A 115,343-nucleotide genomic window follows, 5' to 3' on the forward strand; every position below is an offset into this window, starting at 1 on the left:
TTCAGAACATCTTAGTTGGAGATAGAGAACAATTAATTGAACAGGAAGACTATGTTTCAACTTTAGAAAAACAACTAAGACGACTTCATGTTTTTGAACGAAATACAGTCGATTTTATTGGAGAACAACTGCTTTACAAATCTTTATCTAACAGTCCAAGTAAATTAAAAAGCATCGTTAGTATTGTTAAGGCAGAACGCGAAAGCTTAAAACGAGATTTAAGATGCGTGATTCTAACAGATTACATTCGAAAAGAATTTTTAAATATTAAAACTGAAGAAATAGAAGACATCGATAAAATTGGTGTGCTTCCTATTTTTCAATATGTTCGTTATTATTGTAATAGGCCTGAAGAATTAGCGGTACTTTCTGGCAGTATTGTTATTATTCATCAATCCATTTTAAGGCATTTTGAAACGATTGCTTCTTTAGATAATTTTTCCTTTTCGTCCTTACAAATAGATGAATCCTTTTTATTGGTAACTTCAAAAGGAAAGCCGAAAATTTCTATCGTTAGCATTCTCACCCAACTTTTTGAAGCAGGTTATATTAGAGTTTTAGTCGGTACAAAATCCTTATTAGGCGAAGGTTGGGATGCTCCATCTATTAACAGTTTAATTCTAGCGTCTTTTATAGGATCTTTTGTGTCTTCTAATCAAATGCGAGGAAGAGCAATTAGAAAAGATGCCAATGCACCCAACAAAACCGGAAACATTTGGCATTTGGCTTGTGTAGACCCAACAGATTTAGATGGCGGAAGAGAAGTAGATACTTTAAAGCGACGGTTTGAAGCTTTTGTAGGGGTTACCAACAGTACGATTCCGTTTATTTCAAATGGTTTTGAACGCTTAAATATTCCTGATGAAATTTCGGTAGAATCTATTGAAACTCTAAATGATGCTACATTAAAACGCGCTACAAAACGTGGTTTAATTACTGAAAAATGGGACAATGCCATCGGAAAAGGTACGAAACTAACTAAAGAAGTTAAGATTTTACATTCCGGACAACGGCCTTTTAAAAAGCAGAAACAAATCTATTATTTTGATGTGCTTCGCTTTTTTATAGTCGAATTGTTATTTACCATGATGCTGTTTTATGTTGAGTTTGTTGCTCAAAGTTTTCATCTCATCTTACAACGTGGTGTTTTTTATTTTATATATGCGCTTTTAGCGGCCTTTGTTGGTGTTTTTGGGTATAAACTTTACAAAGCGGTAAAATCATATTTTCGTTATGGTTACCTCTATAAAAAGATTGGCAAAATGGGATTAACCATTCTCGATACTTTAGATGAGTTGGGTTATATCACTTTGGGTAGAGCTAGTATAAACGTGAATTCTTATGTATTAGGTAAAGGCGATGTGGTTTGTAATTTGGTTGGTGCTAATGCGCTTGAAAATTCCTTATTTTCCAAAGCCTTAAGCCAACTTTTAGAACCTATTGCCTCTCCTAGATATTTAATTGTAAAGACGAATTTTTTCAGAAAACGTTTAGATGTTGAAAATTTCTATCCAGTTCCAGAATTGTTTGGCGATAAAAAAGAAAATGCCTTAGTGTTTCAAAAACATTGGAAACAGTATTTAGGCAAAAACAAACTGGTTTTTACACGAAGCGTGGAAGGCAGAAAATTACTTTTAAAAGCACGATTATTTCATGTGTATAATGCTTTTAAGGAAGTAACCAAAGAGGTTATGGTTTGGAAGTGATAAGTTAGACCTGCAAGGTTTTTAAAACCTGCTAGGTCAGGTTTGAGGTTTTTGCTATCGACTCAAGCCTAAGTAAAACCATTGCTCATTCTCTTTTACAAAAGCTGATTTTTCATGAATGACATCTACGTTTCCATTTTCAAAAAAATAAGCTTTAAAGGTTACTGTTCCCTCAATATCGTCTTTAGAACCTTTTGAAGTGTCTAAAACTTCCAACTTAATCCATTGTACTGATTTTGCCCATTTTACAATCGCTTTTTTCTCTTTTTTTGGTCGTGTCGATTTGTGGTGTGTTGTCATTAAATAATCTCCATTGGCTAAAACAAAAGCACTATAGCGAGATCGCATGAGCTGTTCGGCAGTATCTGTTTTTCCGTTGTTGCGATGGAAAACTTCGCAGCACTCTTGGTAAGTTTTGTTGGTTCCGCAGTAGCAGTTCATTGTTGCTTTTTTTTTAAAGACCTGCTAGGTTTGAAAAACCTGCTAGGTCTGAGATAGTGTCAACTGTTACACCCAATCCACAGGGTTTTGTAAAACCTTAATCAGTTTTTCTTCCTCACTTCCAGCCTTTGGTTGATGGTCGTAAACCCATTGTACATGTGGTGGTAAACTCATTAAGATACTTTCTATGCGTCCATTGGTTTTTAATCCAAATAAAGTGCCTTTGTCATGGACTAAATTAAATTCCACATAACGTCCTCTTCTAATTTCTTGCCAATCGCGTTGCAGTTTGGTGTATTCTATATGCTTTCGTTTTTCAACAATTGGTACATAAGCTTCTAAGAAACTATCTCCAACTTCGGTTACAAAATCGTACCAGTTTTGCATACTCATATTGTCGGTAGCTTTGCAATAATCAAAGAATAAACCGCCTAAACCACGACCTTCGTTTCGATGAGCATTGTAAAAGTATTCATCGCAACGCGATTTGTATTTTGGATAAAATTCAGGGTTATGCTTATCACAAGCCGTTTTGCAGGTTTGATGAAAATGTTTGGCATCATCTTCAAACAAATAGTAAGGCGTTAAATCTTGTCCGCCACCAAACCATTGATCTACAATGTTTCCTTCTTTATCATACATTTCAAAATAGCGCCAATTAGCATGTACGGTTGGCACCATTGGATTTGTAGGATGCAGGACTAAACTTAATCCACAAGCAAAGAAATCAGCGTCTTCTACACCAAAATATTTCTGCATGCTGTCTGGCAACTTACCGTGAACACCAGAAATATTCACACCTCCTTTTTCAAAAACAGCACCGTTTTCAATAACTCGTGTTCTTCCTCCACCTCCTTCTGGTCGGTCCCAAAGGTCTTCTTGAAATTTAGCCTTGCCGTCTACTTCCTCTAGTTTAGAGGTAATAGTGTCTTGTAATTGGTGTATGTATTTGAAGAATTTGTCTTTCATTGAAGACCTAGCGGGTCTAGAATCATCATCATATTCCATATTTAATTCTGTTGATATTTTATTACTATGTGTTGATCTAAAATTTTCTAAAGTATCAAAAAGTTCAATGATATATAATTTTTTTCTACTGATTAATGTTTCACTTTCAGAAAAGAATGATTTATATGAAGAAAACTTATAACTTTGAAAATCTTCAACAATCTTATGATTTTCAGGATTTTTATGAATATATAAAACGAGTTGTTTTAAATAATTTTCATCTTTAATTTGTTTTCTTTTAAAAGGGCGTTCAAACAAAGCGCCTGTTCTAAAATTCTGCTTATTATAGGCTTTAGTATAAGCATTAAACAGATTTGAAAACGCTTGGTTAACTTCCTTGGTTTCTGAAGTTACCTCGATAGCAAAATGAAAATGATTATTGAGTAAACAGTAAGCTAGAATGTTAACTTTTGGAATTAGGTATTTCTCAACAAGTTTGAGAAAATAAGACATATTGTTGTCGTCTTGAAAAACAGTTTCACTATTGATACCACGATTATAAATATGATAGTAATTGTCTTTTTTTAGTAATTCCATTGTATTACAAATTTAGTCTTGAATTAAGTGTAGGATTGACCTGCTAGGTTTTAAAAACCTGCAAGGTCTTTGCGTGTGTTTTGGTTATTTAACTCATACAATTCCATATCCAAAGGCGCTTCTCCAATGGGTGTAAACTCATTAATTAAAGTTTTAACCCATTTAAAATTAGTTTTCAAAGCCACTTTTACGCTTGGTAAATTGTCTTTATGTGCAATAATTTGAAGGGTTTCTAATCCTAAAATAGTAAAAGCATAGTCCGATAAATGTTGAATTGCTTTAGAGGTTAATCCTTGCCCTTCAAATGGATAGCCAATGCAATAGGCAAATTCACCTTGTTTGGTGTTCCAATCGAGTTCTTTGATGTAAATGAGTCCTGCGAGTGCTCTTGTTTCGGAATGTTTTAACGTGAATAAAAATTCTTCGTCATTTTCAAATTGCTTCACTTTTTGTTCTACAAATAATTGCGATAATGTTGGGTTGAGGTTTTGCTCTAAAGTTTTTGGGAAATAACGTTTTAAGCGGTCTTCGTTTGCGATTATGAAATCACAAACTTTCCAAGCGTCTCCATCATGAATAGGATTGATTTCAAAAGCATCGAATTTGGCAACCATTATACTATGATGCTATTTTGATTCAAGGATCTTTCTTGTTCTAATAATTTTACCGTATTCACAGAAGAGGCTGTTACGCTTAAAGGCAAAACCAAAATAACACCAATAACCGGAATTAATAAAAACAGCATAAAGACCATTCCATTTCCTATAGCAATGCCTTTGTATCGTCCAACAAAATTGATGCTCTCTCTGTATTTAAAATGACGTTCTAAAGTGTAATCCATATTGCCAAAACCAGCATAGTAGGATTGTACTAAGAATAATATTACAGACGAAGCGATGTTTCCAATTAATGGGATAAAATTTAAAAGTAAAATAGGAATCGTAACCAATAGTTCTTTGGCTAAATTCCTGATATTAATTCTTATCCCTCGCCACAGCTGGTCTTTAAAGGATGTGTTTCTGTGATTGTGTTGTTCTACTCCTGTTAAATGCGTTTCAATTTTTTCTGAAACCGGACTCATAAAAGGAGCAGACAAGGCCATAATAATATGCTTATAAAGAATTAAACCAATAGCCACTATCATTATACCACCAATAAAGGTAGAAATGGTAGTAAAGGTTGCTTTGCCCCAATCCCAAACCCATACTTTAGCTATAAAACGCCCCATATTATCAGAAAAACCATAAGCTGATAGCCCAATAATGGTAGCAGTAACAATGCTAATAAGTATAGGAATAGCGAAGTATTTCCAAAGTTTTAATTTTGAAATTAAAGCGAAAGTTCCGGTATAGGCTTGTATACCTTTTAATATGTTATTAATCATATTATTGTTTTTAATTGACGATACTTAAAAGACGTTAAAAGGTGTTTTAAGTTACAATAATAGAGAATTAATCTTACTCCGCTTTGTATTCCTTAACGGCGTCAATAAATGCTTTGGCATTCTCTAATGGAATGTTTGGTAAAATGCCATGTCCTAAATTAACGATGTATTTATCTTTCCCGAAGTCGTTAATCATTTGAGTGACCATCTTTTTAATTTCTGCCGGTGGCGAGAATAATCGTGTAGGATCAAAATTACCTTGTAAAGTGATATTCCCTCCGGTGAGGTAACGTGCATTTTTAGCAGAACATGTCCAATCGATACCTAAAGCAGAAGCTCCAGATTTAGCCATTGTATCTAAGGCAAACCAGCAGCCTTTTCCAAAAGCAATAACAGGTGCATCATCCTTTAAGGCATCAATGATTTGTTGTATATATTGCCAAGAAAATTCTTGATAATCTACAGGAGATAACATGCCTCCCCAAGAATCAAAAACTTGTACAGCATTACAACCCGCTTTTACTTTTTCCTTTAAATAGGCGATGGTTGTATCTGTGATTTTTTGCAGTAAACCATGTGCAGCAATCGGATTTGTAAAACAAAACTCTTTAGCTTTATCAAAGTTTTTAGAGCCTTGACCTTGCACACAATAACATAAAATGGTCCAAGGTGAACCCGCAAAACCAATTAATGGAATGTCGTCATTTAGCTTTTCTTTGGTCGCTTTTATAGCCTCGTAAACATAGTTTAAAGCTTCTTTTACATCAGGAACAATGACGTTATCGACGTCTTTTTGAGAGCGAATTGGATTTGGTAAGTAAGGCCCAAAATTAGGCTTCATTTGTACCTCAATATTCATGGCTTGAGGAATCACTAAAATATCTGAAAACAGAATGGCAGCATCCATTCCGAATCTACGAATTGGTTGTACTGTAATTTCACTCGCTAATTCTGGCGTTTGACAACGTGTAAAGAAATCATATTTCGCTTTGATTTCCATGAATTCTGGTAAATAGCGACCTGCTTGACGCATCATCCATACTGGTGGACGTTCTACAGTTTCTCCTTTTAATGCTCTTAAAAATAAATCGTTTTTTATCATGTTTCTGTCATTCCTGCGAAGGCAGGAATTTATTTAATTAGACTTTATCTTTTTTGGATTCCTGCTTGCGCAGGAATGACAACAGTGGTGCTAATAGCTAAAGGCTAAAAGCCAATGGCTCTACTCGTAAAACTCATTAACCAACTCCACAACACTCTCAACCAAAGGTACTTTAGCAACTCTCACTTCTTTAAAGTACTTTTTAGCTTCCGTAGCCGTCGTTTCGCCAATACAAAATGCGATGCCTTTGGCTTCATTTAGTTGTAAAAAACTTTGAACCGTTGATGGACTATAAAACATGACGCCATCTAAGTCTCCTTCAACTTTCTTAGCATCAAGCTTAGTTTCGTATGCTTCAACTTCATTGACTTTGATGTTGTGTTTAGATAAAATATCAGGTATGGTGTCTAATCTTAAATTACTACAGAAATAGGTCACTTCGGTACCATCCATGTATTCAGCCATGTGTTCGGCTAAATCTTTAGCGTACTGCTCGTAATGTTTTACTTTTCCGATACGTTTTTCAACCATTCGCTTTGTCTTTCGACCTACACAATAAATATTTTTGAATTGTAATTCTACAGGTGAAAAATTAGTAAGTAAAGAATCTACAGTATTCTGACTTGTAATGATAACGTTCTCAATTTCATTACGGACGATAGTTTTATTTAATCGGTTAGGATTAATTTTAATATCATCATTACTTTCAGCAACCACTGCTTCATGAAACTTGGCTAGCTGATCGTTGGTTAGTTTTTTTGTGGAATAGATATTAGTGATTTTGTCACCTTGCGTTAATTCGTCAATTAAAACTTTACCACCTTTGCCAATGATATAATTGGCACAGAATTCTGCTATCTCTTCATGTTTGCCTAGAGGTACCACTTTAGTAACTTCTATTTTTTTAGTACCGTCCTTACTTAAAAGAACACCTTTAAAGTTAACCTCTTCTTCTTTATTTATATAACAAATAGCTCCAATTGGTGCAGTACAACCTCCTTCTAAGCGATTTAGAAATTCGCGCTCAATAGACGTACAAATTTGTGTTTCTTCGTGATTAATTTCTGCGCAGATTGCTCTAGTGTCCTCGTCAGCTTCTAAAGCCGTAATCATAATAGCTCCTTGTGCTGGTGCTGGAACCATCCAGTGTAGATTAATTGAGTTTTCGGGTGTAATGTTTAAACGGCCTAAACCAGCTCCTGCAAAAATAGCAGCATCCCAATCGTCGTTTCCTTCTAACTTTTCTAGTCTTGAATTTACGTTACCACGCAAACCAACAATGGTATGTGTTGGGTAGCGGTTTAACCATTGTGCTCGTCGCCTTAAACTACCTGTGGCTATAATGGCATCTTTAGCAGATAAAAACTCTTCATTGTCTTTAAAAACTAAGGTGTCATTAATGTTTCCACGTTTTAAAACTGCCGCTTGAATTATACCTTTAGGTAGAATTGTTGGGACATCTTTTAGTGAATGTACCGCAATATCAATACTCCCATTTAACATGGCAATATCTAAGGTTTTAGTGAAAATTCCGGTAATTCCAAGTTCGTATAAGGGTTTATCGAGTACTAAATCTCCGGTTGATTTTACTGGGACAAGGACGGTTTTATGACCTAAATGCTCAAGTTGTGATTGAACGGTTTTTGCTTGCCACATAGCGAGCTGGCTGTCGCGTGTGCCAATGCGAATTATTTTAGACATTATTGGTAGTTTCTAACTGAAATATTTTTTTGATAAGCTCTATACTTTCATCTGAAGTGTTACTGTCTTCTCTAAGATGGTGTGCAAATTGATTGGTAATTTTTTGAATGATATTATTACTAATTAATTCTGCTTGATCTTCATTAAAATCAGCAATTTTCTTGCGTTGTGTATTAAGTTCAGAGTTTTTAAAATCTGTTAACTTATGTTTTATAGCTTGAATGGTTGGGACAAATTTTAAAGTGTCTAGCCAAGCATTGAATTCTGATGTGATTTCTGAGATTATGGCCTCAGCATCTGGAATAAATGCTTTACGATTTTCTAAAGTATCATCTGTAATTTTAGCTAAATCATCCATATGTATTAGTGTGATGTTAGCGTGCTCTCTAATGTCTTCGTTTACATTTTTAGGAATCGAAAGGTCTAAAACTAATAGTGGTTTTTCAGTAGAAATTAGGCTTTTATAAACCGTAGGGTTTTGTGCTCCTGTTGCTACAATAACAATGTCTGAAGCATTAATTTCATCTTCTAGTTTCTCGTAATCTTTAACGATGAGGTTAAATTTACCAGCAACTTCTTCAGCTTTATCTTTAGTTCTGTTTATTAAAGTGATATGAGAATTTTTGGTGTGTTTTACCAAGTTTTCACAAGTGTTTCTTCCTATTTTTCCAGTTCCGAAGAGTAAAATGTTTTTTTTAGAAATGTTCTCAACATTCTTCATTATGTATTGAACTGAGGCAAAAGAGACTGAAGTGGCACCAGATGATAATTGCGTTTCGTTTTTAATGCGTTTGCTTGCCTGAATAACAGAATTCACTAAACGCTCGGTAAATGAATTTAATAATCCAACTTTTTTTGAAGCTCTCGCTCCAGCTTTAAGTTGAAAGATAATTTCAAAATCACCTAAAATTTGACTATCTAAACCAGAACCTACACGAAACATGTGATTAATGGCTTCTTTGTTTTTGTGAACATAAGCGACGTCTTGAAATTCTTCAACGGTCCCTTTTGTGTTATCGCACAATAATTGAATGAGTTGATAAGGATGTTCTGCAAATCCGTACATTTCTGTTCGGTTGCATGTTGAGATTACTAAAAGACTCTCAATACCGTTTTGTTTGGCCTGCGATAAAACATTTTGCTTAGCAGTATCGCTTAGACTAAAGTGACCACGTATTTCGGCATCTGCTTTTTTATAGCTGAGACCTATAGCGTAAAAATATTTGCTTTTATTATGCATGTGTTGCGTTCGCTCGTTTACCTGACTTTGGAAAGTAACAGCACAAATGTAAATTTGATATTTAAATAAAAACAACGCTAGAAGAACTTAAAGTATCGATTGTGGTTTTTTAGCTTAGTTTTTTACTAAAACATGATAAATATCATATTTTTGTAGTAAAACCAATGGCTTTTTAGTCTTTTGTTTAGAACGAATCTAAATAGGAATGAAATGAATTTAGAAAATACAGGTTTAAAAAGTATCGCTAAAGGTACTTTTGAAGAAACGCGTATTGAAGATGGCTTTTTTGTGCTAACGCATAAAAATGAGAACGATACGGTTGAAATTCTTGAGCGCGAGATTGATAGTAGTTTTATTCAGTTTCATTTTTGTACTAAAGGATCAGCTGCGTTTATGTTTAATCAAGGGAATTATACCTTGAATATTGATGAAGAAACATCGTTATTACTATATAACCCACAGCGCGATTTGCCCATTCACTTAGAATTAAAACCACATTCTTGGTTGGTGTCTTTAGTGATTTCTATTAAAAAATTCCATGGCTTATTTTCTGAAGATGCGAATTACGTTACCTTTTTAACAGATGATAATAAGGGGAAGAAGTATTATAAGGATGGAAAAATATCTCCATCCATGGCGGTTGTTTTAAATCAGTTGATTAGTTTTAATCTTAATAATTCTATTAAGTCTTTATATTTTAAAGGTAAAGCTTACGAATTAATAAGCTTGTTTTTTAACAGAAGTGAGGATGCCGATATTGAACAATGTCCGTTTTTAGTGGATGAGGTTAATGTAGCTAAACTTAAAAAAGCTAAAGATATTATTATAGCTAATATGGCAGAACCGCCAACCTTACAAGAGTTAGCAGACGACATAGATTTAAGCTTAAAAAAATTAAAAGAAGGGTTTAAACAAATTTATGGTGACTCGGTTTTTAGTTTTCTATTTGATTATAAAATGGAAGTGGCTCGTAAACTTTTAGAATCTGGTGATTATAATGTTAACGAAGTTGGACTAAAAGTGGGGTACAGCACAGGAAGCCATTTTATTGCGGCTTTTAAGAAGAAATTTGGGACGACGCCTAAGAAGTATATTCAAGCGTCATCTTAAATTTCTAATAATCATAATACCCATCACCACCACTTGGCGTAACGCGTTTTCTATCCTTGTAAATTGCTAAGTTGAGTATCTCAGTATATTGCTCTTCTAATTCTTTTGTCTTATCTACGATGGTACCATAACTTTCAGATTTAGAATAGTAATCGACAACCAATTGCTTTGGGTCTTTTGGCTTAATAAATGAAATGTAATGTAAGGCTTCAACCTTGCCAGAATACTCATCGTCTTTATCTATTTTAAAGAAATACATTACGGCATTTTTGCCTTTATCGGTTACAAAATCGCGCTTAAAAAGAAAGGCAATAGAATCTTTTTCTTTTTCAAAATTAGCATCAGATAAGAGCTTTGATTTGGCGAATTGTTGTTGACTGATATTAATAGATTTTAACTTACTTAAAAGCTTGGCGTCATCTAGTTTTTCTATAAGTAAATACTGATTTTCTTCATCTTCTAAAAGCTTTTTTGTTAATGCTTCTGGAATTGTTTCTTTAGCTTTAGTTAACAATACGTAATATTTTACTAAGGCATTTGTATCCTCTACATTCATCAGTTTTTCAAAAAAATCTTGAGCACTGCGTTCGTTTCTATAAGGGAAAATTAACCTTACATAAGTCGCTAAATTTTGAGAATAGGAATTGTAACCGTAATTATTGTAGTTTCCTAAATTTCGTTTAATCTCCATTTTAGCATCATTAATCAACTGGTTTTTATATTTCTTATAAGTTTTTTGCTTAACCATTCCGCTATCTTTCAGTTTAGCTAGTAAGGTGTAAAGAGGGTATTTGTATTCTTGTATGGTGCTGTATTCTAGTATTTTAGGAAATAATGAGGCCTTTAGTTCTAAAGAATCTTTTCCTTTATAGTTATAAAACATACTACTAACACTTCCTAAAGGTAAATCACGCTCCATTAATTCTAAAGCGATAGAATAAGACGCCTTTGTGTTAGAATCTAATAAGCCTTCTAAAATAGAGGTTTGAGTTTGTGGATCAGAATAGCTATCGTGATAGAGTTGTTTTATAAATGGTAAATTGTTTTTTAAATCTATTTTAATAAGTTGTTCTACGAGATGCGATTTTATCTCTAAGCGTTCTTTATCAAATTCAAAATCCTTAAGAATAGAAACAATGTCTTTACTGTTATGTTTCTTGAATTTAACTAAGCTATAAGACTCTAAAACAATACTGTCTTTTGCTCGTAAGGCTTCGAAAAACTGTTTGGTTTTATCTGTTAACACATTTTTACCCAAAAGCGTATCTTTTGGTGTGAATGTCTCGTAAAATTCAGTGACAAACTTAGAAGGTCCACTAATAGAATCTATTAATGTTTTTAGTTCAAAAAGCACTCCTTCCTTAAGTATATTTTTTACCAATACTTGTTTGGCGCTTAAAGTATCTGAATAGGTAAAACTATGTGTGTAAATAGTACCTTTTTTTGAAGATGAACGGTTGCTTATAGAAAATGCTTTTTCTGTTTTATAATAACGCGATCTATAATTTACTTTGTCCTCTAAATTTTTCCACAAACTATCTACATTATGAAACATTTGTAAATCATGAAACTTAGTTCTTGATACTGAGATTTGCTCGTTAGCATAGGTAGAATAAACGGTTTCGTTTATGGTTTGTTCGTAATCTTTGGTTTTTTTATTTCCATTGTAGTTGTACGGATTTGGCAAAGGCGCTTTTCCGTTTGTGTTAACCGAAAAATGTAAAGAGGTATCTATAACTTTTTCAAATCCTTTATAATCTGTTTTATTGAACTTAAACGACTTAAAATATGCCGATTTATCAGCTTCATTTGTGCCTACATAACCTAACAAATAATAACTGCCATCTTTTACAATGGTTTTTAAATAGAGTCTTTTGTTGGTGTTGGCATCTAATATGGCATTAGATTCATAGGTTCGGTAATCGCCTGCTTTAAAACCACCTTCAGCTTCGGTTAATTTGTAGTTTTTATATAAGGCATGGTGGAAGTATTTAGCCTCAAAACTGTCTTCTTCTATATATGTTAAGTCGTTTAAAACAGCTTCTTCAATAAAATAATAGGCTCCGTTTTTGTAGCCTTCTACTAGCTTTTTGCCATAATTATGCATATTGCTAGAAATGTAATACTCTGGAAAATCAACTTGAAATTTTTTCTCAGGCGACACAAATAATTGTGTGGCGTTTGAAGGATGTTTAAGGGCTATAGAATTAAATATTTTTTCTTCATGTTTTAATACAAAATCACTGCGCCCCGCAAATTTTATAATTATAATTTCTAAAGGTGTTTCATAAATATGGTACTTCTGAAATTCTCCTTTTTTGGTTTTATTAACGATGCTGATGCCAGGATAAGGTTGGGTTAGTTCTTCCTTTTTAATGATGTCTCCAGGGATGTCTTCGTATAATAGGTGGTCAATCTCTTTAAGACTAATGTTTTCTTTTTCGTTTGGTAAATAGGTAAAACGACTAATTCTATTGATGGTTAAATAGGCACCGTTAGTCATGTCTGGGTCTAGATAATATTTTTGTCCTCCATAGGAAAACTCTCTAAGTTTATCATACGTGTTAATGCTTAAGAATCCATCTGGTGTACTGTGTTTTTGTAATTCTGGTGTTACAAAAAGACTATCGAGTTTTGTTTTCTCTGTTTTACTATAATCTGTCTGGTTAGATGTTAACGCTTTTACAGTATAACCGCGTTGACGTAACATGTTAATCATACCGTGTTCTCCTGGTAAATGTGCAGCACCAACTCCTGCAAATACAGATTTGGTTGGCATGAGTTTTTCTAAAGAAATTACCATATTCTCGTTTCGGATGTAGAGCATGTTTTTGCGGAAGAATTCAGTATTTACTCCGGCTCCAATAGAATCGAGTAGGCCTAAGTTTCTATCGCGATATAGGTTTTCTTGAATTAAATAGGCATTTTCTTTAGCATATAGTTTTTGTACCCAGGGATCTAATTCTTTTTTGTTGGCGTTATAAGCGGCTTTTGTGGTTAAATATCTAGATTCTTCTAAATCCTCTAAAGCATATATTTTTTTGTTATTTTTCTTTCCAGCCTGAAAAATGAACATATCCAAATAGGTTTCTTCTTCAAAATTATCTGAAGCGCTGCTTTTTCTATATAAATACGCATTTACAGCATTGTTGTCCATACGTACAGAACCTCTAATGGCCATTTCTTCAGGATGGGTAAGCTTAAAAAGATTGGTGTAGAAATTCTCATTATAGTTAGTATAAGCAGCCATTTGGCCAAGCATCATTTCATAATTAAATTCAGGCCACGTAGTTGGGTCAGATTCTAGGGCAATACAATCACTTTTATCTAAAGCTTTATAAAATACATCGTCTAATCTAAATGCTACTTTTTTACTAACGTGCATAGTACCATAGAGGTACGACGGTTTTTCTAATCCGTTTCCTGTAATTTTCCAAAGTAAACTTTGATATTGTTGTTGTGAAAATGCAATTGTGGTAAATAAAATAAGTATTAGTGCTAAGAATTTTTTCATGTGCTTGTGTTTATTGACATTTAATTGTCACATGCTATTCGCGATTAATCATTGCTTTAAATGATGCCATTTTGAATAAGCTTCTCTTTTCATTATAAAATTTAGTCAAGGCTTGTAAAGATATTTAAATCCTTTAAACAGCCTTAAAGAAAAAGTTAAACTCGATTAAAAGCTAATAATAAAACTATTTGTTTTAGTGAGTATAACTGAAAAGTATATAAAATATTTTAAGATAGTAGGATAAATAAAAGCAATGCAAACCGTTATTAAGTATTACAATTAGTATCGTATTTTTGTAGTTGAAAATGAAAAGCATGTCAAAAGGAATTTTATTAGTCAATTTGGGCTCTCCAGACAGTCCTAAACCTAAAGATGTTAAGAAATATCTTGGTGAATTTTTAATGGACGAACGCGTTATTGATGTGCCATTATGGGCGCGTACGCTTTTGGTTAAAGGAATTATTTTAAATACCAGACCTAAAGCATCTGCAGCAGCGTATCAAAAAATTTGGTGGGACGAAGGCTCGCCGTTAATTGTACTTTCGGAACGGCTTCAAGAAAAAGTGCAGCAAAAAGTAGATTATCCTGTGGCTTTGGCCATGCGTTATGGTAGTATGACAATTAAAAAGGGGTTACAAGAATTAGTAGATAAAGGTTGTACGGAAATAAAAACCATTCCGCTATATCCACAATTTGCGATGGCAACAACAGAAACGATTGATGTTAAAGTAGATGAGTTGGTTGCTGAGCATTTTCCAGGAGTGAAAATTACAAGAACACCGGCATTTTACCATCGTGAAGATTATATCAATGTGCTTTCAAAAAGTATTGGTGAAGTTTTAAATGATTTAGATTACGAACATATCCTTTTTAGTTATCACGGAGTTCCTGAAAGACATATTCGCAAAAGTGATATTACTAATGGCAACTGTAAAATGAATGGCAAGTGCTGTTTTAAAATGGGGAGCAAACAACACGAATTTTGTTACCGTCATCAGTGCGAAATTACCACTGTAAATGTGGCTAAAAAGCTAGGTTTAAAAAATGGTACGTATTCTACGACGTTTCAATCAAGACTAGGTTTTGATCCATGGTTAAAACCTTACACAGACCGAACTATTGAAAGAATGGGAAAGGCTGGTACTAAGAAAATGGCTATTGTAACACCCGCTTTTGTGAGTGATTGTTTAGAAACGTTGGAAGAAATTGCCATGGAAGGTGAAGAAATTTTCCACGAAATGGGCGGAGAAGAATTTACAGTTATTCCTTGCCTTAATGAACGCGACGATTTTGCCGATGTGCTCACTAATATCGTAGAGGAATGGGCAACTGCTAAAATCGAAGCCGTGTAATGGCAAATGTATCGTCACAAGATTTAGGAAATGAGCCTATAGGCAAATTACTTATTAGGCAAGCCGTACCAGCATCAATTGGTATTTTGGTGATGTCATTAAATATCTTAGTCGATACAATTTTTGTTGGTAACTGGATTGGTTCTATAGCCATTGCGGCGATTAACGTGGTGTTGCCTGTGTCTTTTTTTATTGCTGCACTTGGTATGGCTATTGGTATTGGTGGATCGTCTATTATTTCTAGAGCTTTAGGTGCCGATAATACAGTAAAAGCACTTAAAACCTTTGGAAACCAGCTAACGTTAACACTTCTTTTTACCGTTTCGTTTGCTGTCTTTGGGCTAATTTTTGTAGATACACTAATTCCTGCTTTTGGAGGTAAAGGCAATATTTTTGAGCCTGCAAAAGTATATTATGAAATCATTCTTTACGGTGTTCCCATCTTAGGGTTTGTAATGATGGGAAATACCGTTATTAGGGCAGAAGGCAAACCAAAATTTGCCATGTATGCAATGCTTATTCCGTCCGTTGGCAACTTGGTTTTAGATTATATATTTATCAATATTTTAGGTTATGGAATGGCAGGTGCAGCATGGGCTACAACAGGTTCTTATATCGCCGCATTTCTATTTATTTTTTGGTATTTTTTATCTGATAATTCCGAATTAAAAATCAATCTCTCGCATTTTAAATTAGAAAAATCAATTGTATCTGAGATAGCTTCTTTAGGTTTTGTGACTTTAACGCGACAAGCCGTTGTAAGTGTTACGTTCTTATTGGTTAATAATGCGCTCTTTAGATTTGGTGGCGAGACCTCAGTTACAGCTTATGCTATTGTTGGTAGGATGATGATGTTTGTGTTGTTTCCAGTTTTTGGAATTACACAAGGCTTTATTCCTATTGCAGGTTTTAATTATGGAGCAGAAAAATATGAGCGAGTAAAGGAGTCTATTTATACAGCTATAAAATATGCCACTATTTTAGGAACTATAGTGTTTATTGGTTTAATGTTTTTTCCAGAAATTATTACAAGGTTGTTTACAACAGATGCAGATGTGATTCGTATTACTCCAAATAATATGCGTTGGGCATTCGCTGCGGTTCCAATTTTAGCGCTACAACTTATAGGAGCGGCCTATTTTCAAGCTGTTGGTAAGGCATTGCCAGCATTGTTATTAACACTGACAAGGCAGGCCATTTTCTTTATTCCGTTAATGTATATCTTACCTTTGTATTTTGGGGAATTAGGAATTTGGATGGCATTTCCTATTTCAGATGTATTATCAACCATCGTAACGGGTTACTTTTTAAATAGAGAGATAAAAAAAACATTAGTAGATAAACGTTAACTCTATGGAATATTATAATTATATAAAATCGCTACATCTCATTTTTGTGATTACTTGGTTTGCAGGCTTGTTCTATATTCCAAGATTATTTGTCTATCAAATAGAAGCTTTTCATAAGTCATCTCCAGAAAAAGAAATTTTAGGTAAACAGTTAAAATTAATGGCCAAACGTCTCTGGTTTATTATCACTTGGCCTTCTGCAATTTTAGCAACACTATTTGCGGTTTGGTTACTAATTTTAATGCCAAGTTGGTTGCAACAAAGTTGGATGCATGTGAAATTATTATTTGTAATTCTGTTGTTTATCTACCATTTTAAAACACACATGTATTTTAAACAACTTCAAAACGATGAAGTTAAGATCACGTCTAATTTTATGCGCATTTGGAATGAAGGCGCTACTTTTATCCTATTTGCTGTTGTTTTTCTAGTCATTCTAAAAAGTTCTATCAATTGGATTTTTGGAGTTCTAGGCATTATTGTTTTAGGAATATTATTAATGTTAGGTTTTAAGATTTATAAACATATTCGTTCTAAAAATCCGGAAGCATAATACTTGCTTTAAAGGTTAAATTTTGATGTTTATTAATTTGAGATTTGCACATGTTGTCTTTGGATTGATTATTGCTATATTTAAAACTTATAATTCAGAATTAAAAGCGACCCATCGTCATGGGCATTTCTATGAGTAAAAAACGCCTATCCTTAAGAGCTCGAATAAATTTAGCTATGATATTGTTAGTGCTTGTAGCATCGGTTTTAATCGCTGCGGTAACTATCTATCAATATAGTGAAGAGGCGAAAGAATATCATACAGAACGTTTAGAGCGTAAAGAAAAAGCGATTAAGCAGAGTATTAATTTTGTTATTGGCGAAACTACATATCCTGTTACAACAGAGAATATTCCTTTAATTTTTAAGGATGAAATATTTGAAATTGATGCCATTCATAATTTACAAATTAACCTTTACGATTTAGAGGGACAACTATTAAAAAGCTCAAAACGAACCATTCAAAGAGATTCTTCGGATCTTTGTTTAGATGCCGAAATATTAAATACCTTATCCAATACTTTAGAACATCGTTATGTGGTAAAGAATAAAGTAGCTGGACAAACATTTCAATCCTCTTATTCTTATATCATGGATGAAAAGTTTAAGACATTAGGAATCTTAAATTTACCTTATTTAGAGAATGATGATTTTTTTAATAAAGAGTTAAAGGAGTTCTTAATGCGTTTGGCTTATGCGTATTTAGTTTTGATTTTAGTGGCCATTATTATTGCTTATTTTATTTCAAAATACATTACTAAATCACTGAGGACGATTAGTGATAAAATGAATGAAACACGACTAGAAAAGCGCAATAAGAAAATACAGATAGAATCCTCTAGTGAAGAAATTGAAACACTTGTCAATTCTTATAATAGCATGATTGATGAGCTCGAAGCTAGTGCTGTAGTTTTAGCAACCAATGAACGCGAACAAGCCTGGCGTGAAATGGCAAAACAAGTGGCGCACGAAATAAAAAATCCGTTAACACCAATGCGATTGACGGTACAGAGTTTTCAGCGTAAATTTAATCCTGAAGATGAAAATATTCATAAAAAAGTAGATGAATATAGTAATACCTTGATTCAGCAGATAGACACAATGAGTTCAATTGCATCGGCATTTTCTAATTTTGCTAAAATGCCAGCACAGAAAAGTGAAAACCTAAACGTAGTACATATTGTAAAACTAGCGCTCGATATTTTTAACGAAGACTATATTGCGTTTTATTCTGAAACTGAAGAAATCATTGCTAAATTTGATAGAACTCAGTTAATACGAGTGGTGACTAATTTGGTAAAAAATGGTATTCAAGCCATTCCTGATACTAATGAAAACCCAAAAATAAATGTTCGTGTCTTTAGCGAAGGAGAAAATGTAAATATTACTATTGAAGATAATGGTTCAGGTATTAACGAAGAAACTAAGGACAAAATCTTTGAGCCAAAATTCACCACAAAATCTAGTGGAATGGGCTTAGGGTTAGCTATGGTGAAAAATATTGTGGAAACTTATAATGGAAGTATTACCTTTACAACTCAACTAGGAAAAGGTACTGTTTTCAGGGTAACTTTCCCTAAGAGTCAAACCATTTCTGTGTAGGCAGAAATCTCTAAGTAAAAAAACTATAGTCCATTGTTGAGGCGATAGTGTTTGCAAAGACATTTTAAGAATATAACAACTAGATTTCCAGTTTCAATGGGAATGAAAAATAAATTTTCAATGAATTACAAAAACATTTTATCAGAATACTCAAACGGAATTACAACCATTACGATCAATAGACCAAAGAAGTTGAATGCCTTGAATAAAGAGACTATTCAAGAACTACACGATGCTTTTAAGGATGCTGATGCTGATGCAGATACTAAAGTTATAATTATCACTGGTAGTGGAGAAAAAGCTTTTGTAGCAGGTGCTGATATTAGCGAGTTTGCAGATTTTAGTGTAGAAGAAGGAGGAAAGCTAGCTGCGCAAGGACAAGATTTACTATTTAATTTTGTTGAAAAATTAAGCACACCTGTTATAGCAGCAGTTAATGGTTTTGCTCTTGGTGGAGGCTTAGAATTAGCAATGGCTTGTCATTTTAGAGTCGCGAGTAGTAATGCAAAAATGGGATTGCCAGAGGTGTCTCTTGGTGTGATTCCTGGGTACGGAGGTACACAGCGTTTACCACAGTTAGTAGGTAAAGGTAGAGCTATGGAAATGGTGATGACAGCAGGTATGATTGATGCTAATCAAGCTTTAAACTACGGTTTAGTTAATCATGTAGTTGAATTAGAAGAATTATTGCCTTTGGCTGAAAAAATTGCAGGTAAAATTATGCGAAATTCTTCAGTAGCTATTGGCAAAGCTATAAAAGCGATAAACGCTAATTACACAGACGGAAAAGATGGTTATAAAGTAGAAATCAAACAATTTGGAAATTGCTTTGGAACTGAAGATTTTGTAGAAGGTACAACAGCATTTTTAGAAAAACGTAAAGCTGATTTTCCAGGGAAGTAATTTACTTAATGAAAAAAGTAATTCTCGTTTTTGTTTGTTCACTATTCATAATCTGTTTGAATGGTCAAGAGCGCGATACACTTTTTTTAAAATCTTACGATAATCTTTCTAGTTTAATTGATAAAAGCTATCTAGAAGATTTAGAGCTTACTGAAGAATTAATCGTGTATTACATTCAAAAAGCAGAAGGGGAGTCTAATGCAAAAGAAGCAATACGAGGATTATCTAAGTTTATTGATCTTCAAATTAATTTAAGACAGTTTGATACTTTTGAGGCCGAACAAGAGAAAATGTTTGCCTTAGCAACAACAGATGTTTTAGAGCAAGAGTTGGCTGCAATTACCTATAAGCTAGGTCGCAGTTATTTTTTTCAAGGGCGTATTGGCAAATCTATGGAAATGCAAAATAGAGCCTTAGCCTTGGCCAGAAAACAAAATAAATTGGAGTTAGAAAGCACCATTTTAATGCAATTGGGTTATGTAAAATCTTTTGTTGGCGATCGGGAAGCATCTATAAATTATCTTAAACAAGCATTGGCTTTAAGTAGACGCAAAGGTGTAGAGCTTACCTCTTCAACTCATAAGAGTAATTTAAAATCTCAAACAGTTACACTATATTATTTAAGTTTAGCTTATATAAAATCTAAAGTAAAAGATTCTGCTAAAGCTTATTTAGACCAAGCCATTGCATTAAATAAGATTGTAAAGGATAGTTGTCTTTCAAAAACGCTGTATAGAACTCAAGGCGAAGTCAATATCTTGTATGGCAAGTACAATGAAGCGCTTTCTAATTTTGAAACCTCAAAAACATATTGTTTACCAATAGGTGAATTGGAATCTTTGGTTTATTCCGGACTGTATGGCAAAGCGTATATAGGTCTCAAAGCGTATGCAAAAGCCCAAACAGTTTTGCAAGAAGGGTTAGATAATTACAATGTTTCTGAAGAGGAGGAAGGCTTTATGGAGGACCATTATAAAATGTTAGCTAAAGCCTATAAATACAATGGTAATATAGAAAAGTCTAATTTTTATTTTGAAAAATATATTCTTACTACCGAAGCGCTTAATAAAATTCAAGATACAGTGGTTGCTGTTTTTAAACAGCAAGAGTTAAAGGCTTTTGAGGCCGAATTGGATGCTATAAATTCTGAAAAGAATAACTTTAAATATAGTGTTGCGGTTTCCGTTGTAATCATTCTTATTCTGTTAGTTTTTCTTTTTAGATTCAGTAGGCTTAAAAAGAAAAACGAAGCAAAATTTAAGATACTTTTAGAAAAGGTAAATACAGAAAACAATATGGGATCTGTTAGCGATGATGTAAAAGATGAGGCTCAAGAAGATAATTCTTCGGATATAAATGAAACTACCAAACATCAGATTCTCGAAGGTTTAAATAAGTTAGAAAAACAAGAATATTTTTTAAGGCATGATTGCAATTCTTACAATGTAGCTAAGAAAATAAAAACAAATACGTCGTACTTATCTAAGGTTGTAAATTCTCATTACCAGAAAAATTTCAATGCCTATATCAACGATTTACGAATTAACTATGCGGTTTTAAAACTCAAAAATGATAATCGTTTTAGAAAGTTTTCCATTCAATCCATTGCTGAAGAAGTAGGTTATAAAAGTGCAGATTCCTTCACCAAATATTTCAAAAAACAAACCGGATTAAATCCGTCGTTCTACATTAAAAAGTTGAATGCTTTAGATTAAAATACATTCATTTTTACCCTAAATTTATAAATTTAGGGGTTTCACTATACAAACGCTGTCAAACTACTTGTTGGTGTGCTAATTGTTTTGATTTCAGATAATTAGGATTTATTTTTCATACCCTATTTTTCTAAAACTGGGTATGCTTCCTTTGTTTTATGCGTTTTTTTAAAGGTACTTTGGCTTCACAATCACAAACCAATTAAATCTCTTTTGAAAATGAAAAAACGAATTATTTACATCTCAATCGCTATGGTAATAGGAGCTTTTCTAGTAGGTGTTTTTAGTGCTTTTTATGATAGCTATACAGCTGATGAAATCACGGTAAATCAAATTGAAGCCTCTTTAAATACGCATTGCTATTGCGAGAGCATTTCAAAGGATATGTATTCTAAAGGAGTGCAATATTCTAATGTTAAAGGGTTTTCTGTAGAGCATGTAAGTTTCAGTTTAATTAACTGCAAATACGAATCCTTACAAAAAGAAGCCAATCGTATTCATCAATTATTAATAAATGATGTAGAAGCTCTTGAAAACTTCAACTTAATAAGCCTAGATATTATTTCAGAAGATAGGCACGACACAATAACAATCAAAAACGGTCAATTAGAAATTTAAAATAATATGGTATCCCTAATCAAATTAATTATAGAAACTTTAATAACAATATTAAGCTAAATCATAATCATTAATAAAACTAAAATCATGAGAAAATTAAATCAAATCACGTTCATCATAGTTGTATTTATCGCAACAACATTTAACATACTAGCTCAGAATAATCCTAAAACTAATTTGTGGAAAATAGAAGGAGATAATATTAAAACGTCTTACCTATTTGGTACCATACATATGATACCTAAAAAGGATTTTATCATAAAGGACAAAGTACAAAAGGCTTTTGAATCTTCAGATAAAGTGGTGCTAGAGATTGATATGGATGATCCTAATTACAAAGTAGATTTTATGAAATTATCAATGTTAAACAAAGGTGAATCGTTAAAAATGTATATGTCTGATGATGAATTTAAAATATTAGATACTTACTTAAAGGAGAAGACAGGTGTAGGCGTTAATAATTTCAATACGTTTAAACCTATGATGTTAATGTCTGTATTAACGATGACAGCAATTGGAGATGGACCATTAGAGAGTTATGAGATGAGCATAATAAATATGGCTAAATCGGCGAACAAAGAGGTGAGTGGGTTGGAAAACATAGCCGATCAGATTAATGCTTTTGACGGAGATCCTTATGAAGAGCAAATAGATACCTTAGTTGAAATGGTAGACAATGGAAATAGCGAAGAACTCTATAACCAGTTGTTACAATACTATCTTGCGGAAGATGTAGATGGCATGTATGACTTTATGGACGACTATATGAATGATGATATTGAAGGCATGAAACGTTTTCTAGATGACAGAAATAATAGGTGGATTCCTAAAATGGAAGCTTACTCTAAAGATAATACAGTGTTTTATGCTGTAGGAGGAGCACATTTAGGTGGCGATCAAGGGGTTATTAGTTTACTTAAAAAAGCAGGTTATACTGTAACTCCAATATTAGATTAATAAGAACAACAGCAATCAAATTTAAAGAACCTTAGTTTTTAAATTAAGGTTTTTTTTATGCGTAAACTTTAATACTGTTAAATAAATCAATAGCGTTAAAACTACAACCTGTAGCCACACTTATACAGGTTTCATGCTAATTTTATAGTATGATAAATCCCAAATCTAATATAAAAGGAAGAGGCGCTCAGAAAAATACACATAATCGTTTTTTTGAGTTGTCTTACGAAATGCGAGATGATTTTTTGGAGTTTTGCCATAAAGAAGGTGAAATTGCAGACAAAAATAAAACCCAATATCTTAACGTATTTCCTAAAACGATTGTCAATAAAGTAACGAGTCCAGATGTTGGTATGGCTTATTCTATGAATATGTATCAAGGTTGCGAGCATGGCTGTATTTATTGTTATGCACGCAATAGTCATGAGTTTTGGGGGTATAGTGCAGGTTTAGATTTTGAACGTAAGATATTAGTTAAAAAAGATGCATCTAAACTATTAGAAGCACATTTAAAAAAGAAAAGTTGGAACGCGCAGACTATTGTTATGTCTGGCAATACCGATTGTTACCAACCCGCAGAACAACAATTTGAGATTACTAGGCAATGTTTAGAGGTGTTTTTAAAGTACAAACACCCTGTTGGTATCATTACTAAAAATGCTTTAATATTAAGAGATTTAGACCTTTTAAAAGCCTTAGCTAAGGACAATTTAATATCAGTAAATATTTCTATAACATCATTATCGGAAGATACTAGACGAGTTTTAGAGCCGCGGACTGCAACGATTAAAAAACGGCTTCAGGTTGTAAAAGAATTAAGTGACAATGGTGTTCCGGTAAATGTAATGTTAGCACCTATCATTCCATCTATTAATAGTCATGAGATTTTACCTATGGCGAAAGCCGTATCAGAAGCTGGAGCTTTAAGTATTGGGCACACTATTGTGAGGTTAAACGGAGCTATTGGAGAAATCTTTACAGATTGGATAATGAAAGCAATGCCAGATAGAGCAGAAAAAGTCTTACGTCAAATTGAAAATTGCCATGGAGGTACACTAAATGAAAGTAGATATGGCAAACGTATGCAAGGCGAGGGGCAAATTGCTAAGCAGATTAACGATTTAATAAAATTGGCGAGGTTTAAATATTTTAAGTGTAAGACAATGCCAAAGCTAAACACGTCTCTTCATCAGCCTTATAAAGATGGTCAAATGAAACTCTTTTAAACAAAAAAAAGTGGGTATTAGAGAACCCACTTTTTTAACTAAATAAATAAAACTAATTTATAAACAATCAATTTATAATTTAAAATCTTCAACAAATACACGGCCATTTGCTCTAATGATTGCTGTGTAGTTACCTTTAAGGTTTTGATCTAATTTGTATACGCGATTTAGAATCTCTTTTCCTTTTATAGTTTCAGTATGGATAAGGTCATTTTCAAAATATAACTCTACAACCATTTCATTAGTATCCATGGCTAATTTTGAGATGATAACTTTAGAATCTTCAGATCTAAATACAGGCTTAAAGATTTTTTTATTTGAAGTTTCTAAATAAGTAACCTTGTTGTTTTTTACTTGTATTGAGTTAATATCAATTTCAAAGTCTTTATTCACTTCAACAGTGTAAATACCATCTTCTAATTGTGAAAAATCATAAAGCTTTTCTATGTTTCCATTATAGTTAATACGTCCACTGTAAACAACTTCTCCTGCCGTATTAGATACAGAAATATGGTCTCCCTTGCGTAAATCTTTAGAAGGTAATGTTGTGTTTATTGTTGTGTTTGCGTAGCTTGTGCATGTTCCTAACACCACTGCTAATACTAAGATGTTTTTTAATAATGTTTTCATAATCTTTAATTTTAATCGTTTTGTGTTGTTAAAGACATCACTTCAACTATTAACGATTTTATACTGCAAATTTATAGCAGGTTTGCCTTTTGAAAAACAAGCATATTGGTAGATTAGTATACAAAATTAACATGTATAGGATTTTGATTGAATCAATAGGTTAAAATAGTATATATTGATGGTAATTTGCTATAATTTTATCGAATTCAAATATTTTTAAAGTTTGAAATTCTATTTGCCATACTTTTATTTGTGTTGATTAGTACCGTTTTAAATAAAAAAAGTGGGCCTTAAGTGGCCCACAATCAATTATATAATTCTAAATTTAGAAAATAGAATAATCTATAGTTTAAAGTTTTTAGTAAATACTCTGGCGTTGGATTTAACAACTGCTGTATATTCTCCTTTAATAGCATGGTCTAATTTATAAACTCTATTTAGTACTTCTTTTCCATTTACCGTTTCTGAATAAATTAATTCGTTATTGTAATATAGCTCTATGTCCATTTTTGGATTGTTTAAAGCTATTTTGGAGATTATAAGTTTGTCATTTTGAATTCTAAATACAGGTTTGAAAATCTTTTCATTTTCAGTATTTAAAAAATGTACCGTATTGTTTTTAACTTCTACCGTATTAATTTCAATTTCAAAATCCTTATTGATTTCAATCATATATATACCATCCTTTAATTGTGTGAAATCGTATAGTTGTCTAATATTACCATTAAAGTTAATAAGACCACTAAATACAATATTTCCGCTAGCGTCAGTAACCGATATGGAATTCCCTTTTTTTACACTATTAAAAGAAGGTAATACTTCTAATGTTGCATTTGCGTAGCTCGTAAATGTGCCTAACATTACAGCTAATACTAAAATGTGTTTAAATAATGTTTTCATAATATTTCATTTTTTAGGTTAAAACTGAAATCGAAGAGGTTATTTACAACTCCAGCTCAAATGATTTTATACGACAAAGGTATTGCCAATATTACTTGTGTAAAACATTGATTTTGGCACATTTATATACATAATTAACTTTATGTGTCGTTTTATTATCATATTAGGTTAAAATAGCGCACATTATTATCAATCTGCTATAGGTTTTAAAATGTAGGAGAATTAAATTTGCAATAATTGATATGTTATGAATACAAGAAAACCTACTTTAGAAAAAATAAGCCCTGAATTTGGTAGTTCTATTTTAGTTAGAAAGCATCAAATAGACTCTTATAAAGAAGAAAAGAAGCCGTTTTGGCATTTTCATCCCGAGATAGAATTAGTTTATGTTAACAAAGGACAGGGTAAGCGCCATATAGGAAATCATTTGTCTTATTTTAATAATAGTCAACTGTTATTAATAGGATCTAATTTACCGCACAATGGTTTTACGGATCGATTAACCATAAATGGCTCAGAAACCTTAGTGCAGTTTAAACCTGAATTTTTAGGAGATCATTTTTTTGATATTCCAGAAATGGAAGCGATTAATAAAATGTTTGAATTGTCTAAGAAAGGCATTCTATTTGGCGTTAAAACAAAGCAAAAATTAGGAAAGAAGATTGAAAAATTAAATGAAAAAGAAGGCTTTAAAAAAATCCTAATTTTATTAGAGGTGTTGCATGGTTTGGCTAAATCTGAAGATTATACCATTTTAAATGCAGATGGTTTTGCTTTTGAAACAGAACCACAAGATAGTGCTAAAATAGATGTCATTTTTAAGCATGTTAACCAAAACTTTAAAGAACATATTAGTTTAGATGAGATTGCAGATAAAGTAAGTATGACGGTTCCAGCGTTTTGTCGCTACTTTAAAAAAGTAACAGGTAAAACATTTACAAAGCTAGTTAATGAATACCGTATTGTACATGCCACAAAATTACTTTCGGAAAGCCAAATGAGTATTACAGATATTAGCTTTGAATGTGGTTTTAATAATTTTTCACACTTCAATAAATTATTTAAAGAGTTTACAGGCAAAAGCGCTTCTAAATATAGAAGTGAATTAAAATTAATGGTTCAATAATTAAATTTCATACTTATGGATGACAAAATAGATATTGCAATACTTTATTATTCTAAAAAAGGCCAAGATATATTAGATGCAGTAAATTCTAATAACAACTTGTCTGCAGATGAAATTATTCATTACGGAGAGGAAATGGCAGCTATTGAATATAAATTAACGGCTTTAGAGGTGGCTAAAGAGAGTTAGCCTATTTTTTTATTCTCATTCCTTACAAGAGGCTGTATTAAGAATTTATAAGCAATATCTAAAGTAATAGTATGGCTTCAACTCCTCTTTTAAAAATATTGTAAATTGGCAAAATAATTTTCAATATGAAATACACAACATTTTTTAAAGTAGTAGTTCTATGTTTAACGTTACTGATAGTAAGCTGCGAAAAAGATGAGATTAAAGTTTCAGATGCTGAATATGTTTCAGGAGGTAGTGGTACATCGTTAAATACAGGGGCTATAGCGATTGATTTTAATATTCCTAATAATTATGCTATGGCAAGGGTTCGTATTGAATTTCCAGAAGTTAATATTATAAAAGAAGAAAGCGGATCTGGTGATAAACAGGTTAGGCTTGAAAATGTGTCTTCTGGCATATATAATTATACGTTTGAATTCTGGGGAACAGAAAATAGTTACAATACTGGAGGCATCGAAGAAACACCCTTAAGTAAATATTTTATAATTAATGAAACCGTTGAGGTTATAAATGGAAAAACATTAAATATAAAAGTATATTGGGATTAATTACAGCTTTCCTTCCCATTCTGCATAAAACTGTTTCAGAAAGCCTTCCATATAATTATGGCGCTCTAAGGCCATGCGTTTTGCTGTTTTGGTGTTCATTTGATCTTTTAGAAGTAACAATTTTTCGTAAAAATGATTTATTGTTGGTGCTTCAGAATGTTTGTATTCGGCCTTAGTCATGTTAAGATTAGGCTTAATGTCTGGGTTATAAAGCGCTCTGTCTTTAAAGCCTCCATAATTAAAACAACGTGCAATACCAATGGCACCAATAGCATCTAAGCGATCGGCATCTTGTACGACTTCCATTTCTTTAGACGTAAATGCAGTATTCAAATCGAATGAATTTTTAAAAGACATGTTGTCTATAATTTGAGTCACGTGCTCAATAATTTCACTGTCTACATTGTGTTTTAATAGAAACGTACTGGCTATTCTAGCTCCTAATGCTTCATCTCCATTATGAAATTTAGGATCTGCAATATCGTGTAGTAAAGCTGCTAATGACACCACTGTAAGGTTTACATTTTCATATTTGGCAATTGATAAGCTGTTTTTATAAACGCGTTCAATATGAAACCAATCGTGGCCACCTTCAGCATGCTTGAGTTCGGTTTTAACGAAATCAATAGTAGCTTCAATGAGTTGCGCATCAGAAATTGTCATACGAAATTATTACGCAGGATCTACCCATTTAAATTGATAAGAATTCTCAGGAATCTTCATACGTTCAGACAAACGATACATTCTAGGAGGTAGTTTCATTAAGTAGTCTCTTGCTTTTTCGGCTTCCTCATTAAGTCCGGTCATTTTTCCTATTTCCCAACGGTCAATTAGTTTCTGTAAGATATCTACATAATCGTTAGACGTGTATACGCCAAGACGTTGTGCAGTGTTAGAAAATTCTTCAAAAGCTGTACCAATACTCTCGCCAGATTCTCTTAAAAAGTGTGCTGGCATCGCAATTTTGCGTTTCATCATATCATGAAAAGCCATCATCATTTGGTTAGGATCTATAGCAAAAATGCGCTCTACAAATTCCGAATAGGCATGGTGGTGGCGCATTTCGTCTCCTGAAATGATTTTACACATTTTAGCCAATTGCTTATTGCCTTTTTGTTTGGCAATTTTAGCGACACGGTTATGAGAAATATAGGTTGCTAACTCTTGAAAGCTTGTGTATACAAAGTTTTTATAAGGATCTCTGCCTGTACCAATATCAAAACCGTCATTAATTAAATATTGAGTCGTTTTTTCAATCTCACGCATATTTACGCGGCCAGATAAGTACAAGTATTTATTTAAAACATCACCATGTCTGTTTTCTTCACCTGTCCAATGTCTTAGCCATGTAGACCATCCATTACGTTCAATTTGGCCTACACCTTCAACGTCCATAAGCCATGATTCGTAACTTGGTAAGGCTTCTTCAGTAATCATATCTCCAACTAAAACAACCCAAAAATCGTAAGGTAGTTCTTTAGATAATTCTCTAATTTCTCTAACCTCTTCATGAAAAGAATCTTTTGTAGAGTCTGGTAGGAAATCTGTAGGTTGCCAGATTTTTTCAACAGGAATTAAATATTTTTCAATTAGCGATTGTACATCTTTTTCGAGATGCTGCATCACTTCTAATCTTACATTTTTTAGAGACATCTTAATGGTGTTTAGGTAATTAATTCTCAATAGCAGCAACAATGGTTTGTTCTACTTGCTCAATTAATTCAGTCTTATTTGTAAAGTTAATAATTTCTAAGGGCTTATGAACAGTAAATTTCATATGATTTCCTATTCCCATTGGGAAATTCCCGTAGCGTAACATTTTCCATGAGTTATTAACTGTAATAGGAACAATGTGTGCCGAAGGTATCTTTTTGATTAACATTTCTAAGCCTTTGGTTTTAAATGGTCTTGGAACTCCATTTTTGCTTCGTGTACCTTCGGGGAAAATAACGGCTGCTCTTTTGGTTTTTTCAATATAGTCTCCAAAGGTCATCATTGCAGATAGTGATTGTCTCGCATCTTTTCGGTCTATTAAAACAGAGCCTCCGTGACGTAAATTATAAGAAACACTTGGGATCCCTTTTCCTAATTCTTTTTTAGAAACAAATTTTACGTGATGCTTACGCATATACCACATAATAGGAGATATGTCATACATGCTTTGGTGGTTACAAACAATAATTAAGGGTCTGTCTGTACTAATGTTATAGGGATTGTAAAATGAGATTCTGGTGCCCAAAAGGTTAAGGCAACGCATAATAAAAAATTGTAGCCAATCTACACTAATCTTAAGTGCTTTATAGCCAAATACATTAAAGCTAATCCATTGGATTATATGAAATATAACCAAGGTTAACCCAAAGCATAAATAAAATATAATAGAAAGCGGATAGGCTAGTAGTTTTCTCATGTAACAAAGGTAATCATTGCAATTTATGTACAAAAAAACCACGATAAAAATCGTGGTTTAAATACTTCGTTTTTTTATCTTTTAGCAATGCTCGTTATAAGCATCTTTAAGATTTTCTGCAATTAATTCTGCAGGACGACCTTCAATATGGTGGCGTTCTAACATGTGTACTAGCTCTCCGTTTTTAAACAAAGCCATACTTGGCGAGCTTGGAGGAAAAGGCACCATGTGTGCTCTCGCTGCATCAACAGCTTCTTTGTCTACACCTGCAAAAACAGTAACGATATGATCTGGTTTTTTAGGGTTTTGTAAACTTGTTTTAGCTCCTGGTCTAGCATTTGCTGCTGCACAACCACAAACAGAATTTACAACCACTAAGGTTGTACCTTCTTTAGCAATAGCATTTTCTACAGCTTCTGATGTGTGTAATTCTTCAAAACCTACGCTGGTTAAATCCTCACGCATTGGTTTTACTAATTCTGCTGGATACATATTTTTAAATTTTAATTTATCTATTTTGAATTGCAAAGATAATGAAAATATGTCGGCAGTCCTTAGTCTTCAGTAGGCAGTTTGAATTGTGGTATTTTGGTTTTCAATAGTGAAAAAATATCAGTTAAAACTTCGTGATATCGTTTAGTTTTTTCATGATAGAATTTGTTTAATTGTTGTTTTGGATAAATTGAAGAGACGAATTAACACTAATTATTCCCACCTAGCTTTTAATGTTCCTGAAAACTCTATATTGTTTCCTAAGTTTGGGAAAAAAGCATCTACAGATACCTCATTAAAGGTTAAATGAATCTCACCTCCACTATCTGGATAACGCTCGATAAAAGTAACTTCAAAACTTCCAGTAGGAGAATAGTCGTAAAGTATACCGTCAGAAATAATTCTAGCATATATCTTCGGGGTAGATGGATATGGATCACTAAAATTATATATACCTTCGTCTAGGATATATGTTGAAAGGCGTATCCTTGAAGGACTATTTTCATCTCCAAAAATGATTATATGGTTACTTCCTGACTCTAATGAACATAAATTAGAAAAATTAAATTGTCCGTTTTCAATAGTCTCACTATTTGCATAATCAATAATGATAGTATTTTCAATAATTTCCTGCTCTTGATTATTTCCATTACCTGAATCAAAGTCATCACAATCTTCTAATGGGTTTGTTGGACAAATTGTAATAGCTTGACCACCATCGGCAGACATAAATGTGTCTGTATAACTGTAACCATTATCCCAATCAACAGTATAAGTATATTGGGTGTTTTTATCAACAATAAACTTACTAATTGTACACCATTCAGATGTGTTATATTCGCCGGTAAGTGGATTAAATAAGGTTTGTGTATTACATAATGTTTCAGATATATCATTATCAACATCTCTATGGTATTTGGTTGTAAATAAATCACCATAAGTAGATTGGTCACATAAAGCTCCGTTTTCATTATAATGAGTTCCTAAGCCATATAAGGTAATGCCATTAATAGTTATAGAAGCACTACAAAGTTCGTTATGAGAAAAGAAAACAGAGGATTTAGTTCTGGCATCTGTCCACATTTGTTCATATTCTTCAATCCAAATTATTTCTATTTCACCGTTTATTGCAATAGGAGTAGAGTCAATATAAGTTCCTTCTATATTTAAGTTTAAATTATCTAAATTTAATTGACCATCAGAGAATGTAGAACTCTCAAAAGCACCATTACCACTTATATTGGTAATGGTATAAATATTGTTTTCAAGCTCAGCGTTACCAGTAAGTCTTCCAGAAAATGATTCTAAAATAAAATTGCCTGTTTCAGATATTGAAACGACACCTTCAATATCATTGTTTATGTTTCCTGTTATCATATTTCCACTAAATTGGGCTCCAAATTCTTCATTTAAGGTAGTATCATTATTATCACTAGATTTTGAACAAGAACTAAATATTAATAATGTTAGAATAAGAACTATTGCGTATTTGTTTTTCATAATTTCAGGTTTAAAAGTTTCTTTTAGAATAATATTTTAGTGCTATATTTTGCAATTAGCAGTAGTTAATATTTCTTCGTGAGAAAGTCCATATAAGTTATAATATTCCCATGTGCCTTTGGGCGCGCTTCTTGATACATAATTCTTTTTTTCAAGCATCTCTATACTTTTTGGGTCTTCTTTACACTGTGCTATCATAGATGTTCTAAAAAATACTAGTGCCATGAATATAGTCAAAAAATTTTACAGTGGATGCTTTCATTATAACGTGGTCTTTGTTATCAATCAAATTAAGTGGTTATTTAAACTGTTTACAATACCCAATAGTAGGTATTTTTAATCTACTGATTATCAGTTTTAAAATGTGTGTTTTTAGAAAATTGTTTTTGATTGCATTTAAGAAAGACAACTAATCATTTTAAGATAATATGGTGTAGGTTGTCTTAGTAAAAGCCTATTTTCTATAAAAGGTTGCGTACAAAACGTAACAAATTATAATTTCATCCAACTAACTAATAGTATATTTACAACTTTAGAAAATCAAAAATATAATATGAGTTTTGCAAAATGGATTGGTGGTGCTTTAGGTTGGTCTTTTGGTGGTCCAATAGGCGCTATTATAGGATTAGCTTTGGGTAGTTTTGTCGATAATTTAACAGATAGCGGTACGCCTTTAATAGGTGATCGTCAAACGGGAAGACAGCGTGATACGTATCGAAAAACACCAAATTATGGTCAACGTACATCACGATCACAAACACAATCTGGTGATTTTGAAGTGAGTCTTTTGATTTTGGCATCTATTGTTATTAAAGCTGATGGGAAACAAGACCAACGCGAATTAGATTTTGTACGTCAACAATTTACCAATATGTATGGTAAAGATAGAGCGAATAAAGCCTTTGAGTTGTTTAAGCTTGTTTCCAAACAGAATATTTCTACACGCCAAGTGTGTTTACAGATTAGGCAAATGATGGATCATGCGTCGCGATTACAATTGCTTCATTTTCTATTCGGAATTGCAAAAGCAGATGGTTTAGTTACTGAAGACGAATTACGTCAAATCTATACAATAACAGGGTATTTAGGAATTAGTAATAGAGATTACGAAAGCATAAAAGCCATGTTTTATAACAGTAGTGATAATGCTTATAAAATCTTAGAAATTGATAAGTCAGTTTCTGATACGGAGGTTAAAAAAGCATATCGTACTATGGCTAAAAAATACCACCCAGATCGTGTTGGTCATTTAGGTAAAGAACATCAAGAAGGTGCAGAAGCTAAGTTTAGACAAGTGCAAGAAGCTTATGAGCATATTCAGAAGGAACGTGGGTTTAAATAAGTCTATAGTTGTTAGAAGACAATAGGATGTTATAAAAGTTTATTCTTTCCTTTCTTTTTCTTTCTGTCGTTTTTCAATGTATTTAAAATAGCGTTGTGTTTTATACTTGTTATAGATAAAAACACATAGTACAATAAACCCTAAAAGGATTAATCCGTTTTTACCTGTAAGATAATTTAATAGGTTCATGATGGTTTAAAAATATTGGCATCTGTCGTTATTAAGTATTGAAGCTTTCAATAGTATTACAAATAAATCCAATTTATCCTCTAAACAGAAAGAAGTCATCCTTCATGTCTTCAATTTGCGCATCTTCATTAGTAATAATGTAATCAATGGCTTTAGACGTGAATTCATCTCCTTTTTTAGTTAAGGACACAATATTGTCTTTAATGTGAATCATATTATTTTTTTTAGCTAAATCGAGAACAGTTTTAGCACGTACTTTTTGCCAATTAATATGCTCGTTGAGGTGATTAACGTGGCGCTCTTCAATGTCATCATGATTCTTTAAGTGTAGTAAAAACGTCAATAAAGAGACTTCGGTACGTTGCTGTTTTTCTCTGTACATAACGGCGATAATACCTTTTGAAGGAGCAAATAAATAAACCAATAAAAATACTAAACCAAGAACCGTTGTAATAGAACCTGCAATTGAAGCATCTAGCCAATGTGCTACCCAATAGCCAAAAATGGCACTAAAAATGCCGAAACCTATGGCTAAACCTAGCATCTTCTTTAGGTCTGTAGTTAGTAAATAGGCAGCGGCAGCGGGAGCAATCATTAAAGCGACTACTAAAATAGCTCCAACCGCATCAAATGCACCAACAGTTGTTATGGATGATACAGACATTAATCCGTAATGGATAATCGCTGGTGAAAACCCTAAGGATGCTGCCAAACCTTTATCAAAGGTGCTTATTTTCAATTCTTTAAAAAATAGAATTAAAAGTGTAATTGTGATGAGTAGAATAGTGCCAACGACCCAAAGTGATTTTGGACCTACATCAGTTCCGGCAATGAGTAACCTATCAAACGGAGCAAAGGCTAATTCGCCTAATAAAACAGCATCGACATCTAAATGGACATCGTTGGCGTTTTTAGCAATTAGAATGACGCCAATACTAAACATGGCTGGAAATACTAGTCCTATGGCTGTGTCTTCTTTTACCAATCCTGTTTTCTGGATATATTCTACTAAAACCACCGTAATAATACCTGTTAAAGCCGCTAGTAGAATTAATAAAGGTGAATTTAAATCTTGTGTTATAAAAAAACCAACAACAATACCAGGTAAGATAGAATGACTAATGGCATCACTTATCATCGCCATTTTTCGCAGTACTAAAAACGTCCCAGGAATGGCACAAGCCACGGCAACTAAACTTGCAATAAGTTGTATTTCTAGTTGTGCGTTACTCATCTTCAGTAGATTGTTTAGTGTATAAGTTAGAAGCGACCTCAAAACCTGTTTTGGTTAAACTCCACATATTGCCATGAAGTTGAACGTAATTTTTATCTACTAACTTTTGAAGTGTAGAACGGGTGTACCCTTGAAAATTATTTAAAAGTTTTACCGCATGTGGGTGAGAAATGTCTTCATGAGTTTCTGCAATATGATGCATAAATGCGAGTGTTTTATGTAGTTCTAAATCGCGACGATTTTTAATGAATCGGATTTGTTTAAATAATAAGCCCCGACTAGGAGAAAATATAAATGAAAACACGACAAAAACGCCAGCTACTAACACAATAACAGGTCCTGTAGATAAATTATCTTGACTCGCACTAATTGCTGTTCCAAAGACGCCAGAAAGGGCTCCGAAAATAGCGGCTAAAAGCACCATAACCGATAAACTATTTGTCCATTGTCTAGCAGCAGCAGCAGGAGCTAAAAGCATAGCACTCATTAAAACCACTCCAACGGTTTGAAGTCCTAACACAATAGCTAAAACAATAAATGTTGTGATAAGAATATCTATAAATTTGGTGTTAAAACCAAGTGTTTGGGCGTAATCGGCATCAAATAGTAAGATCTTAAACTCTTTCCAGAAGGTAAGCATGACTATAAAACATATTCCTGTAACAATAGCCATTAACCATACATCACTTTCTACTAAGGTAGCTGCCTGTCCAAAAAGGTACTTGTCTAACCCTGCTTGGTTAGCATTAGGTTGTTTTTGAATAAAGGTGAGTAACAACATTCCAAATCCAAAAAATAAGGACAGAATTAAACCTAAAGCGGTATCTGATTTTAAGTGGGTTTTGGTGACAATACCTCTAATCCAAAACGTACCAATTAATCCACTAATTAAAGCTCCAATTAATAACGTATTACTGTCTTTAGCTCCAGTAATTAAAAAAGCAATCGCAATACCTGGTAAAGCGGCATGAGAAATAGCATCTCCTAATAAACTTTGTTTTCTAAGTACAGCAAAACTACCAAGCATTCCAGTAACAGCTCCTAATATGGTTGTTCCAAGTGTGATGGTTCTTAGCGTGTAGTCTGTAAAGACAAGTTCTATGTATTCGATTAAGTTTATGACCTTTAATGTTTTATTGGTGTACAAATTTCTATTAGAAACCCATTAATATCTCTTAAATATCCTACTTTTTGTCCCCAAGGTTTTTGGGTGATACTTTCGTATTCAACAGCACCTGCTGCTAATGCGTTTTTAAAGTCTATTTCAATGTTTTCAGTTGTAAAAGCCATTTCAATTCCGTTGGGCTTTTCATGTATTGAAAGTTGTTTAAAGCCTTTTTTAAAGTTTGAATTGCCTAAGGAATGAGATGCAAAAGCGATTGTGGTTTCACCGGAAAGTAACTCGCCATAATCATGCTCTGGTGTGATGAATTTTTTTTGAAATCCAAAAGCATTTTCATAGAATGATATGGTCTTTTCAACATCTTCGACATATAAAATAGTGTATGCGTATTTCATGTTTTTATTGATTTCATGTTTTTTAATATCGTAAGCACTGCTTACTGCGACTGAAAACTAATTTTATTCCTGTATACTTACTTTGTAGTTAATACCATAAGTTTTCGTTAAATTATCGTCATTAAAGATATCCTTTACAGGGCCTGTGGCAATTTTCTTGACGTTTAAAAAGGTCACCCAATCAAAATATTCGGGTACGGTCTGTAAATCGTGATGTACCACAATAACTGTTTTACCTGCTTTTCGTAATTCTTTTAAAATATTAATGATGGCGATTTCAGTGGTTGCATCAACTCCTTGAAATGGTTCATCCATAAAATAAATAGAAGCATTTTGTACTAAAGCGCGTGCTAAAAAAATACGTTGTTGTTGTCCTCCTGAAAGCTGACTAATTTGTCGACTTTTAAACGCTAACATCCCTACTTTTTCTAAAGCTTCAAGTGCTGCTTTTTTTTCTTTTTGTCCAGGACGTTTAATCCAGCCTAGACTTCCATAGGTTCCCATCATCACCACATCTAATGCTGTGGTAGGGAAATCCCAATCTACACTTCCTTTTTGAGGCACGTAGGCAACGAGTTGTCGTTGCTTTTCGTATGGTTTTCCGTAAATGCTAACACTTCCAGCAATAGGTTTTAGTATCCCTAAAATCGATTTTATAAGTGTAGATTTTCCTGCGCCATTAGGTCCAACAATAGCCATTAAAACTCCTTCTGGGATTTCTAAATCGATGTCCCAAAGTACGGGTTTGTAGTTGTAGGCAACGGTAAGGTCGTCTACTTTTACGGCGATTACTTCTGTAGAAGTAGACGTCTCATCACTAGAACTACTATGTTTTATATTTTTCTTTGAGTCTTTTTTCATTTTAGAATAGAACTAAATTTCATGAGATACCTGCCTTCGCAGGAATTTTATTTCAGGGCATTTACAATTGTCTTTACATTATATTCAAACATACCAATATAAGTGCCTTCTGCTGTGCCTGCATTTCCGAGCGCATCAGAATACAAGGTGCCTCCAATTTTTACATCGTGGCCTTTTGATTTTACTGCAGCTTGTAAGGCTTCAATTGTTCGTTTAGGTACAGAACTTTCTACAAATATGGCTTTGATTTGTTTCTCGATAATAAATGTAGCCAATTTTTGAACATCTTGAACACCTGCTTCAGTTGCTGTAGATATTCCTTGTAAACCAACCACTTCAAATCCGTAGGCTTTTCCAAAATAATTAAACGCATCATGAGCAGTTACTAATATTCGTTTTTCTTTGGGAAGTGTTGCTATAATTTGCGTGATGCTAGTTTGAAGTGCTTCTAATTTAGTAAGGTATGCGTTTTTGTTGGCTTCAAATGTTTTAGCATTCTCAGGGTTTCTTTCAGATAAAATGGTCGCTGTTTTTTCTGCAAATTGTTTAAAGTAATTAATATCAAACCAAACGTGCGGATCAAAATTTGAAGCAAAATATTCAGAACCTATTAGTGTACGCTTGTCTAAAGCATCTGCTAGAGCGATTGGAGTTTTTGTTTTGCTGCCCATTTTTTCAAAAACTTCTACGAGTTTACCTTCTAAATGTAGCCCGTTGTAAAAAATAATATCTGCCTTAACCAGTTTATTAACATCTCCTTCGCTGGCTTTGTAGAGGTGTGGATCTACTCCGTAACCCATTAAACCTTGTACATTCACCATATCACCACCAATATTTTGAACCAAATCGGTTATCATGGTCGTAGTGGTTACAATATTGAGTTTGCCGTTAGCTTTAGATTCATCCTTACACGCCTTAAAAATGAGCGTGATAGCTAAGAAGAAAATTATTTTTTTCATATATCTAAATATTTATTACGAAGGTACTAAAATTGTATGATTAATTTAGGTTATATCTCATTCCAAAGAATAATCTTATACCTTGGTTGGGTCCATAAACATATGACGGGTCAAATGTTAGTGCGTATGGATTGTCTGTTGTAGGAATGACATCACCATCTCCATTAAATTGAACGTTTTCGTCAAAAGGATCATCCGCTCTAGCGATTATAAAAGGGTTTCCTTTATTTGGTGTCCAGTTTAATAGGTTTTTTACTCCAGCATAAATTTCAAGATTATCTAAACCATCATAGGTGGCTTGTATGTTTTGAATGCTCCACGTTGGTGAATACTCTTGTCTTGGATCTAAATCTCCTAATAATGGCAATCGCATTGGTCCGTAAAGATTTCCTGTATAATCGAAAGTAAGATTAGTGGCATAATTTTTATACGATAATGACCAAACACCAGAGTATTCCTCTGTTAATATTTGTTTGGTGCGTTCACCATTTTCTGTTTGTGCAACATCTTGAAAAGTAGCACCAACTGAAGCTCTAATACCACTTCCAAAAACCGCATCAATATTAAAACTTAAACCTTTAGATTCAGAGTAGCCATCAAGATTGTCGTAGATAATTTGATTAGGGTTGGTATCGTAATCTGGTATAATGGCATTGGTAAAGTAGGTGTACCAAACTGAGGTATCAAAGGTGAAATACATGCCATTGTTGAGGTAGAGTTTTTTGAGGTAGTTTAAATTAACGTTGTAAGATTCTTCGGGTTGTAACTTGGATTGAATTATAACATCTCGTGCTCCGGTAAGTGCAGCGTGTTCTTCGGTAAATAAATTGACGACTCTAAAGCCAGTACCTGCATTAAGGCGTATAATGTCATTATCAGTGGGTTTGTATCTATAGGCTATTCTTGGTGTAAAAATATTGCCATGTCTGCTATCGTAATCATAACGCATACCAAGTAATAAACTTTGCTTTTTGTTGAAAGCAATTTCATCTTGAATAAAAAGTGAAGGTATTGTGACTTCGTCTGCAGTTATGGTTGCTGTAGTGTTATCGTTGTAATAATTGTAGCGCAGTGCTGTTCCGAATAATAAATCATGTTTATTGATGGTCTTATCCCAAATTAACTGTCCAAATCCAATACGTTGTTGCGCTAAATACGGTGTGTTTCCATACACTGAGTTTTGATCGTGATCAGAATATGAAAACTGAAGATTTACTTTTTCAGTCATTGGTAATTGGTAGTCACCTAAAATTTCGAAACGTGAAGTGTAAATACTTTCTCCATAAATTTCATCACCTCCTCTATAGCTTGAATTCCATTGCATTTCTCCGCCCCAACGATCTTCATAAAAATAACGACCTGCTATAGATAGTTTTCGATTGTTAGTCCGTTTAAAATCCCATTTTTGAAATATAGATATGCGGTCTTGAAGCGTAACATCCGTAAAATTATCATTGTTGTTATCAATAGGATTGTCGTATTTAAAATAATTAGTACCAACCAATACATTGGCTTTTTCTCCAACTTTAGCCTTAAAACCTATGTCTAAGTTTTTTTCTCCCCAACCTGTTACAAAAGCATCAGCGAAAAAACGAGGTGAATTTTCTGGTAATTTTGTAATCACATTTATAAGTCCACCAACAGCTTCACTTCCGTATAATGATGATGCAGGTCCTTTCACAACTTCAATTTGTTCGATAAGCGAATTAGGAATGCCAGAAAGCCCATAAACTGTGGATAAGCCACTAACGATAGGCATACCATCGATTAAAACAAGGGTATAAGGTCCTTCTAAACCATTGATGTGAATGTCGCCAGTATTGCAAACGTTGCAGTTTAATTGTGGACGAACTCCATTAACATTCTGTAGCGCTTCAAAGATATTTGGTGTTGGATTTTTCTTTAAAAACGTAGGTGTATAAACCTCTACAGGGACAGGGCTTTCTAATCTTGAAACCGCTTTTAAGGTTCCTGTGATAATCACTTCATCAAGTGTGTCATCTTCGTTTAAGTTAAAGGTGATATAGCTATCCTTAGCTTTAATTATAACCGTTTTCTTTTGAAGAGTATACCCTGTAAAAGAAGCAGCTATAGAATAATTTCCAGGCGCTAAGTTAGGGATGCTAAAAATACCATTCTCATTAGTTGTGGCGCCTTTATCTGTGTTTTCAATATACACATTTGCATACGGAAGAGGCTTACCGTTGGATAGAACTTTTCCTTCTAAACTAAAAGTTGACTGTGCTGTTGTATTAGCACAAATCATAAAAACAATTATATTAATTAGTCTCATCTTGAATTAATTTTACACAAATATAAAAATATTTTTAGATTAGTCTAAAAATATTTTAAGAAATTTATCTTTTCTATATTTGCAGAACACGATAAACTTATGATTACACTAACAGAAGAAAATTATATTAAAGCGATTTACCATTTAAGTAGTAATGGCGAAAAAACGGTAAATACAAATGCTATCGCTTCTGCTATGCAGACCAAAGCATCTTCTGTTACAGATATGATTAAAAAACTATCTGAAAAGAATTATGCGGATTATAAAAAATACCAAGGTGTTACTTTAACAGATGACGGTAGACGTGTCGCAGTAAATATTATTAGAAAGCATCGCCTTTGGGAAGTGTTTTTAGTAGAAAAATTAAACTTTTCTTGGGATGAGGTTCATGAAGTGGCAGAACACTTAGAGCATATTAAGTCTGAAAAGTTGATTGACGAACTCGATGCATTTTTAGAATTTCCGACGTATGATCCTCATGGAGATCCAATTCCGGATAAGGAGGGGAACTTTAAGCATATTGAAAAAATAGTTTTGGCTAAAGCTGAAGTCGGTTCTACATACAAATGTGTTGGAGTAGATGATACTTCTTCTAAATTTTTGAAATACCTAGACAGCAATAATATTGCACTTGGCACAATAATTACAGTGAAGCATAAAGAGCCTTTTGATAATTCTATAAAAATAGCTTTAGAGCATTCAGAAATAGTAGTCTCTCAAAGTGTGGCTAAAAATTTATACTTAAAGAAGGTTTAATACCGCTTTAGCTATAATTTTTACATAAAACGCTAAACTTATCTTAAAATTCCTAGACTTAAGCGTCTGTGTTCAATTTACACTCTAATTTGGTCGATTCGTTTAATAAAACCCCAAAATATGTCTTATATGTTTAAGTTTAGTATTGTCTGTGTATTGCTTTTAATTGTTTCAATAAGTTGTAAAAGCGAAAAGAAAGCACCAGTTGAAGTAGAAACCTCTGAACCTGTCATAGAAAATAAGATGCTCACACCTGTAGAAACTATTGAAGAGGCATATAATAAGGACGTATTTTTGTCTAAAGAAGCTATTGAATTAGATATGGTCATTAGTTTTGGTGGTAAAGAACGTCTTAATGGCAAAATGACGTTTTTAACCAATTCTACAAAAGGAAAGATTGCATTAAATGATGGTACTTTCATTTATTATGATGGCGAAAATGTATTTCATTCGCCAAACCTTAAAAATGATAAAGCAGCGCGATTTGATGCTTACACTTGGATGTATTTCTTATTGTTTCCTACTAAGTTGAGCGACCAAGGAACTATTTGGTCTGATGTAGAAAGCGCAAAGCTTAATGATAAAACATACAATTCGCAACGTTTAACGTTTGAAGCCAATACAGGAGATGCTCCAGATGATTGGTATATTGTTTACAGCGATCCAAAAACACATATAATGGATTACGTGGCTTATATTGTTACGGTTAATAAATCTACAGAAGCAGCAGAGGCAGATCCGCATGCCATAGGTTACTCTAATTATAAAATGATAGATGGTGTACCAGTAGCACATCACTGGGAATTTTATGAATGGTCTAAAGAGGGGGGCTTAGGAAAAGTTATCGGTAATGCAACGTTAAACAATGTAAAGTTTGTAACACCAGATGCTGATACGTTTTCTGTTCCTTCAGGTTTTATAGAAAAATAGGAGCAGCTTATTTATTACTATTGTTATTACGCTGTATAAAGGATTTTAGGACGAATACGAGAATGATTTCTATGCCTATATAGAAAATTCCATGAACAATAGTTAGATTAAATATGGCTACAAATATTAATGCCGAAATTAAAAGACCAATGCATATAAGAAAGCCATTTATGAAGTCTTTTAAAAATGTTGATTTATTAGATTTGTAATCAAAAAAGTAAGCGATTGAAATAACAATTAATGACATCCGCAGCCATCATCACCTCCACAAGCTTTAGCCGATTTTTTCTTAGGTGTCCAAATAAATTTACGCACTAAAAAAAGTAAGGCTAAACCTAATGCTGCAAAAACTAATATGTTTTGAATAATGGTATTCATAAGTTTGTTTTAGGCTTATTTATATTAAAAGTTGATAGGCAACTAAAGCTACAATATAAGCAAAGCCACTCATAATTACTAATTGATACATTGGCCATTTCCAAGAATTTGTTTCCTTTTTTACGATGGCAAGTGTGCTCATGCATTGCATAGCAAAGGCGTAAAATAACAGTAATGAAATACCAGAAGCAAAGTTAAATAGTGGTCCACCTAAGATAGGGTTTATTTCTCCTGCCATTCGGTTTTTAATGGTTTCTTCTTCGTCACTACCAACACTATAAATAGTGGCCAGTGTTCCAACAAAAACTTCACGTGCCGCAAAAGAACTCACTATGGCAATACCAATTTTCCAATCGTAACCTAAAGGTCTTATTGCTGGTTCTATAGCATGACCTGCAATACCTATAAAGGAATGTTCTAATTTATGAGATTCTATTTTTTGGTTTAGCTCCTCTTCAGATAAGTTTTCTGAAGCGTATTGTTCTGTAACAATGGTTTCGGCATTATTAAAATCGTCTCCAGGGCCATAAGACGCTAAAAACCATAATACAATAGATATGGCAAGTATAATTTTACCCGCTCCAAATACAAAAGCTTTTGTTTTTTCTAAAACTGTTAAGGCTACATTTTTAAATAATGGCAACTTGTAATTTGGCATTTCAACAACGAAGAAACTCTTGCTTTTTATCTTAAGAATTTTATTTAAAATCCAAGCAGAACCAACGGCAGCACCAAATCCAATAAGGTATAAGAGCATTAAAGTTAAGGCTTGATAGCTTAACCCTAATATTCGTCCTTCGGGTATAACTAAAGCAATAATAATAAGGTAAACAGGTAACCTTGCCGAACACGTAGTGAAAGGAGTGACTAAAATAGTGATTAAACGTTCTTTCCAACTTTCAATGTTTCGAGTTGCCATAATAGCAGGAATAGCACAGGCTGTTCCCGAAATTAAAGGCACAACACTTTTTCCACTAAGTCCAAAACGTCGCATAATACGATCCATTAAAAAGACCACACGACTCATATAGCCGCTTTCTTCAAGAATAGAAATAAACAGAAACAAGAAGGCGATCTGTGGAATGAAAATCACAATACCACCAAGTCCTGAAATAATACCTTCTGCCAAGAGGTTTGTAAATGCTCCATCGGGTAAAGTGCTCTTTGTCCACTCGCTTAATGAGGCAAATGAACTATCAATAAAATCCATTGGAATACTCGACCAATCGTAAATTGCTTGAAATATGGTGAGTAAAATAATCCCAAAAATTAAATACCCCCAAACTTTGTGAGTTAGAATTCTGTCTAGTTTTATACGTAAGTCTTTTGCCGATTTAAGGTCAATAGTTTGCCCTAACTTTAGTGTTTCGTTTATAAATTGATAACGCTTTATGGTTTCCTTTTGTTGAAGTCGTTTTAAGTCTGTTTTAGACTTCGTTTTGAAATCTTCAACGGCTTCAAATGTTTTTCGGTCTGTTTTTCCGAAGTTGACATCTTGGGTAATTACCAACCAAAGCTTGTATAATAATTGATTAGGAAATGCTTTTCTTAAGTTATCAAAATAAGCTTTATCTATGGTAGAGGCATCTAAACAAGGTTCAATAGAGAGTTCTTTATGAGTCGCTATTAATTCTTTTAACTTGTCTATGCCTTTATTTTTTCGCGTACTTATTAATGCTATTTTAGTTTTAAGTTGCGTTTCTAAATAATCTAAATTTAATGAAATGCCTTTATATTCCATTCTATCAGCCATGTTAATGACTAAAATTGTTGGAATTTTTAGATCTTTAATTTGAGTGAATAATAAAAGATTTCGTTTTAAATTTTCTACATCACTAACAACAACAGCAACATCAGGGTAATCTTTATCGGTTTTATTTAGTAGTAATTCAATAACAACGTTTTCATCTAAAGATGATGCGTTTAAGCTATAGGTTCCTGGTAAATCAATAATATGTGCTTTTACTCCTCGTGGCAGTTTACAGATTCCTTCTTTTTTTTCAACCGTAATACCAGGGTAATTACCAACTTTTTGATTTAATCCAGTTAGTGCATTGAAAACAGATGTTTTTCCAGTATTTGGATTTCCTATTAACGCGACGTTGATTTGCTTACTCATGCGCAGTTTCAATTATAATATGAATAGCAGTTTCTTTTCTAATAGCTAAATGCGTACCATTAATGTTAAGATACATTGGGTCTGCAAAAGGAGCAACTTGTACAAGTTCTACCAAATTACCAGGTAAACAACCCATTTCGAGAAGTTTTAATGGAATATGTATAGAAGATACATCAGTAATAATGCCTTGTTGTCCGCGTTTTAGATCTGCTAATGTCAACCTTATCCTTATTTAGATTAATTTTAAAGAAGCAAAAGTAATAGAAATTTATTAGCTTAAAAAGTTAGTCAATAAATATTTAAATGCTTTACAATTATTTATGAGCCACCAAAAGATTTTAAAGTCTCAATATCTTGTAAAAGTTGGTCAATATCTTCAGGTTTTGTGCCATCGTAAAATCCTCTAATTTGACGTTTTTTATCAATCAACATAAAGTTTTCGGTATGTATCATATCGTAGGCATCTCCATTACCATCGGTTTTTACGGCTAAGTAGCTTTTTCTAGCGAGTTCGTAGATTTGTTTTTTATCGCCTGTAACTAAATTCCATTTTCGATCTATAACTCCTTTTTCTTTAGCGTATTTTTTTAGTTGTGCGACACTATCAATTTTTGGTGTTACGGAATGTGAAAGTAACATTACATCGTCATCGTTAATAATTTCTTTTTGTATTAAAGACATGTGGTCTGTCATTATTGGGCATATTGTTTGACATGTTGTAAAGAAAAAATCGGCGACATAAATTTTATCCTTGTAAGTCTCTTGAGTTATGGTTTCTCCATTTTGATTGGTCAAGCTAAAATCAGCTATTTTGTGGTATTTTAATTGGTGTTGAATAGTGCTGTCTACCAATTCTTCGCTTACCATACCAGGCTGATAAACAGGAAGTGGATGTTTTACATTTAATACATTGTATATTATTGCGATGATGATGATACAAAGTATTGAAAAAAAGATTCCGAATTTTTTATACCCTTTAAAAAATGAAAGAAATGACATTACGTGTGTATTAAAGCTATGTTGAAGAGCAAAAATACGACTGAATCTCAAGAAAAGCTTTATTTTTAACATTAAAACTAGCTCTATGAAACGATTTTTTAGCTGCCTTATCTTGGTATTTGCTTTAAATATAAACGCACAAGATTATAATCAGACATTACATGCTATTCGTTCAGCTGAAGCGAATTCAGCATTACGCCAAATAATGAATGCTCAAAATACTAATACAGGAAATTACGATGTGAAATACCATCGGTTAGAATTAAATATAGATCCGTCTGTAGCAACAATTTCTGGTGATGTCACTACTTATTTCGAAGCTAAGGAGGCCATGACTGAAATCACTTTTGATTTGGCAGATAATATGATTGTGTCTCAAGTGTTACAGCGTGGTAACAATTTAAGTTATACGCAAAATTCTGATGACGAATTGATTATTACCTTACCAACTACACAAGCGCAAGGAGTTTTAGATTCGTTAACAGTGAGTTATGCTGGTAATCCTGTGAGTTCTGGTTTTGGTTCTTTTGAGCAGACCACTCATGGTAATGATAATGATCCTATTATTTGGACGCTGTCTGAACCTTATGGTGCCAAAGGTTGGTGGCCGTGTAAGCAAGATTTAATAGATAAGATAGAAGATATCGATGTATATATTACCACTCCAGTATTAAATCCATTGAATAAACCGTATGTGGTAGTATCTAATGGGTTAGAGCAAAGTCAGGTGGTTACAGGTTCTGAGAAAACCACGCATTTTAAGCATGGTCATCCCATTCCTGCTTATTTAATTGCTGTAGCTGTTACTAATTATGAAGTGTATTCCCATGAAGTAGCAAATAATGGAAGTCCATTTGATATTGTAAATTATGTCTATCCAGAAAATTTAGCAAGTGCACAAGCGAGTACTGGAGTGACTGTAGATATTATGAATCTTTTTACAAATTTGTTTGAAGAATATCCTTTTGCAGACGAAAAATATGGCCATGCCCAATTTGGTTGGGGAGGAGGTATGGAGCATACCACAATATCCTTTATGGGCTCTTTTAATAGAGGGCTTATTGCTCACGAACTAGCACACCAATGGTTTGGCAATAAAATAACCTGTGGAAGTTGGAAAGATATTTGGTTAAACGAAGGCTTTGCAACGTATTTGTCTGGGTTGGTTATTGAAGGTTTAGATGGAGCATCTAATTTTAAATCGTGGAGACAGCAGATCGTTAATAATATTACCTCACAGCCTCATGGCGCTGTATATCTTACAGATCAAGATACTACAAGTGTTAACAGGATTTTTAGTAGTCGCCTTAGTTATAATAAAGGAGCTATGGTTTTACACATGTTAAGAAAAAAGCTTGGTGATACAGACTTTTATCAAGGGTTACAAAATTATTTAGATAGGCCAGATTTAGCTTATAATTATGCTAAAACAGAAGATTTTATTGATGTTATGGAAGCGATAACGGGTGAAGATTTAGATGAATTTTTTAACGATTGGGTTTATAATCAAGGCTATCCAACTTATGCTGTGAATTGGAATCAAGATGAAAGCCAGTTGCAACTTATGGTGTCGCAAACCCAAAGTCATGCCTCGGTTTCTTTTTTTGAAGCCGAAGTACCAATTAGAATTTTAGGAACTTTTGGAGAATCTTTAGATCTTGTTTTAAATAATACTATTAATAATGAACAATTTTTTGAAACGGTCAATTTTACAGTTCAAGAGGTGTTAATTGATCCGGATTACCATTTAATTTCAAAAAACAATACGGTAAGTTTAAGTACCTCTGATTTTAATTTTGATGATGATATAATTTTATATCCCAGTCCAACAACTTCTGTAATAAACCTTATAAAGCCCGAACATATAGAGGTTGAAACGATTAAGGTGTATAACAGTTTAGGACAATTAGTATTGCAACACCATTGGAGCGCTCAAATTCATTTAAATACTTTAGCGTCAGGTTTGTTATTTGTGCAAATTCAAACAAAGGATAAGACAATCACTAAAAGAGTTGTAAAAATATAACTAAGGTGCTGTTTTAACGTATTCCTATGTTTTTTTTAAATATACGTTTGAGATAAATACATTACTTTTGCACATCGAAATTTGAAAAAAATTACATGGAATTTATTATAAAAATATCTCAATTTTTACTCAGTTTATCTTTGCTTATTGTATTGCACGAGCTTGGACACTTTATACCGGCGAAACTTTTTAAGACTAAAGTCGAAAAATTTTACCTCTTTTTTGATGTGAAATTTTCACTATTTAAAAAGAAAATTGGAGATACTGTATATGGTATAGGTTGGTTACCACTTGGAGGTTATGTGAAAATAGCTGGAATGATTGATGAAAGTATGGATAAAGAGCAAATGGCATTACCTCCTCAGCCATGGGAATTTCGTTCTAAGCCAGCATGGCAACGTTTAATTATTATGTTAGGTGGAGTTACGGTGAATTTTATTTTGGCCTATGTAATTTATGTGGCTATTTCTTTTACCTATGGAGATACAGATGTTACTACTGACAGTATGAAAGATGGTTTTTGGATTGAAAACGAATTGCTTTTAGATGTTGGTTTTAAAAATGGAGATAAGATATTAGCTATTAATGATGAGAAGGTGGACACCTATTACGACGTAAAGAAAAATTTAGTTAATGGAGAGAAGTATGCGATAGAAAGAGCAGGTGAGAAGAAGGAAATTGTGCTCCCAAAAGATTTCTTAGGTCAGCTATCATCTGCCGAAAGAAAGAATGGAACTTTTAAGTTAAGAATTCCATTTATGGTTGGTACTGTACCAGATACTTCTACAAATAAAGGTGTAGATATAAAAACAGGAGATATTTTACTAGCGCTTAATGGAGAAGAAATTCGTTATTTTGATCAGGTAGCAGATAAATTATTAGAGTACAAGAACCAATCTGTAACAGCTACATTTTTAAGAGAAGATGAAAAAATAGACAGAACCTTAAAGGTAGATAATAACGGAAAGTTTGGTATTGGTTTAGCTACTCATAATTCAAGGTTTGCAGAACTAGGTTATTTTGATATCATACATAAAGACTATACTTTTTTAGAAAGTTTTGGTGGAGGTGTAGATAAATTTAAAGAACAAGTTTCTGGTTATTTTGATCAATTAGGAAAAATTTTCACACCTAGTACAGGTGCTTACAAAGGAGTAGGTGGCTTTAAAGCCATTTTTGACGTATTCCCTGACCAATGGATTTGGCAAGATTTCTGGGGTTTAACCGCATTCTTATCTATTATGTTAGCCATACTTAATTTATTGCCAATACCAGCATTAGATGGTGGGCACGTGGTGTTTTTGTTATTCGAAATAATATCTGGAAAGAAACCAAGCGAAAAGTTTTTAGAGCGCGCACAAGTGATAGGCTTCTTTATTTTAATAGCTTTAGTGTTGTTTGCCAATGGTAATGATATTTTTAAAGCCCTCACGAATTAATTTTTTTAAAAAAAATAATATTTCATTTTGTAATAATGAAAATACTGTATATATTTGCATCCGCTAACGCGAAAAATAACCTTCCTCTTTAGCTCAGTTGGTTAGAGCATCTGACTGTTAATCAGAGGGTCCTTAGTTCGAGCCTAAGAAGAGGAGCATACAAAGCCATTACGAAAGTAGTGGCTTTTTTGTGTTTTATGGTTTCTTGTTAACTATTCTTAGGATCAAGATCAAAAGTTGTGTTTAAGCAAAGATTGTAGTTAATCTAAACAGAAAGAATTCCACATTCTTGACCCCTCTAAACTGTGCCCTGAACGCTTTTATTTTAGCATTGAAAGATTCCGCGGCAGCATTAGTACTTCTATTTATAAAATAGTTTAAAATTGACCGATAGTTCAATGTTATTGTATTAGCTATTGTGTTGAATGCTCTAAATCCAGCTTGTTCCACCTCCTTATACCAGTGAGCTAACTTAGTATATGCAACCTGTATTGAAGTTGCTGTATTAAATATATCTCTAAAGCTTTGAACTAAATTAAAAGCTATTTTTATATCTGGATATTCCTTAAACAAAATTTGACTTCTTTAGATATTGGTTCTCAGTCCAATTTTGTGGTGATTTATACAGTAGATATCTACTTCTTGCTAAGAGTTGTTTTCTTGTGTCTCCATTGTTAAACACTAGAGGGTTATAAGTTTTATTGTTTAATCTAGCTTGTTTTATTTGCTCATTTTCTAGGTCTATTGCATCCCATCTGTGTTTTATTCTAATGTCTTGCAAGGCTTCAGTGGCAAGTTTTTGAACGTGGAAGCGATCTGTTACCTGTATGGCTTTAGGGAAGCATTTTTTTACAATGGTTTTCATTGAGTTTGCCATATCCAATGTTATTTCTTTGACCTTAGCTCTTTTTTTTTGCTGATATTTTAAGTAGTTGTTCAATAATAGGTTCGACTTTAGTTCCTGCAACAACCGCTACAATACTGCCTTTCTTACCTTTTGCATTTTTATTGGTAATGATTGTATAGAGTTCGCCCTTTGACAATGCTGTTTCGTCAATAGAAAGATAAGGTCCTATATTCTCTGGGAAGATAAGCCATTGTTTAGCATGTGGTTTCTGCTTCCAATGATTAAATTCACTAAGATAATCTCTGTACTGTCTAGATAGCTTTTTACCATTAACATTGTAAAAACCAGCAATAGTGTGACAGTCTGAAGCTTTAGTATCGATTAATTTCTTTTAAAAAAGCAGCGAACTCGGTAGTCATTCGTGTTCCCTGTGCGACTAAGTTCCAGTCTCTTTGTACAACTTCTTAGGTGGTTTTATCTAACCATGTACGACGCTTAACATGTAAATATACTGTGTTCCCTCTTAAGGGAAGGTCTTGTATTGTGGCTTGTTTATGAAAGCCATGAGCTATTAATTCTCGGGCAGTTTCTTCTTTTGGTGTGATATTGCGTTCTTCGAAATAGAGATGCATGACTTCTCCATTCTTGGTATGCCTAATTAAATCAAAATGATCTATTAAAAATTCAGGAAGAATAAGTTTCAGTAGTTCTAGATAATTGTCCAAAAGTCTTTTTTTTTACAAAAATCAGAATCTTTTTTTAATCATCACACACACACACACAACTTTTAGCAATGACCCATTCTGCTCAATTAACATTTACTTAATAATTCCTTGTCAATCTCTTGATGTCAATCACTGAGGGTATTTTCTAATTTTCTACTCATAGTAGTAAAAGGGAATACTCCATGACGGAAATGACTAAAAATGAAAGAAAATGCGTTCGATATTTAACGCAGGAATTGTCTACAGCAGCTAAAGCGATATTCGAAATAGAGCTAACTTTAGATCATGAGTTAAAAGCAACCTTTGATAACTACAAACTTATTTGGGATAACTATCCTGAAAGTTTAAAAGCCTATGAAGCGCAAAAAGACTTACAATTAGAATCCCAAAATATTCTTAGAACTCAGCGTTCAAAACCAAATGTTATACGTCGGGTTGCCTATAGTTTAGCGGCATGTGTTTTACTTTTTATAGCCTTCGGTTACTTTTCGCATTCCGATGAATTAAGCTATACAAACCAAGTCACTACAAGTAAAGGACAGCGACAAACCGTATATCTTCCAGATAGCAGTTTGGTGATTTTAAATGCATCTAGCGAAATCCAATACAACTCAGATTTTAATATTAAGCGTCAGGTTTACGTCAAAGGAGAGGCATATTTTGACGTTACGCATAACAAAGAAATTCCGTTTGTTGTCCATACAGAGGATTTAAACATTACTGTTTTAGGAACCGCTTTTAACGTTAATACCGTCTTAGATAATAAGTCCGTATCCTTAGAAAGAGGTAAGGTCAATGTCCTTATTAAGAAGTCTCAAAACAGTCTTAATTTATTACCAAGGGAAGAGCTTATTTATAACACCAAAACTTCGGATGTTACTAAAAGAAACTTCAATGTTACTAAGACTTTAGCGTGGAAAGACAACATGTTAATTCTCGATAATTTAATATTCAAAGACGCCTTATATAAAATAAATAATTTTTACGGAGTAAGCTTCAAGATTACTGATGAAGAAATCAATCAAAAAAGGTTAACAGGTGCTTTTAAAGAACAAGACCTAGAGGCATTTATTCACTCCATAGAATTCATCGCTGATGTTGAAATAAAGAAGGTAAATCATAACGAATATCTAATAACTCAAAATCATGAAGATTAAAAGCATTCGTCATTCAGTCATCCCAAGTGAAGACCTTTTTCTATTTGAACAAATTCAAGAAGGTGATACCAAGGCACTCGATGTGTTTTTTAAAAAATACTATGACAAACTGTGTAGATTTGGTGTTTTGTTCGAGTCTAACATTCATATCATAGAGGAAAAAGTAGACGATGTTTTTATTCAATTATGGTCTAATCGAGACCAACTTAATAAAATTAAAAATCCAAAATCATATATCTATGCGATACTAAAAAACGATCTCCTAAGAATTAAGAACAATTACCAAACAAGACCACTACAAAACGACGACCAGTTAAATAGCAGTAGCCTATATCCAAGTATAGAGGATGAAATCATTGCTAACGAACAAAAAGAAATTAATAAAAATGTCATTAAAAATGTTTTAGAATCCATACCAAAACGTACCCGTCAAATTTTTGAAATGAGCAGAATTGACGGATTTAAATACAAAGAAATATCAGAACTATTAGACATAACCCCTAAAACCGTAGAGAATCATATTGGGTTAGCCCTCAGGCATATCAGCTCTAATGTAAGCAAGCTAAAGTAGAACAATACACTATTGAGCAATGTTAGCTTATGCTTTTAATCCCTTAAGATTATATCAATCACAACTAAACAATAAAAAAATCACAACTTTATGAAACACCATAAATTCATATTAAGTACTGTCATCATCTTGGCAAGTTTATTAAATGTTTACGGAAGTACACATCCAACACACAAGACTGAGCATTATAATAGTAATACTAACACTATTAATTTACAGTTAAAAGAAGCGTCTTTAATTCAGGTGTTTAATTTAATTGAGAAACAAACAGATTTAAAATTCATTTATATTTCTAACGCACTTTACCAAAACACAAAAGTTGATTTAAATGTCAATAATCAACCTTTAGAAACCGTGTTAAAGACGTTAAAGCAAAAATCGCCAATCGATTTTAAAATTACAGATAATGGCATTTTAGTTAAGCCGATAACCCAAACGGTTTCTAAGATTAATCAAGAGAATATCACCATAAAAGGTGTGGTGTACGACGAGACTAATACGCCTGTGTTAGGAGCTAATATTTACGCTACAGCTTATAATATTGGTGCTGTAACGGATTATGACGGCCAGTTTACAATTACCGTTCCTGCGGATACGAAGATGTTAAAAATCACTTACATCGGATACGAAGACGTCGATTTTCCTTTAGATGGTCAATTAGAAATTGTAGTGAATTTAAAACCTCACTTTGCAGCATTGAACGAAGTTGTTATTACAGGGCAAGGTGCTAGTGTGCAACGAAAACGGTTATCTAGTAATGTTGAAGTGCTTAAGTCTGAAGATTTAGCCGGTTTGCCATCGCAACGTATAGACCAGTTGATTGCAACCAAATTACCAAATACGCAGATTAATTTTACCGGAGGCCAGTCCGGAGCAACAACATTAATTAGATCTCGAGGTATTAATTCAGCTTTTCTTAGCTCAACACCAGTATTTTATATCGATGGTGTGCGTATGGATAACTTAAACACCACTAGTGCTTTAGGTGGTGGTAGTGCACAAGGTGCTGCTATGAGTTCTATCGCAGATATTCCAATGGATAATATAGAGCGTATTGAATATATTAATGGTGGAGCCGCAACCACATTATACGGTTCAGATGCCGCGAACGGAGTGATTCAAATTTTTACCAAAAAAGGAAGCTCTAGAGGAACACAAATTACAGCTTTAACGCAAATGGGCATCATAGCGCCAACTGCAGATTTCCTTTATTTTGATCGCTCTAAAGACTTATTATTTGAAACAGGAACTTATCAAAAATACAACTTAAGTATAAGTGGAGGTAACTCTGAAGGTTTTGGTTATAGTTTTTCTGGAAATTTTTTAGATAACACCGGAGCTCAAATTGCAGAAAATAACGCCAACAAGAAAATAGATTTTAGCACTGGTTTTAAAGCGAAATTAGGGGATAAAGTAACCTATAATAGTTCTTTTATTTATGTGAATAATACGTACAACAGAAACCGTAATGGTAACCAAGGAGGATATACAGGTTTATGGTTTGCAGAAAGTGGTGCTTCGGTTTTAAAAGGGTTTAACAATAGGTTAGACGACCTTAGTGCTGCCGAATTTAGTGAAATTAAAGATTTTGTGAAAACTGCAGAAGAACTACAAGACAACGAAATTTCAATAAATAGATTTACAACCTCTCAAAGTTTCGCTTACAAACCTGTAAATAATTTTGAAGCTAAATTTGTTGGAGGTATCGATTATAGAGTTCAAAACGATCAAACCATTCAAACCAACGAGTACTTATCACATACAACTCAAACGCGTGTTACAGACGAAGGTAATATAACCAATGTAGAACGTAAATATTTTGGTATTACTTTAGAATTAAGTGCACAACATAAATTTGAAACGGGTAACTTTTCGTTTATCTCAACTCTAGGTGGCCAGTTGTTTAGAAACTCAGATCATCAAATTCAGTACACTGGTACAAATATTAGAGATGGAGCCGAAACCATTAGCGATGCGGCTATAAAAACAAGTGAAGAATATTTAGCAGAAGTGCTTAACTATGGTTTCTATTTTCAAGAAAATATAGGTTTTAAAGATAAGTTGTTCTTCGACTTAGGTATTCGTGGCGACCGTAACCCGTCATTTGGTGATAATATCGGTACACAATATTACCCTAAAGCTGGTGTGTCTTATTTAGTAAGCTCAGAACCTTGGTTAGAAAATGCAACAGCTATAAATTCTTTACGATTACGAGGAAATTACGGTGTTGCAGGTAACTTACCTCCAGCGTTTGTAAATGAAAGAACTATAGATTTTGACGGATTTTTAGGAGAACAAGCCGCCTTTTTTGGACAATCTGGAAATCCGGATTTAAAACCTGAAAAAACCACAACGTTTGAAGTCGGTATAGACGCAGCCTTGTTTAATAACAGAGTGAATTTATCGGTAGGTTATTACAATGCAAATACCAAAGATGCCTTGTTCTACGTGCCGCCAACACCATCTAGCGGCTATGCCAATAGTCAATTGTACAATATCGGAGAGATCGAAAATAAAGGGTGGGAAATAAACGCCAACTTTATTCCGATTCAAACTGAAAATGTAACCCTATCACTTAATGTATCTATAAATACGTTAGATAACTTAGTAGTAGATTCCGGAGGTGTAGCACCATTTAATATCAATGGATTTAGTGCTAGAACCATTCAAACGGTAGTGGAAGAAGGGTATCCTATCGGCTATATTAGAGGAAACTATGGAACTTTTGATGAGAATGGTGTTTTAGAGTCTACAACGGCACAATCGTATTTAGGGACTACGATTCCAGATTTATTTGGTAATCTAGGGATGAACTTCGCTTATAAGAACTTCAGTTTCTATGCAAATGGTAGTTACCAAAAAGGAGCTTACGCTAATAGTTTCGATCAACAGTTTAGATTTCTATATGGTGCTTCAGATGATATTGTACCAGCAGCTGAGGTTGAAGCTAACGGCACCTCAAATTGGTTGAATTTCACAAATTTATTTACTGAAAAAACAGATTTTATAAAAATTAGAACCATGGGAATAAATTACAATTATATCCCTAAAAACACCAAAACTATTAAATCCGTATTAATTGGTTTTAGTGTGAATAATCCACTCAATTTTACAGCATCGTCATTTGATCCTGAAGCTACAATTAGTGGTTCAGCAACGGGTCAAGGTGGTGCATCTACTGGTGGTATTTCTTACGCTACGTACTCTGCGCCTAGAGAATTTTTAACCTCATTAAAAATAAACTTCTAAAAACAAATAACATGAAAACAGTATATATATACATCACCGTTTTGTTTCTGACACTTACCGCTTGTGTCGATAACCCTAATGTTACCGAAGAGGATTTCTTGGACAATACTAACTCTGCAACGAGTTGGATAGTGGGTATTAAAAGGCAACTTGCCTTAACCATGAATGAGATCGTCATCAATTCTGAAATGGTATCGGATAATTATTTTAACAATTATACGCTTTATAATAAAGTCTATGATATTCCTCAAATTGATTATACAGATATCGATGGGAATAGTATGCAAGTTGAAATTGGAGCCTTAAGAGAAATGGCAGAATATGCTTTAGAAACCGTATTGCCTAGCGATCCAGATGCAACAGCACAACAATGGTCTTATGCTTATTTTGCTAAAGCTTACGCCTTAATATTATCTGGTGAAAATTTCACAGGTTTACCAATGAACAGTAATGGTGAGGCTTATTTGCCAAGCGAATTATTAGACGAGAGCCTTAGTTATTTAGATCTTGCGATTGAAAATGAAAGTGATGCTGAAACTATTTCAGCGTACCAGTTATTAAAATCTAGAGTGTACCGTAGTTTAGGAGATAGAGCGAACGCAAAATCTTTTGCTCAAACTGTAATTAGCAATACTGGTTTGTTGTTTACTGTAGAATTTGATGGCACCAATGGTGTTTCTAATGAAATTCAAAATGCCACGTTTACAGCTAGCGAAAATAGATTTGCACCATTACCAAGGTTAGACTTTTTAGACCCTAAATTTTTTGATATAGGTACGGCTGCAGAAGATCAAAAACCAATGGCTCTTGCTAAAGTAGAAGAGTCGTATTTAATTTTAGCCGAAGCGTATACGGCTGAAAATAATATAGAAATGGCAACAGCTACATTACATGATTTAATAGATAATGTGCTTAGCGCGAGACCTGTGATGTATTTAGATGATAGTGAAGAATTAAGAAATGGAACCAACAGACAAGATTATCCAACCACAGCGGTAGATGTTCGTTTTGAAAGCGGACAAGAATTTAGATCGGGTTATGTCTTAGACAGACAAGCAGATCTTATTCCTGTTTACACTGTTTCTGGAACAAGTGTTTCACATCTGGATATTGATGCAGCCGAAAATGTAGATGATGTATTATACCTTATTTACTTAATGCGTCAAGAGATTTTTATCAGTGAGGGTAGACGTTCAAATGATTTAGGTATTAAGTTTCCTGTGTCTCAAACCGAACAGTTAAACAACCCTAATATTTCAGATGAATTTACCTTACCTGTGATTCCTAGTTTTATTCCTATGGATCTTGGTTTAGATGATTTTACTGTAGATGAAACGACAGGAAATGTGACGATGCTTTACGATATGAATCGTGTGTTGGTCGCCAATAAAACGTCAACTCACGTATTGCCTTTTAATTAATTTAGAAATATGAAAAAGCAATTGAGATATATTTATGTTCTGATATCCGCGTGTTTTGGCTTCAACCTTATCGCTGCACAAGAGGCAAAGCACTTGGTGATTATTAGTATCGATGGGTTTAGACCAGATTTTTATTTGCAAGACCAATGGCCCACTCCTCATATTAAGGATTTAGCTCATAACGGTATTGCAGCTAAAGGTGTAAATGGCATTTTTCCTACGGTGACCTATCCATCGCATACCACTTTAATTACGGGTGTGGGTCCAGATAAACATGGGGTTTATTACAATACTAAAGTTTCGGAAGAAGGTACAACAGGTAACTGGTATTATGATTTTAATTCTGTAAAAGCGGAAACTTTATGGGAAGCTGCTAAAAACGTCGGATTAAAAACAGCTTCTGTGTCATGGCCTATTACAGTAAATGCCAATGTTATTGATTATAACATCCCCGAAATTTGGTCTTTTGATAATCCGAGAGACCGACGTGGTGCGACTCAAAAATATGCAACGCCTAAAGGTTTGTTTGAAGAGGCTATAGCGAACGCGACAGGGAATTTAGATGTGAATGATTATAACTTAAGTTCCTTAAGTATGGATCAAAATTTGGGTCGAATAGCTGGCTATATTATCAGAACCTATATTCCAAATTTATTAACGATTCATTTACCAAATACCGATGGAGCACAGCATAGAAATGGACGTGATGGTGTTGGTGTTGAAAAGGCAATTGCTGGTGCAGACCAAGCCGTGAGTACTATAATAGACGCCTTAAAAAAAGCTAATATTTTAGAGCGAACCAATATTATTATCACTGGAGATCATGGTTTTTACACGGTACATTCTAGTATTGCTGCCAACCTATGGTTAAAAGAATTAGGAGTATTGGATAAAGACACCTTCTTTATAAGTACTGGTGGTTCGGCTTTCTTACATATGAAGGATAAAAACGATACCAAAACATTAGAACAAATTGTAGATAAGCTCGAAAGTTTACCTTTTAGTATCAAACAAGCGTTTCGAATTATCTCAAGAGATGAGATGACTTCTAGAGGAGCTAATCCAAATGCTGTTTTGGCTTTATCTGCAAACGATGGTTTTAGTTTTAATAATGCTAGAGAAGGAGATTTGATTAAACCGGCACATGGTGGTAAACATGGTCAGTATCCAGATACTAAAAATATTCAAACGGGTTTTGTAGCCTATGGTCCAGATTTTAAAAAAGGCGTGGTGTTTTCTGAAATTCAAATGGAAGATATTGCAACTATAGCTGCTTATGTCCTAGGAACGCAATTAGAAGCTTCTCATGGAATTATATATAAGAGTATGCTAAATGATAATAGTAAAGATTAATAATACCAATTATTACCTCTTTTACAGTAAAAAAGCAAGAGCTCGGTTTCTCTTGCTTTTTTTATGCGATTATATTTTATTTTAATGTTATGACTGATACTTTTTCTTTAACTGCGTTAGCATTTCTGAAGTCATTTTTTTAAGATCAAAATCGTGCGACCAGTTCCAGTCTTTTCGTGCTACGCTATCATCTATAGAAGTTGGCCAACTGTCCGCAATGGCTTGTCTGAAATCTGGTTTGTAGCTCATTGTAAAGTTTGGCATTTCCGCTTTAATACTGTCTGCAATCTCTTTTGGTGTAAAGCTCATAGCCGCTAAATTGTAAGACGATCTGATGCTAATATTTTCAGAAGGTGCTGCCATAATTTGCGTAGTGGCCTTTATAGCATCATCCATAAACATCATCGGTAGATTGGTGTCTTCAGATAAAAAACTCTCATATTTACCTTCTTTTATGGCTTCGTGATAAATTTCTACAGCATAATCCGTAGTTCCCCCACCTGGCATCGCTTTATGGCTAATAATACCAGGGTAGCGAATACTTCGTACATCTACACCATATTTGTCGTGATAATATTCGCACCAACGTTCTCCAACTTGTTTGGTAATACCGTAAACCGTAGTTGGCTCACAAATGGTATGTTGTGGAGTGTTTTTATTGGGAGTTGTTGGTCCAAAAACAGCAATGCTACTTGGCCAAAATACTTTTTTGATTTGTCCGCCTTTGGCTAGATTAAGCACATGGAATAATGAATTCATATTGAGATCCCATGCTTCCATCGGATACTTTTCACCTGTAGCACTGAGTAAGGCTGCCATTAGGTAAACCGTATCTATATTATGATTAATACAACAATCTTTAATGGCATTAAAGTTTTTAGCGTCTAAAATTACAAAGGGTCCAGCGTTTACTAACTCTAATTTACGTGTATTAATATCGCTAGCAATAACGTTATCTGCACCATGGATTTCTCTTAACTTGGTTGTTAGTTCTGTCCCTATTTGCCCACAGGCACCTATGATTAATATTTTTGAAGACATCTGTTCTTTTTAAATTATCGTCAAAAGTAATAAGAATTAATGCTTGGTAATATTAAAATTTTCAGAAAAAAGACTGTTTTTTACGAATATCTCAATTTAGTTTCAAAAGCATATACTAAAGCCTGAAAAAGGATAGTTTAGTATATTTACATTCAAATTAGTAAATACTTATGAAAATTAAATTTGTCCTTTTGTTTTTAAGCTGTGTTGTATTAGTGAATTGCGGTGATGATACTAACACAAATGACGTTAAGATAACTGAAAACAAGGAGCAAAATGCACCTATAACAGCAAAAACTATTGAGGGTATAGATTATAAGGATTATGTGCTTAGCCCAGAAAGTGAAAAAGCCATAGTTACATGGGAAAGGTATCACGAATTAGCCATGCAAATCAACTATTTAAAGAAAGCCGATTTTTCGTTTTTTAATGGTGAAAAAGAATTGTTGAAGAAGTTTATTGAAGAATTTAAGACTCAAATGCCAAAAGAGTTAGCCACAAACCATATTACTTCTCGAAATGCAATTATTGAAACCACACTTTTAAAATTAAACGAAAGCTTAACATTAGATAATATCTCTAGAAAAGATAAATTAAAAGGGATAAAAGAAGTGTTTATTGCGTTTTCTAATCTTAATTACATGATTAATGAAAAATTAGAAAGTGATGTTTATGGCAAAATTCAACCAGAATAATATCTAAATATGTTTGTAACAAATCAATACTTTTTGGGTCTTATAGGCAATTACTTTTAATTAAAACTAATTAATATAAATTATGAAAACCAATATTAGTCGCGCATTAGTGCTATCAAGTTTGGCATTTATTACACTAGTAGGGTGTAAGGAAGAGGTCAAAAAAGATTCTGCCATGACAGAGGTAAAAATACCCGGAATTGTTTTGGAGAATATGGATACTTCGGTAGATCCAAAACAAGATTTTTACAATTATGTCAATGGAAATTGGGCAAAGAATAATACCATTCCAGATGATGAAACTAGTTGGGGAGGATTTGGAGTCCTACGTAAAGCGACAAGACAAGATGTTTTAGAGATTTTAAATACTTCAAAAGAATTAGGAACGTATAAAGAAGGTTCTGATCAAAAGAAGGCATTATTAATTTATGAATCTGAATTAGATACACTTGCGCGTAATGAGGCTGGTATTAAACCCGTTCAACCTTTATTAGATAAGATTAATGGGATTAAAAATCTTAGTGATATGCAGACAGTTTACGCGTCTACATTAGGGGTTAGCGCACCGTTTGCAGGTATTGGAGCTAGTGCCGATCTTAATGATAGTAGTATGAATATTGCGTGGGTGTTTCCTGGTGGATTAGGATTGCAACGCGATTATTACCTAGACCAAGATGAAAAAACAAAAGAGATAAGAGGTAAATATGTAGATCATATTACAAGAATGCTTCAATTTATCAATTATGCTGAAGCAGATGCACGTACTGCAGCAGAAAAAATTTTAGCGTTAGAAACGCAATTGGCAGAGCCACGTTTAGATAAGGTAGCTAGTAGAGATATTAGAAATTTTAATAATCCTACAGCGCTTACAGATTTACAAAAAATGGCACCTTCTATTAATTGGCAAAAATTAATGGATGACATGGGGGTTGAGAAAAAAGTAGATACCCTTATGGTTATGCAACCTAAGTATTTAAAAGCTATGGATGCGTTTTTGAAAACCACTTCTATAGAAGATATCAAAACACTTATGACTTGGAGTACATTAGATAATGCTGCGAGTATGCTTACCACAGAAATGGAAAAGGCTAATTGGGAGTTTTATAGTAAAACACTTAATGGTTCTAAAGCCATGCGTCCAGCAAAAGAACGTGCTCTAGGTACTGTAGATGGTACTGTTGGTGAAGCTATTGGTCAATTGTATGTACAAGCAAAATTTCCGCCAGAAGCTAAAGAGAAAGCAGAAAAAATGATTGCTAATGTTATTAAGGCATTCCAAAATAGAATTAATAATCTAGATTGGATGAGTGAAGAAACCAAAAAGAAAGCTATTGTGAAGCTCGATAAATTTACGGTTAAAATAGCTTATCCAGATGAGTGGGAAGATTATTCAGCGATGCAAGTAAAAGAAGGTAATTCTTACGCAGAGAACATGTTAGCTGTAGGCGCTTGGGCTCAAAAGAAAAATATTGATGATATTAACGAGCCTGTTGATAAGTCAGAATGGGGAATGGCTCCTCAAACGGTTAATGCTTATTTTAACCCAATGAATAACGAAATTGTTTTTCCTGCAGCTATTTTACAACCGCCGTTTTACAATTATACAGCAGATGAAGCTGTAAATTATGGTGGTATTGGTGCGGTTATTGGCCATGAAATTTCACATGCTTTTGATGATTCTGGAGCTCGTTTTGATGGTGACGGAAATGTGAATAATTGGTGGACTCCAGAAGATTTAGTAGAATTTGAAAAACGAGGAAAAGCTTTAGCTGATCAGTATTCTGCTATTCAGGTTTTAGATAGCGTTTATATTAATGGAGCTTTTACTTTAGGTGAAAATATTGGTGATCTTGGTGGTGTATTAGGGGCTTATGATGGTCTACAATTATATTATGAGGAGAACGGAAGGCCAGAAAATATTGATGGTTTTACACCAGAGCAACGTTTCTTTATGTCTTGGGCAACAGTATGGAGAACATTAACAAGAGAAGATGGATTAAGATCTCAGATAAAAACAGATCCACATTCTCCAGGTGTTTACAGAGCAACACAACCTTTAAAAAATATAGATGCATTCTATGAGGCATTTGATATTAAGGAAGGTGATGCAATGTATTTAGCACCCGAAGATCGTGTTAGAATCTGGTAAAAGCATTAAAAATGTATATAAAAAAAGCAGCTCATTGAGCTGCTTTTTTTTATCTAATGTTAATTATTCTTAGCCTTTATTTTTAGCTGCTGTAGAGGCTTTTTGGGCTTCTAAAGCTTCTCTACTAATCTTTGCTAAATTAAAATTAGGATCAATGGCTAAAGCATCGTTCATAAATTTTAAAGCAATATCAATATTAGCGGTTTTGTTTTCTGAAAACTTTAATAGTCCATTAAGGTACATTAAAGCGGCTTTCATAGACGTTTCATAAGGTTGTTGTTGATCGTAAAAGGCACGTTTCATGTCGTCAGTTACATTTGCCATAGCATAGTCAATATTTAATTTAGCACCAGCCAAATCTTTCGTCTGAATTTTCATATCTGCCATTTCGTACGCCAAATATACATTTGGGCTGCGTTTGTAAAGCACTTCAAAATGTTCTAAAGCCATTTTGGGTTGGTTAAGATTTTTTAGAGCTAAAGCTTTTACTTCAACATTCAAATCAGAATCTGTTGCATTTTTTTCCACTCCAATAGTGTTTAGGGCTTGCATGTGTTGTCCTTCAGAAAGGTAGATGTATGCTAATGTATCTTTACGTGCTACGGAAGGTTCTAAAACGTCGAGATGTGTCATGGCATTAATTATACCTTGTACATCACCTTGCTTTTTCATCTGTTTATAATAAGCTTCGTAGTGTTTTTTTAATTCTGTATTAGTTTGTGCAAACATACTTACTGAAAATAGCGTAAGCATTGCGATTGTAATAGTCTTCATTTGTAATGGCTTTATTGTTTGTTATTTATTCAAAAATTAATGGGATAAAACTAATAATTTTAAACCACTTTTAGTGTTCTGCTTTAAAGGTATAATTCAAAAGTTGTACCAATGTTGTACTGTCAATAATTTTTCCCTTACTTTCTTTAGAGTAATCATACTTTGGAAGCTCTAAGTTTTCTTTTTTACAGTGCTTAGAATAATAGACTTCTTTACTTGGGTGTTTAGGATAAACAGCATTTAGACTAACATTCCAAAGTTCTTTCTTTAGAATAGCGATGCAAATAGCAATACAGTCTGTTTTGTGAATTAAATTTATTGGAGCTTTTGGGTTTGGTACATGATCTCTTCCTGATAAAAATTTTGAAGGATGCCGATCTTCGCCTATTAAGCCACCAAAACGTAAAATAGTAGTATTAAAATTAGTGTTTTCTTGAAGCAGATTTTCAATAGCTATGATTTGTTTAGCAGTATTGGATGTTGCATTTGGAATAGATTTAGCTGTTTTAACTGGAAAATGAGCTTCATCCTTGTATACCGAAGTAGAACTGATATAGAGTACATTAGTAATGTCGTGTTTTTCAATCGCTTCTATTAAATGTGTTAGCTCGGCAACATGATTTTTAGTAGGATTTTTTCTTAAACCTGGCGGAATATTAATGATTACGGTTTTGCTTCCTGTTAAAAATTGGGAGTAATTACCTGAAATTCCAGATGTGCTTAAGGTTATGGTAAACGGTTTAATTTGAAAGTGTTTTAAGATATCTATTTTATCTTTAGACGTTGTAGAACCGTTTACATTAAAGCCTTCTTTAACCAAGGTTTTGGCTAAAGGTAGGCCTAGCCAACCGCAACCTATAACGCTAATTTGTGTTTTCAATATAAAGAGTCTTAAATTAACGGTAAATGTACAAAATACTAACTCGTTTTAACTTCTGCTTGGTTAACCAATTAATTTTCAGTAACTTTAGTATTCACTCTAAAATTAATCGTTATGGCAATAAAAAGTTTTCAAGGAGCTCGAAAGCAGCAAAACACATCTGAACCCGTACAATTAAAGGTTAGGGACTATATGACAACAAACCTCATCACGTATAGACCTGATCAATCTGTGCAGGAAGTGGTAGAGTCTTTAATCAATAATAAAATTTCTGGAGGACCTGTAGTTAACAGTAGAAATGAATTGGTTGGTATTATTTCAGAGGGAGATTGTTTAAAACAATTAAGTGAAAGTAGGTATTATAATATGCCTTTAGAGCATGATAATGTTGAAAAACGAATGGCTACAAATGTAGAGACTATTGATGGTGACATGGATGTTTTTGATGCTGCAAACAAGTTCTTGCAATCTAAAAGACGACGTTTCCCAATTGTGGAAAATGGAAAATTGGTTGGTCAAATTAGTCAAAAAGATATTTTAAAAGCGGCTTTACAACTTAAGGGTGAGAATTGGAATAGCACAACTAAAGGAAGTTCTTAGTCGTCGCGTTTTACCAAAGCATAATACTCACCTTCCAAAGGTAAATACCCTTGGTCGTACACAAAGTAGTAAACAGTACCTGCTTTTGTGGTGTATATGCTTGTGAAATAATTAAAATCAAACCCCTTTTCTATGAGTTTGGCTCTAGAGCACTTCATTTTTTTGTTAGGATTAAGCGCTTCTAAAATTCTGTAATTTTTTCTTAATCGGTTATTGGTATTCCTTATTAAGTTTTTAGAATCTTTATTGAGACGATTATTTTGTGCATTTCTGCAGCCATCACTACAGTATTTTTTGTCAATTCTGCCAATGATTACATCTCCGCATTCTGGACATTTTTTTCGCATAGCTTTAAATTAAGTCCTTACAATATACTAATTTATAACATTATAAAGAACTGGTAATGATGATGGTATTGGTGTTGTTTACTTTTTTGTAAACATCAACTTTGTAGACCTTAGTTTTGAGGTAACTCACTAAAGCTTCAATGTTATTGCTATCAGTTTCTTTTACTGAAGCATTAAATAGTAATGATCCCTTAGATGATTTTGATTTAAGGACATGATCCCAAAACTCAGTGCTTAGAAATTTATCAGGAACCGAAAGGTCGATGTAGAGATCAATGATAATTAAGTCAAAACTCTTAGTGTTGCTTTCTAAGAATGAAAACGCATCAGCACAATGAATTTTAAGATATTGGTTTTCTGTAATCCCAAATTCGGTATTAGCAATATCAATAATTACAGGATCTAATTCTACGGCTTCAATATTATGCGTGTAGTTAAAATTTTTTCGAAGCGTTTTTATGACGCTTCCGCCTCCCATACCTAAAACTAATATAGAATTGACGTCGCTGATTTTAATCTGTTCTAAGCCATATTTTAAAATACGCTGTAAGGAACCGTAACTATAATTAGCGTTAGCTGAATTAAGATGTTTTTTACCGTTGTACCAAGTTATTTCTAATTCTCCGCTGTACATAGAGGTGATGGTTTTTGTAACGGGATAAATGTAACTGAACAGTCGTTTCATAGTTTGGTTTAGCGTAGTATTAAATCAATTCGTTTGTTTTGCTTCCCAATTAGAATGCATAACCGAAAAAGGAATTGATTGACAATGTGTTTTTTTGTATTAATATATAATTGATAAATATCTTTTTATTGGTAATAAGCCTATTATAACCGATCAATTTTGTCTTAGTCAATTGAATTATAAAAGTACAATAAAAGGCAAACCTCTTACTATTAATTTAAAATATTAAAGATGTTAGCAACACAAGCTTAACACAGATAAAATCAGTACGTAACATTAAACAGATGTGTATTATTTAATTTTGAGGTGTAAACATTTGCAAGGCACATCTTCACATTGACTTGGTAAGAAGCAGTCTCCTTCCAAAATGTTAGAAATTTAGCATCCTGATTTCGGGTGCTTTTTTTGTTGTTACAGATTATTTCTTCAGATTTAATATAGATTAGGCGGTTTTAATTATTTACAAACGATTACAAACGGATGTAAACAGTTAACTACCGATTATTATTTGCAAGTCACTTCATCTTTGCATTGTCGAAACATTAGAACTCGATAGTATTAACTGTTTAACCATTAAATTTTAGAAATTATGAACACACTTAAAAACAAAGTACAGTTGATTGGTAACTTAGGACAAGACCCAGAAATCACCAATTTTGAATCCGGAAAAATTTTAGCTAAATTTTCTATCGCTACAAATGAAAGTTATAAAAATGCACAAGGCGAAAAAGTCACAGATACACAATGGCACAATGTGATTGCATGGGGAAAAACGGCTCAGATTGTAGAGAAGTATGTCACTAAAGGCAAAGAAGTTGCTATAGAAGGGAGATTAACCTCGCGTTCTTGGGAAGATAAAGATGGTATAAAGCGTTACACTACAGAAGTACTTTGTAATGAGCTTTTAATGCTAGGGAAATAATTATAAATTCAATTTATAAATACAAAAGAGCAATCCACCGGATTGCTCTTTTTGTTTAACACTAAATACTATTTAACAATTTACTTTACAGTTAAAGTGTATTGAGGTGTAGGGTTGAGAGGGCAAAAATAGACATACTCTCCTTTTGTTAATGTCGTTACTTTTGATGTTTCTTTGGTGTTATTTTCTACAGCTTTAGTAACATAAGCGGTTTTAATATGGTTTTCTGGTTTAGAAGCATCTGCTCCTTTAGGAACTAATACAAAACCTACTTGATGACCAACATTTTTATTAGCGATTTCAAAAATATAATCTCCTTCTTTTAAGGTTAATGTTTTTTGAGTAAACTCTCCTTTGGTCTGTTCTAAAGATACAACGGCAGCTTCAGTTTTCATGTTGTTTTGTGCCTTTCCTGTTAATGTAAAGGTTAATGCTACGACGATTATTGCAATAAATTTTTTCATTTTTTTTAAATATTATGGATTATTATTAATTAATTAAATAGTTTCTAATTCTAAGGGTTGCGCTACTGGAAAATCTACAGGAACTTGAGTTGTACTGTGTATATAGTTAGAAATGGTTTTGTCTCCAACTAAGGCAATAGTGTCTATTAAATTTCCTTTGGTGTAACCCGCATTAAAAAAGTTTTCTAAAACTATTTCGTCTGTTTTCCCTCTGTTTTCTGTAATGTTTTTAGCCAATTTTGCTAAAGCATCTAATTTGTCATTTACAGTAGAAAATCCGGCTCTTAGTTCTAGTATTTGCTCGTCAGTAAAACCGTTCATTTTTCCAATAGCAGTATGTGCAGAAAGACAGTAAATACAATCATTTACTTGACTTACAGCAAGGTTTACAACTTCTTTTTCTTTTGCAGATAAAGATGTTTTTGCGTTGGCAAATGTTAAATAATTTTCTAAAGCAGTATCACTATGGGCGTAGGTTGCATATAAGTTGGGTACAAACCCTACAGCTTTTTTTAAGTTATCAAAAATAGCTTGATTATTAGCGCTAACATCTTCTCGGGTTAAAATATTAAATGTGTTCATAATTTTAATTTTTGTTCTGATTTTACTCAAGTTTTTTATTATTTATTTCAATTTTTTTGTTGGTACAAAGTTCTTAGAAATTGTAATGCTAAAGAATGATTGTAATTCCTTAAAGCATGTCATTATTTCCCTTTTTAATTAATTAGCCAATAAATGGCTTTTCGGCATCACAATAGAAATCGTGAATATGTTTTTGCTCACAATGCGTTTCTGTATTAATAGTGTTTACTATCTTTTTTCTACTGTTTGTAAATATCTCTATGAGATTGAATATGGATTTGTTTTTTAGTGTCATCTTGTTATTGTTTTAATATTACAATGCAAAGATGCGATAGAAGTATGTGCTGTGAAATGAAGAATTTGCCCTAAGACTTGTCAATTTTTCCTAACTAAGAGAGTTTAATCTCTTTTTGTAGTCTGAAGGCGATAATGAGGTGTATTTTTTGAATAAACGACTTAGGTGAGAGGCATCTTCATAACCAATATCGTAAGCAATTTCTTTTGCTGTTTTATCGGTGTAACTTAATTGGCGTTGCGTTTCTAATACAATACGTTGATGAATAATTTGTAAAGGGCTTCTGTTTAGTTTAGCGAAATTATTAGATAAGGTTTTTGGAGACTTAAACAACTTATTGGCATAGAATGCGACACTATGTTCGGTTTTAAAATATTGTTCTACTAAAAAGTTGAATTCACGTAGTAAATCTACTTTAGAGCTTTTGGGAGTTTCACTAATGCCTTCTTTGGCCTTTAGTAATCGTGTGCTTTTAATAATAAATCGAGCCATTAACATCCTAAGCATTTCGGCTTGTATATTATCTTCAGTTTCTAACTCATCTATAAAAACATAGTGTAATGTTATAAATTTTTGTTGTTCAACAGCGTCTAAATGAATTATTGGAATATTTGTGTTTCCAAAAAATAAAATCCCTGCACAACTCACTTCTTGGTCGTGATCTTTAATACAATAAAATTCCCTGTTAAATTGATAAACTATAGCATCGCTACCGTCTATATATTGCAGATATTGAATGGGAGTTAAGGCTAAAATACTATGCGGCTGAATAGTTAATGGGACACTATCTATAATAAGATGAATGGCTTCTGACTTTGCCCAAATAAAAGTGTAAAACTCACACTGCTTCGCTTTTTGAAATGGAAGTAAGTCGTTTTCATTTCCAATATTGAATATGGCATTAGTAGAAAATTCTTTAAAAGTATGAGTCATAGCTACTAAGTCTAATAAGTGGCTATAAAATTACAAAACATGAGCATTATTTGTGAAGCGCTCTAAATAAAGAAAAAAAGGCACCAGATTTTTAGACTAACACTTAAAGGTTCTGATGCCTATTTTTTATTAAATGTATGATTTTATAAATAGCAGAAGTTTATAAGATACAGACATATAAATCACAGTTTCTAACAACTATTGAGCACTCCAACCTCCATCTAAAGCAAATGATGTTCCGGTTATGGTTGTTGAGCTATCTTTTGCTAATAAAATGGCCATATCTGCAATGGCTTCAATTGGGACAAATTGTTTTACGGCTTGTTTTTTAAGCATCACTTTTTCTACAACCTCGTCTTCTGTCATACTGTGTGCTTTAGCTTGATCTTTTATTTGGCCTTCAACTAAAGGAGTTTTTACATAGCCAGGACAAATAGCATTACAGGTAATATTAAATTCGGCTCCTTCTAAGGCGAGTACTTTGGTCATGCCAATGACACCGTGTTTTGCAGTGACATAAGCAGATTTAAACTCTGATGCTCTTAAACCATGTACAGAAGAGACATTGATTATTCTTCCAAATTGTTGTATTTTCATTTGCTTCCAAGCCGCTTTTGAAGCGTAGAAAGCAGCGTTCATATTTATGGCTATGATATTTTCATACTTATGATTTGGGAAGTCTTCAATAGGCGACACAAATTGAATTCCAGCATTATTAACAAGTACATGTAAGCATCCAAAGGTGTCTATGGTCTTAGCTACCAAATGTTCTATGGCTTCAGGTTGCAATAAGTTTGCATTAGAAAATCCGACTTTTATATGGTGTGTTTTAGCAATGTCGTTTGCTATAGCTTGTCCGTTGGCTTCTAAACCATGAAACATAATATTGTAGCCTTCTTTAGCAAATTGCTGTGCAATGCCTAAACCAATTCCGCTTGTGCTTCCTGTAATGAGAACGGTTTTATTCATATGTTTATATCTATTGTTTTAAAAAATTTTGAAGTTCTAAATTAAAAGCATCGGGTTGGTCTAAAACCACTCCATGTCTAGAATTTTTAATTACAGCTAGTGTGGCATTTTGCATGCGATTAACATAGGCTTCTTTAAAGGCGATAGGTGTGTAATCCATGTCTGATGCTACAACTAAGGTTTTTGTTGTGATGTCTTTAAGTCTATCTCCCAAGCCCCAATCCATTAAGGTGACAAATGATTTATAGTACGCATTATAATCATTGTTTTTACAACGGATTTCAAATTCGTTTCTTAGATCTATTTGATGGTCTTCGGGAAACATATTAAATGAAATCTCTTTCGCTAAAGCATCTAGCCCTTTTGTTTCTAGAAATGTGGTTCGGTTGTCTAAAAGATCTTCACCAATTTTACCCATATTATTAAAATCTGGTCCACTGTTTACAATGACCAAATTGTCTAAATATTCAGGATGTTTTGCGGCCATTTCAAAAGCAACGGCTCCTCCCATTGAAAACCCAACTAGTGTTGCTTTTTTAATATTTAATTGGTCTAAAAGTTGCTTAACATCTTCGGTCATTAATTTTACTCCGTAAGCGTCTTGAGGTTTTGTAGATGCTCCATGACCTCTTAAATCTACGGTAATTACACGATGTGTTTTGGAAAAGAAAGGGACTTGTGCGTCCCAATCTTTTTTTGTGGATCCTAAACCATGAAGTAATAAAAGGGCGTTTCCCTTGCCATGATCTTCATAATCTAGTGCTATATTATTAACTTGTATTTTTAACATGGATTAGAAACTTAGTTAACAGTTGCTTTCTTTTGCTTTAAGTTAAATTGGTACTTTAACTCAAAAGACGCTAGTGTTTCTATAATAGGAGAGGCTACAAATTCTCTAACTTCTGCGTTAAATAGGTTGGTAATACTAAGTCCCATTGATAGTTGGTCTGTAATGTTGTAACCTGCATTTGCATCTACTGTAAAGCCTCCTAGTTGGCCATAATTCCATGTTCTTCCTACCTGAGCATTTTCAATAATTTCGTTAACTCCATCACCATCCTGATCTTGTGTTTCTGCAGCAACGTTTATGCCTGAGAAGAAATCGTATTTTTCAACAAATCTCCCATAAATAGCTCCGTAAAATTTTCCTTTGTTATAGTGAAGTCCAACACTAAATTTGTTGTTTGGTGTATTAATTGGTAGTTCGCTCTCTAGTACCTGACCGTCTAAATTTCCGTCATTAGCAAGATCATCGGTATCTAACTCACGACCAAAATAGGAATAGTTAACTGAAGCTCTAAAGCTATCAGAGAAATAATAGTTTAGCCCAATATCAAATCCGTATGTGTCTACGTGTCCAAAGTTTAAATACGATAGAATAAACGACCCATCAGAGCCTTCAACAACTTCTCCAATAGGTGTGTTACCAACATGTGTTACATTATTGCCATTAGCAGCATCGGAAACCGTAACTAATGGGCTAATAAAATTGTCAGATTGGTTGTAATATGCATTAACATCAATAAATAATTTGTCTGATAATTGGCCTTTATATCCTATTTCGTAAGAGTTAATAGTTTCAACATCTAGTTTTGGAACTTTAGTACCATCTGTTAATGTAAAGCCTTCGCCGTTACCTATTACTAAACCACCAAATAAGTTTCCTTTAAGATTTAAAATAGAAGGTACAGCTATACCTTTTCCGTAAGTTAACCTAAACGTGCCGTTATTTACTTTTTTAGTCACGGCAACTTTTGGAATAAAGTTAGAACCGTATAACTCGTGATTGTCAAGTCGTCCTCCAAATAAAAATCCCCATCCAGAATCGTCTAGTTTGTATTCTAATTGTGTGTAAATTCCGGTTTGATCTAGATCTATACCATCTTTATCTAAAAGGTATGTGCCTTTAGAATCTGCCATGTCTAATTGGTATTGCGCTCCTAAGGTTACATAGAAATCATTCCAGTTATTATTGTATTGCGCTTCGGCATTAAAACGTTGTGAATCATCTTTAAAAAGAGCACCACGTTGCAATGGAATACCGTCACCTGGATTAGGCCCAAATTGAAACCATTGTTCTGTAAAGGAGCGTTCGCGAGCTTCTTCTTCTGAAAATCCATTTTCTATAAACGACACGTAGTTTTGTGTTCTTTGGTTCATGGCATAGGTGTCTTCAGTATTACTCCATGTGTAATAGGTATTAGCGAAAAAGTGTTTAGAGACAAACTTTAATTGTGCCACATCAATACTCCAATCTTTGATTTGGTTACGACCAGCACTTGTTATTCCAATATTATTATTGTTACTGTGGCCGTAATATCCTATAAGTTCTGAACTTTTTGATGGTTTGTAATATAAGGAAGCTCCATATTTTGAAGATTCAAAATCACGGTCTAAATCCAACTCTTTATATGCTTTAGTGCCTACATAAACACTATCTGCGTAGTTGAATTCTTTACCTTGAGAATGTTCAAAATGAAACTTGTAAGCGAATTTGTCGTTAATTGCTTCGGCATGTCTAAAACGTGTTGTAAATACACTTTGATTACCAAAACCTAAGGCAACAGTGGTTCCTTCAGACTGTCTTGGATTTTTGGTGATTGTACTTACTAAACCGTTATGGGCGTTAGGGCCGTAAAGTGTTCCGTTAGGGCCTAATAATATTTCTACACGTGCAATATCGTCTTTAGTTACTGTAGAGAATGAGCCTAAAGGTAGACCTGTTGCTATTAATGTTGATAATCTATCGTCAGTAACTTGTAAATTCTTAGAGTTAAAAGCCGAGTTAAACCCTCTAATATTAATTCCTGTACCTAATACACCACTTCTTACAAAATCAACTCCTTTTTGTCGTGCGGCTAATTCTCCAATATTGAAACTTGGAAATTCTTCAATGTCTTTTGATGTAATAACATTAACTGTTGCTGGTACATCTGTGATTTTTTGTGGTTTCTTGTTTGCTGTAATTATCACTTCATTTAAAATACTATCCGATTCTTTTAATGATGTGTTTAGCGATGTGGCTTTACCTGCAATTATTGTAATGCTTTGAGTTGTGGTGGCAAAACCAACGTATGAGATCGCTATGTCGTATGTGCCTGCAGCTATATTCTCTAGAATAAATTTTCCGTCGTAATCAGTTACTGTTCCTTTGTCTAAAGATTTAATGTAAACGGTTGCTCCGGATAAAGGAGTGCCACTTGCTTCTGTAATTATCCCAGTTATACTACCGCTATTTTGAGCAGCCATAGCAAACGTACTAATGAGGGTTAGTAATAAAAATAGTTTTTTCATAATATAAGACAATTGATTAAGTTAGTTTATTTATTAGTTTGTAGGCAATCTATTATGAAATAGAGAATAAAAAGCAATAAATTAATGAGCTTATTAGTGTGACTTTTTGATTTTAAATACTAATTTTTTAAGAATTACATAATAAAAGCACTGTTTTTAGTGGAAATGTTTAAATGTGTGACTTTAATTCTAAAAAGGCTTCAGGTAAGTTGTTAGAAAGTGTATCAATGACCTTAATCATCAATTGTTTTTGATTTTTTGTAGGACAAATAGCTTTAAGAGGTGCTTTTATTTCATCTAAAAGACGCTTAGAATTTATGTGCCCTTCCATATATCTTGAAAGTGAAATACTCCATGATATATTTGGTACATAATTATTTTGTTTCTGACGTTCACTTTCCTTTTCTATAAGGTTAAATTTTGAAGCTAATTTTAGAACATCTTCGTATTTTTCTAGTATGATGAGCACATTAATATAAGATGTAAAAAAATGATGCCAACGATGATTTAAGACTTCATTCTTATATTTCTTTAGAAAGGTTTTGGCGGTAGCTTCAGCTAATTTATGTTTTTTAAGTTCAGATAGCACACGGATTTGATATGAACAATACCCTATTTTTTGATGATAATTATGCGTTTCCTTATATAAATCATGATGATTTTCTAAAAGCGAAAATGCATTTTCAGGTTTGTGATTTCGTAATAAAATAGCGACTAAATTATTTAAGTACATTAAGGCGTCATTATTATTTTGCCTAATGGATAAGTAGCCATAAAACTCTGCTTTTTCAAATTCATCTTGTTTAGAATGTAGTAAAACTCTGCTGGCATAATAATTAGATAAGATGCGTCTAGAGTACATTTCGCCTTCATTGAAGTAATAGTCTATTTGATCGAAAATAATTTTTAATTTATCATTTTCATTATAATTAGTGTACATAAAAGCGAGTAAAACAAAGGCTTGATATCTGTTTTTACCATCAATATTTTTGTCGTTAAAAGTTTTTAAAAGCCAAGATTCTAAGTGTTTTGTTTCGTTATTATTAAGAGTGTATTGGTTGGTAATTTCTGTTGTTGCTGCATATAATTTGTCTTTAATAATTATAGATTCTTTGTAGTGTATTCTGTAGGATTCTATAAAATCAGCAACTGTTTTATGGTCTTTATAACGCATTCTTACCAAGAGGTAAGACTTGTATTCTTTGGCAAGCTCGTATAAATTTTGAAAATTATATTCAATGTTTTTGTAGGTAGAAATGTAGTGTAAAAATTCTTTTTCTTCATTTGAAGCTATTGCATCTGTGAGGATTTTTTTATTTAAAGACATAATCCAAGCTATAGTAGCATCAACATCTATACTTGCTAATTTCTTTTCAATCCAGACTTTTATATAAGAATATTTTCTTTTATCAATTTTATCATCAAAATCTATAGGTTTATTTTGAGATAAGGCATTGGCAATTACTAATGAAATAATGCGGCGTTTTTCTGAATCTGTAAATTGATATTTGTCTTTAAGGTATTTAGCTTCATTAGGTAAAATGGTTTTGCTAAATTCCGTAAATTTTTTAAGCTTAGTTTTCATTTTTTATTGGAGAATTGCTGAATGAGTGCATTCACTTCTGTTGGTTTTTCGTATTGCACAAAGTGACCTGCATCTTTTATAAATTCAACTTCGACAGATTTAATATGATCGTGTGCTATTTTGCCAATGTCTTCAATAGTTAGCTTTGGATTAAAATAGCGGTTAGGAATCAGTGCATCCTTATCTCCAAAAAGGACCAAAGTTGGTTGTGAAATGTTTTCTAAATCTTTAAAAACAGGTTCGTCTAGCATACCAGAAACACTATTAACAATAGCATTACAATGCGCTTCAAAATCGGATGCGTCTTTAATTTTCATTCGGTCATCTATCATATTTGAAACCGTATCTGGTATGGAGTGAAAATTAAGAGCATAATTTTTCTCAATTTGTGCATCAGTTGTGTTTTTAACCATTTCAGGAGTGAAATAAGCCTTCATAAATGTGGCATTGGTTTCTGTAAACTGCTCTAAACCGGCTGGTGCAACTAAAATCAGTTTTTCAATAGTATCAGGATAAGTTGTTGCAAATTTTATACTTGCTTGTCCACCCATAGAGTGACCAACTAGGATGATGTTTTTTAACTCTAATTTTTCAATGAATTGATGCATAAATTCCGCAAAAAAAGAAGGAGTGTAATCTGCTTTTGGCTTAGAAGATTTTCCGTAACCAGGTAAATCTATGGCGACACAAGTATAGTCGTTTTTTAACGTTACAATATTTTTAGACCAAGCATCAGAATTACTGCTTAGACCATGTACAAAGAGTAATGTTTTTTTTCCATTTCCCTCTTTAATGTAGCTAATTTCTAAACTATCTAAAGTTGTTATGTGGGTTTTAAAATTATAGTCTGAAAGTATATCTTTCATTGGTTTTTTAGTGTTTTGCGAAAATAATGTAGTGTTAAAAAGAGCAATTATTAATACTATTCCGAATTGTTTCATTGTTGGGATTTTATAGCGTTAAAATATTTTGTTAGTTTTTTTCTCGATACTTTTCCTAAGCTAGTTAATGGAATTTCATCCAAAATAAATATGTGCTTTGGGTGTTTAAAAGCTACGAGGTTAGTTGTTAATACGTCTCTAATTTTTGTTACCGAAAGGTCTTTGTTTGCTGAGGTTACAAATGCTATGCCGCATTCTCCCCATTTTTCATCTTTCATGCTTAGAACAACGGCTTTTTTTATGCCTTTAATATTTTCAAGGTGGACTTCAATTTCTTGTGGATAGATGTTTTCGCCACCAGAAATATACATGTCGTTTTTTCGCCCTTTTATATATAAAAATCCTTCGTTATCACTATAGGCAAAATCACCAGTAAATAACCAACCTTTTTTTATTTTATTACTTGTTTTTACCGAGTTGTTCCAATAGCCAGGTGTCACAATATCACCTTTTATACAGAGTTCACCAACTTCATTTGGCTTAACGATTACTCCATCTTTATTTACGATTTTAATGTCTAAATAAAAGTTGGGTTTTCCAATGGAGTTAGGTTTTAGTTCTGCCATTTCATGATGCAATGATGTAATGCTTGGGCCGGCTTCGGTTAGCCCATAGCCTGGTCTTATATAAATGTTTTTTTTAGTTTTCCAGAAGCTCACAAGCTCAGAAGATACTTTTTCACCACCAGATATGATATAGCGTAATTTTTTTAGGCTAACGTCCTTAAAAACAGGTGTTTTTTGCATCATTAATAACATGGTTGGCAATGCCATAAATAATGTGGTTTGGTTGAGCTCTAAAAGACATAATATTTTTTGGGCATCAAACTTTTCTAACATGCCAATATGTGCGCCTTTGTGTAATAATGGAGTGACAAAAACATTCCATCCAGAAGTATGGTAAGGCGGTAATGTGTTTATAGTGGAATCTCTAAATGTAATTCCGAGTTGCATGGAGGTGTTTAAGCTATTCCAAAAAAGCATTTTATTCGTGTAAATAACGCCTTTTGGTGTGCCTGTTGTTCCAGATGTATAGAAAATAAATAGCGGGTTGTCTTCTTTAATTTGGAAGGTTTTGGTGGTAGAATTTTCTGAGTTTAAATAATAATGAGCCAACTTCTCAAAAGTTGTAACTTTTAAATTTTGAATAGGTAATTGTTCGGCTTTAATTTTGTGATTGTTATTATAAATAAATATACATGGTGTACAATCGGTGACGAGTTTAGAAATTTCGTTAACAGATTGACGGTAATTTAGGGGCACAATAACGAGTCCCATACGTTGACAAGCCACAAAAAGCACTATATATTCTAAGCCATGATCTGCTAAAACGGCAACTCGGTCTCCTTCTTCGAGATTAAGTGCTGTAAATTTTTCAATTAACCTATTGGCGTAGACATGCAAGTCGCTATACGTATAAGTTTTGTTAGCATCATACGATGTTATAGCAATTTTATTAGGCGTGTAATCGGCCCATTTAGCTGTCCAATCTAGTCTGTCCAAGTTTTGCTTTTTTTGAATCTATTTTATAAATGATAAAACCTATAATAAGTGATGTTATAATTCCGATAGCTGCCGAAACACCTGGATTATTTACGGGTTCTTGCATGTAAGGTGTAATTCTTCCGTAGTAAATTCCAAAATGAACGACAATGGCTGTAATGCTAGCAATAAAAACCGAACGTGTAGATACATGATTTAAAAATGTACCAAACAAAACAGGAACAAAAGCAGCAGCAAAATAAGCGTAAACCCCATTTTGGGCAAAAATGGCAACACTTACGTTTGGATTTTTAATTTGTTCCCAACTTAGTAAAAAACTTACAATACCTAATACAACAATCACGACTTTGTTAATAGTTATGGTTTTTTCGGTAAATTTATTTTTAAATAAAGGGTTTATAATATCTGAGGTAATTGTAATAGATAAGGATTGAATTAAACTCTCTAGAGTAGATAAACCTGCGGAAATTAATCCAACAACAATGACTAGGCCTACACCTACAGAAAATTTTGTAACGACGTAGGTTGGGATAATTTCATCCATTCGTAGTTGTTTTCCGTTTACCATAAAATCTGGAAAACTGATGCGTGCATATAAGCCTACAATCACCACTAAAAAGAACACTATCATAAAAGCTATGCCGCTAAATAGATAGGTGTTTATTTTACTTGAATCTTTTAATAATAATGATTTTGTGATTATATGAGGCTGGCAAACAATAGCAACTCCAATAACAATTTGGGTAACGATGATTTCAAAATAATCTCGAAATAGGAAACTTTCTGTATTTGTTGGTTTTGTTAAATTGGGATCGATTGCATTTAGTTTCTCAAAAAAGCCAGTGATACCATCGGCAAAATATTCGTAGCCCGAACCAATTAAAATAAGCGCAACAATACACATAATAATGGCTTGAATGGTATTGGTGTAAACCATAGAATTTGCGCCGCCAAACATCATATAACCAAAGACAAAAACGGTAATTCCCATAAGCACATAAAAGGGATCCATGTTAAGTGATTTTGAGATGACTTGAGTTAACCCAACATTGATGAGTACAATAAATGTGATGAGTAATAAGGCAATAATACCAAAGAAAAAAGCATAATTCTTGCTGTTATAGCGTTTGCCAATCCATTGTGCCATGGTGGTTGCTTTTACAGCATTGCCTTGTTTTACAAAGCCTTTTGTAAAAACGATAAGAGATATAAAGGCTGCAATTGGTAATACAAAAGCAAACGAGATGACGCCAGAAATTCCGTAGAGTGCAATAAATCCAGGATTAATAATAAATGTTGCGGCACTTGTCATTGAAGCGGCTAAAGACAAACCAACAACCCACGATGGGAAGCCAATATTGCCAACGGCATAATCGTTAATGCTCGTGTTTTTTCGTGCTCCTCTTATGACAAAAAATAAGATTACAGCAGCATAAACTGCTAATAAAATCAACATGTAGGTGACTAATTGGTCTGATGCTATCATTTCAATACATTTCTTTAGAAACAAGTAACAAACTTTAAATAATTTTAGGCTTTATTATTTTTGTTTATAAAGGTGTGACTTTTATCTGTTTTTATGCAAAAATAGAATTATGATAAATATACATTTAAAATATTTAGGTGTGACTTTTAATTTGTTTTAAGAGAATTAAAGATGATTTTAATGCGTTATTTCTATTTTTTGAGTGAGTTTAATAGTTAATCTTTTTTTTGCGTTGTTAATGCTCACAACATAACATTCAAGTATAGTGATTGATGATAAGCACCTCGTTGTTATAGATTGTAGTTATAACGTGTTTTTATGATTTAGGAAAGTCTATAAAAAACAAAAACAGCAACCAATAGGGTTGCTGTTGTCGTTTGTAAATCTATTGTAGATTTGAAGTTTATTACGTATTTAAAAAAGAGTTGTTTTAGGTTTAAGCCACTTTTTTGAGTAAATCAAAACAAGGACATTTTTTACAACGCTTGTTTTCTGCTTTTTTATATTTTTTACAACATTTGGTTTTTACTTTGCCAAGTGTTTCAATACCAGAAGCTTCAAGAACCTTAATACGTTCCTTTTTTAACTTTTTGTTTTTCTTCTTTTTGCCCATCTTTAGTTTTCCTGCAAAAGGAAATCTTTAAGTTTTCAGGACAAAAATAACTATTTATAATTAATCTAAATAAATTTTAACATTTATGCTCCAGGTGTGTCTGCTGCTGAGTTAACGGTAAGTTGTTGTATGTCTCTATCAAATAAATACAATCCGCCTTTGTCATCACCAATCATTTTTACTTTATCTAGGATTGTTCTAGCCATGGCTTCTTCTTCAATTTGTTCAGAAACATACCATTGTAAAAAGTTGTGCGTGGCATAATCTTTTTCTTGTAAAGAGATGTGAACTAACTCATTAATACTTTCAGATACAAAAATTTCGTGCTCTAAAAGTTTTTCAAACATGGCTTTATACGATGTAAACGTTACGTTTGGGGCATTTAGTTCTGAAATATGTGCATGTCCTCCTCGTTCGTTTACAAATTTAACAAGCTTTAGCATGTGTTCGCGCTCTTCATCAGATTGGCTGTACATAAAACTAGAAATACCTTCTAGGCCTTTTACTTCTGCCCAAATAGCCATAGCTAAATAGGCTTGAGAGGATTCAGCTTCGATTCTAATTTGCTTATTTAGTGCGGTTTCTATAGATTTTGATAACATATTTGTAGTGTTTCTCACAAAGATAGGAATAGTTAATCCGTTGGTAAAATATTTGTGAAAAATTGCTTTTTTAGATTAAAAGTAAATCTCTTGAGCTAATCGAAATGTGTTTGCGTGCGCGTCTACAATCGTTTTGATTTTTGGGGAATAACCGCCGCCCATACTACACATAACAGGAATTTGATTGGCTTTGCACTGTTCTAAAACAAAACGGTCTCTAGCTTTACAACCATCAACGGTCAGGCTCAGTTTTCCTAATTTGTCGGTTTTAATTACATCAACACCACATAAATAATATATAAAATTTGGTTGTTGTTCTGCGATGAGGTTGGGTAACGTCTTTTCTAATAATTTTAAATAAGCAGAATCATCAGTATCATTCTCTAAAGCGATATCTAAATCACTTTGCTCTTTTTTAAATGGATAATTGCTTTTTCCATGCATAGAAAATGTAAAAACAGAAGCGTCGTTCTGAAAAATCTCTGCTGTTCCATTGCCTTGATGTACGTCTAAGTCTACAATTAAAATGTTTTGTGCTAAGCTATTTTGTTGAAGGTACCTTGCTCCAATTGCTTGGTCATTTAGCATACAAAATCCCTCTCCACGATTTGAAAAGGCATGATGTGTACCACCTGCAATATTCATGGAGATACCATGTTTTAAAGCAAATTCACTAGCTTTAATTGTACCGTCTGCAATCAATATTTCCCGCTGTACTAAAGCTCTACTTAACGGAAACCCTATTTTACGAGCAGCGCGTTGATCTAGAGTTAAATTCACTAAATCATAATAATATTCAGGGTCATGTACAGCAAGAATATGTTTGTCATTAGGCTTTTCTGGTTGAAAGAAATTAGCCTGAGTACAGGTGCCTTCGTGTAAAAGTTGCTGTGGTAATAATTCATATTTTTCCATAGGAAACCGATGTCCTTTTGGAAGTGGATGTTTATATATAGGATGAAAAGCTATTTTGAGCATCTAGTTATGAAGCTTTAATTGAATCCGTTTACGAGCCACATCAACTTCTAAAACCTTGACGATAATTTGCTGATGTAAATGCACATGTTCGTTAACGTCCTTTACAAAACTATCCGATAAATTTGACACATGAATCAGTCCACTTTCTTTAATCCCAATATCGACAAAACAACCAAAATTGGTGATATTATTAACGATGCCTGGCAATAATTGTCCTTCGTGTAAATCGGTGATGGTTTTTATATTTTGGTTGAATGTAAACACTTTGGCTGTTTCTCTGATGTCTAATCCAGGTTTTTCTAGTTCTTTTATAATATCCTGAAGCGTAGGCAAACCAACCGTTTTTGTATAATATTTTTTTAAGTCTATTTTTTGAAGAATGGTTTTGTTTCCTATTAGGTCTTGAAGCGAAACCCCTTCATCTTTAGCCATTTTTTCGACGATTTTATAAGTTTCGGGATGCACAGATGAATTATCTAAAGGATTTTTAGCATCGCGAATTCTCAAGAAACCGGCTGCTTGTTGGTAAGCTTTTCCTCCTAAACGTGGCACTTTTTTAATAGCGTTTCTCGATGTAAAGGCTCCGTTTTCATTTCGATAATTAAAAATGTTTTCTGCTAGTTTTGGTCCAATTCCAGAAACCGAACTGAGTAGTGGTATGCTTGCGGTGTTAATATTAACACCAACGGCATTCACACAATTTTCAACCACAACATCGAGTTGTTTTTGAAGCTTTGTTTGGTCCACATCATGCTGGTATTGTCCAACTCCAATAGATTTAGCGTCAATTTTTACCAATTCGGCTAAAGGATCTTGCAAACGTCTTCCAATAGAAACTGAACCACGAACTGTAACATCGTAATTGGGGAATTCGTCTCTAGCAATTTTTGATGCCGAATAAATACTTGCTCCAGCTTCACTAACCACAAACACCTGGATGTCGTTTTTAAACTGAATTTTTCGAATTAAAGCTTCAGTTTCACGAGATGCGGTTCCGTTTCCAATGGCAATGGCTTCAATTTTATAAGCTTCAGCTAAAGAGGAAATTTTTTTTATAGCACCAATACTATCGTTTTTTGGAGCATGTGGATAAATCGTTTCATTATGTTTTAAAGCTCCTTGTGCATCTAAACAAACGACTTTACAACCTGTTCTAAAACCAGGGTCAATGGCTAAAACGCGTTTTTCGCCAATAGGTGAGCCTAATAAGAGTTGCTTTAAATTTTTGGCAAAAACAGTAATCGCAGATTCATCGGCTTTTTCCTTTGCTTTTTGAAGGGCTTCATTGCTTAACGATGGAAATAATAAACGTTTGTAAGCATCTGAAATAGCGAGTTCAATCTGGTCTGCACAGGCGTTTTTGCTGCGTATAATTCTATGGTCTATATGTTCTAAAGCACGTACGTCGTCAATTTCAATCTTCACACGAATAAAGCCTTCGCTTTCTGCTCTTAAAATAGCTAATAGTCGGTGAGAAGGAATACGGCTTAAACTTTCGGACCAATCAAAGTAATCTCTAAATTTTTGCGCTTTTTCATCGACTTTTTTAGTTTTTATAACCTTAGTAGAAATTTGAGCATGACGCTCTAATTGGTTTCGTAGATTGTTTCTAATATCCACACGTTCATTAATCCATTCGGCAATAATATGTCTGGCTCCTTCCAAAGCCTCATCAACAGATGAAAGGTCGCCTTTTACATATTTAAATGCAATAGATTCGATGTCATTTGCCTTTTGACTCATGATGATTTTAGCCAAAGGTTCTAAGCCATTTTTACGAGCCGTCTCAGCTTTGGTTTTTCGTTTTTTCTTGAAGGGTAAATACAGATCCTCAAGCGTGGTGAGGTCTTGAGTATTTTCAATCTTTTGTTTTAAGTCTTCGGTTAAAACGTCTTGTTCTTCCAAAGTTTTTAAAATGGCGATTTTTCGTTTTTCTAAAGCTTCAAATAGCGCTTTGTATTTGACGATATCTCCAATTTGTACTTCGTCTAAATTTCCTGTAGCTTCTTTTCGGTACCTCGAAATGAAAGGAATAGTACAATCTTCATTCAGTAACTGAATGGTACTTTTTATGTTTTTTTCTGCTAATTGCGTGTGTTTAACTATATATGTTATCATCATAAAAAAAGACCTTATACATTTAAAATTATAAGGTCTGTAATATATTTAACTCTGCTGTAATTGCCGAATAGTTTTAGCAAAAGTTATTCATTAGATCCGGCTTCTTTTTTCGCTTCATTAATCATCGTTTCGTTAGGCACAATAGCAATATTGACACGTCTGTTTTTAGAACGGCCTTCTGCTGTTGTATTATCATACATCGGTTGTTCTTCGCCAAACCAATGGGTTGTAAATCGTCCGCTACTTAAACCTTTTCCAGTTAGGTAATTGGTTACAGCTTCAGCTCTATTTTTAGATAAGGTCATGTTGTAAGCATCATTACCAGAACTATCTGTATGGCCAACGACTAGAATGTTTGTATCTGGATATTCTGTAAATACACTTGCTAATTTGTTAAGTGTTTCTTGCGATTTAGCATTGATATTATACTTTTCAGTATCAAAATACACACCACTTTGTTCATCAAAAGTGAGTACAATTCCGTCATCTACACGTTCAACGGTTGCGCCAGGAATTTCAGTTTCAATGTCTTGGGCTTGTTTGTCCATTTTGTTTCCAATAAGTACTCCGGCTCCACCACCAACAACTCCACCAATAACAGCGCCTAATTCTCCTTTGCCACCTTTGCCTACATTGTTTCCAATGATAGCACCAAGGATGGCTCCACCTGCAGCTCCAATGGCTGCACCTTTTTGTTTGTTATTGGCATTGTCTATTGCCTTGCAACTTGTCATCAGTACTAAAAGTAATGATAAGCTTATGGCTATTGTTAATTTATAATTCAATAATTTCATAATATTTATAGTTTAATAAAGTTCATTGTAATGGTGATGGGCTTTCCGTCTAAGGTCACCATTTGTTGCCACTGCATAGCGGTTTCAGATAAAGACGTGAGTTCGAGTCTGAATCCTGCATTAGTTTCTGATTTGCCTTTTTTGTTGGTAGGTTTTAATAGGAAATTATACAAGCCGTTATCTTCATTAATTTCATCTATGGTGAATACGAAAAATCGTTTATCGGAAGAGCAATTCATTCCAAATAGAGTATAAGTTCCTGTATTGTTATTTGGTATAAATTGCCATGTACTATTTTCGAAGCAGGCTTTTTCGGCATCATTAAGAAGTGTGATTTTTAAACCTCCAATGGCTGAAGACTTTATAGACGTTAGTGTCCAATCTCCTTTAATCGTTTTTTTAGATTGTCTAACTGTTTTAGAAGCTCCGCAAGATAAAAAGCAAAAGGTTATAAGTACAAGTGCTATCTTTTTCATTGTTTCGAGTATTGTTTCAATTCAAAATTACTCAAACAAGGACGGGTGTATTATTTCAAAAGATTAAATTGTTAATGCATTAGCTAAATGCGAAGTGTTACCGGATATGGTTAAAAATTAAGGTATTTATATTCCATTGTGTTTTCATCAAAATAACCGAGAACATATTTTTTGTTTATTTTTAATATAGACTCAAAATTAAATTTTGTGTCGGATTTACTTTCTGTATAAGCATTAATGATATTAAAATTGTTTTCGGGAATTGAGCCTTCTATACTATTCAATTGGTTGTCAAAAAGACATTCGATGCGCGTAGATTTAGTTTTGGTATAGGTAAGAAAACTAGTTGTTAAGACAGACGATGTGATGCCAGCTACCAGTCCACCGATAGCACCACCTGCATAATACACCATAAATGGTGACGTAGTTGTTGTTTCACTACTGCCTACAGTCACAACATATTTACCGTTATTTTTATAAACACTTATCCCAGGATTTGAGTTTGTGACCTTTCTCATAAACTGTTTGGTTCTATCGAGTTCCCTATAACTTTGAAAGTCGCCACCTTCTAAAATAATGGGCGAATTTTTAAAGGCGATAGAGTCCTTATCCGAAAGCACTATATTTTTAACTAAATCTTTAGTATCCATATCAAAAACAGAAAAATCGAGCTTTTCTTTTGAGATATACATATTAAATAAAAGATGATCTAAAACATAAGAATTGGATTTGCTTCCACGGTCTTTTTTGTCGTAAGATGGTTTGGGGAATTTATGATAGGCTTGTTCTTTAGTTTCTAAATTGATAGAAATAACCCTCGTGTGTAAATCATCGATATCATTGGTTATAATTAGTTTATCTTTATTGAGATAGACTTTATTGTGTGGTGTTACAGTTTCGAGAGGTGTTGGTTCTCCATGGTTGACCATAGATGCACTTGGATCTGCGTTTGGGCCTTTTAAAATCTCATTTAAATTACTATCAAAACCTCTATAGGTTACAAACTTAGTATTTGAAAAATCGAAAGTTTCTACTGTAAAGTTTTTGAAATCGTTAAGTTGGTAAATTTTTAATTTTGAGGTTTTTTTTACTGTCGTTAATAGGTGTGTTTTTGATTTGTACTCAAATGAACCTACTATTTTTTCAGATTTTAAAGGCATATTTAGCTTATCTGAATACTGAAAACTAGACGTATTAAAATTTATAGTTAGGGCACTAAATTTTGTTCCAAAATCACTTTTAAAAAATAGCGTATAGATTTTATCCTTTATAAACGATGCTCCAAAATAATTATGATGATATTTTGGGAGAGTTTGTACTTTAAAGGTGTTTACAGTGTTGCCTGTTTCGTCATAAATATGAGCCACAATAAATGTTCTATACCTAAAGAATACAGCAAGTTCGTTAGTTTGTTCGTTAACAATATTAATAACTTGTCTTAAACCCTGGTCTTCCGTGAATTTGTTTGTATCGATAGAAAACCAATTGGTTTGTGCTATTAATGGTTGAAGATTAAAAGTAAGAAAAACAATTATGATTCCTATCGATCTCATACTAGCTAATCTGTAATCCATTATTTACAGCATCAGTATCTGGATTTACAAACACTAAATTACCACCTTCGTCTTCAGTCATTAAAATCATCCCTTGACTTTCTACACCTCTTAATTTTCGTGGTGCTAGGTTGACTAAAACAGTCACGCGTTTTCCAATCACTTCTTCAGGCTTAAAGCTTTCTGCAATACCAGAAACAATAGTTCTGGTGTCTATACCTGTATCGACTTTTAAGACTAAAAGTTTTTTGGTTTTAGGCATTTTTTCTGCTTCGAGAATGGTACCAACACGTAAATCTAGTTTGGTAAAGTCTTCAAAAGTGATTTCTTCCTTTTGTGGTTCTACAACCTTATTAGCCGCTTCGTTAGCTTTTTTACTCGTGATTAGTTTTTCTAATTGTGCTTCAATTTGTGCATCTTCAATTTTAGAGAATAACAACTCGCCTTTTCCTATTTGGTGGTTGGCAGGTAGCAGTACCTCTTTAGAACTGATATCATCCCAAGTGGATTCCGCATCAAGTGCGGAATGACAAAGAATTGATTTTAGTTTATTAGACGTGAACGGTAAAAATGGTTCAGATAAAACCGCTAAAGCAGAAGCAATTTGTAAGGCCACAAACATTACGGTTTTAGTACGTGCTTCATCTGTTTTAAACGTTTTCCATGGTTCTTCGTCTGCTAAATACTTATTTCCTAATCGTGCTAAGTTCATCAATTCTTGACTTGCTTCTCTAAAACGGTAACGTTCAATTGAACTCGAAATCACAGCAGGATAAGCTTTTACAGTCGCTAAAGTTTCTTCGTCAATCGTAGAATAGTCTGATGGTTCAGGAATAATGCCGCCGTAATATTTGTTAGTTAAAACCACCACGCGATTGATAAAGTTTCCGAAGATAGCCACTAATTCATTATTGTTTCTGGCTTGAAAATCTTTCCATGTAAAATCGTTATCCTTAGTTTCTGGGGCATTTGCAGTTAAGGCGTAACGCAACACATCTTGCTGATTGGGGAAATCGATTAAATAATCTGGTAACCAAACCGCCCAGTTTTTAGAGGTTGATAATTTCTGACCTTCTAAGTTTAAAAATTCGTTAGCTGGTACGTTGTCTGGTAAAATATAAGAGCCTTCAGCTTTTAACATGGATGGGAAAATAATACAGTGAAACACAATATTATCTTTTCCAATAAAGTGTACCAATTTGGTGTCTTCGTCTTTCCAATAATCTTCCCAGTTTTTACCTTCGCGTTCTGCCCATTCTTTGGTTGCAGAGATGTAACCAATAGGAGCATCAAACCAAACGTAAAGCACTTTGCCTTCGCCACCTTCAACAGGTACTGGGATTCCCCAATCTAAATCTCTGGTTACGGCACGTGGACGTAAGCCATCGTCAATCCAAGATTTTACTTGACCGTAAACATTAGGTTTCCAATCTTTCTTATGACCTTTTAAAATCCATTCACGTAGAAAATCTTCGTGTTTATTTAAAGGTAAAAACCAGTGTTTGGTTTCTTTTAAAGTTGGTATATTACCAGTTATTGCCGATTTAGGGTTAATTAAATCTGTAGCATTTAAACTGGATCCACAGCTTTCACACTGGTCGCCATAAGCTTCTTCATTCCCACATTTAGGACAGGTTCCTGTTACAAAACGATCTGCTAAAAACTGATTCGCTTCAGCATCGTATAATTGTTCAGTCACTTCTTCTACAAATTCATTTTTGTCGTAAAGGGTTTTAAAAAACTCCTGAGCTGTATCATGATGAATTTTTGCTGAAGTACGTGAGTAGTTATCGAATGTAATACCAAAATCAATAAAAGACTGCTTGATAATAGCATGGTATTTATCAACGATATCTTGTGGAGTCACTCCTTCTTTTTTCGCCTTTATGGTAATGGGTACACCGTGCTCATCGCTTCCGCAAATAAAAGCAACGTCATTGCCAGTTAATCTTAAATATCTAGAATAAATATCTGCAGGTACATAAACACCAGCTAAATGTCCAATATGAATTGGGCCGTTAGTGTATGGTAATGCTGCTGTTATGGTATATCTCTTCGACATGGTTTTTATTTTTTTTTGAAGCTACAAAAGTAAGCATTTTGTTGTGTGAATTGTAATGAAATAAAGAAACGATTCGTCGAAAAAAAAGCAGATTATTTTGATTTTTTACAAAAAAAATTACTTTTGGCGACTTAATCAAACAAATTTATAAAATGAAGAATTTAAAATTACTTTTTCTATTAGTGTCAATTAGCTTAGTATCTTTTTCTTGTGGAAGTGATGATGATGGAGACGGAGGAACGGCTGGTGGTTCAGGTGTATTAGTTTATGGTGATACGGAATATCAATTAAAATCGGGAATTATCGCGGATTATGGCGAATCTTTTGATGGTGTATATAACTTTGATGTTTCTTTAGTGGACTCAGGAATTAGAATTGTAGATGGTGAAGCTATACCTACTAATGATACGTTTTCTGGAGTATATTTTGAATTATTTACATCAAATTCACAAGATTTGGAAGAGGGTGTATATACCTTTGGGAATGGCATAGAAGCGGGTACATATAGCTCTGCTGAGGTAATCATCGAAACTGCTTTTGATGAAGATTACGAGGCATTTGAAATAAATTCAGGTACGTTTACAGTTTTAGATGATGGTTCTTCTTACGAGTTTGAATTTGAAGGAACGACTTATAATGGAACTTCTTTTTCGGGATACTATACAGGATCTTTAGTGTCTGTTGATTACTCATCTGAATTAAGTCGATCAGCAGCTTCTAATACAACAAAAACTAAAGCATTATTCAATTAATAATTGTACTAATTTTTTACAAAAAGAGATGGTCTTAATATAGGATCATCTCTTTTTTTATGCGTTAAAACTTCTGACTGATTTAAATTGAAGTTGAAAATGCAGAAGTACTTTTTTAAAGTGTTATTCGTTATATTATTTTATTGGCTTCAATTTTTACTTTTTATATTTACAAAAACTATTTTATGATTTTGAAAAAGTACGTTTCATATCTCATTTTACTTATTATTATGGTTGTGAATACCAATGTTAGAGCGCAAATAGAAACCAATAAATCTATGGATATGACTTCAAAATTAATACAACCACCATATTTAAAAGCAGGAGATACAGTTGCTATTGTAGCGCCTTCTGGAATTTTAAAAAGTCGTGAAGGAGAAGTACAACAAGCGGTTAAACTTTTACAAAGTTGGGGTTTGAATGCTATTGTTGGAGACCATGTATTTAGCCAGTCTAACCATTTTGCAGGAGATGATTATGAGCGTTGTATAGATCTGCAAAGCGTTATGGATAATCCTACTGTGAGTGCGATTTGGTGTGCGCGAGGTGGTTATGGAACGGTTCGGATTTTAGATAAATTAGATTACGCTGAATTTAAAAAACATCCAAAATGGGTTGTTGGTTATAGTGATATCACAGCTTTACATAATCAATTGCATAATGAAGGGTTTGAGTCTTTACATGCAATTATGAGTGTGAGTTTAACTACCGATTTAACAGAGATAGCAGCATCAGTTGAGACGTTTAAAACCGCTCTATTTGGCAGTCCAACGGATTACACTTTAGAAGGATCTGAGTATAATAGAGTAGGAGAAACTTCAGGCGAATTGGTTGGAGGAAATCTCACGATGTTACATACCATGTTAGGCTCTAAAGAAAGTATTGATACGTCTGGAAAGGTTTTGTTTATTGAAGAAATTGGTGAATACAAATATCATATAGATCGTATGCTGCAGAGTCTGAAACGTGCTGGTTATTTTGATCATTTAAATGGGCTTGTGGTTGGTGATATGTCTAAAATGCGAAAAAATACGACGCTTTGGGGAACTTCAGTAGAGCAATTGATTTTAGATGCATTAGAAGATTACGATTTTCCAATTGCCTTTAATGTACCTGCTGGTCATGAAAAAGACAATAGAGCTTTGGTTTTAGGTAGAACAGTAGAATTAACAGTGGCAAAAGAGCAATCGACTTTAAAGTTTTCAGAATAATCTTTTTTGGTATCTAAAAAATAAAAGCGCTCCTAGGTAGTAAAGTACAATGTCAAATTTATCAAACGTATAACGTGTATTAAGTTTAGGCATTAGCCATTCAAAATATAGTGTAAAGTAAGTGGTTAGTATTAATACTATTAGTAGAGGAACATAAAGAGATTCTGTTCTTTTAATTATTCTTATAGTAGCTAAGCATAAGCTCAATACAATAGGCATACATAAAAAGTCATTCATATAAAAGTACACCCAATTTGGTAGTGGTAAAACAAACTTCTGCGCTATGTAAATTGCAAAAGCCACTAACATACTTATGTAGAAAATAGGATGTTTTAAAATTTTCATGCTGCAATTGCTGTAATTAACCAAGCAATAAACATGCCTATAGCCATAAATGCCATCCAAATAGAATGGGTGATTTTTACAAAAATACGTACGATTAAAAAACGATGGTCTTTGTGTTTTTCAAAAAATGAAGGAGAGGCTTCTTTTTGAATACGCTCACGTTCCCGACGCTTTTTTTCTTCTTGTGCAAAGGCTAATTCACGTCTTTTTTTATAAGATAAAAGTGTATTGCAATTGGTACAGTAATCTGCATTTGTGTTATAGATGCCACAATTAGGGCATTTAATATGACGAACCATTTGGCTAACTTTAAAGTGATTGTAAAGATATGGCTAATTGTAAGATTTATAAAGGTTTTGAATGAAGATGATGCGATGAAAATGAGGTAAAATTACTTCAAGATGACACAATTTTGTATATTGATTGTTAACTTTTAGGTGGAATTAATTTTTGTATCGTACAGAGAAAAAGACTAAAGAAAATGGCACAACACAATGAACTTGGTCAGCTAGGAGAGCAACTCGCTACAGATTACCTTGTAAAAAAGGGTTACGAAATTGTAGTTCGTAATTATGTGTTTCAAAAAGCTGAAATTGATATTATTGCTAAACACAATAATGTGATGATTTGTGTTGAAGTGAAAACTCGAAATTCTGATTTTTTTGGTGATCCGCAAGAATTTGTAACTCCAAGCAAAATAAAATTATTGGTAAAAGCGATGGATGCTTTTATTCTTGAACATGATATAGAATTAGAAACACGTTTTGATATTGTTGCAGTATTAAAGAATAAAACCACGGAACAATTGACGCATTATGAAGATGCTTTTTATCATTTTTAAATTCCCGTGAAAACGGGAATCCCATAAATTATTACAGAATTTTAAATGTTTAGACTACTGCTTTCAAAAAGTTTGAGACAGATTATGTTTAAACTTTAAGGATATAGGGTTTTCTTCATGAGATTCCTGCCTTCGCAGGAATGTGTTACCTATAAAAATTCATCTCGTCAATAAACTGCCATACATGTTCTGGCAATATAGGGCGTACATTTTTTTTGTTTTTAATTTCATTTCTTATAAAGGTTGAAGAGAGTTCCATAATTGGAGCATTAACCTTTGTAATTTTAGGATGATCATTAAATTGAGTATCTACTTTTCCTTTAGATAATCTAGGGTAGACGTAGATATTGTGGTTCTCTAAAATAAGTTCATAGTTTTTCCACTTATGAAAACTTTTTAAATTGTCTTCGCCCATAATTAAGGCAAACTCATAGTTAGGATATTTTTCAAAAAGGTAAGCTAGTGTGTCAATAGTGTAATTGGGTTGTTTTAATCCAAATTCGATATCGCTTGGTCTCAGTTTGTCATAGTCTTTTGTGGCCAGGTGTACCATCTCTAAGCGTTGGTAGTTATCTAGTAAGCTGCTTTTCTTTTTAAAAGGGCTTAAAGGAGTTACTACAAACCAAACCTGATTTAAATCACTATGCTCAGCCAGATGATTGGCTATAGTTAAATGGCCAACATGAATGGGATTAAACGTGCCAAAATATAAACCAATCTTCATGTTACTTCGCTATAAAATCTGAAACCAATTTGTAAGCATCATCTAAAGCCTTATTTAGGTCAGAGTTAATCACAATTTCATCAAAAAGTGGAGCAGTAGCTAGTTCTGCAGGAGCTTTAGCTACGCGCATACTAATTTTGTCTTCACTTTCTTCGCCTCTCTCTTTTAATCGTCTCACCAATTCGTTTAAATCTGGCGGTTTTACAAAAATAGCAATAGTTTGCTCTGGGAACTTTCGTTTAATACGCAATCCTCCAGAAACGTCAATATCAAAAATAACGTGTTTTCCTTTTGCCCAAATGCGTTCAATTTCGGTTTTTAAAGTGCCATAAAAATTATCTCTATACACTTCTTCCCATTCTAAAAACTCATCGTTTTTAATGCGGTTTTTAAATTCTTTAAGAGATAGGTAATAATAATCTTTTCCATTAACCTCGTTACCGCGTTTATCACGTGAAGTTGCAGAGATAGAAAACTCTAAGTTGAGTTCTGGCTGTTTTAATAAATGACGAACAATAGTTGTTTTTCCTGAACCAGAAGGTGCTGAAAAGACAATAAGCTTGCCTTGTTTTTCGTTTTTGATTTCTGACAAAATAAATTGTTTTACTTTTTACTGTATACCGCGACTGTGATGGTCAACTAATTTAGAGTACGTTTAATAATTGTTCCTTAATCTTTTCGAGTTCATCTTTCATTTGAACTACTAATTTTTGCATTGGTGCATAGTTAGATTTTGAACCGATAGTGTTAATTTCTCTTCCAATTTCTTGAGAGATAAAACCTAATTTTTTTCCGTTTGAATCGTCAGAATTTAACGACTTTATAAAATAATCTAAGTGGTTTTCTAATCTTACTTTTTCTTCAGTAATATCAAATTTTTCAATGTAATAGACCAGTTCTTGTTCAAAACGGTTTTCATCTACCTTTTCTTTAATATCTGCAATACCTTTTTCTAATCGAGCTCTTACACCATCAATACGATCAGGATCCATAGTAATTACCTCTTGTAATAAACGTCTAAGGGTGGCAATTCTATCTTCAAAGTCTTGTTTTAGCGTTGCTCCTTCGTCTTTTCTGTAAATAACAATATTAGCAATGGCTTCATTAATTTCTTTACTAATTAAAGACCACTCTTCTTCATCAATATCATCACGTTCTGTTGTTACAGCATCTGGTAAACGAATGGCCATTTTTAAAAGTTCTGTAGCATCTCCGTCAACCACTTCTTTAAGTTGCTTAATGTATTCTTTAACAACTGTTTTATTGATTTTAGAACTGGTGTCTTCGCCTGTGATTTCTACAAATAATGAAAAATCTACTTTTCCTCTTACTAAGTTTTTAGCAATTAATTTTCTAATGGCTAATTCTTTTGCACGATACATAGAAGGCATACGAGCATTGAGATCTAGACTCTTACTGTTTAGAGATTTTAATTCTATAGATATTTTTTTAGTTGGGAGCTGTAGTACAGATTTCCCGTAACCTGTCATGGATTGTATCATTAAAGATGCTTTAATTAAAGTTGTGCAAAGGTACAAAATTGAATGGTTTTAAATAGTTTAGAAATGAACCGATTCTCACAATAGACTTTTATAACTTTGTAAGCCAAAATTGAAAAGAAAACTATGTACAAAAAACAATTTGAAATTCGCTGGAGCGATGTTGATGCTAACGGTCATTTAGCTAATTCTGCTTATACCAACTTTATGAGTCATGCTAGGATGGCTTTCTTTACAGAAAAAGGGTTTACAATGCCAGAAATAATGAAATTCAATGTTGGACCAGTAGTGTTTTATGAGCACATGTATTATTTTAAAGAATCTTTTTTGGGTACTCCAATTACGGTAACTATTGAAGTTTCTGGTTTGAGTGAAGATGGTATGTTATTTATGTTTGAACATAATTTTTACAACCATAAAGGTGAAAATTTAGCCTATTGCGAAATGCAAGGTGCTTGGATTGATTTAAAAGCGCGTAAATTAACAGCTTTACCAGAACCTTTATTAGAATTGGCTCATAAATTTCCAAAGTCTGAAAGTTTTAAGCTTTTAACAAAAGAAGATACACGTAAGCATGGCGTAAGACCAAAGCCTATGCCAATGTAAGTTTTACTTAAAAACCGAATGCTGCTTAAAGGATTTTATTTGCACATTTTTAATAAACGGTTTTAAAACCTGATTAGGTAAGTACCGCTTGTGTTTGCAATAACAAGTTAACGGTTTTGGTTTTGCACCAAGTGTACTTTTAATTTCAGAAGCAGTTCTGCCTAAGTTAATCTGTGTTGATTGTGTTTCAATTCCGAGTCTTACATAATCATTTAGTATTCTTGGATAGATAGCAAATTCTTTATTTTGAGAATAGTCAATGCCTATAAAATGCGCATCGAGATGCGTGTCGTTTTGCATGGCAGATAAAAAACCAACTAAGTTATCTTCAAGAAAATAGCCTTTTACTATAAATTTATTTTTGAAGGCTTTTTTTAGATAAATATAGGTGTCAAGATTTAAAATTTGAGCGTTAAAATCGGCATTATCAATAGTGTTTTGATATAATTCTTGAAGCTGATTTTTATGTGTTTCTATGTCTTGTTGTGTGAATAATTTCGCTTTTAAAGCCTTACTTTTTGTGTCAGCTCTATTGGCTTTTACACGGTATTTAGATTTTAAAGCATTGGTGTAATCGTTAAAAGATTGCCATTCAGGTTTTAGTGTAATAATCATGTTAGGCTCCACATTCATAGCCGCATAATCATAGGTTTCTAAATGCTTTGTAATAGGAAGAGAATCGTTTTCAAAATCTTTTATGAATATGGCTTTTAGTTTTTTTGAAGCTTTTGATAATTGTTTTACACCTTCTGCAATGGCCTTGAATGTGGTTATTTTATCTTCACCATCTTTTAAAAATGTACCATATTCACCACTTAAAAACACATTTCCACAGAACAACACACGAATTTCATTATTGCAAAACATATTATTTACCACGCGTCTAATTTTATCAGTCATGCTAATGTTTTTAGTAATGGTTTCAATGCCAATAGTTACGATTTGAGTATTAGCAAAAGCAATCGCTTCTTTGTCTTTTAATATAAAGATATAATTAAACTCAATAGCTGTATTGGCACGCTCAAATGCTTTTAGAAATTCGGGCGAATAATAAATATTTGTACAGCAGTTTACGCTATGCCAATAGGATTGTGGAATAGCATCAATGCTTTTAAATATTTTAGATTTTAGAGGCAAATTAAGTGGTGTTTTTAGGTTTTTTAGATACTAGAAATACTCCTAAAAATATGAGTAACATGGCTCCAATTTTTACTGAGTCTATAAAATCTGCGCCTATTGAAATAGCAAAGAGTCCAGCAATTACAGGTTGAAGATAAATAAATATACCTACAGTAGATGCTTTTAGTTTGTTTAATGCGAGTGGGTTAAACAAATAGGTTCCAAAAGTTGCTCCAATAATGACAAATAGAACAGACCAAATGGCATTAGGTGTAAACGTGTGCCACTCTACAGCTTTTAGGTCATTATATCCAAACGGAATTAACATAATAAGGCCAAATAAAAATAACCATTTAATAAATGTAAATGGATGGTATTTTAATGTGAGTTTTTTTATCATTATAATGTAAATACTGTACGAAATAGCATTTAAAAACACGAGTAAATTACCTAAAGGTACATTGTCGCCAGCTCTATTAGATTTACCGTAAATAGTTAAAACGAGTGCGCCTATTAAGCCTAAGGTAACTCCAACGATTTTGAGCTTAGATACGTTTTCTTTTAGAATTATAGCCGACAAAACTAAAATGATAATAGGCACTGTAATGGTGATGGCAGAGGCGTGGATAGGCGAAGTGTATTCTAAGCCTTTAAAAAAGAACAGCATATTAATCATCACTCCAAAAATGGCAGCGACAAAGAGTTTTAAATAGTCTTTTTTTTCAATTTTTTGTTTTGGTAAAAAGAGACTCATTGCCCAAAACAATACTGTAGCTCCAGCTACTCTTATAAGTACAAACCCAAAAGGTTTAATGAAATTTTCATTCATTACCGTTTTTGCAATGGTGAAATTAAGTCCATATAATACTTGTACCATTACAAGTGCAAAAATGGCAAATCCTCTACTATTCATACAAAGCAAGTTTTGCTGCTTCTACAGTTTTCTTAGAATTGCCAATAAAAATTTGATTGTCATATAAAATCACTGGCCGTTTTAAAAAGGTATAGTGCTCTAAAATATAGTTTTTATAATCGTCCTCAGTTAACGATTTGTCTTTTAAACCTAGTTCTTTATAAAGTCTAGCACGTTTACTAAACAAGCTCTCGTAACTGTTAGTTAGTTCTCGCATTTGTTCAATTTGTTGCGCAGTAATTGGTTCTGTCTTTATATCTTGAAGTTGAAAGCCTTCAGGAAGATGAAGTTCATTAATAATACGCGTACAAGTATTACAGCTACTTAAATAGTATATTTTGTTCATAATCTAAACGGTTTAATTTCAAAATGCAAAGAAACCGTATTTCTAACGAATTTTATTACTTTTAAGAAAAATATCAATTTATGGATTACTACTCAATTGCAACGATTTTAGTTGTGTTATCTGCCCTTTTTGGCTATATAAACGTGAAGTTTTTAAAACTACCAATTACCATTGGTTTAATGGTTATTACTATTGTTTTTACTGTAGTTTTAGTTGGTATTGCTCAGTTTGATGATACTTTATTGGTTCAAGAGCGGGAATTTATAGCTATGATAGACTTTGAAACCGTCTTGTTAGATATTATGTTGAGTTTTTTATTATTTGCAGGGGCACTACATACTAATTTTAATCAACTAAAAGTGCAACGCGGCCCAATTTTAGCTTTTGCAACTTTAGGTGTTTTGGTATCTACAGTTTTGGTTGGTATTGCGATGTTCTATGTGTTAAAATTAATGGGATTAAATGTCGATTTTATCTATTGTTTATTATTTGGGGCGTTAATATCACCAACAGATCCCATTGCCGTTTTAGGAATTTTAAAAAAGGCAGGAGCACCAAAAAAATTGGAAACCAAAATTGTAGGAGAATCATTATTTAATGATGGAGTTGGAGTCGTGGTGTTCTTGACCATTTTTGCGATTGCAGCCAAACCAGATGCAGCGATTAAATTATCTGAAATTGCAACCTTATTCGGACAAGAAGTTATTGGTGGTATTGTTTTGGGGCTTTTTTTAGGTTGGGTTACGTATCGTTTAATGCGTTCTATTGATAATTATGAAATTGAAGTCATTCTAACCCTTGCAACGGTTATGGGAGGCACCATGTTAGCGCATAAATTTCATTTATCTGCACCATTAGCGATGGTTACAGCTGGACTTATTGTTGGAAATGATACCGTAAGAAATTCTGCCATGTCTGAAACTACAGAACTGTATGTGGATAAATTTTGGGAACTAATAGATGTCTTATTAAATACTATTTTGTTTGTAATGATTGGTATGGAAATGTTAATTCTAACTTTAGAAGGCAAATACATTTATGCCGGATTATTAGCTATTCCTATTATATTAATGTGTCGTTATATATCACTATGGTTACCCATAAAGTTTTTTTCAAAACGTTTAGATTTTGTGCCAAAAACAAATTTGATAATGACTTGGGGAGGCTTGCGAGGTGGAATTTCAATAGCATTAGCTCTAAGTCTTACCACAGCGATGCATAGAGAATTATTTTTAGTAATTACTTATATTGTAGTGGTGGTTTCTATTGTTGGTCAAGGTTTAACCGTTGAACCTTTTATTAAACGATTAACAAGAGGAGTAAAGGATTAATGAATCTTTAAATATAATTCTGTCTCTGTAAACGGAATTACAAACTCGGTATAACCACTATCATACGAAGCAACTTCGTAAACATTATAAAGCAGTACTAGTCCGTCTTCACTAAAACCTATGTTTTCTGGTAAGTGAAACGATTCTCCAAAAAAGAAATCTTCCATTTTTAAGTTATCTTTTTTGTTGTCTAATGATTTTATAAAATGTTTTTCGGCTAATGTTGTAAAGCTTTCTTTGTCTGTGATAATATCATCTAAGCTCAAAATTTTACCTGTTTTAGCGTCTAAGTTGAGAAATTGTATTTGGTCGTTACCATGTGCTCCTCCTTTAAATTCGTAATTACTAATTGCTATTGTAATCACTTCTTCAGATTGATAGGTTAATTCGGTTTCAATATGAAGTTCCCATACAGGTTCTGATCCTTCTGAAAATTCGTTTCTAAAGCTAAGGTATTCTGTATTAAAAGCTTTTAGAACATCGGTTAAGTTGTTTTTATTTTCAGGTGTACTTAAGGTTTTAATAATTGCATTTTCAACATTGGTGTTAATAGTTTTGCTGAGGTCACTATTGCCTTTGGCCTTACTGTAAGTTGCCGAAATTTCGGCATCAAAAGATTCTTCAATTGAAATGGTTTCAAAGGTTACAGGTTTAAATTCAGAAGTACATGAATTTAAAAGAATTAAAAATACTAAAAAAAGACTTATACGTTTCAAACTAGCAGAGGTTTTGTTAAACAAAGACTAAAGGTATTATATAGATTCGAATAGAACGAATTATCCATTAAATTTGTTGTGATTTAAAGGTGATAATTCAGATGGCTTAGGCCGTAAATGTTATAAACTATGAAATTCAATACAAAAGCAATACACGGAGGTCAAAAACCTGATCTTGCATATGGTTCTGTAATGCCTCCAATTTATCAAACATCTACGTTTGCACAATCAACTCCAGGCGGTCATAAGGGTTATGAGTATTCTAGAACACACAACCCAACCAGAACGGCGTTAGAGAATGCTTTTGCGAGTATAGAAAATGGAAATCATGGTTTGGCTTTTAGCTCTGGTTTAGCAGCGATTGATGCTGTTCTAAAATTATTAAAGCCTGGTGATGAAGTCATTTCTACTAACGATTTATATGGTGGGACATATCGTTTATTTACTAAAATATATGAGGATTTTGGTATAAAATTTCATTTTATTGGTATGGAAAATGCCAATTGTGTTGAAGACTACATTAACTCCAACACAAAGTTGATTTGGGTAGAAACGCCAACAAACCCAATGTTAAATATTATAGATATTATTACAACGGCAAAAATGGCTAAAAGACATGATGTACTGTTGGCTGTTGATAATACATTTGCCACTCCGTATTTACAGCAACCATTAGATTTAGGTGCCGATATTGTTATGCATTCAGCAACAAAATATCTTGGAGGTCATAGTGATTTGGTTATGGGAGCTTTAATTGTTAAAGATAAGGAATTGGCAGATCGTTTGTATTTTATTCAGAATGCAAGTGGAGCGGTTTGTGGTCCTCAAGATGCGTTTTTAGCATTAAGAGGTATAAAAACGTTACATGTACGTATGCAGCGTCATTGCGAAAATGGAAAAGCAGTTGCAGAATATTTAGAAAAACATCCAAAAATTGAAAACGTATATTGGCCAGGTTTTAAGCATCATCCCAATCATTTTATCGCCAAATCACAAATGACCAATTTTGGGGGCATGGTGTCTTTTACTACAAAAGGAAATAATTACCAAGACGCTATGAATATAGTAGAGAAGCTAAACATTTTTACGCTTGCCGAATCGCTTGGTGGTGTAGAATCGTTAGCTGGTCATCCAGCAAGTATGACACACGCTAGTATCCCTAAAGAAGATCGTGAAAAAGCAGGAGTTGTAGATTCTCTAATTAGATTGAGTGTGGGTATTGAAGATGAAACAGACTTAATAGGAGATTTAAAACAAGCCATAGGATAGTTTTATTATTAGTTCTACAATACACAAAAGACCAAATCTAATGATTTGGTCTTTTGTGTTATATAATTTATAAGTTGTTTAATCTAAGTAGTAAATGTAACCAAAGTTTAGCCACACCATCCAATCGTTGGCTTTATTAGAAGAAAGTTGGTGGTCTAAACCATCCGTTTTGTCACTAAAAAAGTACTGGAATCTTAAATCAACCATTAAATCCGAAAGTACAGTAAGTTTGTATCTTGTTCCAACACTACTTACTATAGACCACGCAGAACCACTTTTGTCACTTACAGAACCAGGTTCCCAAAATGAGTAAAAGTTAGATGGGTCATCTATATCTCCAAAGTTATTAAGGTTAGAAAAATCTGAGCTTACATAATTGGTGTAAACACTAGGATTGTATGATACATAGTGCGCGCCTAAACTAACAAACGGAGCAAATGAATAAACACCAGCAGAAAATTCTCTGATACTTCTTGGGAAAAACTCTAATTGCATTCCTATATCCCAATTTTGTGCCTCTCCAGAATGCCCTCTTAATCGATTGGCATTTTCAGATGTTTTATTAGACTCAACCCATTCTCCGAAGTGCTCAAGTTTTGTTTTATTCCAAGAGATTTCACTTCTTAACTTAAAGTGGTCATTAAAGTATTTGTCTGTAGTATAACAATTACAATCAGCACGATAAGAAAAGTTGATGTAGTGTACAATACCTAAACCAATCCCTGAATTGCCAGCATTAGTTTCAAAATCCGAACGTACACCGAAATCAGATTGATAAGCTACAGGACCTGCAATAACACCTAATTCGTGAGAAAAGCCTAATTGCGAGTAACTTAGTTGCATTGATAAAAAAAATGCAAGTGGAATGAATAGTTTTTTTATATATAGTGTCATGTAATTTCAAAATTGAGACTCTTAGCCGAGCAAATATATAAAAACTCGACGAAATACCAAATAAAACGGATAAAATGCATGCTTTAATATACTTTAAAGAAAAGAATTAATGTTGATTTTGAAAAATTAAACAGATAAAAATATAAATTAAACACTTATTTTTGCAGATAAATTATAATTTACACACAATATATTATAAATTTCTAAATTAATGTTAATTAAAATGATATTTGTGTAATAATAAGTTGTTTGTATAAGACTTTAACAAAAACAAAAAAAATAAATTTATGAAAGATAAAATAAAAGCTTTTTTAAATCTCGTAAATGAAAGAAATGGTAACGAACCTGAGTTTATGCAGGCTGTAGAGGAAGTTGCGGAAACTGTAATTCCATTTATTGAAAGCAATCCAAAATACAAAGGTAAAATGTTATTGGAGCGTATGGTAGAGCCAGAACGTACTATAATATTTAGAGTACCGTGGATTGATGATAACGGTAATACGCAAGTTAATAGAGCGTTTAGAGTTGAATTTAATTCTGCTATTGGACCTTATAAAGGAGGTTTGCGTTTTCACCCTTCAGTAAATCTAAGTATTTTAAAATTTTTAGGTTTTGAGCAAGTATTTAAAAATTCTTTAACAACACTTCCTATGGGAGGTGGTAAAGGTGGTTCGGACTTTAATCCTAAAGGGAAGTCAGATAATGAAGTCATGCGTTTTTGTCAAAGTTTTATGAGCGAATTATTTCGTCATATTGGCCCAAATACAGATGTTCCTGCAGGAGATATTGGAGTAGGAGGAAGAGAAATTGGTTATATGTTTGGCCAATATAAAAGATTGCGTAACGAGTTTACAGGTGTGCTAACAGGTAAAGGAATTTCTTTTGGTGGCTCTTTAATAAGACCAGAAGCTACGGGTTATGGTAATGTGTATTTTGCTAAAAATATGTTAGCAACTAAAAATGACAGTTTTGAAGGTAAACATGTTGTAATTTCGGGTTCTGGAAACGTAGCACAGTATGCTGCAGAAAAGGCCATAGAATTTGGTGCAAAAGTACTTACAATGTCTGATTCTTCGGGATATATTTACGATAAAGATGGGATTGATGCCGAAAAATTGGCCTTTATTATGGATCTTAAAAATGTAAAAAGAGGAAGGATTTCAGAATATGCTAATGAATTTTCTTCAGGAACATACCATAAAGGTGAAACTCCTTGGGGAGTTAAATGTGATATTGCCTTGCCATGTGCAACACAAAACGAACTTAATGCAGAAGACGCAGAAAAATTATTAAGTAATGGTTGTATTTGTGTGAGTGAAGGAGCTAATATGCCTTCTACACCAGAAGCAATTGAGGCCTTTCATAAAGCAAAAATATTGTTTGCTCCAGGAAAAGCATCTAATGCTGGTGGAGTAGCAACATCTGGTTTAGAGATGAGCCAAAACTCATTACGATACAACTGGACTCGTGAAGAAGTAGATGCTAAATTAAATCAAATTATGGATGATATTCATGCATCATGTGTTGAATATGGAACTGATGAAAATGGTTATGTAGATTATGTACGAGGAGCAAATATTGCAGGCTTTGTAAAAGTTGCAGATGCTATGTTAGCTCAAGGAGTAGTTTAACTCATTAATACGATTAAAAGATGAGCTTCTGTGTTTTTCATGGAAGCTTTTTTTATTGACATAATATATGATATGCATTATAATATCGTTACTATTAAATATCTTTGACCAAACCTAATTTACGAATGCGTATTACTATTTTTAAAATCTTTATTCTAGTATTTGGCTTAACAACCTCGTGTTATAGTCAAGATTTCTCAGAGTTATGGCAAGGGCATTATTCCTATAATAATATTATAGATGTTGTAAATGGTGAGAATAAAATATTTGCGGCTGCCCAAAATGCCGTTTTTGAATACGATACTTTAACTAATGAAATAACTAAAATCACGACTGTAGAAGGGTTGTCTGGTGAACAAATTACAACTATTTATTATAGTGAGTTATATCAATATTTACTCATTGGTTATGAAACAGGCTTAATTGAGATATATTCTGAAACTGATAAATCGGTATTAAGAGTTGTTGATATTCTTGAAAAACAAAACATTACTCCATTAAATAAACGTATTAATCATTTCTACGAGAATGAAGGCTTAATTTATATTTCTACGGATTATGGCATTTCAATTTATAGTTTAGAGGGATTAGAGTTTGGAGATACCTATTTTCTTGGTAATGGTGGATCTCAAATTACAGTGAAACAAGTTTCTATTTTAAATAATGAAATCTATGCAGCTTGTTTAAATAATAATGGCTTAAAAAAAGCAGATTTAACCAATCCTAATCTTATTGATTCTCAACAGTGGCAAACCGTTATTGTAGGGAACTATCATTCTGCGAGTACTGTAGGTAATTCTTTGTATGCTGTAAGAGCTAATGCTGTGGTTTATAAAATAAATGGTGCTTCAGTTAATAGCGTATTAACTTTACCCTTATTACCTTTAGATGTAGAAAAAGTGGGTTCTAATTTTATTTTTTCAACAACAAATACAGTTTATGTGTACGATGAAAATATGCAATTAGTTAACAGTTTTCAGCCAACTGTAGATTTTGATACAAATTTTACATCAGCAACACTATTAGATGACTTTGTATATATAGGTACAGAGAATTTTGGAGTACTAAAAGGTCAGATTTCAGATAACAGTACTTACGTAGATATTATGCCTAATGGGCCTTTATATAATGAAACGTTTAAGATAAATGCCGAAAATGTTGTTTGGGCAAGTTTTGGAGATTATACATCTGCATTTGATCCTGCTCCGGAACGAAGCCGAGGGTTGAGTTATTATAGAAATGAGACTTGGCAAAACATTCCTTATGACAGTGTTTTGGGAGCAAAAAATCTCAATACTATTTCTATAAATCCATTTAAGTCTAATCAAGTCTTTGTCAGTTCATTTGAAAATGGAATATTAGAATTAAATAATTTTGAACCTACTGTATTGTATAATCAAGACAATAGTGGGTTAGAACCTATAATAAATTATACAACCATTAGAGTGTCTGCTTCAATATTTGACAGAAATGGTGTGTTGTGGTCGTTAACGTCACGTGCTCCTAATCCTTTAAAATCGTATGATCCTAGTACAGGAAGTTGGGAAGCTCATGATTTTTCGAGTATAATAGAAAATTCTACAACTGACGAATTTGGTTTTTTTGATATAGATATAGATAATAATGGCACCAAATGGATAGGCTCATATTCTAATGGTTTGTTAGCATACAATGAAAGTATAGGAAATAATCCGCTACGTAATATTAATTCAGAAGCTCAAAATGTACTCCCATTTTCTAGGTTTACTGCTGTTGCGGTAGATAATAGTAGTCAGCTATGGGTTGGGACAACAAAAGGGTTAAGAGTTTTGTATAATACAATAGGCTTTTATGAAGATCCAAATCCAACGCTAAGTCAAATTATTATTTTGGAAGATGGTATTCCTAAAGAGCTTTTAGAAAACCAATCTATTTCAGATATTGAAGTTGATGGTTCTAATAACAAATGGATTGCCACTGCAGATTCGGGTGTGTTTTATTTTTCGTCAGATGGTCAAAAAACAATTTATCACTTTACAACAGATAACTCACCACTACCTTCAAATCGCATTAATGATATCGCTTTAGATTTAGATAATGGTATAGTATATATTGCTAGCTCAAGAGGATTAATGGCGTTTAAAGCCGGAGGTTCTAAGCCAGAAGATACTTTAGAAAATGCTTTTGCTTATCCAAACCCTGTACGACCAGAGTATAATATACTTGGTTTTAATGACCTTAACGACATTAATAAAGGCGTAAAAATAAGCGGACTTACAGATAGTGTAAATATTAAAATCACAGATATTGAAGGTAATTTGGTTGCCGAAGCACAGTCTAATGTTAATTTAAGGTCTTCAAATAACAACTATAACTTTGCTATAGACGGAGGTACTGCCGTTTGGAATGGTAAAAACATGGGCAATTCTATAGTGAGATCTGGCGTGTATTTAATACTGATTTCAGATTTAGATTCTTTTGAAACCAAAGTATTAAAAGTCCTTATAATAAGATAAACATGCTTACAAAAAACAATAGCATTGTTCTTTCAAAATTAAAATACAGAGATCATGATCTTATTGTAAAGTGTTATACTGAGCAACGAGGATTGGTAAGTTATATGTTAAGAGGTGTTTTAAAGTCTAAAAAAGGATTGTCTAAAACGGTTTATTATCAAGCTTTATCTCAGCTTCAAATTGAAGAAAACTACAAGCCTAATCAATCGCTTCACTTTATAAAAGAAGTAAAATTTAGTTATATTTATAAAAGTCTTCATACTAACATCTATAAAAGTTCAATTGTATTGTTTTTATCTGAAATACTTTCCAATGTGCTTAAAGAAGAAGAAAAGAATGAAGATTTATTTCATTTTATATCGGCAGCACTTCAGTATTTAGATAATGAAGACCAATTTTCTAATTTTCATTTATTGTTTCTTTTAAAATTAACACGCTATTTAGGATTTCAACCAGAAAACGTGAATACAAACGATCCGTATTTTAATTTAGAATCTGGAATTTTTGAAGGTGTCAATCACGGAATTTATTCCGTTTCAGGCGAAAATTTAACACTGTTAAAACGTCTGTTAGGCACAAATTTTGATACTTTAAATACTGTAAAAATCAACGGCAAACAAAGACAAGAGTTTTTAAATATGCTGTTGCATTATTTTGAATTACATTTGGGTAATTTTAAAAATCCTAAATCATTACAGGTGCTTAACGAGGTATTTCATTAGGCGTATTTACCAAAATATTTTATTGAAAATGAGTTTGCAGATAAAGCGAAACTTCGCGTATAGTATTTTTTTAGTTCTTTTCATACAATCGGTTTTTGGACAAACTGTTACTGTTTTAGAAGAAGATAGTCTTGCTCCAATTCCTGGAGTTGAACTGTATAATCTTAAGAAGACTAAAACGCTAGTTACCGATTTAAAAGGTGAAGCCTCTTTAGCTATTTTTAATGATGATGAAATCATCTTTTTTCAAGATTTTTTATACGAAAAGCAACAACTCACAAAAGCTGAAATTGCAAAAAACAATAATACGGTACACCTTACTTTAAAAGTTGAAGACTTAAAGCAAATTGTTATATCTGCATCTAAGTTTGAGCAAAACAAGCGCGATATTCCTCAAACTATTGTGAGTCTTAATGCTAAAGATATTGTGCTTGCAAATCCGCAAACAAGTGCAGATGTATTAGAGAACACCGGTAATATTTACATTCAGAAAAGTCAAATGGGAGGAGGGAGCCCAATGATTAGAGGGTTTTCTACTAACCGTCTTTTAATTACTGTAGATGGTGTACGTATGAATAATGCTATTTTTAGAGGAGGTAATCTTCAAAATGTGATTTCTATAGATCCTTTTGCAATTAGAAATACAGAGGTGACTTTAGGGGCTGGTTCTGTGGTCTATGGTAGTGATGCTATTGGTGGTGTGATGAGTTTTTATACAAAAAAACCTCAGTTATCTTATAAGGATGAATTGTTTCTTGCAGGAAATGCTTTAGCAAGATATTCTACTGCTAACAAAGAGAAAACAGGACATTTTGATGTGAACTTAGGTTATAAAAAGTGGGCGTTTTTAACTAGTGTAAGTTATACCAATTTTGATGATTTAAGAATGGGAAGTCATGGGCCAACAGATTATATAAGGCCAGAATATGTGGCTAGTGTAAATGGAGAAGATATTATGGTTGCTAATTCTAATCCGTTGGTACAAACACCAACAGGTTACGACCAAATTAACCTGATGCAAAAAGCCAGATACGAGCCGTCTGATAATCTTAATTTTGATTTTGGATTGTACTATTCTACAACATCTGATTATTCCAGATACGATAGATTAATAAGATATAGAGGAGATTATTTACGTTCTGCCGAATGGAATTATGGTCCGCAACAGTGGTTTATGGGGAGTTTTCAATTGACCAAATTGAGTAGTCATTCTAACTTGTATGATAAAATTCAGACCACTTTAGCCTATCAAAATTTTAAAGAAAGTAGAGAAGATAGAGACTATCAATCTGCCATACGCGAAGTAAGAGCAGAGTCTGTAGATGCGATGTCCTTTAATCTCGATTTAGAAAAGGATTTAAGTGAAAAAACAAGTATTTTCTATGGCTTAGAATATTTACATAATATCGTAGGCTCTGAAGGACATGAAGAACATATTGAAACCAACACTAGTGTTCCTAATGTTACACGTTATCCAGATGGATCTACCTGGCAATCTATAGCTGCTTATGCGAGTTTAAAACATAAGCCTAATTCTAAATTTGTATTTCAAACTGGGCTTCGGTTTAATCAAGTGATTGCTAAAGCCGACTTTACAGCCAATAATGAGTTTTTAAACTTGCCTTTTAATGATGTTGAAATAAATACAGGTGCATTAACTGGTACAGCAGGCATTACGTGGTCGCTAAGCAATATGATTCAATGGAAATTAAATGCCTCTACAGCGTTTAGAGCTCCAAACATAGATGATATTGGAAAGGTCTTTGATAGTGAGCCTGGTGCTGTAGTAGTGCCAAATAAAGACTTAAAAGCAGAGTATGCTTATGGTGGTGAATTGGGGTTAAAACTAAATTTTGATGACAAAGTGGTTTTAGACTTGGCCTCTTATTATACCTTTTTAGATAATGCTTTAATTAGAAGAGCTTATGCCATAAATGGTGCAGCCGAAATTATGTATGATGGTGAGTTAAGTGATGTTCAGGCGATACAAAATGCCTCTAAAGCATGGATTTATGGGTTTGAAGCAGGGTTGGAAGTTAATTTTACAAAACAATTAAAATTAAGCTCTCAATATAATGTAATTGGTGGTACAGAAGATAATAATGGGTTAGAAGAGCCTGTAAGGCACGTAGCTCCAAATTTTGGACGAACACATCTTATCTGGAAAAATAATAAATTGCAATTAAATGCTTTTGTTGTTTATAATAACGAACTTTCTTTTAATCAGCTTGCGCCTTCAGAAAGTGCTAAAGACTATATCTATGCCTTAGATTCTGATGGCAATCCGTATGCACCATCTTGGTATACGCTAAATTTAAGAACACAATACCAATACAACGCTAATCTTAGTTTAACGGCTAGTTTAGAAAATATTACAGATCAACGTTACCAACCGTATTCTTCTGGTATTGCAGCTGCAGGTAGAAATCTTATACTAGCTTTAAAATATACACTCTAACAAGTGTTGACTTAAAGTTGGTGCTAACTCTGTTTAATGTGAGTGGTTTACATCTTACGATTTAGTGTGTTATTTGTTTTGTAGCTAAGCTAAGTTAACCCCGTGGTTTATCCGAGTCTTACCCGACGCAAACCCGAGGTTAACCCGACGCAACTACGGGTGAACCTATTATGTAAAATACTCTACAATAGCTTTAGATGCTTGTTTTAATGTAAGCTTTAGGCAATAAAAAAAGCCTCATTTTACATGAGGCTTTTAATTTATAGATTATTATAATCTTACTGTTGTTTAATCGCTTTTTTACTAATGACCTGTCCGTTAGACAGTGTTATTTTTGCGATATAAGCAGATTGGCTTAGTTGTGATAGGTTGTATACTTCAGTAGTAGTGTTACCTCTTAAGTTATAAACGCGTCTGCCTAACATATCTAAAATTTCAACATTAGTAATTGTGTTTTGATTAGAATTGAGTTTAAATTCTACATCGCCATTTGTTAATTCGGTAATGCTAATACCGTTAGCATTGATTAAATGGTCTTCAATAGAAAGGTTAGCTGTTCTAAATACGATTTCAAAACGATTGTTGTATTCTCCTGTTTCAGACGTAAAGGTGTAATCTGAATCTTTAAGATTGTGGTAGGTGTTTAATAGGTTGTCTTTTAGATAAATATTATTAGCCGTATAAAATTCACCTTCAAATTGTGCAATAGAAATTTTGTATAAAGTAGGTGTTGTTATAATGGTTTTAAACCCAATGTGAATTACTTCATTTTCATCTAAGCTAGTAATGTCTTTCCCTTGAATTACAAATTGCTCATCAGCACTATCTAAAATCGTAGAATATATAGTTGCTGCATTTCCTGACGAAAGGTTTTCCTTTACATCATAATAAGAACCATCATTGTTGTCTGTTGCGCCTTGAAGATGGGCTACAGCAATTTGTTTAGCGACACCATTATCTGAACTTAAATTAAGCCATAAAACATTTCTTTGTGTATTGTTTCTAAAAAACTGATTGTTATTACCTGTAACTCTCATAGAGTTATTAAAGGTAATATTTGTTCCACTTATAGCTTCAATAAAGAAGCCTTGTCCAGAAGGCACAAAATCATTTGGAATAACACCATCTCCTCCAGCTACGTTTACACCACTTGCATTAATTATAGCATAATCAGCACCAGAAAAGTTTTCTCCTTCGTTACCTTGAGAATTAGCATTTAATGCTGTTGCTTGGCTCCATAAATAAATATTATTGGTAATACCAGAGTTAACAGAGAAAAATACATTAGTATCTATGGCGCTTGGATATGGGTTTCCAATAAAATTCCAGTCATTATAAACACCTCCACTATTATTAACAATAGTTGGTGTATATACGCCGTTGTTAAATGGCCCTACAAATGGAAATTGTTGTGATGCAGGAAATGGACCAAAAATACTTGCTGTTGCAGCGTAGCCAACACCTGGAGTCATTATGCCAGAGGCGAGTTGCCAATCGTTACCGTCATCATCTATATCATCTTGTCCTGATACAAATGTATTTGTGTTATCAATTTCTTCTAAAAGATCTATAAAATTAGCCGCATTAAAGATAAATCGTCTGCTAGGTGCAACGTTAGTGAAAACATTTTCTACAGTTTCTCCGGCTACAGGAGAACTCCAATACGTGTAATTATAGGCGTCTGTTAATGTTGTAGTTTCCTTTTGTACTGTAATAACACCAACACCTGTTACGGTTGCTAAATCATTTATTTGTACAACCGATCCTTGTGATTGAACTGTAATGTTACCATTGGCAACAATGTTGTTTTGTACTTCAATATAGTTGTTGTTTTGTATGGCTAAATTAAAAGGACTGTTTACTGTTAAGCTACAAGCGCTAAAGCTTGTTTGAGCTCCTCCTACAGAAGTATCGTAAGGTGCATTAATAATAACATTAGTAGATAAATTAGGCACTGTATCTAAAGGGGTGCCGTCGTTCCAGTTCCAATTACCATCCCAAGTTGCAGTGCTTAGTGTTATTTTTATAGCATTAGAAGCGGCATAACAAGTAGCATTATCCTCTCTTACTTCGCAATAAAATTGATACGTTGAAACACTTGGAGCATCTGAAATTATAAGGTCTGGCGAGGTGTCTACTGTTGTAAAAATCCCTCCTGTAGAAATAGCCTGCCATCCTAAACCAGCTTGCGCAGGATTATAAAAATACCAGTAATACCTTAAGTTGTTACCTCCAGAAAAACCTTCGCTTGCAGAAATACTTATTGTAGTTTCATTACATGCCGTAGTTGTGCTTGCTATAGAATTAACTATTGGTGGTGTTCCGGTAGAGAAATCGAAGCCATTTACTATATCTGAAAAATCATTTACAGAACAAGAGCCTGCACCACTGCCAGCCCAATCAATAATATTCCAATCATCATCATCAAATGTTGGATTTGGTAAAGGTGTTGCAGTGTTTAATCTTCTAAAATTAAAGCCTTTATTTCCGGAAATGGTAGTATGAACAGAGCTCATCCAATTGTTGTCACCAAATACACCAAAAGCATCAATTAAAACACCAGATTTATAGATGCCTAAAAAATCATGTCCATTAGCGGGTTTGTTAATACCCTCCATTGTTGTAATTAAATCAGCGTATGAAGCATCACCACCTGCTTGGGGGCAAGGGAAGATATCAACACCTGTTGCAATTACAAATGTTTGATTAATTCCAATGGTACCAGATAAGGCACGTGTTTTATAATTGTTGGTATCTGTATTATCTGTATTACCATTTTTATAAAGGTCTAAAGTGTAATTTGATAAATCTACAGGAGCACCAGTTGCATTATATAATTCTATATATGATAGTCCACCATATGTAGCATCTGTTATTTCACTTATAAAAATTTCTCCTAAAATACTAGATCCTTCACAACCACCGATAGTATTGTCGATAACATTAAAAAGAAACGAACTTTCGCATCCAAAACTATTGGTTACAAAAATAGTTCCTGTTGGTTCTCCTGCTGGTATAGTGATTTCAATTTCGTTAGCAGTCACAGCGGTTACTGTAAGAGGTGTGCCGTTAAATGTTGCTGTTGCTGTACTAATGTCATAACTTAAATCTGTTATAGTAACAACCGTATTTGCAGGTCCAGAATCAGGTGATATAGTCATTGTACTTGATCCGCAAATACCATTACCTGTAACGGCAAATCTGAATGGGTTTTCATCAGGATCTGTATTATTGATGGTTACAGTAGCGTTTTTTGTACCAGGAGTAGAGGGATTAAAAGTAATTAAGATAGGAGTTGAATCTCCAGGAGCTAATGTTGTTGGAGCAGGATTGCTACTTATTGTAAAATCTGTTGTAGATACCGTGATGCTGCTTATGTCTAAATTTCCTGTGCCCAAATTAACAATTAAGTAGGTTTTAGGAGCCGAAGTTGTACTTTCTGTTTGATTTCCAAAGTTATTGTTATAGACAGGAGCGATTCCGGCATTGTCAGGAATATTGTTTCCTGAGTTGGTTTCTACTCTAATCTCTGGAATTGGAGTTACACCTTCACCAGTGAGGTTTATCACACAAGCCCCTTCGTCAATATCATTGTTGTTTATGGTGAGTTCTGCTGTTTTTGTGCCATTTGTTGCTGGGGCAAATTGTACCGTAACGGTCTGCGTACTACTAGGAGCAACCGAAAAAGGAATAGCAGGTGATAACACTGTAAAATCGCCAGCATTTGTCCCTGTTATAGGAATTGAAGTCACATCTAAATCTACAGTACCTCTGTTTTCTATAACAAAAGTACGGTCCGTTGTACCAAAGCTGCTGCCGGTAGTTCCAAAATCTATAGTGTAACCACAATTTTGATCTATAGAGGAGTCATCTATTAATTGTAATTCTGGGTTGGGTGTTCCAGAATAACAGGTCCAAGATAAGTCACTAATTATTAAACGCTTGTTATTCGTAGAGCTTACATTTCTTATTTCTAAACTAATATTTCCTGGTACATTTACAGTTGCTGAAAACGTAGAAGCTACCGTTGATGAAGCAATAACATCACCTCCATATTGACTACCATTTATCCATACTTGGAATGTGGATTCTCCTGAAAATATACGTGCATAGTCAAAGGTAATTACACCACAACCGCCAGCAATGGGGTTGTCATTAGATAATGTACCGTCATTATTACTTCTCAATATTATAACTTCATTTCCTCCTAGGTTGTTATCTGTTCTCGCGTCTGTTGCTGTCCAATCTACACTATTATCACCAGTCCAAGTTCTAGTAGTATATGAGCTGCTATTACCAAGATTTACAAAAGATTCACTAGCACAAGGACCTGTTATTGTGGTAGCCGTTCCATTTAATGGACTTGTGGTATAATACAGTGGGCCACCACTACAACCAGAATCGTTAAAAGCAAAAACGAAAAAGTAATATGGAGTTGTTTGTGATAAGCCAGATGCTGTAAATGTTGTTGCGCTAGAGCTCTGTACAACGGTTCCACTTCCTAAAGAATCTCCAGTAGAATAGGAAGTTCCGTCTACAGGGTTTCCGCTTAGCGTAGCAGATGTGCTAGCCACAATAAGGTAGTCATCTGAAGATGCTGCTGTAAATGCCCCATCAATAGATGAGCTCGTTATATTATTTAACACCAAGCTTGTTGGTTGGCTTGTTGGTGCCACACATGGTGCTGTAACTTGTTTAAAAAGTCTTAATTTTACTTGATTTGAGGTATAGGCAGCAAAACGTGGAGAGCTATTATTCCATTGTAATATTCTAGCAGAATATTGGACATTGCTAAGCGACCACTCCCCACCACTTACAGTTGGTGTCCAGCGTTCTCTATCGTCAATTGTTCCGTTAAAGAAATCTGCATCGTTTGCTGTTGCAGGTGTTCTTCCAAAAGAAACGTAACCAACAGACGAATTATAAATGGTAATATTTCCTCCAGACACTGTAATATTAAAAATATTGTTGGCAGAATATCCTGTGGTAATTGCAGCTCCTGGATTTGTAATAGTGGTATAGTCTATATATACTGTACCAGCCGTAGAGTTCTCCATTAATGCAACATTGGAACTGGCATTAGCATCATATTCAACAATTAAATAGTTACCGTTAGTGAGGTCTCCTAAGGTTGTAATCTCATTGAATGTTTGCCCATAACCAAAATTAAAAGCACAACAAAATACTATAAATGAAAAGAGGTAGTTCTTAATCATAGGGATAAATTAAGGGATTAACTGTACAAAGATATATCAAAATCACTGTATTTCAGTGTCTTGTAAGGTACGTATTTATTAACAAATTGTTAAGTTTTATGCGTGTTTTACTATAAAATAAAGCCATTTTTCGATGAAATGCAATCTTTACGGTGTTGTTTCTAGGGTATGTGTTCTAGTTTTTGAGTTTTAATATGGCTGTAGTTGTGCGTAATCTATTGTATTTTTGAGGCAATGAATTCACACAAAACTTATACTGTAGACGAAGCGCAAGCTAAGCTAGAACACTATTGTGCTTACCAAGAACGTTGCCATAAAGAAGTGCGGCAGAAGCTGCGTGATATGAACATGATTCCTGAAGCTATAGATGTAATTATGGTGCATTTAATTGAGCATAATTTTTTAAATGAAGAGCGTTTTGCTAAAGCGTTTGTTAGTGGGAAATTCAGAATTAAAAAATGGGGAAAAAACCGCTTGCGTAGGGAATTAAAATTTAGGGAAATTTCTAAATACACTATTGATGCTGCTTTAAATGAGATTGATTTAGAGGATTATTATGCAACATTAGATGCATTAGTTCAAAAACGTATCGCACAGGTTAAAGCATCTAATGACTATAAGAAAAAGAAAAAAGTGGCAGATTATTTATTGTATCGTGGTTGGGAATCGCATTTGATTTATGAACGCTTGAATGAGGCTTTGAATGGATGATGGAAAGTTAGGTTTTAGGGATTAGGTTTTTGCCGACAGCCCATATCATTTAGTGTCATAAAAAAAGCCTTTACATCCGAATGGGTATCGAGTGAAAAGGCCTTGTATTTTATGTAGCGTGGTTAAAATTTAAGCGATGTGCTTAGGGCTAACTGCGCTGTGGTTTATGTTTTGCCTACAGGTTAAAAACAGCTCCAATATTAAACGCAAATTGGTTGTGAATGTAGTAGCCAATTTTAGATTTATCGTTGCTGTATTTTGCTAAAGGAAATGAAGCTTCTGAATAGACACCAAAACCTTGCGAAAAGAAATAACGTGCTCCAACATGACCACCAAAGTTTTTAAGGCTTAAGCTTAATCCAGGGTAAAAATCAAAATTTTCATCGATATTAATAACATTACCTAAATTAGCATTAAATCTTGCTTTTAAATCAAAGCGATCTCCAAAATCGGCATCTAAACCATCAGATATTCCTAAGGCATAAGTAGAAGAAAGTCCAACAGACATATTTTCACCTAAACCATAATCGTAACTTACATTAATACCTGTAGCATATTCTTGAAAGTTAGCACCAACTTGAAATTTAGTGTCTCCTTTACCTTCAAAAGCTTGAGCATTACCAAAGCTTATAGCTAATAAAGCGACTACTAATAAAATATTTTTCATTTTATAAATTTTAAAAATCTGGGCAAATATACAAATAGAATTCTTAAATGTGTCAGAATAATAGTCGAAAGGCGAGGTGTTTATAGTAAAAATTTGTCTTTAAATAATTAAAGTTTATAACCATTTTGTTTCACCTGAAGTTGCATCTAAAATATCGACATGTAAAATGGCTGCTAATTCTTTTGCTTTTGAGAACGCATCATCTTCGTTTTTAGAATCGTAAATCTCTATTTTCTGATTGGTATTATAAAAAAGGTTCACCTTAACCACAGCATTAGATACATTGGCACTTGCACTTGCAGCCCAAACCGTTGTAGTTTCTGTAGTTTTAAACACAGAGATATACTCTATTTCTGGCAGTGGTTGCCATTTCCCTATAGTAATTCCAAACAAGGATTTAATACGTCTGTAGGTTTTGTTTTTGTAATCTAACTCTATACCATCTTGTATGAGTAAATAGAAGCCAATAAATAGTGGTACTAAACCTTTAATGTCTTTTATAATGCTTACGATACCAACAATTACAGCAAAACTTCCTACTACCCATTGCCAAGCTACATTTTTTCTTTTAAATTTAAATGTGTTCATCGTTTATATTAAAATGTAAAAAGTCCATTCTTTTAAAAATGGACTTTTTTAGTTTTAATTAGTCTTTAGATGTTTCAATCTTAGCATCTTCTGCTTCAATCTCTTTTTTATCTTTTCCTTTTAGATATTCTGGTAAATCCATACCAGCCATATTAAACATTTCTTGTAATGGTGGTACTGATTTGTACATGCCAGACAGGAAGTTTGCGGTTGATGATTTTCCGTCTTCACCACTGCTGCCATTGTCCCAAACAGTTACTTTGTCTATTTTAATATTTTTGATCGCATCGGCTTGCGTTTTTACAAGTTCTGGCAATTTATCTGCAATTAATAATAATACGGCATCTCTACTATTATTGCCAGCAGCTTTTACAATTTGCTCCATACCAGCAGCTTGTTTCGTTAAGATTTCAAACTGACCTTGTGCTTCGGCTTGTGCTTTAAAGAGTATGGCATCTGCCTCACCTTTGGCACGTCTTCTAATGCGTTCTGCTTCGGCTTCAGCATCAATTTCGGCTTTTTTCTTATCAATTTCTGCAGGTACAATAACATCGGCCATTTGAGAAGAACGCTCACGCTCTGCTCTCGCTGTTTCTGCTTCTTGCTCAGCGGCATAAGACTCTTGTAAGGCCTTTGCACTTTGTACTTTTTCTGAAGCGATTGCTACACGTTCTGCTTCTGCTTCACGTTGACGACGTAAGGAGTCTGAATTTGCAACGGCAATTTTTGCGGTGTTTTCACCTTCTACGGCTTGTGCGTTAGCCG

Annotated in this window: 104 protein-coding genes and 1 tRNA gene (2 of these 105 cut by a window edge); 40 read left to right on the top strand and 65 right to left on the bottom strand. The window is 33.4% G+C overall.

Annotation, left to right across the window (positions count from 1 at the left end; genetic code table 11):
• Positions 1–1,706, top strand: partial view of a DEAD/DEAH box helicase family protein gene (locus KO504_RS10195; protein ID WP_215926554.1) — the 3' portion only. It extends 931 nt beyond the left edge of the window; the window shows 1,706 of its 2,637 coding nt (coding positions 932–2,637); its start codon lies beyond the left edge, outside the window; its stop codon occupies positions 1,704–1,706.
• 54 nt (positions 1,707–1,760) lie between these two features.
• On the opposite strand, the gene KO504_RS10200 is transcribed toward KO504_RS10195, so the two are convergent.
• The 7 genes from KO504_RS10200 to hemA all read right to left on the bottom strand — a co-directional run bounded on the left by KO504_RS10200 (position 1,761) and on the right by hemA (position 9,119).
• Positions 1,761–2,147 carry a YchJ family protein gene (locus KO504_RS10200; protein ID WP_215926556.1) on the bottom strand — a complete coding sequence of 129 codons (387 nt, stop codon included), beginning with the start codon at positions 2,145–2,147 and terminating at the stop codon, positions 1,761–1,763.
• Between the two features lie 66 nt (positions 2,148–2,213).
• A complete protein-coding gene (hemF, locus tag KO504_RS17345) occupies positions 2,214–3,116 on the bottom strand; it encodes an oxygen-dependent coproporphyrinogen oxidase (protein ID WP_252723684.1) in 903 nt (300 codons plus the stop codon).
• A gap of 626 nt (positions 3,117–3,742) precedes the next feature.
• Complete coding sequence (locus KO504_RS10210; protein WP_215926560.1) at positions 3,743–4,306, bottom strand: GNAT family N-acetyltransferase; 564 nt, start codon at positions 4,304–4,306, stop codon at positions 3,743–3,745.
• Entirely contained in the window at positions 4,306–5,076 is a 771-nt protein-coding gene (locus KO504_RS10215) for an EI24 domain-containing protein (protein ID WP_215926562.1), read from the bottom strand. The genes KO504_RS10210 and KO504_RS10215 overlap by 1 nt, the downstream gene beginning before the upstream one ends.
• Positions 5,077–5,149: 73 nt before the next feature.
• Complete coding sequence (hemE, locus tag KO504_RS10220; RefSeq protein WP_215926563.1) at positions 5,150–6,178, bottom strand: uroporphyrinogen decarboxylase; 1,029 nt, start codon at positions 6,176–6,178, stop codon at positions 5,150–5,152.
• 120 nt (positions 6,179–6,298) lie between these two features.
• Positions 6,299–7,879, bottom strand: a complete 1,581-nt coding sequence (gene hemC, locus KO504_RS10225) for a hydroxymethylbilane synthase (protein WP_215926565.1) — start codon at positions 7,877–7,879, stop codon at positions 6,299–6,301.
• Positions 7,872–9,119 carry a glutamyl-tRNA reductase gene (hemA, locus tag KO504_RS10230; protein ID WP_215926567.1) on the bottom strand — a complete coding sequence of 416 codons (1,248 nt, stop codon included), beginning with the start codon at positions 9,117–9,119 and terminating at the stop codon, positions 7,872–7,874. Before hemA ends, hemC begins: the two co-directional genes overlap by 8 nt.
• Before the next feature lie 210 nt (positions 9,120–9,329).
• Here hemA and KO504_RS10235 point away from each other — a divergent pair, with 210 nt between their 5' ends.
• Positions 9,330–10,229, top strand: a complete 900-nt coding sequence (locus KO504_RS10235; protein ID WP_215926569.1) for a helix-turn-helix transcriptional regulator — start codon at positions 9,330–9,332, stop codon at positions 10,227–10,229.
• Between the two features lie 4 nt (positions 10,230–10,233).
• Here the strand turns inward: KO504_RS10235 and KO504_RS10240 are convergent, their stop codons facing one another.
• The gene (locus tag KO504_RS10240; protein WP_215926571.1) at positions 10,234–13,743 is read right to left on the bottom strand and encodes a TraB/GumN family protein; all 3,510 of its coding nucleotides are present in this window, start codon (positions 13,741–13,743) and stop codon (positions 10,234–10,236) included.
• Between the two features lie 314 nt (positions 13,744–14,057).
• On the opposite strand from KO504_RS10240, the gene hemH reads away from it, so the two are divergent.
• The 9 genes from hemH to KO504_RS10285 all read left to right on the top strand — a co-directional run bounded on the left by hemH (position 14,058) and on the right by KO504_RS10285 (position 24,017).
• A complete protein-coding gene (hemH, locus tag KO504_RS10245) occupies positions 14,058–15,095 on the top strand; it encodes a ferrochelatase (protein WP_215926573.1) in 1,038 nt (345 codons plus the stop codon).
• Positions 15,095–16,444: an MATE family efflux transporter gene (locus KO504_RS10250; RefSeq protein ID WP_215926575.1), complete on the top strand. Its 1,350-nt coding sequence runs from the start codon at positions 15,095–15,097 to the stop codon at positions 16,442–16,444. The genes hemH and KO504_RS10250 overlap by 1 nt, the downstream gene beginning before the upstream one ends.
• A 4-nt stretch (positions 16,445–16,448) precedes the next feature.
• A complete protein-coding gene (locus KO504_RS10255; RefSeq protein ID WP_215926577.1) occupies positions 16,449–16,997 on the top strand; it encodes a CopD family protein in 549 nt (182 codons plus the stop codon).
• Between the two features lie 131 nt (positions 16,998–17,128).
• The gene (locus KO504_RS10260) at positions 17,129–18,598 is read left to right on the top strand and encodes a sensor histidine kinase (RefSeq protein WP_215926579.1); all 1,470 of its coding nucleotides are present in this window, start codon (positions 17,129–17,131) and stop codon (positions 18,596–18,598) included.
• A 120-nt stretch (positions 18,599–18,718) separates the two neighbouring features.
• On the top strand, positions 18,719–19,501 hold the full coding sequence (locus KO504_RS10265) for an enoyl-CoA hydratase/isomerase family protein (RefSeq protein WP_215926581.1): 783 nt from the start codon (positions 18,719–18,721) through the stop codon (positions 19,499–19,501).
• 8 nt (positions 19,502–19,509) lie between these two features.
• Entirely contained in the window at positions 19,510–21,216 is a 1,707-nt protein-coding gene (locus KO504_RS10270) for an AraC family transcriptional regulator (protein ID WP_215926583.1), read from the top strand.
• Positions 21,217–21,435: 219 nt separating this feature from the next.
• Entirely contained in the window at positions 21,436–21,834 is a 399-nt protein-coding gene (locus tag KO504_RS10275; RefSeq protein ID WP_215926585.1) for a hypothetical protein, read from the top strand.
• 87 nt (positions 21,835–21,921) lie between these two features.
• Positions 21,922–22,791 (top strand): TraB/GumN family protein, encoded by an 870-nt coding sequence (locus tag KO504_RS10280; RefSeq protein WP_215926587.1) that lies wholly within the window; start codon positions 21,922–21,924, stop codon positions 22,789–22,791.
• Positions 22,792–22,940: 149 nt separating this feature from the next.
• Complete coding sequence (locus KO504_RS10285; RefSeq protein WP_215926589.1) at positions 22,941–24,017, top strand: PA0069 family radical SAM protein; 1,077 nt, start codon at positions 22,941–22,943, stop codon at positions 24,015–24,017.
• Positions 24,018–24,089: 72 nt separating this feature from the next.
• Here the strand turns inward: KO504_RS10285 and KO504_RS10290 are convergent, their stop codons facing one another.
• Positions 24,090–24,647 carry a hypothetical protein gene (locus KO504_RS10290; protein WP_215926591.1) on the bottom strand — a complete coding sequence of 186 codons (558 nt, stop codon included), beginning with the start codon at positions 24,645–24,647 and terminating at the stop codon, positions 24,090–24,092.
• 342 nt (positions 24,648–24,989) lie between these two features.
• Positions 24,990–25,547 carry a hypothetical protein gene (locus KO504_RS10295; protein WP_215926593.1) on the bottom strand — a complete coding sequence of 186 codons (558 nt, stop codon included), beginning with the start codon at positions 25,545–25,547 and terminating at the stop codon, positions 24,990–24,992.
• 247 nt (positions 25,548–25,794) lie between these two features.
• On the opposite strand from KO504_RS10295, the gene KO504_RS10300 reads away from it, so the two are divergent.
• The 3 genes from KO504_RS10300 (at position 25,795) to KO504_RS10310 (ending at position 27,413) form a co-directional block, all read left to right on the top strand.
• Positions 25,795–26,673, top strand: a complete 879-nt coding sequence (locus tag KO504_RS10300; RefSeq protein ID WP_215926595.1) for an AraC family transcriptional regulator — start codon at positions 25,795–25,797, stop codon at positions 26,671–26,673.
• A 15-nt stretch (positions 26,674–26,688) separates the two neighbouring features.
• Positions 26,689–26,862, top strand: coding sequence for a hypothetical protein (locus KO504_RS10305; protein WP_215926597.1), 174 nt, complete (start codon positions 26,689–26,691; stop codon positions 26,860–26,862).
• A gap of 125 nt (positions 26,863–26,987) precedes the next feature.
• A complete protein-coding gene (locus tag KO504_RS10310) occupies positions 26,988–27,413 on the top strand; it encodes a hypothetical protein (protein ID WP_215926599.1) in 426 nt (141 codons plus the stop codon).
• On the opposite strand, the gene KO504_RS10315 is transcribed toward KO504_RS10310, so the two are convergent.
• From KO504_RS10315 to KO504_RS10335, 5 genes are all read right to left on the bottom strand, one after another.
• Positions 27,414–28,076, bottom strand: a complete 663-nt coding sequence (locus KO504_RS10315) for an HD domain-containing protein (protein ID WP_215926601.1) — start codon at positions 28,074–28,076, stop codon at positions 27,414–27,416.
• 9 nt (positions 28,077–28,085) lie between these two features.
• Positions 28,086–29,066 (bottom strand): acyl-ACP desaturase, encoded by a 981-nt coding sequence (locus KO504_RS10320; protein WP_215926603.1) that lies wholly within the window; start codon positions 29,064–29,066, stop codon positions 28,086–28,088.
• 19 nt (positions 29,067–29,085) lie between these two features.
• Positions 29,086–29,823 (bottom strand): lysophospholipid acyltransferase family protein, encoded by a 738-nt coding sequence (locus KO504_RS10325; RefSeq protein ID WP_215926605.1) that lies wholly within the window; start codon positions 29,821–29,823, stop codon positions 29,086–29,088.
• Between the two features lie 81 nt (positions 29,824–29,904).
• Positions 29,905–30,315: a BrxA/BrxB family bacilliredoxin gene (locus KO504_RS10330; protein ID WP_215926607.1), complete on the bottom strand. Its 411-nt coding sequence runs from the start codon at positions 30,313–30,315 to the stop codon at positions 29,905–29,907.
• A 213-nt stretch (positions 30,316–30,528) separates the two neighbouring features.
• A complete protein-coding gene (locus KO504_RS10335) occupies positions 30,529–31,815 on the bottom strand; it encodes a hypothetical protein (protein WP_215926609.1) in 1,287 nt (428 codons plus the stop codon).
• Positions 31,816–32,368: 553 nt separating this feature from the next.
• On the opposite strand from KO504_RS10335, the gene KO504_RS10340 reads away from it, so the two are divergent.
• Positions 32,369–33,157 carry a TerB family tellurite resistance protein gene (locus KO504_RS10340; RefSeq protein WP_215926610.1) on the top strand — a complete coding sequence of 263 codons (789 nt, stop codon included), beginning with the start codon at positions 32,369–32,371 and terminating at the stop codon, positions 33,155–33,157.
• A gap of 262 nt (positions 33,158–33,419) precedes the next feature.
• On the opposite strand, the gene KO504_RS10345 is transcribed toward KO504_RS10340, so the two are convergent.
• The 6 genes from KO504_RS10345 to KO504_RS10370 form a co-directional block, all read right to left on the bottom strand.
• Complete coding sequence (locus KO504_RS10345) at positions 33,420–34,580, bottom strand: metal ABC transporter permease (RefSeq protein WP_215926612.1); 1,161 nt, start codon at positions 34,578–34,580, stop codon at positions 33,420–33,422.
• Positions 34,573–35,700, bottom strand: coding sequence for a metal ABC transporter permease (locus tag KO504_RS10350; protein WP_215927413.1), 1,128 nt, complete (start codon positions 35,698–35,700; stop codon positions 34,573–34,575). The genes KO504_RS10345 and KO504_RS10350 overlap by 8 nt, the downstream gene beginning before the upstream one ends.
• A 5-nt stretch (positions 35,701–35,705) precedes the next feature.
• Entirely contained in the window at positions 35,706–36,098 is a 393-nt protein-coding gene (locus KO504_RS10355; RefSeq protein ID WP_215926614.1) for a VOC family protein, read from the bottom strand.
• 63 nt (positions 36,099–36,161) lie between these two features.
• Positions 36,162–36,959, bottom strand: coding sequence for a metal ABC transporter ATP-binding protein (locus tag KO504_RS10360; RefSeq protein WP_252723663.1), 798 nt, complete (start codon positions 36,957–36,959; stop codon positions 36,162–36,164).
• A gap of 47 nt (positions 36,960–37,006) precedes the next feature.
• Positions 37,007–37,918 (bottom strand): metal ABC transporter solute-binding protein, Zn/Mn family, encoded by a 912-nt coding sequence (locus KO504_RS10365; protein WP_215926616.1) that lies wholly within the window; start codon positions 37,916–37,918, stop codon positions 37,007–37,009.
• Positions 37,919–37,958: 40 nt separating this feature from the next.
• Positions 37,959–40,211: a TonB-dependent receptor gene (locus KO504_RS10370; protein ID WP_215926618.1), complete on the bottom strand. Its 2,253-nt coding sequence runs from the start codon at positions 40,209–40,211 to the stop codon at positions 37,959–37,961.
• Between the two features lie 99 nt (positions 40,212–40,310).
• On the opposite strand from KO504_RS10370, the gene KO504_RS10375 reads away from it, so the two are divergent.
• Both KO504_RS10375 and KO504_RS10380 read left to right on the top strand, forming a co-directional pair.
• Positions 40,311–40,967, top strand: a complete 657-nt coding sequence (locus KO504_RS10375; RefSeq protein ID WP_215926620.1) for a metal-dependent transcriptional regulator — start codon at positions 40,311–40,313, stop codon at positions 40,965–40,967.
• Between the two features lie 120 nt (positions 40,968–41,087).
• The gene (locus KO504_RS10380; RefSeq protein ID WP_215926622.1) at positions 41,088–41,897 is read left to right on the top strand and encodes a DUF6503 family protein; all 810 of its coding nucleotides are present in this window, start codon (positions 41,088–41,090) and stop codon (positions 41,895–41,897) included.
• Between the two features lie 237 nt (positions 41,898–42,134).
• Here KO504_RS10380 and KO504_RS10385 read toward each other — a convergent pair whose 3' ends face one another.
• The 4 genes from KO504_RS10385 to KO504_RS10400 form a co-directional block, all read right to left on the bottom strand.
• Positions 42,135–42,275, bottom strand: a complete 141-nt coding sequence (locus tag KO504_RS10385; RefSeq protein WP_215926624.1) for a FeoB-associated Cys-rich membrane protein — start codon at positions 42,273–42,275, stop codon at positions 42,135–42,137.
• A gap of 19 nt (positions 42,276–42,294) precedes the next feature.
• Positions 42,295–44,394, bottom strand: coding sequence for a ferrous iron transport protein B (gene feoB, locus KO504_RS10390; protein ID WP_215926626.1), 2,100 nt, complete (start codon positions 44,392–44,394; stop codon positions 42,295–42,297).
• A complete protein-coding gene (locus KO504_RS10395) occupies positions 44,387–44,620 on the bottom strand; it encodes a FeoA family protein (protein ID WP_115815619.1) in 234 nt (77 codons plus the stop codon). Before KO504_RS10395 ends, feoB begins: the two co-directional genes overlap by 8 nt.
• A gap of 92 nt (positions 44,621–44,712) precedes the next feature.
• A complete protein-coding gene (locus tag KO504_RS10400; RefSeq protein WP_215926627.1) occupies positions 44,713–45,393 on the bottom strand; it encodes an SCO family protein in 681 nt (226 codons plus the stop codon).
• 85 nt (positions 45,394–45,478) lie between these two features.
• Between KO504_RS10400 and KO504_RS10405 the strand changes: the two genes are divergently transcribed.
• The 3 genes from KO504_RS10405 (at position 45,479) to KO504_RS10415 (ending at position 49,014) form a co-directional block, all read left to right on the top strand.
• Positions 45,479–47,419 (top strand): M1 family aminopeptidase, encoded by a 1,941-nt coding sequence (locus tag KO504_RS10405; RefSeq protein ID WP_215926629.1) that lies wholly within the window; start codon positions 45,479–45,481, stop codon positions 47,417–47,419.
• 95 nt (positions 47,420–47,514) lie between these two features.
• Entirely contained in the window at positions 47,515–48,858 is a 1,344-nt protein-coding gene (rseP, locus tag KO504_RS10410; RefSeq protein WP_215926631.1) for an RIP metalloprotease RseP, read from the top strand.
• Positions 48,859–48,940: 82 nt separating this feature from the next.
• Positions 48,941–49,014 (top strand) — tRNA-Asn (locus tag KO504_RS10415).
• 87 nt (positions 49,015–49,101) lie between these two features.
• On the opposite strand, the gene KO504_RS17455 is transcribed toward KO504_RS10415, so the two are convergent.
• From KO504_RS17455 to KO504_RS10425, 3 genes are all read right to left on the bottom strand, one after another.
• Positions 49,102–49,431, bottom strand: coding sequence for a transposase (locus KO504_RS17455; protein ID WP_436840195.1), 330 nt, complete (start codon positions 49,429–49,431; stop codon positions 49,102–49,104).
• The gene (locus tag KO504_RS17460; RefSeq protein ID WP_436840196.1) at positions 49,424–49,828 is read right to left on the bottom strand and encodes a transposase; all 405 of its coding nucleotides are present in this window, start codon (positions 49,826–49,828) and stop codon (positions 49,424–49,426) included. The genes KO504_RS17455 and KO504_RS17460 overlap by 8 nt, the downstream gene beginning before the upstream one ends.
• 341 nt (positions 49,829–50,169) lie before the next feature.
• The gene (locus KO504_RS10425) at positions 50,170–50,430 is read right to left on the bottom strand and encodes an ISAon1 family transposase N-terminal region protein (RefSeq protein ID WP_252723665.1); all 261 of its coding nucleotides are present in this window, start codon (positions 50,428–50,430) and stop codon (positions 50,170–50,172) included.
• 182 nt (positions 50,431–50,612) lie between these two features.
• On the opposite strand from KO504_RS10425, the gene KO504_RS10430 reads away from it, so the two are divergent.
• From KO504_RS10430 to KO504_RS10450, 5 genes are all read left to right on the top strand, one after another.
• Positions 50,613–51,587 (top strand): FecR family protein, encoded by a 975-nt coding sequence (locus KO504_RS10430; RefSeq protein WP_215926633.1) that lies wholly within the window; start codon positions 50,613–50,615, stop codon positions 51,585–51,587.
• The gene (locus KO504_RS10435; RefSeq protein ID WP_215926635.1) at positions 51,577–52,158 is read left to right on the top strand and encodes an RNA polymerase sigma factor; all 582 of its coding nucleotides are present in this window, start codon (positions 51,577–51,579) and stop codon (positions 52,156–52,158) included. Before KO504_RS10430 ends, KO504_RS10435 begins: the two co-directional genes overlap by 11 nt.
• Before the next feature lie 90 nt (positions 52,159–52,248).
• Entirely contained in the window at positions 52,249–55,407 is a 3,159-nt protein-coding gene (locus KO504_RS10440; RefSeq protein ID WP_215926637.1) for a SusC/RagA family TonB-linked outer membrane protein, read from the top strand.
• Between the two features lie 11 nt (positions 55,408–55,418).
• A complete protein-coding gene (locus KO504_RS10445) occupies positions 55,419–56,828 on the top strand; it encodes a tetratricopeptide repeat protein (protein WP_215926639.1) in 1,410 nt (469 codons plus the stop codon).
• A 9-nt stretch (positions 56,829–56,837) separates the two neighbouring features.
• Positions 56,838–58,181 carry an alkaline phosphatase family protein gene (locus tag KO504_RS10450; RefSeq protein ID WP_215926641.1) on the top strand — a complete coding sequence of 448 codons (1,344 nt, stop codon included), beginning with the start codon at positions 56,838–56,840 and terminating at the stop codon, positions 58,179–58,181.
• A gap of 87 nt (positions 58,182–58,268) precedes the next feature.
• Here the strand turns inward: KO504_RS10450 and KO504_RS10455 are convergent, their stop codons facing one another.
• The gene (locus KO504_RS10455; RefSeq protein WP_215926642.1) at positions 58,269–59,222 is read right to left on the bottom strand and encodes an NAD-dependent epimerase/dehydratase family protein; all 954 of its coding nucleotides are present in this window, start codon (positions 59,220–59,222) and stop codon (positions 58,269–58,271) included.
• Between the two features lie 170 nt (positions 59,223–59,392).
• Here KO504_RS10455 and KO504_RS10460 point away from each other — a divergent pair, with 170 nt between their 5' ends.
• A complete protein-coding gene (locus KO504_RS10460; RefSeq protein ID WP_215926644.1) occupies positions 59,393–59,917 on the top strand; it encodes a hypothetical protein in 525 nt (174 codons plus the stop codon).
• A gap of 82 nt (positions 59,918–59,999) precedes the next feature.
• A complete protein-coding gene (locus KO504_RS10465; protein WP_215926646.1) occupies positions 60,000–62,066 on the top strand; it encodes a M13 family metallopeptidase in 2,067 nt (688 codons plus the stop codon).
• Between the two features lie 69 nt (positions 62,067–62,135).
• Here the strand turns inward: KO504_RS10465 and KO504_RS10470 are convergent, their stop codons facing one another.
• On the bottom strand, positions 62,136–62,840 hold the full coding sequence (locus tag KO504_RS10470; protein ID WP_215926648.1) for a hypothetical protein: 705 nt from the start codon (positions 62,838–62,840) through the stop codon (positions 62,136–62,138).
• Between the two features lie 70 nt (positions 62,841–62,910).
• Complete coding sequence (locus KO504_RS10475; RefSeq protein WP_215926650.1) at positions 62,911–63,720, bottom strand: NAD(P)H-binding protein; 810 nt, start codon at positions 63,718–63,720, stop codon at positions 62,911–62,913.
• Positions 63,721–63,834: 114 nt separating this feature from the next.
• Between KO504_RS10475 and KO504_RS10480 the strand changes: the two genes are divergently transcribed.
• Positions 63,835–64,320, top strand: coding sequence for a CBS domain-containing protein (locus KO504_RS10480; protein ID WP_215926652.1), 486 nt, complete (start codon positions 63,835–63,837; stop codon positions 64,318–64,320).
• On the opposite strand, the gene KO504_RS10485 is transcribed toward KO504_RS10480, so the two are convergent.
• Together KO504_RS10485 and KO504_RS10490 are read right to left on the bottom strand one after the other, a co-directional pair.
• Positions 64,317–64,667 (bottom strand): hypothetical protein, encoded by a 351-nt coding sequence (locus tag KO504_RS10485; protein ID WP_215926654.1) that lies wholly within the window; start codon positions 64,665–64,667, stop codon positions 64,317–64,319. The genes KO504_RS10480 and KO504_RS10485 overlap by 4 nt on opposite strands.
• A gap of 40 nt (positions 64,668–64,707) precedes the next feature.
• On the bottom strand, positions 64,708–65,352 hold the full coding sequence (locus KO504_RS10490; protein ID WP_215926656.1) for a spermidine synthase: 645 nt from the start codon (positions 65,350–65,352) through the stop codon (positions 64,708–64,710).
• A gap of 589 nt (positions 65,353–65,941) precedes the next feature.
• On the opposite strand from KO504_RS10490, the gene KO504_RS10495 reads away from it, so the two are divergent.
• Positions 65,942–66,274, top strand: coding sequence for a single-stranded DNA-binding protein (locus KO504_RS10495; protein ID WP_215926658.1), 333 nt, complete (start codon positions 65,942–65,944; stop codon positions 66,272–66,274).
• Positions 66,275–66,354: 80 nt separating this feature from the next.
• Here the strand turns inward: KO504_RS10495 and KO504_RS10500 are convergent, their stop codons facing one another.
• The 19 genes from KO504_RS10500 to metG form a co-directional block, all read right to left on the bottom strand.
• Positions 66,355–66,738 carry a cupredoxin domain-containing protein gene (locus KO504_RS10500; protein ID WP_215926660.1) on the bottom strand — a complete coding sequence of 128 codons (384 nt, stop codon included), beginning with the start codon at positions 66,736–66,738 and terminating at the stop codon, positions 66,355–66,357.
• Positions 66,739–66,771: 33 nt separating this feature from the next.
• Positions 66,772–67,320: a carboxymuconolactone decarboxylase family protein gene (locus tag KO504_RS10505; RefSeq protein WP_215926662.1), complete on the bottom strand. Its 549-nt coding sequence runs from the start codon at positions 67,318–67,320 to the stop codon at positions 66,772–66,774.
• 142 nt (positions 67,321–67,462) lie between these two features.
• Positions 67,463–67,615 (bottom strand): hypothetical protein, encoded by a 153-nt coding sequence (locus tag KO504_RS10510; RefSeq protein WP_215926664.1) that lies wholly within the window; start codon positions 67,613–67,615, stop codon positions 67,463–67,465.
• A 90-nt stretch (positions 67,616–67,705) separates the two neighbouring features.
• Positions 67,706–68,548, bottom strand: a complete 843-nt coding sequence (locus tag KO504_RS10515; RefSeq protein WP_215926666.1) for an AraC family transcriptional regulator — start codon at positions 68,546–68,548, stop codon at positions 67,706–67,708.
• 198 nt (positions 68,549–68,746) lie between these two features.
• Complete coding sequence (locus KO504_RS10520; protein WP_215926668.1) at positions 68,747–69,517, bottom strand: 3-hydroxybutyrate dehydrogenase; 771 nt, start codon at positions 69,515–69,517, stop codon at positions 68,747–68,749.
• Between the two features lie 10 nt (positions 69,518–69,527).
• The gene (locus KO504_RS10525) at positions 69,528–70,307 is read right to left on the bottom strand and encodes an alpha/beta fold hydrolase (RefSeq protein ID WP_215926670.1); all 780 of its coding nucleotides are present in this window, start codon (positions 70,305–70,307) and stop codon (positions 69,528–69,530) included.
• 11 nt (positions 70,308–70,318) lie between these two features.
• Positions 70,319–72,811: a TonB-dependent receptor gene (locus KO504_RS10530; RefSeq protein WP_215926672.1), complete on the bottom strand. Its 2,493-nt coding sequence runs from the start codon at positions 72,809–72,811 to the stop codon at positions 70,319–70,321.
• A 169-nt stretch (positions 72,812–72,980) separates the two neighbouring features.
• Complete coding sequence (locus KO504_RS10535) at positions 72,981–74,396, bottom strand: hypothetical protein (protein WP_215926674.1); 1,416 nt, start codon at positions 74,394–74,396, stop codon at positions 72,981–72,983.
• On the bottom strand, positions 74,393–75,337 hold the full coding sequence (locus tag KO504_RS10540; RefSeq protein WP_215926676.1) for an alpha/beta fold hydrolase: 945 nt from the start codon (positions 75,335–75,337) through the stop codon (positions 74,393–74,395). The genes KO504_RS10535 and KO504_RS10540 overlap by 4 nt, the downstream gene beginning before the upstream one ends.
• Entirely contained in the window at positions 75,334–76,839 is a 1,506-nt protein-coding gene (locus KO504_RS10545) for a class I adenylate-forming enzyme family protein (RefSeq protein WP_215926678.1), read from the bottom strand. The genes KO504_RS10540 and KO504_RS10545 overlap by 4 nt, the downstream gene beginning before the upstream one ends.
• Positions 76,814–78,325, bottom strand: a complete 1,512-nt coding sequence (locus KO504_RS10550; protein WP_215926680.1) for a sodium/pantothenate symporter — start codon at positions 78,323–78,325, stop codon at positions 76,814–76,816. The genes KO504_RS10545 and KO504_RS10550 overlap by 26 nt, the downstream gene beginning before the upstream one ends.
• A 436-nt stretch (positions 78,326–78,761) precedes the next feature.
• Entirely contained in the window at positions 78,762–78,938 is a 177-nt protein-coding gene (locus KO504_RS10555; protein ID WP_215926682.1) for a hypothetical protein, read from the bottom strand.
• 83 nt (positions 78,939–79,021) lie between these two features.
• Positions 79,022–79,540 carry a ferritin gene (locus tag KO504_RS10560; RefSeq protein WP_215926684.1) on the bottom strand — a complete coding sequence of 173 codons (519 nt, stop codon included), beginning with the start codon at positions 79,538–79,540 and terminating at the stop codon, positions 79,022–79,024.
• A 75-nt stretch (positions 79,541–79,615) separates the two neighbouring features.
• On the bottom strand, positions 79,616–80,518 hold the full coding sequence (locus KO504_RS10565) for a histone deacetylase family protein (RefSeq protein ID WP_215926686.1): 903 nt from the start codon (positions 80,516–80,518) through the stop codon (positions 79,616–79,618).
• Positions 80,519–82,636, bottom strand: coding sequence for a Tex family protein (locus tag KO504_RS10570; RefSeq protein WP_215927417.1), 2,118 nt, complete (start codon positions 82,634–82,636; stop codon positions 80,519–80,521).
• An 86-nt stretch (positions 82,637–82,722) separates the two neighbouring features.
• On the bottom strand, positions 82,723–83,433 hold the full coding sequence (locus tag KO504_RS10575; RefSeq protein ID WP_215926688.1) for an OmpA family protein: 711 nt from the start codon (positions 83,431–83,433) through the stop codon (positions 82,723–82,725).
• Positions 83,434–83,438: 5 nt separating this feature from the next.
• Positions 83,439–83,909, bottom strand: coding sequence for a lipocalin family protein (locus tag KO504_RS10580; RefSeq protein ID WP_215926690.1), 471 nt, complete (start codon positions 83,907–83,909; stop codon positions 83,439–83,441).
• A gap of 110 nt (positions 83,910–84,019) precedes the next feature.
• Positions 84,020–85,462: a hypothetical protein gene (locus tag KO504_RS10585; RefSeq protein WP_215926692.1), complete on the bottom strand. Its 1,443-nt coding sequence runs from the start codon at positions 85,460–85,462 to the stop codon at positions 84,020–84,022.
• Position 85,463: 1 nt separating this feature from the next.
• The gene (gene metG / locus KO504_RS10590) at positions 85,464–87,524 is read right to left on the bottom strand and encodes a methionine--tRNA ligase (protein WP_215926694.1); all 2,061 of its coding nucleotides are present in this window, start codon (positions 87,522–87,524) and stop codon (positions 85,464–85,466) included.
• 152 nt (positions 87,525–87,676) lie between these two features.
• Here metG and KO504_RS10595 point away from each other — a divergent pair, with 152 nt between their 5' ends.
• Positions 87,677–88,276 (top strand): hypothetical protein, encoded by a 600-nt coding sequence (locus KO504_RS10595; RefSeq protein WP_215926696.1) that lies wholly within the window; start codon positions 87,677–87,679, stop codon positions 88,274–88,276.
• 185 nt (positions 88,277–88,461) lie between these two features.
• Positions 88,462–89,487 (top strand): S66 peptidase family protein, encoded by a 1,026-nt coding sequence (locus tag KO504_RS10600; protein ID WP_215926698.1) that lies wholly within the window; start codon positions 88,462–88,464, stop codon positions 89,485–89,487.
• A gap of 341 nt (positions 89,488–89,828) precedes the next feature.
• On the opposite strand, the gene KO504_RS10605 is transcribed toward KO504_RS10600, so the two are convergent.
• Positions 89,829–90,131 carry a hypothetical protein gene (locus KO504_RS10605; protein ID WP_215926700.1) on the bottom strand — a complete coding sequence of 101 codons (303 nt, stop codon included), beginning with the start codon at positions 90,129–90,131 and terminating at the stop codon, positions 89,829–89,831.
• A gap of 182 nt (positions 90,132–90,313) precedes the next feature.
• Here KO504_RS10605 and KO504_RS10610 point away from each other — a divergent pair, with 182 nt between their 5' ends.
• Positions 90,314–90,673, top strand: coding sequence for a YraN family protein (locus KO504_RS10610; RefSeq protein ID WP_215926702.1), 360 nt, complete (start codon positions 90,314–90,316; stop codon positions 90,671–90,673).
• A 145-nt stretch (positions 90,674–90,818) separates the two neighbouring features.
• On the opposite strand, the gene nadD is transcribed toward KO504_RS10610, so the two are convergent.
• Genes nadD through KO504_RS10625 form a run of 3 tightly spaced genes read right to left on the bottom strand, consistent with a single transcriptional unit; the run spans position 90,819 to position 92,899 of the window.
• Complete coding sequence (gene nadD / locus KO504_RS10615) at positions 90,819–91,397, bottom strand: nicotinate (nicotinamide) nucleotide adenylyltransferase (RefSeq protein ID WP_215926704.1); 579 nt, start codon at positions 91,395–91,397, stop codon at positions 90,819–90,821.
• A 1-nt stretch (position 91,398) separates the two neighbouring features.
• Entirely contained in the window at positions 91,399–91,989 is a 591-nt protein-coding gene (gene gmk, locus KO504_RS10620; protein WP_215926706.1) for a guanylate kinase, read from the bottom strand.
• Between the two features lie 52 nt (positions 91,990–92,041).
• Positions 92,042–92,899 carry a YicC/YloC family endoribonuclease gene (locus tag KO504_RS10625; RefSeq protein WP_215926708.1) on the bottom strand — a complete coding sequence of 286 codons (858 nt, stop codon included), beginning with the start codon at positions 92,897–92,899 and terminating at the stop codon, positions 92,042–92,044.
• A gap of 123 nt (positions 92,900–93,022) precedes the next feature.
• Here KO504_RS10625 and KO504_RS10630 point away from each other — a divergent pair, with 123 nt between their 5' ends.
• Positions 93,023–93,502, top strand: a complete 480-nt coding sequence (locus KO504_RS10630) for an acyl-CoA thioesterase (RefSeq protein ID WP_215926710.1) — start codon at positions 93,023–93,025, stop codon at positions 93,500–93,502.
• Between the two features lie 3 nt (positions 93,503–93,505).
• Here the strand turns inward: KO504_RS10630 and KO504_RS10635 are convergent, their stop codons facing one another.
• Genes KO504_RS10635 through KO504_RS10645 form a run of 3 tightly spaced genes read right to left on the bottom strand, consistent with a single transcriptional unit; the run spans position 93,506 to position 95,880 of the window.
• Positions 93,506–94,639 (bottom strand): peptidogalycan biosysnthesis protein, encoded by a 1,134-nt coding sequence (locus KO504_RS10635; RefSeq protein ID WP_215926712.1) that lies wholly within the window; start codon positions 94,637–94,639, stop codon positions 93,506–93,508.
• Position 94,640: 1 nt separating this feature from the next.
• Entirely contained in the window at positions 94,641–95,534 is an 894-nt protein-coding gene (locus KO504_RS10640) for a DMT family transporter (protein ID WP_215926714.1), read from the bottom strand.
• Positions 95,527–95,880, bottom strand: coding sequence for an arsenate reductase family protein (locus KO504_RS10645; protein ID WP_215926716.1), 354 nt, complete (start codon positions 95,878–95,880; stop codon positions 95,527–95,529). Before KO504_RS10645 ends, KO504_RS10640 begins: the two co-directional genes overlap by 8 nt.
• 80 nt (positions 95,881–95,960) lie before the next feature.
• Between KO504_RS10645 and KO504_RS10650 the strand changes: the two genes are divergently transcribed.
• Positions 95,961–97,211, top strand: a complete 1,251-nt coding sequence (locus tag KO504_RS10650; RefSeq protein WP_215926718.1) for a cation:proton antiporter — start codon at positions 95,961–95,963, stop codon at positions 97,209–97,211.
• Here the strand turns inward: KO504_RS10650 and KO504_RS10655 are convergent.
• Positions 97,208–97,927, bottom strand: coding sequence for a DUF3298 and DUF4163 domain-containing protein (locus KO504_RS10655; RefSeq protein WP_215926720.1), 720 nt, complete (start codon positions 97,925–97,927; stop codon positions 97,208–97,210). The genes KO504_RS10650 and KO504_RS10655 overlap by 4 nt on opposite strands.
• A gap of 129 nt (positions 97,928–98,056) precedes the next feature.
• Between KO504_RS10655 and KO504_RS10660 the strand changes: the two genes are divergently transcribed.
• Positions 98,057–99,196 (top strand): cystathionine gamma-synthase, encoded by a 1,140-nt coding sequence (locus KO504_RS10660; RefSeq protein ID WP_215926722.1) that lies wholly within the window; start codon positions 98,057–98,059, stop codon positions 99,194–99,196.
• Between the two features lie 78 nt (positions 99,197–99,274).
• Here KO504_RS10660 and KO504_RS10665 read toward each other — a convergent pair whose 3' ends face one another.
• Positions 99,275–100,090 carry a THC0290_0291 family protein gene (locus KO504_RS10665; RefSeq protein ID WP_215926723.1) on the bottom strand — a complete coding sequence of 272 codons (816 nt, stop codon included), beginning with the start codon at positions 100,088–100,090 and terminating at the stop codon, positions 99,275–99,277.
• 287 nt (positions 100,091–100,377) lie between these two features.
• Here KO504_RS10665 and gdhA point away from each other — a divergent pair, with 287 nt between their 5' ends.
• The 4 genes from gdhA to KO504_RS10685 all read left to right on the top strand — a co-directional run bounded on the left by gdhA (position 100,378) and on the right by KO504_RS10685 (position 107,396).
• Positions 100,378–101,721 carry an NADP-specific glutamate dehydrogenase gene (gene gdhA, locus KO504_RS10670; protein WP_215926725.1) on the top strand — a complete coding sequence of 448 codons (1,344 nt, stop codon included), beginning with the start codon at positions 100,378–100,380 and terminating at the stop codon, positions 101,719–101,721.
• A gap of 125 nt (positions 101,722–101,846) precedes the next feature.
• Positions 101,847–104,216, top strand: coding sequence for an ABC transporter substrate-binding protein (locus tag KO504_RS10675; RefSeq protein ID WP_215926727.1), 2,370 nt, complete (start codon positions 101,847–101,849; stop codon positions 104,214–104,216).
• Between the two features lie 2 nt (positions 104,217–104,218).
• Positions 104,219–104,938 (top strand): DNA repair protein RecO, encoded by a 720-nt coding sequence (gene recO / locus KO504_RS10680; protein WP_215926729.1) that lies wholly within the window; start codon positions 104,219–104,221, stop codon positions 104,936–104,938.
• 28 nt (positions 104,939–104,966) lie between these two features.
• Entirely contained in the window at positions 104,967–107,396 is a 2,430-nt protein-coding gene (locus KO504_RS10685) for a TonB-dependent receptor plug domain-containing protein (RefSeq protein ID WP_215926731.1), read from the top strand.
• 278 nt (positions 107,397–107,674) lie between these two features.
• Here KO504_RS10685 and KO504_RS10690 read toward each other — a convergent pair whose 3' ends face one another.
• Positions 107,675–112,612 carry a beta strand repeat-containing protein gene (locus tag KO504_RS10690; RefSeq protein ID WP_215926733.1) on the bottom strand — a complete coding sequence of 1,646 codons (4,938 nt, stop codon included), beginning with the start codon at positions 112,610–112,612 and terminating at the stop codon, positions 107,675–107,677.
• 234 nt (positions 112,613–112,846) lie between these two features.
• Between KO504_RS10690 and KO504_RS10695 the strand changes: the two genes are divergently transcribed.
• Positions 112,847–113,323, top strand: a complete 477-nt coding sequence (locus tag KO504_RS10695; protein ID WP_215926735.1) for a regulatory protein RecX — start codon at positions 112,847–112,849, stop codon at positions 113,321–113,323.
• Positions 113,324–113,498: 175 nt separating this feature from the next.
• Here KO504_RS10695 and KO504_RS10700 read toward each other — a convergent pair whose 3' ends face one another.
• The 3 genes from KO504_RS10700 to KO504_RS10710 form a co-directional block, all read right to left on the bottom strand.
• The gene (locus KO504_RS10700; RefSeq protein WP_215926737.1) at positions 113,499–113,990 is read right to left on the bottom strand and encodes a DUF6646 family protein; all 492 of its coding nucleotides are present in this window, start codon (positions 113,988–113,990) and stop codon (positions 113,499–113,501) included.
• A gap of 114 nt (positions 113,991–114,104) precedes the next feature.
• The gene (locus KO504_RS10705) at positions 114,105–114,578 is read right to left on the bottom strand and encodes a hypothetical protein (RefSeq protein ID WP_215926739.1); all 474 of its coding nucleotides are present in this window, start codon (positions 114,576–114,578) and stop codon (positions 114,105–114,107) included.
• 58 nt (positions 114,579–114,636) lie between these two features.
• Positions 114,637–115,343 carry the final stretch of a flotillin family protein gene (locus tag KO504_RS10710; protein ID WP_215926741.1) on the bottom strand. The gene runs 724 nt beyond the window's last position, so 707 of the gene's 1,431 nt are visible here — the last part of the coding sequence; its start codon lies beyond the right edge, outside the window — the gene reads right to left on this strand; the stop codon is at positions 114,637–114,639.

It is taken from the genome of Winogradskyella psychrotolerans, from assembly GCF_018860565.1.
Lineage (GTDB): Bacteria > Bacteroidota > Bacteroidia > Flavobacteriales > Flavobacteriaceae > Winogradskyella > Winogradskyella damuponensis.

Excerpts from the sequence above, each read along its gene's own strand:
- KO504_RS10200 (WP_215926556.1), bottom strand. The coding sequence starts at position 2,147 with ATGAACTGCTACTGCGGAACCAACAAAACTTACCAAGAGTGCTGCGAA.
- hemF (WP_252723684.1), bottom strand. The coding sequence starts at position 3,116 with ATGAAAGACAAATTCTTCAAATACATACACCAATTACAAGACACTATT.
- KO504_RS10210 (WP_215926560.1), bottom strand. The coding sequence starts at position 4,306 with ATGGTTGCCAAATTCGATGCTTTTGAAATCAATCCTATTCATGATGGA.
- KO504_RS10215 (WP_215926562.1), bottom strand. The coding sequence starts at position 5,076 with ATGATTAATAACATATTAAAAGGTATACAAGCCTATACCGGAACTTTC.
- hemE (WP_215926563.1), bottom strand. The coding sequence starts at position 6,178 with ATGATAAAAAACGATTTATTTTTAAGAGCATTAAAAGGAGAAACTGTA.
- hemC (WP_215926565.1), bottom strand. The coding sequence starts at position 7,879 with ATGTCTAAAATAATTCGCATTGGCACACGCGACAGCCAGCTCGCTATG.
- hemA (WP_215926567.1), bottom strand. The coding sequence starts at position 9,119 with ATGCATAATAAAAGCAAATATTTTTACGCTATAGGTCTCAGCTATAAA.
- KO504_RS10235 (WP_215926569.1), top strand. The coding sequence starts at position 9,330 with ATGAATTTAGAAAATACAGGTTTAAAAAGTATCGCTAAAGGTACTTTT.
- KO504_RS10240 (WP_215926571.1), bottom strand. The coding sequence starts at position 13,743 with ATGAAAAAATTCTTAGCACTAATACTTATTTTATTTACCACAATTGCA.
- hemH (WP_215926573.1), top strand. The coding sequence starts at position 14,058 with ATGTCAAAAGGAATTTTATTAGTCAATTTGGGCTCTCCAGACAGTCCT.
- KO504_RS10250 (WP_215926575.1), top strand. The coding sequence starts at position 15,095 with ATGGCAAATGTATCGTCACAAGATTTAGGAAATGAGCCTATAGGCAAA.
- KO504_RS10255 (WP_215926577.1), top strand. The coding sequence starts at position 16,449 with ATGGAATATTATAATTATATAAAATCGCTACATCTCATTTTTGTGATT.
- KO504_RS10260 (WP_215926579.1), top strand. The coding sequence starts at position 17,129 with ATGAGTAAAAAACGCCTATCCTTAAGAGCTCGAATAAATTTAGCTATG.
- KO504_RS10265 (WP_215926581.1), top strand. The coding sequence starts at position 18,719 with ATGAATTACAAAAACATTTTATCAGAATACTCAAACGGAATTACAACC.
- KO504_RS10270 (WP_215926583.1), top strand. The coding sequence starts at position 19,510 with ATGAAAAAAGTAATTCTCGTTTTTGTTTGTTCACTATTCATAATCTGT.
- KO504_RS10275 (WP_215926585.1), top strand. The coding sequence starts at position 21,436 with ATGAAAAAACGAATTATTTACATCTCAATCGCTATGGTAATAGGAGCT.
- KO504_RS10280 (WP_215926587.1), top strand. The coding sequence starts at position 21,922 with ATGAGAAAATTAAATCAAATCACGTTCATCATAGTTGTATTTATCGCA.
- KO504_RS10285 (WP_215926589.1), top strand. The coding sequence starts at position 22,941 with ATGATAAATCCCAAATCTAATATAAAAGGAAGAGGCGCTCAGAAAAAT.
- KO504_RS10290 (WP_215926591.1), bottom strand. The coding sequence starts at position 24,647 with ATGAAAACATTATTAAAAAACATCTTAGTATTAGCAGTGGTGTTAGGA.
- KO504_RS10295 (WP_215926593.1), bottom strand. The coding sequence starts at position 25,547 with ATGAAAACATTATTTAAACACATTTTAGTATTAGCTGTAATGTTAGGC.
- KO504_RS10300 (WP_215926595.1), top strand. The coding sequence starts at position 25,795 with ATGAATACAAGAAAACCTACTTTAGAAAAAATAAGCCCTGAATTTGGT.
- KO504_RS10305 (WP_215926597.1), top strand. The coding sequence starts at position 26,689 with ATGGATGACAAAATAGATATTGCAATACTTTATTATTCTAAAAAAGGC.
- KO504_RS10310 (WP_215926599.1), top strand. The coding sequence starts at position 26,988 with ATGAAATACACAACATTTTTTAAAGTAGTAGTTCTATGTTTAACGTTA.
- KO504_RS10315 (WP_215926601.1), bottom strand. The coding sequence starts at position 28,076 with ATGACAATTTCTGATGCGCAACTCATTGAAGCTACTATTGATTTCGTT.
- KO504_RS10320 (WP_215926603.1), bottom strand. The coding sequence starts at position 29,066 with ATGTCTCTAAAAAATGTAAGATTAGAAGTGATGCAGCATCTCGAAAAA.
- KO504_RS10325 (WP_215926605.1), bottom strand. The coding sequence starts at position 29,823 with ATGAGAAAACTACTAGCCTATCCGCTTTCTATTATATTTTATTTATGC.
- KO504_RS10330 (WP_215926607.1), bottom strand. The coding sequence starts at position 30,315 with ATGTATCCAGCAGAATTAGTAAAACCAATGCGTGAGGATTTAACCAGC.
- KO504_RS10335 (WP_215926609.1), bottom strand. The coding sequence starts at position 31,815 with ATGAAAAACAAATACGCAATAGTTCTTATTCTAACATTATTAATATTT.
- KO504_RS10340 (WP_215926610.1), top strand. The coding sequence starts at position 32,369 with ATGAGTTTTGCAAAATGGATTGGTGGTGCTTTAGGTTGGTCTTTTGGT.
- KO504_RS10345 (WP_215926612.1), bottom strand. The coding sequence starts at position 34,580 with ATGAGTAACGCACAACTAGAAATACAACTTATTGCAAGTTTAGTTGCC.
- KO504_RS10355 (WP_215926614.1), bottom strand. The coding sequence starts at position 36,098 with ATGAAATACGCATACACTATTTTATATGTCGAAGATGTTGAAAAGACC.
- KO504_RS10360 (WP_252723663.1), bottom strand. The coding sequence starts at position 36,959 with ATGAAAAAAGACTCAAAGAAAAATATAAAACATAGTAGTTCTAGTGAT.
- KO504_RS10365 (WP_215926616.1), bottom strand. The coding sequence starts at position 37,918 with ATGAAAAAAATAATTTTCTTCTTAGCTATCACGCTCATTTTTAAGGCG.
- KO504_RS10370 (WP_215926618.1), bottom strand. The coding sequence starts at position 40,211 with ATGAGACTAATTAATATAATTGTTTTTATGATTTGTGCTAATACAACA.
- KO504_RS10375 (WP_215926620.1), top strand. The coding sequence starts at position 40,311 with ATGATTACACTAACAGAAGAAAATTATATTAAAGCGATTTACCATTTA.
- KO504_RS10380 (WP_215926622.1), top strand. The coding sequence starts at position 41,088 with ATGTCTTATATGTTTAAGTTTAGTATTGTCTGTGTATTGCTTTTAATT.
- KO504_RS10385 (WP_215926624.1), bottom strand. The coding sequence starts at position 42,275 with ATGAATACCATTATTCAAAACATATTAGTTTTTGCAGCATTAGGTTTA.
- feoB (WP_215926626.1), bottom strand. The coding sequence starts at position 44,394 with ATGAGTAAGCAAATCAACGTCGCGTTAATAGGAAATCCAAATACTGGA.
- KO504_RS10400 (WP_215926627.1), bottom strand. The coding sequence starts at position 45,393 with ATGTCATTTCTTTCATTTTTTAAAGGGTATAAAAAATTCGGAATCTTT.
- KO504_RS10405 (WP_215926629.1), top strand. The coding sequence starts at position 45,479 with ATGAAACGATTTTTTAGCTGCCTTATCTTGGTATTTGCTTTAAATATA.
- rseP (WP_215926631.1), top strand. The coding sequence starts at position 47,515 with ATGGAATTTATTATAAAAATATCTCAATTTTTACTCAGTTTATCTTTG.
- KO504_RS10430 (WP_215926633.1), top strand. The coding sequence starts at position 50,613 with ATGACGGAAATGACTAAAAATGAAAGAAAATGCGTTCGATATTTAACG.
- KO504_RS10435 (WP_215926635.1), top strand. The coding sequence starts at position 51,577 with ATGAAGATTAAAAGCATTCGTCATTCAGTCATCCCAAGTGAAGACCTT.
- KO504_RS10440 (WP_215926637.1), top strand. The coding sequence starts at position 52,249 with ATGAAACACCATAAATTCATATTAAGTACTGTCATCATCTTGGCAAGT.
- KO504_RS10445 (WP_215926639.1), top strand. The coding sequence starts at position 55,419 with ATGAAAACAGTATATATATACATCACCGTTTTGTTTCTGACACTTACC.
- KO504_RS10450 (WP_215926641.1), top strand. The coding sequence starts at position 56,838 with ATGAAAAAGCAATTGAGATATATTTATGTTCTGATATCCGCGTGTTTT.
- KO504_RS10455 (WP_215926642.1), bottom strand. The coding sequence starts at position 59,222 with ATGTCTTCAAAAATATTAATCATAGGTGCCTGTGGGCAAATAGGGACA.
- KO504_RS10460 (WP_215926644.1), top strand. The coding sequence starts at position 59,393 with ATGAAAATTAAATTTGTCCTTTTGTTTTTAAGCTGTGTTGTATTAGTG.
- KO504_RS10465 (WP_215926646.1), top strand. The coding sequence starts at position 60,000 with ATGAAAACCAATATTAGTCGCGCATTAGTGCTATCAAGTTTGGCATTT.
- KO504_RS10470 (WP_215926648.1), bottom strand. The coding sequence starts at position 62,840 with ATGAAGACTATTACAATCGCAATGCTTACGCTATTTTCAGTAAGTATG.
- KO504_RS10480 (WP_215926652.1), top strand. The coding sequence starts at position 63,835 with ATGGCAATAAAAAGTTTTCAAGGAGCTCGAAAGCAGCAAAACACATCT.
- KO504_RS10485 (WP_215926654.1), bottom strand. The coding sequence starts at position 64,667 with ATGCGAAAAAAATGTCCAGAATGCGGAGATGTAATCATTGGCAGAATT.
- KO504_RS10490 (WP_215926656.1), bottom strand. The coding sequence starts at position 65,352 with ATGAAACGACTGTTCAGTTACATTTATCCCGTTACAAAAACCATCACC.
- KO504_RS10495 (WP_215926658.1), top strand. The coding sequence starts at position 65,942 with ATGAACACACTTAAAAACAAAGTACAGTTGATTGGTAACTTAGGACAA.
- KO504_RS10500 (WP_215926660.1), bottom strand. The coding sequence starts at position 66,738 with ATGAAAAAATTTATTGCAATAATCGTCGTAGCATTAACCTTTACATTA.
- KO504_RS10505 (WP_215926662.1), bottom strand. The coding sequence starts at position 67,320 with ATGAACACATTTAATATTTTAACCCGAGAAGATGTTAGCGCTAATAAT.
- KO504_RS10510 (WP_215926664.1), bottom strand. The coding sequence starts at position 67,615 with ATGACACTAAAAAACAAATCCATATTCAATCTCATAGAGATATTTACA.
- KO504_RS10515 (WP_215926666.1), bottom strand. The coding sequence starts at position 68,548 with ATGACTCATACTTTTAAAGAATTTTCTACTAATGCCATATTCAATATT.
- KO504_RS10520 (WP_215926668.1), bottom strand. The coding sequence starts at position 69,517 with ATGAATAAAACCGTTCTCATTACAGGAAGCACAAGCGGAATTGGTTTA.
- KO504_RS10525 (WP_215926670.1), bottom strand. The coding sequence starts at position 70,307 with ATGTTAAAAATACAAGTTAATAATATAGCACTAGATTATGAAGATCAT.
- KO504_RS10530 (WP_215926672.1), bottom strand. The coding sequence starts at position 72,811 with ATGAAAAAACTATTTTTATTACTAACCCTCATTAGTACGTTTGCTATG.
- KO504_RS10535 (WP_215926674.1), bottom strand. The coding sequence starts at position 74,396 with ATGAAAACTAAGCTTAAAAAATTTACGGAATTTAGCAAAACCATTTTA.
- KO504_RS10540 (WP_215926676.1), bottom strand. The coding sequence starts at position 75,337 with ATGAAACAATTCGGAATAGTATTAATAATTGCTCTTTTTAACACTACA.
- KO504_RS10550 (WP_215926680.1), bottom strand. The coding sequence starts at position 78,325 with ATGATAGCATCAGACCAATTAGTCACCTACATGTTGATTTTATTAGCA.
- KO504_RS10555 (WP_215926682.1), bottom strand. The coding sequence starts at position 78,938 with ATGGGCAAAAAGAAGAAAAACAAAAAGTTAAAAAAGGAACGTATTAAG.
- KO504_RS10560 (WP_215926684.1), bottom strand. The coding sequence starts at position 79,540 with ATGTTATCAAAATCTATAGAAACCGCACTAAATAAGCAAATTAGAATC.
- KO504_RS10565 (WP_215926686.1), bottom strand. The coding sequence starts at position 80,518 with ATGCTCAAAATAGCTTTTCATCCTATATATAAACATCCACTTCCAAAA.
- KO504_RS10570 (WP_215927417.1), bottom strand. The coding sequence starts at position 82,636 with ATGATAACATATATAGTTAAACACACGCAATTAGCAGAAAAAAACATA.
- KO504_RS10575 (WP_215926688.1), bottom strand. The coding sequence starts at position 83,433 with ATGAAATTATTGAATTATAAATTAACAATAGCCATAAGCTTATCATTA.
- KO504_RS10580 (WP_215926690.1), bottom strand. The coding sequence starts at position 83,909 with ATGAAAAAGATAGCACTTGTACTTATAACCTTTTGCTTTTTATCTTGC.
- KO504_RS10585 (WP_215926692.1), bottom strand. The coding sequence starts at position 85,462 with ATGAGATCGATAGGAATCATAATTGTTTTTCTTACTTTTAATCTTCAA.
- metG (WP_215926694.1), bottom strand. The coding sequence starts at position 87,524 with ATGTCGAAGAGATATACCATAACAGCAGCATTACCATACACTAACGGC.
- KO504_RS10595 (WP_215926696.1), top strand. The coding sequence starts at position 87,677 with ATGAAGAATTTAAAATTACTTTTTCTATTAGTGTCAATTAGCTTAGTA.
- KO504_RS10600 (WP_215926698.1), top strand. The coding sequence starts at position 88,462 with ATGATTTTGAAAAAGTACGTTTCATATCTCATTTTACTTATTATTATG.
- KO504_RS10605 (WP_215926700.1), bottom strand. The coding sequence starts at position 90,131 with ATGGTTCGTCATATTAAATGCCCTAATTGTGGCATCTATAACACAAAT.
- KO504_RS10610 (WP_215926702.1), top strand. The coding sequence starts at position 90,314 with ATGGCACAACACAATGAACTTGGTCAGCTAGGAGAGCAACTCGCTACA.
- nadD (WP_215926704.1), bottom strand. The coding sequence starts at position 91,397 with ATGAAGATTGGTTTATATTTTGGCACGTTTAATCCCATTCATGTTGGC.
- KO504_RS10625 (WP_215926708.1), bottom strand. The coding sequence starts at position 92,899 with ATGATACAATCCATGACAGGTTACGGGAAATCTGTACTACAGCTCCCA.
- KO504_RS10630 (WP_215926710.1), top strand. The coding sequence starts at position 93,023 with ATGTACAAAAAACAATTTGAAATTCGCTGGAGCGATGTTGATGCTAAC.
- KO504_RS10640 (WP_215926714.1), bottom strand. The coding sequence starts at position 95,534 with ATGAATAGTAGAGGATTTGCCATTTTTGCACTTGTAATGGTACAAGTA.
- KO504_RS10645 (WP_215926716.1), bottom strand. The coding sequence starts at position 95,880 with ATGAACAAAATATACTATTTAAGTAGCTGTAATACTTGTACGCGTATT.
- KO504_RS10650 (WP_215926718.1), top strand. The coding sequence starts at position 95,961 with ATGGATTACTACTCAATTGCAACGATTTTAGTTGTGTTATCTGCCCTT.
- KO504_RS10660 (WP_215926722.1), top strand. The coding sequence starts at position 98,057 with ATGAAATTCAATACAAAAGCAATACACGGAGGTCAAAAACCTGATCTT.
- KO504_RS10665 (WP_215926723.1), bottom strand. The coding sequence starts at position 100,090 with ATGACACTATATATAAAAAAACTATTCATTCCACTTGCATTTTTTTTA.
- gdhA (WP_215926725.1), top strand. The coding sequence starts at position 100,378 with ATGAAAGATAAAATAAAAGCTTTTTTAAATCTCGTAAATGAAAGAAAT.
- KO504_RS10675 (WP_215926727.1), top strand. The coding sequence starts at position 101,847 with ATGCGTATTACTATTTTTAAAATCTTTATTCTAGTATTTGGCTTAACA.
- recO (WP_215926729.1), top strand. The coding sequence starts at position 104,219 with ATGCTTACAAAAAACAATAGCATTGTTCTTTCAAAATTAAAATACAGA.
- KO504_RS10685 (WP_215926731.1), top strand. The coding sequence starts at position 104,967 with ATGAGTTTGCAGATAAAGCGAAACTTCGCGTATAGTATTTTTTTAGTT.
- KO504_RS10690 (WP_215926733.1), bottom strand. The coding sequence starts at position 112,612 with ATGATTAAGAACTACCTCTTTTCATTTATAGTATTTTGTTGTGCTTTT.
- KO504_RS10695 (WP_215926735.1), top strand. The coding sequence starts at position 112,847 with ATGAATTCACACAAAACTTATACTGTAGACGAAGCGCAAGCTAAGCTA.
- KO504_RS10700 (WP_215926737.1), bottom strand. The coding sequence starts at position 113,990 with ATGAAAAATATTTTATTAGTAGTCGCTTTATTAGCTATAAGCTTTGGT.
- KO504_RS10705 (WP_215926739.1), bottom strand. The coding sequence starts at position 114,578 with ATGAACACATTTAAATTTAAAAGAAAAAATGTAGCTTGGCAATGGGTA.